Raw genomic sequence first — 115343 nt, 5'->3', positions numbered from 1 at the left:
GCGCCGGGCGCGTGTTCACGCATCCGGAGAAAGTGCACGAGATCGGCCACAAGGGGCGCTTCTTCGACGTGCCCGGCTATCACCTGTGCGAGCCGTCGCCGCAGCGCACGCCGGTGCTGTTCCAGGCCGGCGCGTCCGGCCCCGGCAAGGCGTTCGCCGCCCGGCACGCCGAATGCGTGTTCGTCGCCGCGCCGACCCGCCCGCAACTTGCGCGCTATGTCGCCGACGTGCGCGCGCAGGCCGCCGCCGCGGGTCGCGATCCGCACGACGTGCTGATCTACAACCTCGTCACGGTGATCGTCGACGAGACCGACGAGAAGGCGCAGGCCAAGTTCGACGAGTACCGCCGCTATGTGTCGTACGACGGCTCGCTCGTGTTCATGTCCGGCTGGACCGGCATCGATTTCGGCCAGTACGCGCCGACCGATCCCGTCAGGCGCGTCGAGACCAATGCGATCGTGTCGGCCGTCGAGCATCTGGCCGGCGGCGATACCGCGTGGACGATCGAGGAACTGGCGGCCTGGGGCGGCATCGGCGGGATGGGGCCTGTGTTCGTCGGCTCCGCGCAAACCGTCGCGGACATCCTGCAGGAATGGGTCGCCGCGACCGACGTCGACGGCTTCAATCTCGCGTATGCGGTTGCGCACGAAACCTTCGAGGACATCGTGCGCCACCTCGTGCCGGAGTTGCAGCGGCGCGGCGTCTATCCGACCGGATACGCGCCGGGCACGCTGCGCGAGAAGCTGTTCGGCGGGTCGGCGCGGCTGCCGGACGCGCATCCGGCCGCGCGGTTTCGCGACATCGAGCAGGTGAAGCGCGATGCGGAACGGGTGGCCGACTACGCGTGACGGCAAGGCGGCCGACCAGCATGCCCGACGAACGACCGCGTGCCTGCCGCACCGGTCGCTCGACGCGCTACCGCCGATCGCACCGCGCCCTTCCGCTCACAGCCACGTCCCGCCCTGCCGCTCGTTCGGCTCATCGGCGAGCGCGTCGAAATCGTGAATCCAGTCCAGGTGATGCAGCACGCTGTCGCGCTCGCCGAGCCGTGCATTGCGCGCCTGCGCCGCCGGCCCGTCGGGCAGATGCAGCACGTCGGCCGCGGAGATCGACGCGTACTGCACCTTGCGCGTGCGGCCGCGCCGCAGCCGCTCGTATGCGTCCTGCGCGTCGCGCCAGTTGCCGGGCCCGGCCTTCGCCAGTTGCGCGGCCAGCACCATCGCGTCCTCGATCGACTGATTCGCGCCCTGCCCGTGATGCGGCACCAGCGCATGCGCGGCGTCGCCGATCAGCGTCACGCGCCCGCGGCTCCAGCGGCCGAGCGGCGGCCGGTGGAACAGCCCCCAGCGCTGGCTGATCGGCACCGCGGTGATCATCTGCACCACCGCCGGATGCCAGCCGCCGAACAGGCGCAGCTGCTCGCCTTCTTGCGCCGGCATGACCCAGTCGCGCGACGGCCACGGCGACGGATGACGCTCGACCAGCAGGAAGTTCTGGTCGCCGTTGTCGCCGATCGGATAGTGCAGCAGATGACCGTGCGGCCCGACCCAGAACTGAATGGTCTCGGGATCGGGCAACAGGCCCATCCGCTCGGCCGGCACCACGCCGCGAAAGCCCGAGCAACCCGAATACAGCACATCGTCGTAGCCGAGCATCCAGCGCCGCGTGATCGAACGCGCGCCGTCCGCGCCGATCACGAGATCGGCGTCGACACGTTCGCCGTTGTCGAACGACAGCGTGACGCGATCCGGATGCTGCGCGAGATCGACGAGCCGATGGCCGAGATGAATGTGCTCGACACCGACCGCCTTCGACAGGATCGCCTGCAGGTCCGCGCGGTGCACGCCCCAGTACGAGCCGCCGAACTGCCGGCGATAGTCGGGCTCGCCGCGATGATGGCCGATCACGTCGCCACTGCGCCCGTCGCGATAGACGAGGCCGGGAATCTCCGCGCATACCGCGTCGAACGCCGGACGTAGTCCCATGCGTTCGTAGAAGCGCGTCGCGTTGGCCGACAGCGCGACGGCTGCCCCCACCTCGCGCAGCACGTCGGTCTGCTCGTACAGCTGCGCGTCGATGCCGTGTTCCCGCAATGCGAGCGCCAGCGTCAGGCCGCCGATGCCGGCCCCGACGATCGCGATCATCAGATTCGTCTGCATGATGAACGTGTCTCCGATATTCAGATAGTGAGTGGTCGAGGCCGCGGCGCGCGTCACCTGCCCGGCGCGCCTGTCGATTGCCTGCGCCGTACCGGTATTTTCAGCAGCGCCCCCTCATCCCACAATAAAATGCAGGGAATCTGCTTCATCACTGAACGGAATGACACGAGGACACGCCGAACCATGGAACTGAGCGAGATCGACCTCAACCTGCTGTTGCTGTTCCAGCGGCTGATGCAGGAGCGGCGCGTGTCGACCGTCGCCGAGCAGATGAACATGAGCCAGCCGGGTGTCAGCAACGCGCTCGCGAAGCTGCGCCGCCGGCTCGGCGATCCGCTGTTCGTGCGCGGCCCGGGCGGCGTGGTGCCGACGCCGTTCGCGCTGCGCCTGGCCGAACCAGTCGCGCACGCGCTGTCGACGCTGCATGCGGCGCTCAACCCCGAGACCGGTTTCGATCCGCCGCGCGCGTCGCGCACGATGACGATCGGGATGACCGATATCGGCGAAGTCGTGTTCCTGCCCGCGCTGCTCGAGCACCTGTCGCGCGCGGCGCCGGGCATCGCGCTCAATACCGTGCGCAACACGAGCGTCAACCTCGCCGACGAGATGGCCGACGGCCGCGTCGACCTCGCGATCGGGCTGTTGCCGCAACTGCAGGGCGGGTTCTATCAGCGCCGGCTGTTCGATCAGCGGTACGTATGCCTGTTCCGGCGCGGGCATCCGCTCGAGGACGCGCCGCTGACGGTCGACGCGTGGCGGGAAGCCGAGCATCTGGTCGTGGTGTCGGCCGGCACCGGTCACGGGCAGGTGGACGAATGGCTGAAGCGGCGCCGCGTGAAGCGCCGCGTGCGGCTGACGGTGCCGCATTTCATGAGCGTCGGCTATATCCTGCAGCGCACCGACCTGATCGCGACCGTGCCGGAACACCTTGCGCTGCAGCTCGCCGCGCCGTTTTCGCTGGGCTGGCGCGCGTTGCCGGTCACGCTGCCGGGCGCGCCGATCCACATGCTGTGGCATGCGCGCGTGAATCAGGACGAAGGCAACCGGTGGTTGCGGGATGTCGTGGTCGGCCTGTTCGCGGAAGCCGTGACACGCGAACGGAAGGCCGCACCGGCGCGGAAGAAATAGTCGCTCGCGTCGCGAAATCCGGCGTGCGCGTTAGGATGTCGCTTCGACCGGCGCACGGCGAGTCCATCGCGCGCCCGCCGCCGCTTTCTTCACCCAACCCGCAGGAAATCAAGCCATGTCTGTCTCGAAGAAGTTCGCCGCCGTCACCGGCGCCGGATCCGGCATCGGTCGTGCCGCGGCAATCGCGCTCGCGAATGCCGGATTTACCGTCGCGCTGATCGGACGCAAGGAAGCGTCGCTGCGTGAAACGAACGAGGCGATCGCCGCCGTCCACGGCGACGCCCACGCGTTTCCGGCCGACGTCACCGACGAAGCGTCGGTCGAACACGCGTTCACGCAAATCGCGCAGCGGTTCGGGCGGCTGGACGTCCTCTTCAACAATGCCGGGCGCAACGCGCCGGCCGTGCCGCTCGACGAATACGAGTTCGGTGTGTGGAACGACGTCGTCGCGACGAACCTGACGGGCGTCTTCCTGTGCGCGCGGGCGGCATGGCGCGTGATGAAGGCGCAAACGCCGCAGGGTGGCCGGATCATCAACAACGGCTCGATCTCCGCCTATACGCCGCGCCCGAACACGATCGCGTACACGGCCACCAAGCATGCGGTGGCCGGCATCACCAAGTCGCTCGCGCTCGACGGCCGCGCGTACCACATCGCCTGCAGCCAGATCGACATCGGCAACGCGGCGACGTCGCTGACGGATCGCATGACGGAAGGCGTGCTGCAGGCCGATGGACGCATGGCGCCCGAGGCGCGCATGGACGTCACGCATGTCGCGAATGCGGTCGTTCAGATGGCGAATCTTCCGCTGGATACGAACATCCTGAACATGACGATCATGGCGACCACGATGCCGTTCGTGGGACGGGGATAACGCCCGGCGCCGGGCCGTTTCCGCCGCGCCGGGCCGCGATGCCGATCGCGTCGCCCGGCCGCCCGGCGTCGATCGCCCTTGACAAGTTGCGCGTCGCAACTAATATTACTTGCGACACGCAACTATCCGGGGCTCGGCATGGACCTCATCGATATTCCGTCGAATACGCGCGAAGCGACGATCCTCGAGCTTCGCGACTTCTCGCGCAAACTGGTTCGCGAACTGGGTTTCATGCGGGCGACCTTGGCCGACAGCGATCTGGCGCCGTCTGCCGTTCACGCCGTTCTCGAAATCGGCATGGCGCCCGGGATCAGCGCAAAGGATCTGGGCAGCATTCTGCGTCTGGATAAATCAAACACGAGCAGGCAGCTTTCCCGGCTCGAAGCGGCCGGCTTCGTGACGCGCCGCATCTCATCCGACGATGCGCGTGCGACGGAGTTGTACCTGACTGCCGACGGGCAAAAACTTCGCAGGAAGATCGACCAGTTCGCGACACGCCAGGTGTCGAATGCATTGCGCCGGATGGTTCCGGCGGACCAGCAAACCCTCGTCCGTTCGCTGGCGCTGTATAGCGATGCGCTCGCGCAGGACAATGCCGCCGACGCGCGCACGCCGAACGTGGACACCTCGCGGATTGTCGACGGCTACCAACCCGGCTGTATTGGCGACATAGCAAGCCTTCACGCGCGGTTCTATTCGGAACACTGGGGGTTCGGCGCTTTCTTCGAGAAAAAGGTTGCGACGGAACTCGCGGAATTTGCCGGCACCTTGCCGTCCGAAGGCAAGGCGCTGTGGCTCCATGCCGACAACGGTCGCGCGCTCGCCTCTGTCGCGATAGACGGGAACAAAGCCACGGGAATCGCACATTTGCGATGGTTCATCGTCGACGATGGTTTGCGCGGCGCCGGTATCGGGCGGCAGCTGATGACGTGCGCCATGCATTTCGTCGACGAGCAGCAGTTCGACGAGACCTACCTGTGGACGTTCAAGGGGCTGGATTCGGCGCGTCACTTGTACGAATCGTTCGGCTTTACGCTGACCAGCGAATCGGAGGGCGCGCAATGGGGAACCAACGTCGTCGAGCAGCGCTTCAGCCGGCGCCGGCCAGGCACATAGGCCTCCGCGTGGTTCAACGTTCGTGATAGATCGCGAGCCAGACCGACTGCTCGTCAGGGTGCGTCCACGCGACACGATGCCGGCAATGCGGTTCGATCAGCACGTAGTCGCCGGGGCGCATGTCGTGCAGCGTCGCGTCCGCTTCGAACTCGAGCACCGCCGCCCCCGACAGCAGCACCACCCATTCGGCGCGCGAATCGTCATACCAGAACCCGTCGGGACTCGTGTGCCCCATCGACACGATCCGCTCGACGTTCAGGCGCGATCCCGCGACGAGCACATCGATCCGCTCGTCGCCGCCGCGGGCTCGTTCGACACTGAACAGGTTGCCGGTCTGGAGTGACATGGTTCGACCTCGGGCGGCCTTCGGCGGAAGGCGGATGACGCCCACTGTAGCGCGAAGGCCGACATCGCGGCGAACTTGTTTGCGGTCCCGGCAGAGCCGACATTCACGCGGCCGCCTCGTCGTCGATATCGCGCGCCGTCGGTTCATGACGCACGATCAGCAGAAACACGATCGGCGTGGCCGCGCTGACCGCGACGACCCAGAACATGTCCGTGCCGAGACGGGCCTGCAAGATCGGCAGCACGAACAGCGCAAGCGCCTGGCCGATCCCGCACAGCGAACGCCCGAAGCCGACACCCGTGCCACGGATCGCCGCCGGATAGGACAGCGTCGGATAGATCATCATCTGCGCGCCCGGCCCGAAGCCCTCGGCGAACAGCCAGGTGCCGAGCATCAGCAGCACGAGGCCGATCGCGAGTGCGCCGTGCGGATGCCCCGCCAGCGCCAGCGCGACGAGTGCGACGAACTGCAGCGCGAAACCCGCGATCGCGACATGACGCGACGGATAGCGATATGCGAGGCGCATGCCCAGCAAGCCGCCGGTCAACGCGAACAGCACGTTCAGCGCGAGCGACGCGGCGATCGTCTCGAACACGCCCGCGCCGAGAAACTGCGACAGGATCGACGGCAGGAAGAACGCGATCGCCGTGTATTCGAACGGAATGCACAGGTTCATCACGCTGGCGACGATCGTGCGGCCGAGATACGGGCGCTGGAACAGCACGCGAATCCGCACGGGCGGCTGGCTCGGCGCGCGCGGCGCGTCTTCCGCTTCATGGGCGTGAATGCCGTACGACTCGCGAAGAATGCGCGCGGCATTGGCCAGGTCGCCCTGGTTCGCGGCCCACAACGGCGATTCGTTCATGAAGCGGTTGCGGACCAGGATGATGACGAGCGCGGGCACCGCGCCGAAGATCAGCGACGCGCGCCACAGCCAGCCCGCATGCTCGGCCGGCAGCAGGAAATACATGCCGAAGATCAGCAGGAAGCACACCGACGACGCCACGTACCACATCGGGCACCACGCGGCGAGCCGCGACGCCTTGTTGCCGCGGCCGTTGAACCGCGAGAATTCCGCGAGAAACGCCATCGCGACCGGCAGGTCGATGCCGACCCCGAGCCCCATCACGAAGCGCGCGGCGATCAGCACCCAGACGTTCGGCGCGAGCCCGGCCGCGATCGCCGCGACCACGAAGAACAGCATGTCGGCCATGAACACCTGGTAGCGGCCGATCCGGTCGGTCAGCCATCCGCCGATCAGGCTGCCGAAGATCGTGCCGATCATGATCGCCGAGCCGACCAGCCCCGTCAGCGCGGGGGTCAGGCCGAATTCGCGCGCGACGTCGTCGATGCCGTACGACAGCGTCGTCAGGTCGTACGCATCGAGAAACACGCCGCCGAGCGCGAGCAGCACGATCATCCGCGCATGGCTGACGGAACTGTCGGTCGTATTGATCAGGCGCGCCACATCGCTCGCGGAGCGGATGGGCGCGGAAACCGGCGTGACAGCGTTCAGATCGATCGAACTCATCGCATTCCCTTGTTCGCCGGATGGCCGGCGATGTCCACATGGAGACAGGAGCCCGACACGTGCATGCTAGATCGCCATCACTTGAAAAGTGGAGCTGGAGCGTCGGCACACATGCGTTCGGGTTCCGGAAGCGACGATTCTGTTCTCGCGGTCCGCGATTCCCAACCGATATAAAGCGATAAATTATTCGGTGTACGTCATAAAGTTGCCCGGCCGCGTGCGCGTGGTGGACACACGCAGATGCAATCTGCGACCGCGATGGACTCGTGGCGATTCGAGCGAGACCACACGCCTGCGTGTCGCGCCCCGCGTCATGCCGGCGGCTGAAACGCGGCGACCTTGTTCCGGCCGGTCGCCTTCGCGTAGTACAGCGCCTCGTCGGCAGCCTTGATCACGATGCCGGCCTCTTCTTCGTCCTCCGGTATCCAGCTCACGAGGCCGATACTGGCGGTGACGTGCCCATATTCGCTGCCGGCGTGCTCGAGCGCCAGTTGAGCGATCGCCGCGCGAATTTGCTCGGCGATTTGGGCCGCTCCCGTCTGCGGCGTATCGGGGAGCAGCACGATGAATTCCTCTCCACCGTAGCGGGCCGCGGTATCGAGCGGCCGGCGGATGTTGTCGCCGATACAGCGCGCAACGGCCGCCAGCGCGTCGTCGCCCGCCTGGTGGCCGTAGGTATCGTTGTAGGCCTTGAAGCGGTCGACATCGACGAACAGCAACGAGAACACCGATCGCGCGCGCCGCGCGCGCCGCCATTCGCGATCCAGCACTTCCGCGAAGCTGCGGCGATTGTTCAGGCCGGTGAGACCGTCGGTGCGGGCGAGCAGCACGAGTTCCGACTCGGCGCGCATCCGGCGCCGGAGTTGCGTGCCGAGCATGATCGACACCGCGATGAACGCAACGCCGAACGTCGCCACCAGCGCGCCGATCGTCACGGCCCGGTGCCGCCACGCCGCATAGATATCCTGCTCCGCTTCCGCGACCATGATGATCAGCGGCAGCTTCGGCAGATGCCTGAAGTAGTAGAGACGGCGCACCCCGTCGAGCGACGAGGTTTCCGAAAACACGCCCTCCTGCGCGGTCTGGAAGCGCCGAAAGGTCGCGGCGTGGCTGATGTCGCGACCGATGGTGCGGACGTCGTACGGCTGGCGCATCACCATGACGCCGTCGCTGGCGATCAGCGAGATCGAACCATGCTGCCCCAGTGACAGGCCGGCAAACAGTTGATGGAAATACTCGAGGTTGACCGCGATGACCACGACGCCGGCAAACGAGCCGTCCGGGTTCGAGATGCGCCGCGTGAGCGCGATGCTGAGCGCGCCGCCGCGCAGGCGCGACCGGAACGGGCCGCTGACATAGAGCCCCGCATCCGGATTGTCGCGGTGGACGGTAAAGTACTTGCGATCGGCAAAATTGCCGTGGCGCGGCTCGTCGCCAGCCGAATCGAGGATGATGTCGCCGCCGGCATCGAGCACCAGCATCGAGCCGAGAAATTGCGCCGTCATCGCGTTATCGAACAGCACGGCGCGCCGCAAGCTCGCGGGCGCGGTCATCAGGTCGTGACGTTGAAGCCCCGCGATCACTGCCTGCAGCGACAGGTCATAGAGTTCGAAATTGCGTTCGATGTCGCGCTCGGCGATCAGTCCGAGATTGCGGGAGGAGTCCCTCGCCCGCTCGAGCGCATCGTTGCGGCTCTGGAACAACTGCAGCACGCACAGACCCATGAGCGCGCAAGCAATCACGATACCGATCACGACGATGGTATGGGGAGCCGCCGACCTCGATTGCATGTGTCTCCTCGGTGAACAAGCTGTGCGCAGGCGCACGCTGCGATTACCTCATACTAAATAACGTGCGGGGGCATATCAAGCGGGGCTTCCCCGGGCGCGGCGCGGCATGGACGTGCGATGCCGGGTGGTGTCGCAGCCGTCCGTCAAGCATCCGGGTCCGGAATCCTCGCCGACTGAATCACGACCAGCGTATCGCCCGCCTCGATCCGGCACGGCGGGTCCTCGTAGAACGACTGGATCTTCCCGCAGCGATCGAGCCCGACGACGATCGCGCCCGGCACGACGTTCGTCATGCAGCCGATCTCGTGCGGCAATGCCTCGCGCTCCAGCAGCGTCGCCCGCCCGCGTGTCGACAGCATGTCGTTCACGAACGGCACGATGTAGCGGCTATGCACCGCATCGGCGAGCAACAGCGCGCCGATCTTCGTCGACGACACGATCACGTCCGCGCCCGCCTGCCGCAGTTGCCGCTGATACAGGTTCTCCTGGATCCGCACGACGATCTTCGTCTCGGGCGCGATGCTGCGCACCGACAGCGTCAGCAGGATCGCGGTCGGGTCGTCGGTCACCGAGATGATCACGGCCTTCGCCGCGCGCACCTGCGCCTGCTGCAGCAGATCCTCGTGCGCGGGATCGCCGAGCAGCCCCGCCACGCCGAGCGACGTCGCGGCCTCGAGTGCCTGCTGCTGCGCATCGATCACGATGATCGTCGCCGGATCGACGCCGCTTTCGAGCAGTTCGCGCACGGCGATCGACCCCGACAGGCCGTAGCCGCACACGACGATGTGATCGGACAGTTGCTTCTGCAGGCGTTTCATGCGGAATTCCTCGATGACGCGCTGGATCACGAACTGATACGCCGTGCCCAGGAAGATGAACCAGATGCCGATGCGGATCGGCACGATGAAGAACGCATCGATCAGGCGCGCGCGTGCGGTGACGGGCACGATGTCGCCGTAGCCGACCGTCGCGACCGTGACCATCGTGAAATAGACGAGATCGGCGACGTTCATCGGCGTGCTCTTGGTCGAATCGCGCAGGCCGTCGCGATCGAGATACAGCACGAGAAACGCGAGCACGCACAGCACCACGACCGCGCCGAGACGGAACAGCAGCGTGCGCCGCGGCGACGTCGCGGGACGCGTGAACAGCGTGCGCGTACGCGGCGCCTGCCACGGATCGCGGGCACGACGCAGGCGTGAGCGCAACGAGCGGCGCTTGTCGGAGGGTGTTGCCAACGGGGGATTCTCCTGAAGGATGCGGGCTCGATTCTACGACGGGAACACGCGGGCCCGTCCGCTAGAGCATGCTGCGCGGCCGGACCATCGTCCCGTCGGCGAAACGCCGTGCGCGAAACGCCGACAGGTCGAGCGACGGCTCGCCCGTATCGACCCATTCGGCCAGCAGCCGCCCGACGATCGGCCCCATCGCGAAGCCGTGCCCGCAGAAGCCGGTCGCGATCGCGAGCCCGGACGGCGTGCCGGGCGCGTCGATCACCGGAATCCCGTCGGGCAGCACGTCGATCAGGCCGGCCCAGGCCTCGACGATCTGCGCGTCCTTCAGCGCGGGGAAGATCGCCTTCAGCTTCGCGAGCGCGCGCGGCGCATGCGCGCGATTCGGCTGCGGCTGCGGATCGCGCGGCTCGATCGGCCCGGCTCCGCCGCGGATGCGCGCGCAGGCATCGCGCCACGCGGCCGCGTTCAGATGCAGCCGGAATTTCTCGCGCTGCGACCAGAACTCAGGCCAGAACAGGCTCAGGCCGCGCAGATGGCCGAGCGTCAGGTCGACGTCGGCCTGCATGTCGTCGGCGAGATTGATCGTGCCGTTCCTGCGTTGCCGAATGCCGAGGCCGTGCCCCCAGATCGTCGACGCGGACACGTCGGGCAGCACGTTGGTGCGCATGCAGGTGCCGCGCACGGCCTGCTGCGGCAGCCGGATGCCGACGCCGTCGAGCAGCCGGAAGCTGGTCGCGCCGGCCGCGCAGATCGCGCGCCGCGTGCGGATCGTGCCGCGCTCGGTCACGACGCCGACGACCGCGCCGCCGGCCGTCTCGAGCGCCGTCACGCCGCAGCCTTCGAAGAAACGCGCGCCGGCTTCGGTCGCGCGCGCCGCGAACGCGGCGGCCACGCGGCGCGGTTCGGCCTGCCCGTCGGTCGCCGTATACAGCCCGCCGAGCGTGCGCGCCTGCGTGGACAGGCCGGTCACGCGTGCGTCGATTTCCGCGCGCGTCAGCGTGCGCGTGTCGAGCCCGTGTTCGCGCGCAACGGCGAGCCACGCCTGGAACGACGCCCAGTCGTCTTCGTTGTCCGCCAGATAGAGGCAGCCGCCCTGCCGCCATTCGAGGTCGAAGCCCAGTGCCTGCTCGAGCCCTTCCCAGATCCGCATGCCGGCCATCATCAGCGGCACTTCGGCGGACTCGCGGCCCTGCTGCCGCACGAAGCCCCACGCGCGCGTCGATTGCTGGCCGGCGATGCGCGACTTGTCCAGCACGACGGCCTTCAGGCCGCGCAGGCCGAGGTAGTACGCGGCCGCGCAGCCCATGATGCCGGCGCCGGCGATCACGATGTCGGCTTCGGCCGGGAACGCCGTGTCGGCGTGCGTCAATGCGTCATGCAGCGGATAGGTGGTTGTCATTGTGCTCGGTTGGCGTCGAACCATTCGGCGCATCCATCGACGTTCGCGATGGCGGGCGCGGGATCAGGCTGTCAGGTTCCGGATCGGGACGGCGAACGTGAGGGAAGGCGATGAACGCGCCGTTCCGCCGGCCGCGGCCCTCCGCCGCCGGTCGTTCTTGCCGATCGGCCGTCCCCATTTTTTCGCCTTGACGGCGCTATGTTACCGCGCGATAAACTGTATATCCATACAGTATTTCTGCAGTTGAAATGATCCTCCCCCCATTCGATCCGCCGAAGCTGAACGACCTCACCGAATGGTGGACGACGTGTACCTACGCAGACGTCCAGCGCCTGATACTCGAAGTGCAGCACCTTCGCCTGACGCTGTGGGAACTGAAGGCGCACGTCGCGGATGCATCGCGCCGCATCCGCGTGCTCGATCCGGCCATGCTCGCGCATGGCTCCGCGCTTCGACGGCTCGGCTACCTGCTCGAGAAGGAAATCGAGCGCGCGAACCCGATCGGCCGCACGCGCGACGTCTATGCGCCGTTTTCAGATGAGTGGCGCGCCCGCGAAGCGCTGCGCCGCACCTTGCGCGCGCAACCCGAGCCGGCTGAAGCAGGCACGCGCCCGCGCGCGATTCCGGAATTTCAGCGCGTCACGTGGGCCGAGCTTCGCGATCGCTGGCGCCACCTGAGCGACAAGCAATCGAGCCGGCAGAACCTCGAACAACGCATGGTGCTGGAGATCGCGCGTCAGCGATCCGTGATCCTCGCGCGGGCGAGGAAGCTCGTCGATGCCGCGATCGCCGAAGCGGCGGCAGAAGGAAAGCCGTTGTTCGCGCTCGATCAACTCAAGCGGCTGCTGTCCGTCGAGCGGGAGGACGGCGACCCGTTCGCGTACCTCCCGGCGTAGGTCGATTGCGTTCGGCCGCAATCGATCGATGGTCGCGACGGACAGTTTCGTCGCGGCTCGAAGCAGCGGCACGCATCTGTTTTCCTTGACGGATTCCGTGCCGGCAGCACCCACTCGCGCGATCTATCGGTTCGCACTTCTCAGGACATGAAAAATCGGGGCCCGCCGACGCAATGTCGAAGGCGCGAAGATGCGATGACGCGATGGCGCACCATCCACGCAGCGCATGCGGGACGTCGTGTTTTTCGCCTCGAATGAGAATGAGAATGAGGATGCCCGTCCTGCACGGGCGAACGACGCGCTACGCGTAGCGGCTCAACCACTCTTCGGAGAATTTTTTCGCGTAGGCGACGGCTTCGGCTTCGGTATCGAATTCGCCCAGCGTGCGGAATGCCGCCTCGCGGCTGAAACCCGTCTTCGTGACCTCGACCTGGGCGGCGTACTTGCCGTCCTCCGTCACGCGCGGTTCGCAGTTCATCTCGTACCCGCGCATCACAAATTTCTTCTGCATCGCTTCAACACTATTTTGAGACGGGGAATCGTAGCATGAGGGTCCGCCGCATTCATGCGCGCGCCCGACCAGGGCATCCACATCGGTTTGATTAGAGTAAACGGTCGAATCATCCGCGGATAAGATGCGGGCCACCCGGCCCGACACGCGACGCCGTGTAAAAATTTGTCGCCGACGGCGTGGCACGATGCCGCGGTCCGGGTCGCCGATACGCCCTGCTCTGGTGCATTTCGTCGGGAGTGCGGTGCGATTACGTGCCGCGCGACGAGGAATCGTGTCCCGGCATCTCGCGATCCGCGCCTGAAGGTTGCGAACGGGCCAGCTGCGCTCGGCGCACGCTTCCGGACCCAGCGTAACGTCATGACACACCTTTCACATAAACGCACCTTTCGCGACATGGAATGACACGCGTTTTGCGGTAAAGTTATCTTTTCCGCGCGTGGCCGGTCGGCTCGCCCCTGGACGTCGTCAAGACTGTCCGCCGAGACTGCCGCAAGGCGTCGTTCTGAACGTCACGATCCGTTCCCGTAGCATGACCACTGAAGCAATCACCACGGATTCCCTCGCGGTTGCCGAGCGCGTGCGCGAGCTGATGACCCGCAACGGCATCGGCAAGCGCCAGCAAACCACCGAGCTGTGCCGCATCCTCGACCTGAGCTTTTCGCAGGGTCACCGCAAACTGCGCGGCAGCAGCCCCTGGACGCTCGCACAAATCAAGAAAGTCGCCGAAGCGTACGGCGAGCCCGCCGCTCAACTGTTCGGCGCGCAGACGCTCGACCCCGGCATGGTCGGCGCCTATTCGCAGGAGGCCGTCCTGTACGCCGGCGTCGCCGAAATTCCGTGCACCGCCTGGATCGGCGCGCCGCTCGAAGCCGGCGCGCGCCCCGAGTTCGTCGCGTACGAACAGAATGGCCGCTGGCGCGTGCTGCGCCATACGGGCGTGCTGTACCAGAACGCGTACGACGTGCACAAGATCGAGATCTATCCGCGCCGCGCGGAGAGCGACAAGCTCGTCGTCGCGGTGATCGATCCCGATCGCGTGAGCGCGACCGAGCTGTGCCGCTATCTCGAGCGGCAAGGTTTCGCGACGGCCGCGTTCGACGGCCTCGCGCCGTTCGTCGACGCGCTGCAGGGCCAGGCGTTCGACGCGGTCGTCACCGAATGGCTGTTCGACGACAGCACGGCCGCCACCGCGATCAAGGCGGTACGCACGTCCGACAACCCGGGTGCGCCGATCTTCGTGCTGACGGGCGACCTGCTCACGGGCCGCGCGAGCGAAGCGGACATCAGCGAAGTGATCCGCGCGTTCGACGTCGTCTGCTACGAAAAACCCGCGCGCATGGCGATCCTCAGCGCCGATCTCGCGAAGCGGCTCGCACGCGGGTAATTCCCGCACGCCGTCTACCTCTTTCGCATGGCCGGCGCCCGTGCGGCGCGGCGGTCGTGAACAGGTTCCTCAGTACAATAGCCGGACCTCGTTCACGACCGGCCTCCGCCGCCCGACTTCATGGCCCGCCTCATTCCCGACGACTGGAAAAGCCTCGCCGCCACCGGCGCGGCCGAACGCGAGCGCGAGACGCTTGCCGCCCTCGAACACGCGTTGCCGGACAGCTACACCGTCTATCACGGCGTGCACTGGACGCGTGCCGACCAGGGCTTCTCGGTGTTCGGCGAAGCGGCGTTCGTCGTCGTCAGCCCGGCCGGCCGCGTGCTGCTGATCGAGCAGAAGGCCGGCTTCCTGCGTGAAACGCCGAAGGGGCTCGTGAAGGTCTACCTGCAGAAGGAGCGCAACGTCCCGATCCAGCTCGCGCGCACGCAGGAGACGCTGCATCGGCGACTGACCGCCGCGCTCGGCGCGGGCGTCTATGGCGTCGAGGCGCTGCTGTATTGCCCCGACTACGCGATCCGCGAGACGGCGATCGCCGGCGTCGCGGCCGACCGCATCGTCGACGCGTCGCGCAAGGCGCAGCTCGCGCAGGTGATCCAACAGGTCCTGCCCGAGCATGACGAACCGTTGCCGAACGCAGCGAAGCTGCATCATTTCCTGGCGGACGAGCTGGCGCTCACGCCCGACACGAGTGCGCTCGTCGGGCAGGCCGGCACGCTCGTCACGCGGCTGTCGGGCGGGCTTGCCGCGTGGGCGCGCCAGCTCGAGTTCACGCCGTTTCGCTTGCGCGTGACGGGCACCGCCGGTTCGGGCAAGACGCAGCTCGCGGTGCAGGCGATGCGCGATGCGGTCGCGGCGGGCAAGCGCGTGCTCTATGTGTGCTTCAACCGGCCGCTCGCCGACTACATCGCGCGCATCGCACCGCCCGGCGCGAAGATCGCGAACTACCATCAGCTGTGCGACTGGGTGGCCCGCGACGGCGGCTATACGCCCGACTTCGACGCGCCCGGCGCGTTCGAGCGGCTCGAGGCACACTTCGCGGAAGCGCCGATTCCGGAACGCTGGCGCTTCGATGTGCTGATCGTCGACGAGGGACAGGATTTCCACGCGCCGTGGGCGGCGGCCCTGGAGCGCCTGCTGGTGCCGGACGGCGCATGGTGGTGGCTGGAAGATCCGCTGCAGAACCTCTATCTGCGCGAGCCCGTCGCGCTGCCCGGCTGGGTCACGCTGAAGGCGCTGACGAACTACCGCAGCCCGCGCGACCTGCTCGAATTCGTGCGCGACGTCGTCGGCCGCGTCGAGCCGCTCGCGGCCGAACTGCGCTCGGGCAGCCCGTTCGACGGATCCGATCCGTCGGTGTCGTCCTACGGGGAAGGCGGCGCGTCGGGCGACGCACTCGCCGATGCGTGCATCGACGCGACCAAGCGCGCGATCACGCACGCACTGTCGCTCGGCTTCCGCAAGCAGGACATCGCGGTGCTGTCGTATCGCGGCCGCGAAAGCTCGGTGCTCGCGCGGCTCGACCAGCTCGGCCCGCACCGGGTCAAGCGCTTCACCGGCAAGTACGACCTGTTCGGCAACCCTGAATATCGCGAAGGCGACGTGCTGCTCGATTCGATCTACCGCTTCAAGGGGCAATCCGCACCGTGCGTGATCCTCACCGAGATCGACTTCGACACGCTCGATGCGCGCGCGGCCCGCAAGCTGTTCGTCGGCGCGACTCGCGCGACGATGAAGCTGCTGCTCGTCGCGTCGGCGCGCTCGGCCGCGCAGCTCACGGGCGGCTGAGGTCGGCGGATGGCGACGGATGGCGACGGATGGCGACGGATGGCGGGCGCGCATCGGACTGACCGCCCGCCCCCGGGCTTCCGCCACACCGTGCGTCATGCGACCCGGAACGCCCCCACCGCGCGGCGCAGCCCGTCGGCCTGCTCCTCGAGCGAAGCGGCAGCCGCCGCCGCCTGCTCGACCAGCGCCGCGTTCTGCTGCGACACCTGGTCCATCTGCGACACCGCGCGGTTCACCTGCTCGATCCCGTCGCGCTGCTCGTTCGACGCGGCCGCGATCTCGGTCATGATGCCCGTCACGCGGCCGATCGCCTGCTGGATGTCCTGCATCGTCGCGCCGGCCACGCCGACCAGCCGCGAACCCGTCGCGACACGCTCGACCGACTCGCCGATCAGCGTGCGGATCTCCTTCGCGGCCGACGCCGAGCGCTGCGCGAGCGTGCGCACCTCGCCCGCGACCACCGCGAAGCCGCGGCCCTGCTCGCCCGCGCGCGCGGCTTCGACCGCCGCATTCAGCGCGAGGATGTTGGTCTGGAACGCGATGCCCTCGATCGTGCCGATGATGTCGGCCACCTTCTGCGAACTCTGGTCGATCTCGTTCATCGTGCCGATCACTTCGCCGACGACCGTCGCGCCGCGCGTCGCGATCTCGCTCGCGTTGTCCGCGCAGGCCTGCGCCTCGACCGCGTGATCGGCGTTCTGCTTCACGGTCGCCGTCAGCTGTTCCATGCTCGCGGCCGTCTCCTGCAGCGCGGACGCCTGCTCCTCGGTGCGCTGCGACAGGTCGGTGTTGCCGGCCGCGATCTGGTGCGTCGCGGTCGAGATCGCTTCGGAGCCCTGGCTGACCTGGCGCACCGTGTCGGCGAGGCTGCGCTGCATGCCCGTCACGCCCTTGACCAGTTCGGCCATCTCGTCGCGCGACGACCAGCGCACTTCCGACGTCAGGTCGCCGTCCGACAGGCGGCGGAAATGCGACAGCAGCCGGTTCACCGGTTGCGTGATCGCGAAATGCAGGCCGACCGCGCAGCCGAGACACGCGGCGAGACCGAACGCAATGCCGGCGATCGCACCTGCGCGCATCCAGCCGTAATAGGTCTGCGCGGTGTCGTAGACATCCTTGCCGCGCGCGGCCTGGTACGCATCGAGCGCATCGGTCGCCTGCGTGAGCGCGACCGACAGCGGCGGCGCGACCGTCATCAGCAGCCGGTCGGCGTCGTCGCGACGTCCTGCTCGAATCGCGTCGATCAGCGGCTTCAGTGCCTGCCCGATCAGCGCCTGGCGCGCGGCGTCGAGCCGCGTCGCGAGCGGGCCTTCGTCGCCGTCGTGCGGCATCGTCGCGTAGGTGCGCCACGCGGCGTCGGCCTTCGCGAGGTAGTTCTCGGCCTTGTTGACGAGATCGGGCACTTCCGGCGCCTCCGGATGCAGCAGCGCGCGGTCGAGCGTGGTGCGCACGATCGTCAGGTTCAGGCTGGCGGCGGACAGCGCGGTCTTCGCGGCCAGCTGGCGCGTATAAGCCTCGTCGAGCGCACGGTTCGAGCGCTGCATGCCGGTCAGGCCGATCAGGCCCGACACGACGAGCAGCACGGCGACGAGACCGAGCGTGGAAAAAATCCGCGTACGGATCGAGAAACGGGAAAACAGGGCGTTCAGGTTCATGACGGGACGTGAGCGATAAAAAGTGCCGCGGCAATCGGTCGGCGGCACTCTGTATTACGGTTTGCCTGCAAGAAACTTGAGTCCGGCCCTCTTTCCGGCTGATCACGGTCAATTTCCGGGGTGGCAATCTCCTGTTACCGATGCAACAAATCGAGGCCGGGCAGAAATTGACCAGGCAATCAATTACCTCTATATTTCGCTCAATTCCCTGCCATGGCAGATATCTCGATGAGAACCGATACCCTCCTTGCCCCGCCGGCCGCCGATGCGGCCCGCCGCGACGCGCCGACCGGGCTGATCGTCGCCGCGCTGCTGCTCGTCATGCTGCTCTCCGCGCTCGACCAGACGATCGTGTCGACCGCGCTGCCGACCATCGTCGGCGAGCTCGGCGGCCTCGACCAGCTGTCGTGGGTCGTCACCGCGTACCTGCTGTCGTCGACGGTGGTGCTGCCGCTGTACGGCAAGCTCGGCGACCTGTACGGCCGCAAGATCGTGCTGCAGGCCGCGATCGTGCTGTTTCTCGCCGGCTCCGCGCTGTGCGGCGTCGCGCAGGACATGACCCAGTTGATCGTGTTGCGCGCGCTGCAGGGGCTCGGCGGCGGCGGGCTGATGGTCGTCACGATGGCCGCGATCGGCGACCTCGTCCCGCCCGACCGCCGGGCACGCTATCAGGGCATGTTCGGCGGCGTGTACGGCCTCGCGACGATCGTCGGGCCGCTGCTCGGCGGCTTCCTGGTCGAACACCTGTCGTGGCGCTGGATCTTCACGATCAACCTGCCGCTCGGCTTGCTCGCGCTCGCGGTGATCGGCATCGCGTTCCGGCCGCACGCCGCGCACGTGAAGCACCGGATCGACTACATGGGCGCCGCGTTCCTCGCGACGGCCCTCACCTGCGTGATCCTGTTCACGAGCGAAGGCGGGTCGCTGCTGCCGTGGTCGTCGCCGCAGCTGTGGATGACGCTCGTGCTCGGCGTGGTCGCGATCGGCGGCTTCATCTACGAGGAGCGCCTCGCGGCCGAGCCGATCATGCCGCTCGAACTGTTCCGCCAGCGCACCTTCGTGCTGATGAGCCTGATCGGCTTCGTCGTCGGCATCGCGCTGTTCGGTTCAGTCACCTTCATTCCGCTCTATCTGCAGGTCGTGAAGGGCTCGACGCCATCGCAGGCCGGGATGCAGCTGCTGCCCATGATGGGCGGGATGCTCGCGATGTCGGTCGCGAGCGGCCGGCTGATCGCGCGGCTCGGCACGTATCGGCCGTTTCCGATCGCGGGGACGCTGATCGGCGGTGTCGCGATGGCGCTGCTGTCGACGCTGTCGCTCGACACGCCGCTGCACACGATGTATGCGTACATGGCGCTGCTCGGGATCGGGCTCGGCATGGTGATGCCGGTGCTGACGCTCGCGGTGCAGAACACGGTCGAATTCCGGCACATGGGTGTCGCGACGTCGGGCGCGACGCTGTTCCGCTCGATCGGCGGCTCGCTCGGCGTCGCCGCGTTCGGCGCGCTGTTCTCGCACGGGCTGGAGTCGCGGATCGCGCAGGCGCTGCCGGCGGGCACGGAGCTGCCGCCCGCGCTCGGTCCGGCGGCCGTGCACCAGTTGCCGGAGGCGGTGCGCGATGCGTACCTGCATGCGTTCGCCGGGTCGCTGCATGTCGTGTATCTGTCGGCGGCGGGCATCATCGCGATCGCGTTCGTGCTCGCGTGGTTCGTCCAGAGTGCGCCGCTGCGCAAGCACAACTGATTTGCGGGCCGGCGGCGGCAAGGCGGCGCCGGCCCGCCGATCGAAGCCGCGCGGCGACCGTTCTCCCGATTTGCGATCGCCGTGCCGCCCGGCCCGCCGTCACGGCACCAGCACCACCCCGCCCGTCGTCTGCCGCGACTCCAGCAAACGATGCGCGTCGGCCGCCTGCTCCAGCGGCAGCCGCGCGCCGATCTCGACGTGCATCCCGCCCGCGAGCCGTTCGAGCGTCGCGCGCGCCGCTTCCCGATACCCCGCGACGTCACGCGCGATGAAACCCAGCACGCTCGGCCGCGCCAGCGCGATCGAGCGTGCCGGGCCCAGTTCGTCGAGATCGATCGTATGCCGCGCGCCGATCGCGGCAACCTGCCCGATGCTCGCGACCATCCCGAACGGCCGGACCGCGCCGAGCGTACGCGTCAGCACGTCGCCGCCGATCCCGTCGATCGCATAGTCGACGCCCGCGCCGCCGCCGAAAGCACGCGCCGCCGCGACGAAATCCGCCTCGCGATAATCGACCGCCGCTTCCGCCCCGTGCGCACGCACCAGCGCCGCCTTCGCGGCCGAGCCGACCGTGCCGATCACTCGTGCGCCGAGCGCGCGCGCCCACTGCGTCGCCAGCAACCCGACGCCGCCGGCAGCCGCATGCACGAGCACGGTATCGCCGGCGCCGACCGGCCGCACGCGATGCAGCAGCATGTAAACGGTGATTCCTTTCAGCAGCCCGGCCGCGACCGCGTCGTCGCTCACGCCGTCGGGCACCGGCACCACCCGCTCGGCGGGCAGCGTGCGCAGGCTCGCGTAGCTGCCGGTCGGCAACCCCGCGTACGCGACGCGCTGGCCCGGGACGAGCGCGGTCACGCCGGGCCCCACCGCGTCGACCACGCCGGCCGCCTCCACGCCGAGTGCGTCCGGCAGTGCCGGCAACGGATGCGCACCGGTCCTGAAATAGATGTCGACGAAATTCACGCCGACGGCGGTCTGGCGAATCCGCACCTCGCCGGCGCCGGGCGGCACGACGGGCGCATCGACGCGGCGCAGCACGCCGGCGTCGCCGTAGCGGTCGATCCCGATCCGGGTGGCGGTGGCAGTTTGGGTCATGACGTTCCTCGCAATCGAATGAAGTGACACGATCATCCCATCGTGCATAATCGATCGGAATTCCCGATACACGCCCATTTACTGTGCACAATTCGACCGACCCGACACCAGCGTCCACGCCGCCGATGAGCTGGGACGACCTCCGCTATTTCCTCGCGGTGATGCGCGGCGGCAGCCTGTCGGCCGCCGCGCGGGCGTTGCAGGTCCAGCATTCGACGGTCGCCCGGCGCATCGATGCGCTGGAGTCCGCGCTCGGCATCCGGCTGTTCGACCGGCTGCCGCGCGGCTGGCCGCCGACCGATGAAGGGCTGCATCTCGCCGAGCATGCGGCCCGTGTCGAAGCCGACGTGCATGCGTTCGCGCGCGCCGCGCAGGGGGCGGCGGCGCTCGACGGTGTCGTGCGCGTGTCGGCGTCGCCGGTGTTCGCGAGCCACTTCCTCGCGCCGCGGCTTGCCCGCGCGCAGCGCGCGTGGCCCGCGCTGCGGATCGATCTGATGGGCGAGATGCACGCGGCGAACCTGTACGCGCGCGAAGCCGACCTCGCGGTGCGCCTGTCGCGGCCGAGCGAGCCGGGGCTGGCCGCGCGCCGGCTCGGCACGATGCGCTTCGCGCTGTGCGCGTCGCCCGACTGGGCCGCCGCGCCGCCCGACACCTGGGCGTTCCTCGGCTACGACGACGCGCTCGCGCAGATGCCGCAGCAGCAATGGCTCGAACGCTTCGCGGCCGGGCGTCGCTTCGCGTTCATCGCCAACGACCTGGCCGCGCTGCATCGCGCGTGCGTGGCCGGCGCGGGGATCGCGTTGCTGCCGCGCTTTCTCGTCGACGCGCCGGCGGCGAACGCGGGCCCGGGCACGCCGGCCGCGGCCGATCCGTCGTTGCCGGCCCCCACCGCACTCGTCGAGCTGACGTCGGTGCCGCGTTGCGACGTCGAGCGCGAGATCTGGCTCGTCGTCCACCCGGACGTGCGCCGCTCGCCGCGCGTGCAACGCGTCGCGGATGCGATCGCCGACGCGGTTCGCGACGCGGACGGCCATTTGTAGGTTTGACCTCCGCTGCACGCGCGCAACGCGGCCAATGCCTTTACCGCGCCGCCCGACGGCCGGCATAGTAGCGGTTTCGTCCGCCCGCTCCGCCACCATGCCCGCCGCTCCCGCCTGCGTCGTCCGCGACGCGACCGATGCCGATCTCGCCGCCATTCACGCGATCTACGCACACCACGTGCGCCATAGCGTCGCGTCGTTCGAGGAGACGCCGCCCGACGTCGGCGAACTGCGCGCGCGCCGCGACGCGGTGCTGCGTCACGGGCTGCCCTATCTCGTCGCGGAATGCGACGGCCGCCTCGCCGGCTACGCGTACGCGACGCCGTATCGCACGCGCAGCGCATACCGCCACACGATCGAGGATTCGATCTACATCGACGACGCGCAGCGCGGCCGCGGCATCGGCCGCGCGCTGCTCGCGGCGCTGATCGCGCGTTGCGAGGCTGGCCCGTGGCGGCAGATGATCGCGGTGATCGCCGACGGCGGCACCGGCGGCTCGACGTCGCTGCACCGCGCCTTCGGTTTCGAGCCGGCGGGCGTGCTGAAGGCGGTCGGTTTCAAGCACGGCCGCTGGATCGATACCGTGCTGATGCAGCGCGCGCTCGGCGACGGCGCACGCACGCGCCCCGCCTCGCCCGAGCCTGTCGCGTCGCGCTAGAATGGCCGCATGTCAAAACAGACTCCAACCATGCCAGACGAGGCCGCAGCGGATTCCCGCAACGAATACACGGTCGACGAGCTCGCGCGCGTGTCCGACACGACCGTGCGCAACGTCCGTGCGTACCAGGATCGCGGATTGCTCGCGCCGCCCGAGAAGCGCGGGCGCGTCGGCATCTACGACGACACGCACGTCGCACGCCTCAAGCTGATCAACCACCTGCTCGCACGCGGCTACACGCTGTCGAACATCCAGGACCTGATCATGGCGATCGACGAAGGTCACGACCTGCGCTCGATCCTCGGCCTGGAAAACGCGATCGGCGGCCGCTGGTCGCACGAACTCCCGAAAACCTATTCGCTCGCCGCGCTCGCGCAGATGTTCGGCCCGCAGACGGCATCGCAACTGTCGCGCGTGACCGAACTCGGGCTGCTCGAACGGCGCGGCCTGTCGTTCGTCGCGAAAAGCCCCGCGCTGCTCGAGGCGGCCGCCGCGATGACCAAGGAAGGCATCCCGCCGCGCGAACTGCTCGACGTGATCAGCCTCGCGCGGCCGCACTTCGACGCGATCGCGCGGCTGCTCGTCGATCTCGTCGTGAAGCGGCTCGACCGCTATGACGAAGGCACGCTGCCGCCGGTCACCGACGTGCCCGCGCTCGTCGATGCGATCTGGCGCCTGCGTCCGCTCGCGGCCGTGTTCGTCGAAGGCGAGACGAACCGCGCGCTCGAGAACGCGGCCAGTGCGTATCTGGGCGGCCGTGTCGCGACGATCCTCGACAAGAAACTCAGCGACGAAGCAGCGCGGCAGGCCGGCACGTCCGGCGCGTCCGATACCTCCGACACGCAAGGCGACGGCGACAAAGCATAGGACCGCCGCCGTCATATTCATATCGGCAATGCTTCGTTTGCGGGTCCGATCGCCCGTGCGACGATTCTTCCAACCGAGCGGCACGCGCCGCTCTCCGAAGACGTTTCGCATGGAGTCCGTTCGATGATTCGTTTCACCCGCTGGATCACCCGCACCGCCGCGACGGCGCTCGTCGCCGTCGCCGCCACATCGGCGTTCGCGCAAGGCAGCGCCGACAAGGTCGTGCGCATCGGCTACCAGAAGGCCGGCCTGCTGTCGGTCGTCAAGACGCAGGGCGCGCTCGAGACGCGCCTCAAGCCGCTCGGCTACAACGTCCAGTGGTTCGAATTCCCGGCCGGCCCGCAACTGCTCGAGGCGCTGAACGCGAACAGCATCGACTTCGGCTACACGGGCGCGCCGCCGCCGGTGTTCGCGCAGGCGGCCGGTGTGCGCTTCGTGTACGTCGCCGCGGAACCGCCGTCGCCGCACAACGAAGCCGTATTCGTGAAGGCCGATTCGCCGATCCGCTCGCTCGCGGACCTGCGCGGCAAGAAGGTCGCACTGCAGAAGGGTTCGAGCGCGAACTACCTGTTGCTCGAAGCGCTGAAGAAGGCAAACGTGCGCTACGACGAGATCCGCCCCGTGTACCTGCCGCCCGCCGACGCGCGCGCCGCGTTCGAGAGCGGCAACGTCGATGCATGGGCCGTCTGGGATCCGTACTACGCGGCCGCCCAGAATTCGCTGAAGATCCGCACGCTGTCCGACTACACGGGCCTCACGCCGGCGAACAACTTCTACGAGGCAACGCGCGGGTTCACGGAGCAACATGCCGACGTGGTCGGCGCGATCCTGAAGCAATTGCGCGAGACCGGCCTGTGGGTCAACGGGCATCCGGCCGAGACCGCCGCGCTGATCGCGCCGAAGGTCGGCCTGCCGCTGCCGCTCGTGGAAACCTGGATCAAGCGCGTACCGTTCGGGGCGGTGCCGGTCGATGACAAGATCGTCGCCGTCCAGCAAGGAGTGGCCGATGCGTTCTACGCAGCGAAGCTGATTCCGCGGAAGCCGAGCGTGGCGGATAACGCGTGGATCGACAAGCGCGTGGCAAGCGCGCTCGCGGCGAAGTAACACGCGGACGCAGCGTCCAGCAGTCGAAACAGGCCGACGGGCCCCCTGCGCGCCGGCCTTTCACGTCCCGCGGCCGTGCGCGCCGACCTGCGCCGGCACACCACCACCTTCTTCTGCCGTCACCAACACGACAAGCCGCACGTCACATGCGCGGCCGGGATCGCGTCCTAGAAGGATTCGCCGGTTTTCCTCCTCCCGTTCTTCCGGATAATGGCCGGCAGCCGCACCCACGACGGCGCGCCACCCACCACCGACAAAAACAACCCGGAGACCCCCGCCTTGATCGCCACGCTTCCCGCCACCTACCGCCGGCTCTGGCCGCTCGCCGTCGCCGCCGCGCTGCTGTACGGCCTGTCGCTCGCCGCCGCGCCCTATCCCGGCCAGGCCGCCGCGAAAGCCGCGATGGGCATCCTGCTGCTCGCGGCCGGCAGCACCTGCGTGGCACCGCGCGAACGCGCGTGGCTGTGCGCGGCGCTCGCCACCGCCGTGCTCGGCGACGTGCTGCTCGCGCTGCCCGACTGGCCGCTGTCGTTCGTTCTCGGACTCGGCGCGTTCCTGCTCACGCACCTGTGCTACTGCGCGATCTTCGTGCGCTGGCGCGTGCGGCCGCACGGCTGGCGCATCGTCGCGCTGATCGGGCTGTGGATCGCCGCGCCCTCGTTCTACGCGGCGTTCCTTCCGCACCTGGGCGAACTGCTCGTACCGGTCGCCGTCTACATGCTCGTGCTGTGCGCGATGGCGAGCTTCGCGCTCGCGGCGCGCACGCGCGGCCCGCTGGTCGCCGTCGGCAGCCTGATCTTCGTCGGCTCCGACACGCTGATCGGCGTCGGACGCTTCCTCGGCGGCTTTCCCGGCATCGACTACCTGATCTGGGGCCTCTACGCGCTCGCGCAGGTCACGATCGTCGCCGGGGTTTTCCATGAGACGGCCGCCCGCTCGATCCGTCCCCGATAGTGTTTCAAACAGGCCGCCGTGCACCGGCGGCCTGGTCTCCCGCCTCTCCCGCCCTGCCGACGGCCGTTTCCGCGCATTCCGCAATGCGGAAACCACACCGTTCCAAACCCCGCTCAGCCTTTTCCCGCGCGGCTTCCGGCCCTTAGAGCGCTGCTTCTAGCCTCTTGCGGTTTCCAGGCTCACCCTCTATCGTTACATCAAACAATGTAACATTCGAAAATGAGCCAAATCGGAGACACCCGGATGAATGCTCGCACGTTGCCTTTCGGCCCGCCCGGCCACGACGGCCTGGATGAAACCACCGACATCGCCATCATCGGCACCGGCTTCGCCGGTCTCGGGATGGCCATTCGCCTGCGGCAGACAGGCGTGACCGACTTCGTCGTCCTCGAGAAGGCCGCGTCGGTCGGCGGCACGTGGCGCGACAATCATTACCCCGGGTGTGCATGCGACGTGCAATCGCACGTCTACTCGTTCTCGTTCGCGCCGAACCCGCGCTGGACGCGCATGTTCGCGCCGCAGCCGGAGATTCGCGCGTACCTGGAAGACTGCGTGCAGCGCTTCGGCGTCGGCCCGCACCTGCGCTTGAACCACGAACTGCAGCGCGCCGAATACGACGAAGCCGCGCAGCGCTGGCGCCTCACGTTCGCGAACGGCAAGCGGCTGTCGGCGCGCGTGCTGGTGTCGGGGATGGGCGGGCTGTCGCGCGCCGCGCTGCCGGCGATTCCCGGCGTCGAGAACTTCAAGGGCCGCGCGTTCCACTCGCAGCAGTGGGATCACGACTACGCGCTCGACGGCAAGCGCGTCGCGGTGATCGGCACCGGCGCGAGCGCGATCCAGTTCGTGCCGCGGATCGCGCCGCGCGTGAAGGAACTCGCGCTGTTCCAGCGCACGCCGCCGTGGATCATGCCGAAGCCCGACCGCAACCTGACCGGCGTCGAGAAATGGCTGTTCCGCACGCTGCCGTTCACGCAGAAGGCCGTGCGCAGCAGCATCTACTGGATGCTCGAATCGCGCGTGCTCGGCTTCGCGATCCATCCGTCGCTGATGAAGAACGTGCAGAAGCTCGCGCTGCGCCACATCCGCAAGCAGATTCCGGATCCGGAACTGCGCAAGACCGTCACGCCGGACTACACGCTCGGCTGCAAGCGCGTGCTGATCTCGAACGACTACTACCCGGCGCTGTCGCGCAAGAACGTCGACGTGATCACGACCGGCATCGACCACATCGAGGCCGACGCGGTGGTGACGACCGACGGCAAGCGTCATGAAGTCGACTGCCTGATCTACGGCACGGGCTTCCAGGTCGCCGATCCGTTTCCGCGCGGCGCGATCATCGGCCGCGGCGGCCTCGACATCGTCGACGCGTGGCGCGACGGCGCGCACGCGTATCTCGGCACGACGCTGCCGGGCTACCCGAACTTCTTCATGATCGTCGGTCCGAACACGGGCCTCGGCCACAACTCGATGGTGTTCATGATCGAGTCGCAAATCGAATACATCCTCGGCGCGCTGCAAGCCATGCATCGCGAACGCGCGGATGCGATCGAGGTGCGCCCGCTCGTCGAGGCGCAGTTCAACAGCGACCTGCAGGGCAAGCTCAAAAAGGCGATCTGGTCGACGGGCGGCTGCAAGAGCTGGTACCTCGATCCGCGCACCGGCAAGAACACGACGCTGTGGCCGGGCTTCACCTGGCGCTTCCGCCAGGCCACCGCGCACTTCTCGATCGCGGATTACCACGCGTATCGCGCGCCGCACCACGACATGAGCGCGCGGCCCGTCGCCGCGCCCGCCGCTTCCGCTTCCACTTCCGCCGAAGCGGCCTGAGCCCGACAAGGAGCCAACGACATGAGAGATTTCGCCAACAAGGTCGCCGCGATCACGGGCGCAGGCTCGGGCATGGGCCGCTCGCTCGCGGTCCAGCTCGCGCAGGCCGGCTGCCACGTATCGCTCGCCGACAAGAACGGCGTCGGCCTCGCCGAAACCGAGCGGATCGTCCGCGCGATCGCGCCGAACGTGCGCGTGTCGACGCGCGTGCTCGACGTCGGCGACCGCGACGCGATGTTCGCGTGGGCCGACGACACCGCGCAGGAACACGGCAAGGTCAACCTGATCTTCAACAACGCGGGAGTCGCGCTGTCGAGCACGATCGAAGGGATGGAATACAGCGATCTCGAGTGGATCGTGAACATCAACTTCTGGGGCGTCGTGCACGGCACGAAGGCGTTCCTGCCGCACCTGAAGGCCGCGCGCGACGGTCACGTGATCAACACGTCGAGCATCTTCGGAATCTTCGCGCAGCCGGGGATGAGCGGCTACAACGCGACCAAGTTCGCGGTGCGCGGCTTCACCGAAGCGCTGCGTCAGGAACTCGACATGATGAAGTGCGGCGTGTCGGCCACCTGCGTGCATCCGGGCGGCATCCGCACCAACATCGCGCAGTCGAGCCGCGTCGCGAAGAACATGGTCGGCTTCATCGTCGAGAGCGAGCAGCAAGGCAAGGACAGCTTCGAGAAATTCTTCATCACGACCGCCGACGACGCCGCGCGCACGATCCTCGCCGGCGTGCGCAGGAACAAGCGCCGCGTGCTGATCGGCCGCGACGCGAAGGCCGCGGACTGGATGGCGCGCATCCTGCCGGCCGCATACCAGGCGCTCGTCGTGCTCGCGACCCGCCGCGAAGCCGCGAAGGCCCGCCGCGCGGCCGCCCGCCACGGCACGCCGGCCGCCGCGCCGCTTCACGCCACCTACAACAACGCAGGCAATCAGGGAGGAGAACAATCATGACGAACCCGAACATGATGCCGGTGCGGCGCGACATCCGTTTCGCGCTGCCGCCCGAACACGCGAAGGACTGGCACGTCCAGGGCGTGCCGGTCACGCACTTCATGAACGCGCTGTCGCTGCTGTTCCCGGCCGGCGAGCGCTTCTTCATGGATTCGGTGCGCAACTACCGCGACCGCATCGAGGATCCGGAACTGAAGAAGCAGGTGCTCGGCTTCATCGGCCAGGAAGCAATGCACACGCGCGAGCACATCGAGTACAACGACCTGCTGCAGTCGTCCGGCCTGCCCGCGCACAAGCTCGACAAGCGGCTGTGGACGATCCTCGGCTTCTTCAAGAAGACGCTGCCGCATTCGATGCAGCTCGCGATCACGATCGCGCTCGAGCACTACACGGCGATCCTCGCGAACCAGCTGCTGTCGGGCCACGAGCACCGGATCGACGGGTCGGTCGAAGGCTATCAGCAGATGTGGATGTGGCACGCGATGGAGGAAACCGAGCACAAGGCGGTGTCGTACGACGTATGGAACGCCGTGATGAAGCCGGGCCTCGGCAGCTACCTGCTGCGCACGGGCACGATGCTGACGACGACGGCATTGTTCTGGACGATCGTGTTCGACTTCCACGTTCGCCTGATGCGCGCGCACCGTCGCGAGCACGGCAGGTTCGGCGGCATGTGGCGCCTCGTGAAGTATCTGTACAGCCCGAAGCACGGCGTGTTCCCGAGCATCGCGCGCGAATGGCTCGACTACTTCCGTCCGGGCTTCCATCCGTGGGACCACGACAACCATCAGTACCTGCAGGGGCTCGACACGCTGCTCGCGAACATCGACGCGACCAACGCACGCTACGCGGCGCACGCCGCCCCGCGCCGCGTGCCGCTGCATCCGGTGCCCCAGGCATGACGTCATGGCGCGCGCACACGAAATGCTGACCGTCCGCTCCGGCGCCGTGAAACTCGCCGTCCATGTCAGCGGCCCGCGGCGCGCGCCGCCGCTGATCCTCGTGCACGGGTATCCCGATTCGGCGGCCGTGTGGGCGCCGGTCCGCGCGCGGCTCGCGAAGCGCTATCGCGTGATCGCGTACGACGTGCGCGGCGCCGGCGCGTCCGATGCGCCGCGCCGCCGCGCGGACTACACGCTTGCGCGGCTCGCGGAGGACCTGAAGGCCGTCGCCGACGCAACCTGCGGCGACCGGCCGTTCCATCTGGTCGGTCACGACTGGGGGTCGATCCAGTGCTGGGAGGCCGTGACCGATCCCGCGTTCCGCGGCCGGATCGCGTCGTACACGTCGATCTCCGGCCCGTGCCTCGATCACGTGTTCCGCGCGAAGATGCGGCTCAAGCAGAGCCTGAAGTCGTGGTACATCGCGTTCTTCCATCTGCCGGTCGTGCCGTCGCTGGTCTGGCGTCTCGGCGGCGCCGCACTGTGGCCGCGCTGGCTGCAGTTGACCGAACGCGTGCGGCCCGAGCGCGATCCGGCGCAGCTGAAGAACGCGCTGAACGGGTTGCAGCTTTACCGCGCGAATTTCCTCGCGCGGGCGAGAAAGCCACGCGAGCGGTATGCACAGGCACCGGTGCAGATCCTCGTGCCGGTGCGCGACCGCTATGTGACACCGGAGATGTCGGTCGATCTCGATCGCTGGCTCGGCGAGCACGTGCGCGAGGAAATCGACGGCGCGCACTGGGTCGTGGTCCGCAATCCCGATCTGATCGCGGCGCGGATCGACCGGTTCGCGTCGGCGCATGAACGACCGGCGGTCGTGGCAACATCGGCGGCAACACCGGCCGCAACACCCGCGGCAGCGCGAGCGGCGGTTCAGCGCAACGTCGGCAGACGCTTGAACAACGTTTCGTAGTCGATCACGAGCCCGTCGGCGTCGACGTCCATCTCCGCCGTGAAATTCCGGAAGATGCCCTCGTAGCGGTAGCGCCGGCCGGGCTCGATGCACGCGTAGGCCTGCTTGACCGGCGTCACGGTCAGGTCCGGCGTCGCGATGTACGCGACGTCGATCGGCCGCCGCTCGCCGCGCGCGAGACCGAGGCGGCCGATCGGCAGCGCATTCGTGAACGGCGTCGCCGCGATGTCGATGTCGACGCAGCCATCCAGTTCCGGCAGTGCACGGCCTGAACCATCGCGCCAGTGCCCGGCCCCGTCGCCGTGCAGCTCGAGCGTGCCGCCGCCCATCACCCTCAGCACCGCATACCTGACCCGCCATTGCGGATCGCACTCGACCCGGTACGCGAGCCCGTACGCGCGGCCGTACCGCTGGCCGACCACGGCGCTTTCGACGACGATGCCGGCGTCATCCCGATCGAACGTCAGGTGTTCGATTCCGTCGCCCTCGAGCGACGCCCAGCGCAGTTCACGCACGTCTGCCGCCGACGATCGAATCGACACGCAGCGGTTGCGCCAGCGGAATGCCGTGGCGAGCTGCCAGAGTCTTGAAGACGACTTGCATGGATAGTCCCCTTATCGAGACGCCAGAAACACGAATCATTCCGCGATCCTGCACGAAAACGCCAACACGCTGGCCTGCACATGAAAACAAGCGCGACGGCCCGAATTTGCTGCCCAATCGCCACAATCGCACGAAAACGCTAGCACACGCACCGGATGCACGCCGGCCGCCCCTCCGCGCCCCAATGCAGGGCATCCCCCCCAAATCCTGACTATCCAGAATTCCCTATTCCGGTGCATGGGATTGTGTCCTATGCTCGCGGCTCGTCCTGTTTCCCCGCCGCCATGCCTACCGCCCGCCCCGCTTCGCCGTCGATCGACCTGCGCATCTTGCTGCGCGGCATCGGACAGATCGTGCTGCAGGCGAACGCGTTCACCGGCGCGATGCTGATCGCCGCACTCGCGCTGACCGACCTGCGGCTCGCGTGCGCGGCGCTGGTCGGCGCGGCCGCCGCCAACCTGACCGCGGTGCTGACCGGCGCGCTACGCCACGACGTCGAACAGGGCCTGCACGGCTTCAACGGCGCGCTCGCCGCACTGGTGGCCGTCCTGTTTGCGCCCGCCCCGCCGGCGGCGCTCGTGCTGGTGCCGCTCGCCGCAATCGGCGCCGCGCTCGTGCAGCGGGCGATGCGCACCCCGCTCGCGAAATGGCGCCAGTGCCCGTATTCGAGCCCGTGCCTGGCAGCCACCGCGCTGTGGCTGCCGTTTGTCGCGGCGCAGCATGCGAGCGGTGCCGCGACAAGCGCGGCGCTGACGCTTTCGTCGGTCCCCGCCGCGCTGCTTTCGGGCGTCGCCCAAACCACCTTCGCGCAAGGCGCATGGGCCGGCACGCTGATCGTCGCCGGCATCGCGACCGCATCCCGCCGCGCGGCCGCGTTCGCGCTCGGCGGTGCGATCGTGTCGACCGTGCTGCTGGTCGCGCTCGGCACAGGCGGCGCGGCATTCACCGACGGCCTGCTCGGTTTCAACGGCGCACTCGCCGCGCTCGCGCTGATGTCGCGCGGCACCCGCGCGGCGCTTGCCGCGGCCGCGCTGGCCGCGCTGATCCAGTGGCTCGCGATGCAGGCGGGCATCCCCGCGCTCACGGCCCCGTTCGCGCTCGCGTCGTGGATCACGGTGGCCGTCGCGCGCCGCCTTACCCTCGGAGAACCCGATGTCGTCATTCGCACACCGTCCTGACACCGTGAAACCCGGTGGCCCGATCTCGGACGCCGAGCACCGGTTGCGCGTCGATCTCGCCGCCGCCTATCGCCTCGTCGCGCTGAACGGCTGGGATGACCTGATCTACACGCATCTGTCCGCGACGGTGCCGGGCGAACCCGGCCATTTCCTGATCAACCCGTTCGGCCTCACGTTCGACGAGGTTCGCGCATCGAATCTCGTGAAGATCGACCTGGCCGGCAACCGGATCGGCGCAAGCGAACACGCTGTCAATGTGACCGGTTTCGCGCTGCATGCGGCCGTGCACGCCGCGCGGCCGGACGCCGTCTGCGTGATGCACCTGCACAATACGGCCGGCATCGCCGTGTCGATCCAGCGCGACGGGCTGCTGCCCGCATCGCAGCATGCGTTGCGGTTTCACGGCGACCTCGCGTATCACGACTACGAGGCGCTCGCGTTCTCGCCGGCCGAAGGCGCGCGGCTGACCGCCAGCCTCGGCGCGAAATCCGCGATGCTGCTGCGCAACCACGGCACGCTGACGGTCGGCAGGACCGTCGCCGAGGCGTATGTGCTGATGGATACGCTGATCAAGGCCTGCGACATCCAGGTGCGCGCGCAGGCAGGCGGCGGGCCGCTCGTGCTGCCGGCGCCGGCCGTCGCCGAGCGCACCGCCGGGCAGTTGCGCGACGGCGGTGCGATCGAGGGCGAACTGGAATGGCCGGCGCTGCTGCGCCGCCTCGACCGGATCGATCCGTCGTATCGCGACTGACGCACTTTCCCAACCCCAACCATCGGAGCATCCAGTCATGCCGACTTTCAATATCCAGTTGTTCGAAGGCCGCACGGTCGAGCAGAAGCGCGCATTCGTCGAAGCGATCACGCGCGTCACGTGCGAGACGCTCGGCTGCGACCCGGGCTCGGTCGACATCATCCTCGCCGACGTGAAGAAGGAGAACTGGGCGACGGGCGGCAAGCTGTGGAGCGACGAGCGTTGATACCGGCCCGTACGGCGCCGGCGGAACCTCCCGGGCGACAGGCGTTCGAATTGCGGTGACCTCCGGACGCACGCGCCGCACGATGCGGCGCGTCAAGGAGACCTCAAGGAGACCGCATGATCGATGACAAGCGTATCGCCGCCGCGCTGAACGACATGATCCTGTCGATGGGTGCGCAACTGGATCAATCGCTTCGGCAGGTCGACGAGACCTGCCCGCGACACGAATTCGTCGCCTACCGCGAATTCGTGTCGCAACTGCTGACCACGATGCTGCTCGACTTCATGAACCCGCTCTACGCGCGGCACCCCGACCTGAAGCCGCCGGACCTGGCTTGACCCGCCCGTGCGACGCCGGATACCGGCGTTGCACGCAGCCTTCCTTCCCTGCTCCGCGTTGTGCGCCCGCACATCGCGCCGTCACGCAATCGGCGCATCAATCGGCGCATAATGCCGAACACACGCAGCAGCCAATGGCCACCCGACCAGGAGACCGCCATGGAAGCGAAGAACGAAGAAGTCGTCGCACACCTGCTCTCCGATGTCGTCGAATTCGCGCGCGGGCGCCTGCCCGAAGCCACGTTCCGGATCGTCGAACCGTTCCTGCATCATTACTACGATTTCGCCGACGCCGATGATCTGCAGAATCGCGGCATCGCCGACCTCTACGGCGCCGCGATGGCGCACTGGCAGACCGCCCAGAAATTCGTGCCCGGCAGCGAGCGGCTGCGCGTGTACAACCCGATCCTCGAACAGCACGGCTGGCATTCCGATCACACGGTGATCGAGATCGTCAACGACGACATGCCGTTCCTCGTCGACTCGGTGACGATGGCCGTGAACCGCCTCGGGCTCGCGCTGCACTCCGCGCTGCACCCGGTGTTCCGCATCTGGCGCGGCGGCAACGGCGCGATCGAGCGCGTCGACGCCGGCGGCGCGACGGCCGGCGACGGCCAGTCGCAGCTCGCGTCGTTCATCCACTTCGAAGTCGACCGCTGCGGCGACGCCGCGCTGCTCCACACGCTGCGCGACGACATCGCGCGCGTGCTCGGCGACGTGCGCGCCTCGGTCGAGGACTGGCCGAAGATCGTCGACATCGCTCGCGCGACGATCAAGGACCTGAAAGCCCGCGAATCGACCGCGGAAGACCTCGAGGCGCGCGCCTTCCTCGAATGGATGGCCGCCGACCACTTCACGTTCCTCGGCCAGCGCGACTACTCGCTGGTATCGGACAGCTCGGGCTTCGGCCTGCGCGGCGTCGAAGGCTCGGGCTTCGGCCTGCTGCGCGAATCGTTGCGCCCGCCCGGCGCGCCGGACCTGACGCCGCTGCCGCCGGCCGCCGCCGAGATCATCACCGGCCCCTGGCCGATCTTCCTGACGAAAGCGAACTCGCGCGCGACCGTGCACCGGCCCGGCTATCTCGACTACGTCGGCGTGAAACTGGTCGGCGCCGACGGCAAGGTGACCGGCGAGCGCCGCTTCCTCGGGCTCTACACGTCGACCGCGTACATGGTGTCGAGCGCCGAGATCCCGATCGTGCGCCGCAAGTGCGCGAACATCGTGCGGCGCGCGGGCTTCCTGCCGAAGGGGCATCTCGGCAAGTCGCTGGTGACAGTGCTCGAAACCTATCCGCGCGACGAACTGTTCCAGGCCGACGAAGACCAGCTCTACGACATCGCGCTCGGCATCCTGCGCCTGCAGGAACACCAGCGCACACGCCTGTTCGTGCGGCGCGACCGCTTCGACCGCTTCGTGTCGTGCCTCGCGTTCGTGCCGCGCGACAAGTACAACACCGACCTGCGCCGCCGCATCGCGAAGCTGCTCGTCGACGCGTACAACGGCGTGAACGTCGAGTTCACGCCGCTGCTGTCGGAATCGGCGATCGCGCGGATTCATTTCGTCGTCCATGCGGAACCGGGCACGATGCCGGACGTCGACACGCGCGAACTCGAAACGCGGCTCGTGCAGGTCACGCGCCGCTGGCAGGACGATCTCGCGGATGCGCTGCTCGATGCGTTCGGCGAAGAGCAAGGCAACCGCCTGCTGCAGCGCTATGCGGACTCGTTCCCGGCCGGCTATCGCGACGACTATCCGGCGCGCACGGCCGTGCGCGACATCGAACTGATCGAGCGCGTGAAGGAGTCGGGCCAGCTCGCGATGAACCTGTACCGCCCGATCGAGGCCGAGGCGCGCGCGTTCCGCTTCAAGGTGTATCGCGCGGGCGACCCGATCGCGCTGTCGCGCAGCCTGCCGATGCTGGAACATCTCGGCGTGCGCGTCGACGAGGAACGGCCGTACCGGATCCAGACGCAGGATGGCGCGCATGCGTGGGTGCACGACTTCGGCCTTGAACTTGCCGACGATACCGAATTCGACATCGAGCGCGTGAAGGGCCTGTTCGAGGACGCGTTCGACCGGATCTGGTGCGGCCGGATCGAGAACGACGACTTCAACCGCCTCGTGCTGCGCGCGCACCTGAGCGCGCGCGAGGTCACGATCCTGCGCGCGTATGCGAAATACCTGCGGCAGGTCGGCTCGACGTTCAGCGACGCCTATATCGAACGCGCGCTGACGGGCAACCCGGCGATCGCGCGGCAACTCGTCGAGCTGTTCCTGGTGCGCTTCGACCCGGCCACGGGCGGCACGCGCGACGTGCAGGCCGAACGCCTGCTGAAGGCGATCGAGACGGCCCTCGACCAGGTGCCGAATCTCGACGAGGACCGGATCCTGCGCCAGTTCCTCGGCGTGATCAACGCGACCGAGCGCACCAACTATTTCCTGCACGACGCGGCCGGCGAAGCGAAGCCGTACCTGTCGTTCAAGTTCAATCCGGCGAAGGTGCCGGGCCTGCCCGAGCCGAAGCCGATGTTCGAGATCTGGGTGTACTCGCCGCGCGTCGAGGGCGTGCACCTGCGCGGCGGGCGCGTCGCGCGCGGCGGGCTGCGCTGGTCCGACCGCCGCGAGGATTTCCGCACCGAGGTGCTCGGGCTGATGAAGGCGCAGATGGTGAAGAACGTCGTGATCGTGCCGGTCGGCTCGAAAGGCGGCTTCGTCGTGAAGAATCCGCCGCCGCCGAGCGATCGCGAAGCGTGGATGCGCGAAGGCATCGCGTGCTACCAGACCTTCCTGCGCGGCCTGCTCGACCTGACCGACAATCTCGCCGGCAACGCGATCGTGCCGCCGGCCGACGTGGTGCGCCACGACCCCGACGATCCGTATCTCGTCGTCGCGGCCGACAAGGGCACCGCCACCTTCTCCGACTATGCGAATGCGATCTCGCACGAATACGGCTTCTGGCTCGACGACGCGTTCGCGTCCGGCGGCTCGGTCGGCTACGACCACAAGAAGATGGCGATCACCGCGCGCGGCGCGTGGGAATCGGTGAAGCGGCACTTCCGCGAGATGGGCGTCGATACGCAGGCGACCGACTTCAGCGTGGTCGGCGTCGGCGACATGTCGGGCGACGTGTTCGGCAACGGGATGCTGCTGTCGCCGCATATCCGGCTCGTCGCGGCATTCGATCACCGCCACGTGTTCCTCGACCCGAACCCCGACCCGGCGACGAGCTTCGCGGAGCGCCAGCGGATGTTCGCGCTCGAACGCTCGAGCTGGGCCGACTATGACACCGCCGTGATCTCGGCGGGCGGCGGCGTCTACCCGCGCACCGCGAAGACGATCCCGCTGTCGCCGGCCGTGCAGGCCCTGCTCGGCATCGACGCGCACGCGCTGCCGCCGACCGAGCTGATCCGCGCGATCCTGCAGGCGCCGGTCGACCTGCTGTACAACGGCGGCATCGGCACCTACGTGAAGGCCGCGCACGAAACCCACCAGCAGGTCGGCGATCGCGCGAACGACGCGGTGCGCGTGAACGGCGCGGACCTGCGCTGCAAGGTCGTCGGCGAAGGCGGCAACCTCGGCTGCACGCAGTTCGGCCGCATCGAGTTCGCGCAGCGTGGCGGGCGCATCAACACCGACGCGATCGACAACTCGGCCGGCGTCGATTGTTCGGATCACGAAGTCAACATCAAGATCCTGCTCGGGCTCGTCGTCACCGATGGCGAGATGACCGAGAAGCAGCGCAACGCACTGCTCGCGGAAATGACCGACGAAGTCGGGCTGCTCGTGCTGCGCGACAACTACTACCAGACGCAGGCGCTGTCGATCGCGGGCCGCTACAGCGTCGAGCTGCTCGACGCCGAGGCGCGCCTGATGCGCTGGCTCGAACGCGCGGGCCGCCTGAACCGCGTGATCGAGTTCCTGCCGACCGACGACGAGATCGCCGAACGGCAAGCCGCGAAACAGGGCCTCACGTCGCCCGAGCGCGCGGTGCTGCTCGCCTACAGCAAGATGTGGCTGTACGACGCGCTGCTCGAATCCGACGTGCCCGAGGATCCGCTCGTCGCCGCGATGCTCGTCGACTATTTCCCGACGCCGCTGCAACAGCGCTTCAGCGAACCGATGCATCGCCACCCGCTGCGCCGCGAGATTCTCGCGACCCACCTGACCAACGCGCTCGTCAACCGGGTCGGCTGCGCGTTCGTGCACCGGCTGATGGAAGAAACCGACGCGAAGCCGGGCGACATCGTGCGCGCCTGCATCATGGCGCGCGACGTGTTCGATCTCGATGCGGTGTGGCGCGACATCGACGCGCTCGACAACCGCGTCGCCGACGACGTGCAGGCGCGCATGTTCGTCGACGTCGCGCGGCTGCTGGAGCGCGCGGCGCTGTGGTTCCTGCGGCAGCTGCAGTCCGGCACGGTGGCCGACGGCGGCGTCGCCGGATTGATCGCGCGCTGCCGCGACGCGGTGCAGCGCATCGCGCCGCAATTGCCGTCGCTGCTGCCGGCCGACGATCTGGAGGCGCTGTCCGAGCGGCAACGCGTGCTGGTCGAAGCCGGTGTCGACAGCGCGCTCGCGGTGCGCGTCGCGAGCGGCGACATCTCGGCCGCGCTGCTCGACATCGCCGAAGTGGCCGCGACCTGCGACCGCAGCCTCGAACTGGTCGCGGGCGTCTACTTCTCGCTCGGCACGCTGCTGAACTACGGGTGGATCGGCGAACGCGCGGCCTCGCTGCCGACCCCGACGCACTGGGACATGCTGGCGCGCGCGGCCGCACTCGCGGAAGTCGCGCGGCTCAAGCGCACGCTCGCCACCAGCGCGCTCGCGGAATCGGCCGACTCGACGGCGCCCGAGACGATCGTCCACGCGTGGCGCGAACGCCGCGAGGCCGCGCTGCAGCGCTACGAGCACCTGCTCGCCGACCTGCGCGCGTCGGGCGGTGCGAGCCTCGCGGTGCTGCTCGTGGTCGTGCGCGAGATGGCCGTGCTCGAACGCGCGTGACGGAAGGTCGCGACGTTACACCGTCGCGACCAGCAGCTCCTCCGCGTTGTCCGGCGGACGCAGGCCGTCGCTGCGACCGGCGAAGTAGCGGCGCGCGAGATCCGCGGCCGACACATGCTCGGCCCGCGCGAAGCCGGCCTCCGTCGCGAGTGCGCGGATCTCCGCCGGCATGAAGAAGCTGATGAACGGCGTGCCGCTCGCGCGCGCGCCCTTCGCGGCCATGTCGAGCCCCGGCCGCACGTCCGGATCGGCCTGCTCGAGCGGCAGCAGGAACGTCATCGCGAACGTCGAACCCGGCGCGAGCGACGCGACTTCGCGCAGCGCCGCCGCGTTCGCGTCGTGCGTCAGGTACATGCTCACACCGGTGGACACCACGACCGCCGGTTTGCCCACATCGAAGCCGGCGCGCACGAGCGCGTCGCGCCACGATTGCTGCTGCTCGAAATCGACCGGCACGAACCGTAGCCAGTCCGGCACGCCGAAGCCGAGCTCGGTCAGCCGGCGGCGCTTCCACGCCTGCGGCGCGGGCGGATCGACTTCAAAGACGGTCAGGCGCGAGCCCATCTCCGGCCGGCGCTGCACGAAGCTGTCGAGGCCCGCGCCGAGGATCACGTACTGGCTCACGCCCTGCCCGGCCTGCTCGACGACGAGATCCTCGATGAAGCGCGCCCGCGCGACGATCGATGCGCGAAACGGCCGCGTGAAGCGCGGATCCATGTCGCCGCGCTGCTGCCAGCCGGGTGCCGGCGCGAGCAGGCGCAGGCCGACTTCGTCGACGAGCACGTGCGGCGGCGCATCGAGTTCGACGTGCAGCGCGCGCCACAGCGCGACGCGCGCGGCGGTGCTGTCGGGGGCGTCCGGATGAAGGTCGGTCATCGTCATGGCCTCACGCGCCCGGCCGGCCCGGCGCCTGCAGGCGCCATACGCGGCCGTCGGGATCGCGCACGGTCATGTCGCGCGTGCCCCAGTGCGTATCCTCGAACGGCGTGACCACATCGACGATCGGCTGCGGCCGGACCGCCTGCTCGTCTGGCACCTTCAGCACGACCTGCATGCCGGGCGTCTCGCTGGCCGGCACTTCGGCAATGAACAGAAACGGGCCGTCGCCGTTTCTCAGTTGGCCCGAGTGGTGATCGGTTTCGAATTCCAGCGTGAAGCCCAGCGCCTGGAAGAACTTCGCGGACTTGCCCCAGTTGTGCGTCGTCAGGTACACGGCTTCGATTCGCTCGGATGACATGTCACTCCTCCGTGGTGGACGGCCCGGCCCCCGGCGGAGGCGCGGCCAGATACGCGCGCAATGCGTCGGCCACCAGCGCGGACAGCGACTGTTCCGTTTCGATGGCGCGATGCTTGACCTGCCGGATCAGGCTCAGCGGCAGGTATACGTTGAATTGCTTCACTTCTTCGTCGGTCATGGATACTAGTATGCTAGCAAAATAGCAAATGTCAAACCGGAACCCGCGATCGGCGGCACGGCGGACGTCGACGCCCGCTCATGCCACACGGCCCCGCAACGCAACGCACTTACATCGTGTTCGCCCGCGCCGCCACCCGCGCGAACAACGCGTCGAGATCGAAGCCGGTCGTGTCGATGCCGATCGTGTCGCGCAGGCACGCGCCCCACGCGGCCGCGTCGTCGAACGTGACGGTGCGCCCCGCGCCCGCCGCGTCGCGCAGCGTCAGCACGGTGTTGAACAGCGCCGCGCGGCCGTCCGGCAGCACGCGGCAGGCGATCAGGTCGTTGACGAAGATCGATTCGGGATAGGTCGACGTGAACCAGTTCGCGGCGTCGTAATCGATCCACTCGGCCGGTTTCAGCGAAAAGCGGTAGGTCGTCTGCCAGCCGTCGGGGATCTCGAACTGCATGTCGAACTCGCCGTCGACCGGCGCGTCGACGACGCGAAACGCCCCATGCGGCGTCAGTTGCCGCTCGCCCGGCACGAAGCGCAGCGGCGCGGTCAGCGTCGCGCTGCCGAAGCCGATGTCCGCGAGCCACGCCGCGCCGTCGAGATCGATGCGCAGCAGCATGTGCGTCTGCGCGGTGACGACCTCGGGCGGCCGCATCCAGCGCACGCGTGCGATCAGCGGCGTCACGCGAAAACCGATCGTCGTGAGCGCGGTGTAGAAGAGCTTGTTGAGTTCGAAGCAGTAGCCGCCGCGGCGGCGCCCGATCACCTTGTCGACGATCGCGGGCAGGTCGAGCGCGACCCGCGCGCCGGTCAGCGGATTGAGGTTTTCGAACGGAATGGCCTGCGGGTGCAGCAAATGCAGCCGGCGCAGCACATCGAGCGTCGGCTCGGCCGGGCCGTCATGGCCGATGCGGGCGAAGTAGCGCGGGAGGTCGAACGAGTCAGTCATGAACCGGCACCGGGAACGGGGAACACGCCACGATAGCATCGAGCGCTATTCGCGGGTTACCCAGGGTCTGTTCACGCGGATGACGGGCTTGCGCTGGTCGCCGGACGGGCCGCGCGCAACGCATGCGACGAAGCGAATGCTCGACGTATGCGCGAGGCGCATGACGCCGCGCTCGGCCCGTCTGGCGACCCGCCCCACGCATGACTTTTCGGTAACCGGGGAACGAGTCTTTCCGCGCGCTGCCGGCGCCGCAGCGCGCGGGTCCGGCAACGTTACGGCAGCAGCTTCAATGCGGACGACGCGACCGACGGCACCGAAATCCCCTGGCTCGTCGCGAACTGCACGGCCTGGCCGAGCGTCGACGCGAGCGACTGCAACTGGCCCGGCGCGCTTTGCGCGATATACGACGCGGCCTGCATGTTCTGCGGATTCAGGCCCGACTGCAGCAGCGACGCGGCGCTGGTCGAACCGAGATTGCCGAGCCCCGACTGCAGCTGCGAGTACTGCGTCAGGCCCTGGCCGAGCGATGCGAGGCCGTTGCTGAACGCCTGCTTGTCGATCGGGCCGTGCGTCGCCCCGCCGCTTGCGAACGCCTGGCCGAGCGCCTGCGACACCGACTGCTGCGCGCCGCCCATCTGCGACAGCGCGGCCGGCGTCAGCGCATTGCCGCCGCCGAGCAGGCCGGCGGCCTGCTGCGCCTGACCGGCCGCGCCGGTGAGCCCCATCGCCGACGCGAGCGACGACTGGCCGACCAGCACCTGCTGGTTCGCGCCGACGTACGCCTGCATCAGTTGCGCGACGCCGCCCTGCGCGGGCGCGGCCTGTTGTTGCCCGCCGCCGAGCAGCGCCGATCCGATCGACTGCAGGTCGAGCTGCGCGTGCGCGGTGCCGTTCACGCCCAGCAGGATGCCGAATGCGATGCCCGCCGCTGCGAAGCGCTTGCCCGTCGCGCGAATGTGCTTCATGTGTTTTTCCTCGTGCCGGAAGGTTGAATCAAGCCGGGTATTGTCGAAGCGCGTCGTGCGCCGCCGCAACGACTGAAACACATCGATACGAAATCTCCCGGTGCGATCGTCGCCCAGCGGGCGGATTCATCCGAATCTGCCGCGCGATATCGGGCTTGCGCCGGGATTCGTTCCTGTATCGCGGCAATCTCGGCCACGCTGGGTAGGCGCTGGGTAGGCGCTGGGTAGGCGCTGGGTAGGCGCTGGGTAGGCGCCGGGTAGTCGCCGGGTAGTCGCCGGGTAGTCGCCGAGTAGGCGCCGAGTAGGCGCCGGGTAGGCGCCGGGTAGGCGCCGGTAAGCGCCGGTAAGCGCGGGTGATGCGCCGGTGTCGACCGGCGCTGTCGTGCGGCAGCGTCATGCCCGGCGCACGCATCGCCAGCGCGTTTCGAGGTTCAGAAACAAAACGGGCGGCACGCGGCCGCCCGTTTCGTCACTTGCTTGCGTCACTTGCTTGCGTCGCTTGCTTTCGTCGCTGGTCGCTGGTCGCTGGTCGACGATCGACGATCTGCCGGCCGCCGCGTTACGCAGCCATCCAGTCCGGCAGCCGCCGGCCGACCCAGTCGGCCGCCTGCTCGTAGCCGCGCGCGAGCTGCAGCACCGCGAGATCCGCGCGCGGCCGGCCGATCAGTTGCATCCCCATCGGCAGCCCCGCATCGTTGAAGCCGACCGGCACGCTGATCACCGGGCAGCCGGCCAGCGTCCATGGCACGACCGTTTCCATCCAGCGGTGGTAGGTGTCCATCGCGCGGCCGGCGATTTCCTTCGGCCAGCGCTGCTCGACGTCGAACGGGAACACCTGCGCGGTCGGCGCCGCGATGAAGTCGTAGCGATCGAAGAAGCTCAGCACGGCCTGATGCCACGCGGTGCGCTCGACGCTCGCGTCGAACACCTCGGCCCCCTGCATCGCGAGCAGCCCCTCGACCTCGTAGATCGCCTCGGGCTTCAGCAGCACGCGCCGTGCCGGGTCGCGATAGTGCGCGAGCAGCCCGCCGCCGGACAGCAGGTGCCGATGCGTGAGCCACAGACGCCAGATGCGCTCGGGCGCGAACGCCGGCAGCACCGCATCCACTTCGCAGCCGATCTCGCGCAGCGTCGCGAGGCCCTTTTCGCACTGCGCGAGCACGCCCGGCTCGGTCGCGAGATAGCCGTTCCAGTCGCCGACCCACGCGATGCGCTCGCCGCGCAGATCGTGGTCGAGCGGCTTCGCGAACACGGCCGGATCTTCCGCGAGCGACAGCGGATCGTTCGGGTCGTAGCCGGCCTGGATCGCGAGCAACTGCGCGACGTCGCCGACCGTGCGGCCCATCGGCCCTTCGATGCCGAGCTGCTGGATGAACACGTCGACGCCCGGCCAGCGCGGCACGCGGCCCTGCGACGGACGGAACCCGTAGATGTTGCAGAACGCGGCCGGATTGCGCAGAGAACCGCCGAAGTCGCTGCCGTCCGCGACCGGCAGCATGCGCGCGGCCAGCGCCGCCGCCGTGCCGCCGCTGCTGCCGCCCGCGCTCTTCGTCAGGTCGTACGGATTGCGCGTCGCGCCGTGGATTTCGTTGAACGTATGCGAGCCGAGGCCGAACTCCGGCGTATTGGTCTTGCCGATGAAGATCGCGCCCGCCGCGCGCATCCGCCCGACGCCGACCGAATCGGCCTGCGGTACGTTATCGCGGAAAATCGGCGAGCCGTAGGTCGTCCGCAGCCCTTTCGTCATCGCGAGATCCTTCGGCGCCTGCGGCATCCCGTGCAGCCAGCCGTGATACTCGCCGCGGGCCAGCGCGGCGTCCTTCTCCGCGGCTTCGGCGAGCAGCGTGTCGCGATCGCGCAGCGAGATCAACGCATTCACCGCGCCATTTACGCGCTCGATGTGATCGAGATACGCGCGCATCGTCTCGACGCACGAGACCGCCTTGCCGCGGATCGCCGACGCGAGCTCGCCGGCCGACAGGCGCACGATCGGATCGACGGTGATGGAAGCGGGAGCGAGAAGCTGCGAGGCGCCGTGCGGCATGCGAGGTCTCCTGGAATCGGAAGGGAATGGAATGGCGGGCTGCATGGTGGCGGCGATCCGTCCCGCGCGGCCGGGAAGGCGCCGGGAGAAGGCCGCGCCGCGGCCGATGCACTACTCTACGCGACGCCGGATGGCCGACCTCCGATATTTTTCGCCGCGATTCATTGAGGTTCCGACTAAATCGGCGTGGTGCGCCGCCGCTGGGTGGCCCACGTCGAGCTGCCTTCCGGCCGGTCGGTGAAAACGTTTATGCGCATAAACTAAAATTTCTTATATTTCCAATAGGTGTGACACGAGGCGGCGGACGTTGACGACATTTTTACGCGGCCGCCCGATCTCTTTAGGTTGCGCGATCCGGCGCCGCGCTACGCTGGAAACATCTCGATAACGGGGCATCTTCCATGCTCAAACTGCTGGTTCCGGTCGGTCATTCGCCCCGCTCGCTGCAGGCGGTCCGCCACGCGACCTTCCTGTATCGCGAACGCTGCGCATCGGAGATCGTGCTGATCAATGTCCAGGCGCCGCTCGAAGCGACGCGGCTCGAAGCGTTTCACCCGCTGTCGCGGCTGCAGTCGATCGAGGACAAGTTCGCGTGCGACGATCTGGCGATGGCGGAGCGGGTGTTGCGGGAAGCCGGTGTCCGATACAGCATCGTGAAGAAGGTCGGGCCGGTGGCCGACACGATCGCGGCGGTCGCGGCCGAGACCGGCTGCGACGAAATCGTCGTCGTCGCGCCGCGGCACGATCCGTTTCACACGCTGCTGTCGATGTTCCGTCGCAGCGTGATGGACCGGCTCGTGCGGATCTCGAATGTACCTGTGACGGCGGTGCGATAAGCGACTGACTGCAGCCGTGGCTGCCGTGGCCGCGGTCGCATATCGCGACAGCCCCCGTACTGCGCGGCATCGGGCCGGAAACCTCGATATGCGCGCAAGCACGACGATGTCGTCATGGACCCGCTTCGGCGGGTCGTTTCATTTGGGGCGACGCAGCGATGCGTGTTGCACGACGCAAAGCCGTCGTGTGCCATGCGCAAACACCGCGGCACGCACGCGCGCGCCATCGCGCAACGCTGGCCGGCTTACTTGATGACCTTGCGCCAGAAGACGAGATAGGTCGCCAACGAAGACGCACCCAGCAGGATGACCCACAACGGTGCCATGCTGATCAGGACGGAAGACACGTTAAGCATTTGGATTCCTCACTATTTCGATAGCGATGTTCAACACATACCTGCTTCACCCGAAACCGGTGCGCCCATCGCTCGCCGCACATCGCGTTCCGTCAAAACATGCATTCATGCTATCGCTTTGACCGGCGGTGCGACCGTCTCGCCCTGCCCCAACCCTGACATTCGTCAAACTCGCGTCAATCGCCAGCCGGGGCGGCCGGCCACCGCCCTTTTCCCCGTTCGGGCGGCAAAAAACGGGACGCGATCACCTGGGCCAGCCGCCATTTCAGCAGACGTTTACCGGGGGAAGCCCCAAGTGCTTCCCGAATCGTGTCCGCGTTACGCTTGAGCAACGAGGAGACGAATCATGAGACGAGTGGTACACATCGCTTTTTTCGCGCTGCTGGCCTACCTGATCGGCGATCGGGCACTGCTGCATGCGCAAGGCCGCGACGCCAGCCCGACGGCGTGCTCGCAGGGCGCCGAGCAGGTGAAATACGACGCGCTCAGCCGGGGCTTCGGCAACGCGGCCGCCAGCAGCCAGAGCGAAGCGTTCATGTCCGGCTGCCTGGTGAGCGGGCGCGGCAATCGGGATGTCGCGATGGCGAAGAACTGACGCGGTCCGGCATGACGCGCAGGTTGCCGCACGTCACGCCGCCCGAGTCGAAGCCGCGCCGGTTTCGGCGTTTGCCGTCACGATCCCGATCGTTCGCCGGACACGGCTGCGCGGGTGCGGGCAGCGGCGACGTCGAACGTCCCGGTGCAATGAACCGCGAGCGCCCCGCTCCGCCGCCTACATCGCATGCGGATCGAAATAGGCTTCCCATGTGAGCGGATCGGCCGTGAACGCCGCACCGCGCTTCAACACGGCCCGCGCCTCGTCCAAGCTCGAACCCTCGAGCATCGCGACAAACAGGTTGAAATACGTGTTTCTGTCCGTCGATCCGAGATGGATCGCCTCCACCAGGTACTCGCGCGCTTCGGCATGCCGTCGCAGGCCGCACAGCACCGCCCCCAGGCAGGTCAACACGGCGACCTCGTCGGGATTGTCGTCGAGCGCCCGTTCGAGCAGCGCCCGGGCTTCCGCAAGCAGCGCGTCGTACGGCACCGGATCGTTCGCCCAGGTTCGATCGACCAGGGTTCGCGCCGCCGTGACAAGCATCCTGCACTGAACGTTCACCTGCCCCTCGCTCGGCCTGCGACGACGCATCGCCACACCGTGTCGAATCGGCCTTGACCGACGTCCTGACGCAACCGGCACCGGGCGTCCGCCATTCACGCCTCGTCGCGCCGGATCGTCAATTCATTGAACCCCGTGCCCGCATCGGGTTCACGGGAAAATCGATGCGCGGGCAACAGCACGAGCAGGATCTCGGCGGTCGTCCGCACCACGCAGCCGCTCGCGACGTGTCCGCCCCACACGCGGCCCTGTGCGTCGGACACCGACATATGCAGGTGCGCGCCGTCCGGCGAGACCGAACCGGCCAGCGTCAGGATTTCGAGGTCGCCGCGCAGTTCGGCCGGTGCGTCGACGCCGGCAAAGCGCAATTGCGCGACGTTCAGGCTGCCGATCCCCTGGATCACGAATGCGGCATGCGCGTCGAGCCGACGCAACGCCTGCTCGATCGACGCGCGCAGATCGTCGCCGGGGGAAAGACGCACAGGATGGGCTTGCATGGTCGATCACCTGCTGGTGGGCCTGGGTGTCGACCAAGAGTACGTTCGGCCGGGCAATCCGGCAAGCCGCTCGCCGCAAACGAAACGCCGCCGCCTGCATCGCTGCAGCGCGCGGCGCTCGCATCACACGGTGAACCGCTCGCTTGCGAACTGCCCATCCGGAATGCCGGCGGCGACGGCGACTTCCCGCGCGCCCTCGACGAGCGGCGGCGGACCGCACACGTAAACATCCGGCAGCACCTCGGCCTGCGCAAGCGCCGCGCGCAACGCATCGACCGGCGTCCCGCGGAACCCGGCCCATTCCGCGCCCGGCCGCCATACGCACAGTTCGACCCGCAGTTGCGGCAACTCGGCCTGCAACCGCGCCAGCTCGTCGAGCATGAACAGTTCGCTTTCCTCATTGACGCCGAAGAACAGCCGCGCGTCGCCGATCTCCTGATACTCGGCCATGCGCCTCAGCATCGACAGGATCGGCGCGAGCCCCGTGCCGCCCGCGACGAACCAGCGCGGCCGCAGGCTGTCCGCGAACAGGCCGAACCCGCCCATCGGCACGCGCACGGTCAGCGGGTCGCCGGACCGCGCGCGCTCGCGCAGATAAGTCGAGAACCAGCCGCCCGATCGCAGCCGGATCAGGAATTCCAGGCGGCCGTCCCAGTTGCTCGTATTCGCGAGCGAATACGGCCGGCGCACACCGCTGCCCGGCACCTCCAGTTCCGCGAACTGGCCGGCTTCGAATTCCGCCGCCGCGCCGAACGCGTCGTCGGGCTCGATCTGCAGCTCGACACGCATCGTGTCGCGCGCGAGGGTGTCGAGCGCCGCGATCCGCGCGGTGCGTACCGGCACCGGCTGCAGCAGCACCTTGGCGCGGTCGTACGGCGCGGCGACCCGCAGATCGCCGAGCGGCGTCGTCCGGCACAGCAGCACCGCGCCGGGCTGGCCGGCCGGCAACGCGTCGGCGCTGTGGTCCTGCATCTCGTACGGGCCGTCGACGACGGTCGCCTGGCAGGCGCCGCAGCTGCCGCGCCGGCATTGCGACGGCAGCGTGATATCGGCTTGCGCCGCCGCCGCGAGCAGATCCTGGCCGGGCTCGCAGTCGAAGCCGAACGGCGCGCCGTCGCGCGTCGTGATCTCGATCCGGTAGCTCATCGAACCGTCCCGCTCACGCAGCCCGACGCGCGAGCGCCGCGGCCAGGTCCGCACCCGCGTCGCCGATCGGCTGGATCCCGAACTGCTCGACCAGCACCGCGAGCACGCCCGGCGTGACGAACGCCGGCAGCGTCGGTCCGAGCCGGATGTTGCGGATGCCGAGCGCGAGCAGCGTCAGCAGCACGGCCGCCGCCTTCTGTTCGAACCACGAGATAACGAGCGACAGCGGCAGGTCGTTCACGCCGCACTCGAACGCATCGGCGAGCGCGGTCGCGATCCGGATCGCCGAATAGCTGTCGTTGCACTGCCCGACGTCGAGCAGGCGCGGAATGCCGCCGATCTCGCCGAACGCGTGCCGGTTGAACCGGTACTTGTTGCAGCCGAGCGTCATCACGACCGTATCGTCAGGGGCCTGTTCCGCGAACTCCGTGTAGTAGTTGCGGCCCGGCGCGGCGCCGTCGCACCCGCCGATCAGGAAGAAATGGCGGATCTGCCCGGCCTTCACCGCATCGATCACCTTGTCCGCGACGCCCAGCACCGCATGCCGGCCGAATCCAACCGTGATCGTCTCCTCCGGCGCGGTGGCCGGGAACCCGGGCAGCGCCTGCGCGGCGCGAATCAGCGTCGAGAAATCGTGATGTTCGAGATGCCGCACGCCCGGCCAGCCGACCGGCCCCGTCGTGAAGATCCGCTGCCGGTATTGCGGCAACGGCTCGATGATGCAGTTCGACGTCATCAGGATCGGCCCGGGGAAATGCGCGAAGTCGCTCTGCTGGTCCTGCCACGCGCCGCCGTAGTTGCCGGCCAGATGCGGGAACGCCTTCAGCGCCGGATAAGCATGAGCCGGCAGCATTTCGCCGTGCGTATAAACCTGAATGCCGGTGCCCGCCGTCTGTTCGAGCAACACATGCAGATCGCCGAGATCGTGGCCCGACACGAGGATCGCCTTGCCTGCCACCGGCGACACGCGCACGGCGGTCGGCTGTTGCACGCCGAAGCGGCCGGTGTTCGCGTTGTCGAGCAGTTCCATCACCGTCAGGTTCAGCCGGCCGAGATCGAGCGCCTGCGCGAGCAGCGCGTTGACGTCGGCGGGATTGCCCGCGAGAAACGCGAGCGCCGCGTCGACGCCCTCGTAGATGTCGTCGCGCTCGTAGCCGAGCACCTTCGCATGATGCGCATACGCGCACACGCCCTTCAGCCCGTACAGCACCAGCGCGCGCAGCCCGACGATATCGGCGCCCACGGTGTCGAGGCCCGCGTCGATGCCGACGGTCGCCGCCTGCTTCAGCAAGCCGGCCAGATCGTCCGCCGGCTGCCACGCGGCCGGCCCCGTCAGCACCGGCACGGGCGCGCCCGCGGCCCGTGCGTGCGCTTCGCACGCGGCCTTCACGCGATCGCGCGTCTGCGCCGCTTCACGCAGCAGCGCGACGAAGCGCGCCGCATGGAAGTTCACGTTGGTCAGCGTCGTGAACATCGCGTACAGCACGAACCGGTCGGCGTCGCGATCGGGCTCGCCCATCGTGCGCGCGATCGCGGCGTATTGCGCGATGCCCTTCACCGCATGGACCAGCAGGTCTTGCAGATCGGCCGTCGTCTCGTCCTTGCCGCAGTTGCCCTTCGCCGATGCGCAGCCGGGCCGTGCGCCGGTCCGGTCGGTCTGTTCGCATTGATAGCAAAACACGGTGCTCTCCTTTCTCGATCATGGGGGCGCGGGTCGGCGCGAACGGCGGCGCGAAACGTGTTCCGGGCCGCCGGGCATCTCGCCCGCTTCAAGATGCGTTCCTTATGCATCTTTTCCATGATGTTTCGGCGCACCGTCGGCCACCGTGACGCAGATCAAGAAACCGCGCGCACGCGATGGGACAACTTGTCGCTACGATTGTCCGCCGGCCGGCGCCGCGGTAGCGGTTGCGGTGTCGCTTTCGTCGTCCGCGCAGTCGATGCCCCAGTCGCCGTAGCGATACCAGTCCTCGCCGAGCAGTTCGCACGGGTGCTGGGTCCGGCTGGAGCCGTTGCCGCAACGCATCGCATGCGTCGGGCAATAGTTGTCGCATCCCCAGCAGATCCGCTCCGGATGGTGGGGATGCAGCGGAAATTTCTTGGCCATCGTTCGTCGTCTTCCCGGTATCGTTGCGTGCGCTACCGTTCGACTCTAGTCCGCGCCGCGAACGATGCCGATGCGACATTCGTTCGCAGCGCAGGCGCCGCGTCACCCGCGCCGATCGCTCGCGAGCAGCCCGTACAGCGCGCTGTCCGACACCTCGTCGCCGACGATCCAGCGTTCGCGCAGCACGCCTTCCCTGACGAACCCGAGCCGTTCGAGCAACCCTGCCGACGCGACGTTGCGCGGATCGATGTCGGCCTCGATGCGATTCAGGCGCAGCGCGCCGAATGCGTGCTCGATGACGGCCGATGCCGCCTCGCGCATATACCCGCCGCGCCAGTATCGGCGACGCAGGCTGAAGCCGATCTCCGCGCGCCGGCATTGCTCGTGCGCGTGGAACAGCACGCATTCGCCGAGCACGTCGCCGGTGTCCCGCGCTGCGAGCACGCAGACGAGATCCTGGCCGCCGGCGGTCGTCGCCAGGTTGCGCGCGACGCGCTCCGCGGCCTGGCGCGGATCCGTGAGCGGCGCGAACGAGAGGTAGCGCATCGCTTCCACATCGGACCAGATGTCGAAGAACGCGTGCACGTCGGTTTCGCGAAGCGGACGCAGGACGAGACGGGACGTATGCAGCGTGACGGGTTCGAACAAGGGCATCGCGACGACCGGATAAAAACGGGACAGTGAATTAGAACACGCACGCCGGTCGTCGCCATGGCGCGCGTGCGCCCTGCCCGGCACGCGCGATCGAGCGCAAACGGGCGCAAACGGGCGCAAACGCACGCGATCGCCCGAAAACAAAAAAGGCCCGGACATCGTCCGGGCCTTCCACGTCAACCGTTACTGCCGGCCGCGCTTACGCCTCCAGCGCTTCGAGCACCTTCCCCTTCGTCTCGATCCCGACGAGATGGACGGTCACGGCCGCGATCAGCGGCACGATGCCGATCAGGTAGAACGCCGGCCCGAGATTACCGCCGATGATCGCGTGCGGCACGATCATCGGCGCCGCGAACGATGCGATCTTCAGCCACGCGCTGCCGAGCCCGCAGCCGGACGCGCGGATGCTCGTCGGATATTGTTCCGGCGTATAGACGTACGCGGTGATGAAGCCCGATGCCATCAGCCCCAGCGACAGCGAGCAGAAGATCGCGACGACGTACACCGACGACGCGTGATAGAAGCCCGCGAGCGCCAGCGACAGCGCGCACAGCACGAACGACCACACGATCACCGGCTTGCGGCCGAGCTTGTCGACCAGCAGCGCGGACGCGAGCGAACCGAGCACGCCCATCACCGAGCCGATCACCGCGAGGTTCAGCGCGAGCTGCAGCGGCGCGTGATAGAAGTTCTTGTAGATCGTCGGCAGCCACGTGGACAGCCCGTACTGGATGAACCCGCAGGTCGCCCACAGCGTCGCCACCGCGAGCGTGCGCTTGCGATACGCGGCGCTGAACAGGTCGCTCATCCGGCGCTTCGGGTGCTGGCGCACCATCTCGTCGTACGCGGCCACCTGCGTGACCGGCGGCAGTTCGCCGCGCACCGACGCCTCGAACACGCCGACCGCGCGCCCGGCTTCCGGGAGACGCCCGCGCGACGCGAGCCAGCGCGGCGATTCCGGCACGAGACGCGTGAGCACCAGCGCGAGGATCAGCGGCAGCCCGCCGACGAAGTACATGATCTCCCAGCCGAACCGCGGCACGAGCCACGCGCCGAGCGCCATCGACACCAGCAGGCCGATCGGGAACACGATTTCGTACAGCAGCACGAAGCGGCCGCGGCCGTGCGCACGCGTGATTTCGTTGATGTACGTCGCCGCGACCGGCAGTTCGCCGCCGAGGCCGAGCCCCTGCAAGATCCGCAGCAGCACGAACACCTCGAACGTCGGCGCGAAGCCGCACGCGATGCTGGTGATGCCGATCACGGCCGAGCTCCACGCGATCGCCTTCACGCGGCCGTGCTTCTCCGCGAGCGCGGGAAACAGGAATGCGCCGATCAGCTGGCCGATCGCGCCGGACGCGATCAGCATGCCGATCTGCGTCGGCGACAGCCCCCACTTGTGAATCAGCAGCGGCAGCGTCGCCGCGATCGTGATCACGTCGAAGCCGTCGAAGAACGTCGCGGTGCCGATCAGCACGCGCGCGCGGATCTGCATCGCGTTGGCCGGAAGCCGCTCGAGCCGCGCGATGATCGCGCCGGGCGTGGAGGCGGCAGCTTCCATCGTGGCCCTGCCGGCCACGACGTTGTCGAAAGTACTCATGCGGGGAGTCTCCTGGATCTTTCGCCGGTCAGGCAAGCGCTTTGGTCGTGTCCGCCAGGGCTTCCGTATCCACTGCCCGGCCCTGGTTCATCCACTTGCGCGCGAGCTTCAGCTCGCGTGCGTTGTTGATGGCGATGACACCTCTCACATGCCCGTCGCCAAGGAAAAACAGCGTCGCGCGGCGCGCGGCGAGATCGCCGCGCACGACGAGCTGCGCATCGGCCGGCAGATCGCCGAGGATCTGCAGGTTCACGTCGTACTGATCGGACCAGAACCACGGAATCTCCGCGTACGGCGCACGCACGCCGAGCACCGCCTTCGCGGCCGCGATCGCCTGGTTCTGCGCGTTCGCCCACGATTCGAGCCGCACGCGCCGCTTCAGCCAGCCGTTGTGATGATTCGCGACGTCGCCGCACGCGAAGACCGCCGGGTCGCTGGTCGCACCGAATTCGTCGACCACGATGCCGTCGCCGATCGCCAGCCCCGCGTCGCTCGCCAGCGTCGCGTTCAGCGCGAGACCGATGCCGGCCACCGCGAAATCGGCGTCGATCGTCGTGCCGTCCGCAAGCGTCGCGCGCACCTTCGATGCGTCGTCCGGCTGCGCGTCGAGCGATGCGAGCGCCGCGCCGAGGCGTACGTCGACACCGTTCGCGCGATGCAGGTCGAGCAGGAAGTCCGACACGACCTGCGGCACCGAGCGGCCGCACAGCCGCGGCGCGCCTTCGACGACGACGGCCTCGACACCGAGCTTGCGCGCGGTCGCCGCGACCTCGAGGCCGATCCAGCCGCCGCCGATCACGAGCACACGCCGGCTCGCGCGCAGCTTCTCGCCGAGCGCGGCCGCTTCGTCGAGCGTGCGCAGGTAATGCAGATTTGGGGTCCTTACGATTGAGTCAGGCAAGCGGCGCGACGTGCCGCCGGTCGCGATCACGAGGCGGTCGTATTCGATCTCGCGGCCGCTTTCGGTCTTCACCACGCGGTGCGCACGGTCGATCGACGCCGCGCGTTCCGGCTGCCACGCCTCGACGTTCAGCGCGTCGAACTCGTCCGGGCGCACGACGCGCACGGTCTCGATGTCGGCGTCGCCGGCCAGCACGGCCTTCGACAGCGGCGGACGCTCGTACGGCAGGTGCGGCTCGTCGGCGATCATCACGAGGCGGCCCGCGAAGCCTTCCGCGCGCAGCGTCTTCAGCACCCAGCCGGCGGCCTGGCCGCCGCCGATCACGACGACCGTGCCCGGCGCCTGCGTATTCGCTTCGGTCATGATTTCCGCTCCGTCATGAACTTGCCTTCCGGCGCCTTCGCGTTCTTCTGCCGGCGCGTGTTGCCGTCGAGGCCGCCGTCGACGGCCCATTCGGCGAACACGGTCGGGCCCGGCTCGAATTCGCGCGGCTGCCATTCGGGCGTCAGCACGTCTTCGTCCGCGTAGTACTCGATCAGCGCGCCTGCCGGGTTCTGGAAGTACCAGAAATACGCGGACGACACCGGATGACGCCCCGGGCCGAGTTGCGTTTCCCAGCCGCAGCGGTCGATGTGCATGCCGCCGCCGAACACTTCGTGGATGTCGCGCACGGTGAACGCGACGTGATTCAGGCCGCGCTTGCCATTGGGCAGCGCGAGCAGGAACAGGTCGTGGTGACCACCGTGCGGCGCGCAGCGCATGAACGCGCCGCGGCCCGGATAGCGATCCGACGTCTCGAAACCGAGCAGCTCGTGATAGAACTTTTCCTGCGCGTCGAGGCAGTTCGTGAAGAACACGACGTGCCCGACTTCGACCGGCTCGGCGCGCGCATAGATCGGGCTCGGCTGGTCGACCCGCGCCGTCTGGCCCCACACGTTCGACGGCGAGCCGGTGATGTCGAGCGCGCGCTTGCGCGTCACCTCGATGCGGATCGCCATCCCGTTCGGATCGATGCAGCCGACCGCATCGTCCTGTGCGTAATAGCCGGGCTGGCCGGCCAGCTTCGTGCGCAGCGCATCGACTTCCTGCTGCGTCGCGACACCCCACGTGACTTCACGCAGCGTCGGGCCCGCTTCGAACGCGGGCGGCAGCGACGGATCGTCGGCCTTGACGACCAGCACGGTGCAGCCGTTCAGCGTCTCGAAGCGTGCGCGCGTGTCGTCGTGCGCGACTTCCTTCAGCCCCCAGTCGGCGAAAAAGCGCCGGCACGTCGCGAGGTCGTCGACACCGTACGTGATCTGCTCGATACCCAAGATGCTCATTGCGTCATTCCCCTTCGCTCAGTTCGCCCACGGCAGCGGCGCGTCGTTCAAGCCCCAGTAGAGGCTCTTCTGCTGCATGTACTCGCGGATGCCGAGACGGCCCTTCTCGCGTCCCATCCCGCTCTCCTTCCAGCCCGAGAACGGCGTGGAGATCGAAAACAGCTTGTACGTGTTGATCCAGACGGTGCCCGTCTCGAGCGCGCGCGCGATGCGCCATGCGCGCTTGTAGTCGCGCGTCCAGATGCCGGCGGCGAGGCCGAACACGCTGTCGTTCGCCTGCGCGATCAGCGACGCTTCGTCGTCGAACGGCATCGCGACGAGCACCGGCCCGAAGATTTCTTCCTGGCAGATGCGCGCGCTGTTCGACAGCCCTTCCAGAATCGTCGGCTGGTAGAAGAAGCCGTCCTCGCGCCCGTCGCCCGACGGCCGCTCGCCGCCGCACAGCAGGCGGCCGCCTTCTTCCAGCCCGAGCGCGACGTAGCGCTCCACCGATTCGCGATGCTTCGCGGTGATCAGCGGGCCCATCTGCGTGTCGGGCCGCGTCGGGTCGCCCACGCGCAGCTTGCGTGCACCTGCGACCAGGCGCTTCATGAACTCGTCGTAAACCGAACGCTGCACGAACAGCCGCGAACCCGCGATGCACGCTTCGCCCGACGAGCTGAAGATGCCGTACAGCACGCCGTTGACCGCGTGATCGAGATCCGCGTCGTCGAACACGATCGTCGGCGACTTGCCGCCGAGTTCCAGCGACACGGGCATCAGCTTGTCCGCCGCGATGCGCGCGATACCGCGGCCCACTTCGGTGCCGCCGGTAAACGACACCTTCTTCACGAGCGGATGACGCACCAGCACGTCGCCGATCACCGAGCCCTTGCCCGGCAGCACGCTCAGCACGCCCTTCGGCACGCCGGCTTCCTCGCAGATGCGGGCCAGCGCGAGCGACACGAGCGGCGTGACTTCGGCCGGCTTGAGCACCACCGCGTTGCCGCCGGCGAGCGCCGGCGCGAGCTTCTGCGCGTCGGACGCGATCGGCGAGTTCCACGGCGTGATCGCCGCGATCACGCCGATCGGCTCATGCACGCTCATCGTCAGGTAGTCGCCGCGCGACGGCGTCAGCTCTTCGTCGAGCGTTTCCAGGCATGCCGCGAAATAGCGGAACGTGTTGGCCGCGCTTGCCACCAGCACGCGCGTCTCGCCGATCGGCTTGCCGTTGTCGCGGCGCTGCAGGTTCGCGAGCGCCTCGTGACGCTGCATGATCAGGTCGGCGATCCGGTACAGCACCAGCGCGCGCTGGTGCGGCTTGAGGCCGGCCCAGTCGGCGCGACGCCACGCGGCGTCGGCGGCCACGACGGCTTCGGCCGCGTCTTCCGCGTTCGCCGTCGAGACTTCCATGTTCAGCGACTGGTCGGCCGGATAGATGCTCGCGTAAGGCGCGCCACGACCGCGCCGCCACTCGCCGCCGATCAGGATGTCGCCGTTGGGTACGAGGCTCGTATCGAATGAAGTCATGTCACAAGTCCCACAAATCTGTCTCTGCGCAGCCGCCCGCGCCGTGGCGCAGGCGGCCGTTCAATGGCCCGAATGGGCGCGTTGGCCGCGTTGGCCGGTTTGCCGGATGGTCCGCTCAGATCACGCAGCGGGCCGCGCGGTTGCGCAGCGCGCGGATCGCGCAGTACGCGGTCAATGCGGACGTCTTCGGGTTGTCGGGCAACGGCTTGCCGCTCATTTCGAGCGACATCTCGCCGAACGCGCCGCGTGCGGTGATGCGGTGCACGTTGCGCGCGACGGCCGGATCGGCGATCAGGCGCACGCGCGTCGCGTCGAGGCCGAGGCCGGCGAGCGCGACCGTCGCCGCGACGTTCGCGTTCTTCGGATACAGCCGCGCGGCGTCGCGTGCGGTGCCTTCGAAGATCACCTTCTCTTCGGTCATCGCACGCAGGTCGCACAGTGCCTCGGCGGGCGTGCCGAGCCAGCCGAGCGGCGGCTTGCGGCCGACGTACAGCACCTCGTCGAGGCCGCCCTGCTTCGCGGACGCCAGCGCGTCGATCCCGCCGATCGCGCCGGACAGCAGCGTGAGCGTCGCATCGCCTTCGTCGGCCGCCCGCGACAGCACGTCGAGCAGCGCGAGATCTGACAACGCGCCGATCGACGCGACCGCACAGTCGGTGCCGGCCTTCAGCAGCGGCACGACGTGATCGACGAGCGCGCTGTGACCCGCGCATTCGAGCGCGAACTCGGGGCGGCGGGCCAGCGCGTCGACCGACGACACGACCTCCACCGCACCGCCGAGCTCACGCTGCACCGCGTCGCGCTGATGCTCGGGCACGATCACGTGCGCGACGCGCAACGCCGCATCGTGCTCGACCGCGTGATACACGGCGGCGCCGATCGCGCCGAAGCCGATCATCGCGACGTCGACGGGCGCATGCCCGTGTCCCTGGCCGTTATGCATACTGGCGCTCCGACGGCGCTTCCTTCTTCACCGGCGGGCCCGCGAATGCCGACGCGAACGAGCCGACCGACAGCATGTCGACTTCGACCATCACCGGCCCTTCCTTGGCGATCCCTTCGCGCACGATCGCTTCCGCCTGGTCGAGCGACGTGATCCGGTAGTGCGTGAGGCCGAAGCTCGCGCAGAACTGCGCGAAATCGGGCTGGTGCAGCTGCACGAAGCAGCGGCGGCCGCCGTAGTGCGCGTCCTGGATGTTGCGGATCACGCCGTAGCACTGGTCGTTCATCAGCACGATCATCACGTTCGCGTTTTCCTGCACGGCCGTCACGAGCTCGCCGACGTTGACCATCAGGCCGCCGTCGCCGACCAGGCAGACCGTCTTCGCCGCGGAGCCGGCCAGCGCCGCGCCGATGCCCATCTGGATGCCCTGGCCGATGCCGCCGCCGAGCGCATGCACGCCCGCGCGCGGTTCGAAGATCTTCAGCAGGCGGTTGCCCCACGTGCTGTTCGAGATCGTCACGTCGCGCACCCAGTTGTAGTCGCGGCCCACCGCGCCCTGCAGCGTGTCGACCAGCTTCTTGTACGGGCCGAGACCTTCCGCCACGCTGGCGACGGCCTGCTCGCGCGCCGCCGCGAGGTCGGCCGCGAATTGCGGATCGACGGACAGGCGGCCTTCGAGACGATCGGCCAGCTCGGCCAGCACGCGCTTCGAATCGCCGTGCACGAACAGCTCGTTGCGATAGCCGCGGTTGTCGGCGAGCGCATCGGCGTCGACGCGGAACAGCGGCTGCGGCAGCGCGAGCTTGTACTTCAGCGTCTCGTTGCCGCGCAGGCGCGAGCCGACCACGACGAGCGCGTCGCAGGTCTTGTAGAACGCTTCGACGGCCGAATGCACGTTGAACGCGCCGAGCGTCGCCGGATGATCTTCCGGCAGCACGCCGCGGCCCTGCACGCTCGTCACGACGCCGAAGCCGAGCTTCACCAGGCGTTCGACTTCCGCCCGTGCGTGGCGCGCGCCGCCGCCGAGCCACAGCAGCGGACGGCGCTTGGCCGCCAGCGCGTCGGCGAGTTTCGCGACGCGGGCGTCGTCGTGCTCGCGCACCGCGACGTGCGCCGGTGCGAGGTCGTCCGGCCATTCGATTTCGGCAGCCTGGATGTCGATCGGAATCTCGACCGACACGGGGCCCGTCGGCGCGGTCTGCGCGATGCGCACCGCTTCGCGGATCGTCGGCAGCACGGTTTCGACCGTGCGCACGCGGAACGCGGCCTTCGAGATCGCGTCGAGCATCGTGAGCTGGTCCGGCGCTTCGTGGATGTAGGCCAGATCCTGGTCGAGGTACGGCGTCTCGATCTGCCCCGTGATGTGCAGCAGCGCCGTGCCGGCCGTCAGTGCCTCGACCATCGCGCCGGCCGCGTTGCCCGCCGCCGTGCCCGTGCTCGTGAACGCGACGCCGAGGCCGCCCGACACACGGGCCAGGCCGTCGGCCATGTTCACCGCGCCCGCTTCACCGCGCGCGCCGACATACCGGATGTTGCCGCGCGAGTTGATCGCGTCGAGGATCGGCATGTTGTGGATCGAGATGACACCGAATGCGGTTTTGACGTCGCACTGCTCGAGAAAGGCGGCAATCAGCTCGCCAACCGTGGTTTTTTTAGACATGGCGTGCAAAGCCTCCAGAAACGTCGATATGGCTGCCCGTCGTGTAAGACGACAGATGCGTTGCGAGATAAAAAAGTGCCCAGGCTGCCTCGTCGGGCTTGCCGAAGCGGTTCAGCGGAATGTTCTTCTTGCGGGCGAGCGCGCCCGTCCAGTCCTCCCAGCTTTCGCCGGCCTGCGCCTGCGCTTCGTAGCGGCGGCGCCACTGACCCGACTCGACGATGCCGATCAGGATCGAGTTCACGCGGATGCGCTGCGGCGCCAGTTCGGTCGCGAGCGACTTCACGAGGCTCAGCACGCCCGCGCGCGCCGACGACGTCGCGACCATGTGCGGCTCCGGCTGCAGCGCGAGCAGCGAGTTCACGCAGGTGATCGTCGGCGCCTGCGCGTCGCGCAGCAGCGGCAGGAACGCGCGAGTCGGACGAATGATGCTGAAGTACTTCAGTTCGAGTTCTTCGCGCCACGCGTCGTCGGTCGTGTCGGCGAACGTCGACACGCGGCCCTGGCCCGCGTTGTTGACGAGCATGTCGGCCCGGCCGAAGCGGTCGGACACCGCTTGCGCGAACGCGGCCACGTCGGCTTCGTCGAGCACGTTGCAGCGCACGGCGAGCAGTTGCGCGCCCGGGTATTGCGCGCCGAGCCTCGCTTCGGCGCGCGCGAGGCGTTCGCCGTCGCGGCCGCAAATCGCGACCGACGCGCCGGCTTGCAGGAACCGCTCGGCAGTCGCGAGGCCGATGCCGGACGAACCGCCCGTCACCACCGCCATTTGCCCGGTCAAGTCGATCTGAATCATCGGAGTCCTAAAGCTTTGAGAAACGTGTGCTCGTCGTCCGAGCGGTAATTGAGCCGCCGCGACAGTTCCGCCGCCGCGCGCTGCACCTTGTCGATCAGGCCGTCGGCGATCAGCGCCGCGTCGATCTCCGGCCGCGGCACCGTCACCGTGATGCACGCGACGATCTTCTGCGTGTCGTTGCGCACCGGCGCCGTGACCACCGAGATACCGCGCTCGAACGACGAATTGCTGACGCCGTAGCCGCGCAGCGCATCCTCGCGGATCACGTCGTACAACGCGTCGACCGATTCCGGCGTCGCGCTCGTCATCCGGTTCAGCGTGCCTTCCGGATACAGCGCACGCAGCGCCTGAAGCGACAGGTCGCCCATCAGCACGTGGCCGTGGGTCGTCGCATGCGCGGGCAGCCGCGTGCCGACGTTCACGCGAATCGAGCTGAACACCGGCGACTGGCTCTGCGCCTTCGCGACGAACACCACGTCGCGGCCGTCGCGGATCACGATATGCGTCGTGAAGCCGGTCGCGTCGCGCAGGCTCTCGATCACCGGCAAGCCGAGATCGGTCAGCTCGAGCGAGCTCAGGTATTCGAAGCCGAGCCGCAGCACGGCGATGCCGAGCTTGTAGTTGCGATCCTTGTCCGCACGCTCGAGAAAGCCGAGCGATTCGAGCGTCTGCAGCAGACGGAACACCGTCGTGCGCGGAATGCCGAGGCGCTTGGACAATTCCGGCGCGCCGAGCACCGGCTCGCGCGGCGAGAATTCGGCGAGGATCCGCAGTCCGCGTTCGAGGCCCGGCACCACGTAGTTGGCCTCGGACTTCGCGGCGTCCGCATCCTGTTGTTGTTGCAACGGTTCGCTCATGATGCCTCCCGCCGGGCCGCCCCAAGGGCACGGCGGCCTGCATGCCGGGGATGGGGGTAGTTCATTCGAGCCCCCGTTGACGGTCGCATTGACGGCAGAACGTGTCGATCAGCGACGAATAGACCGCCGGCGCTTCCACGTAACCCGCATGACCGGCCTGCGGAATCACCTGCAGCCCGACGTGCGCGGCCGCGGCGATCCGCTCGCACGCGGCGGGCGGCGTGATCGCGTCGTTCGCGCCGACCGCCACCGCCGTGCGGCCGCGAAAGCCGGCGAGATCGGACGCGAGATCGGCGTTCGCGAGCAGATGCGTGGCCTGCGCATAGCCGGCCGGCACGATGCGCGCCATGTTCCAGCGCACCCATGCACGCGCCTCCTCGGACGCGTTGCCCGACAGCATGTTGCCGCTGCGCTGCTCGGCGAGCCCGGCCGGGCCGAGCTCCTCGAGCATGGCGAGGCGCGCATCGCGGCGCGTGTCGCGCGTTTCCGCGGGCGCGCTGCCGTAGCCGCCCGCGGGCGAGATCAGCAGCAGGCCGGCGATTCGCGCGGGCATCACGCGGGCCAACCCGCCCGCGATGATCGCGCCGAGCGAATGCCCGACCAGCACGCAGCGTTCGATGCCGAGTGCCTCGAGCCACGCGTTCAGCGACGCCGCGTAATCGGCGGCCGCCGGCGACGCGCCGTGCACGGGGGTCGACACGCCGTAGCCGGGCGCGTCCCACGCGAGCACGCGGCGCGACGCGCCGAGCGTGTCGAGCTGGCACACCCACGATGCGGCGCCCGAGCCGATCCCGTGCAGCAGCACGACGGGCAGCGCGCGGCCTGCATGCCGCGCGCCGGCCTCGCCTGCGCCAGCCTCACGGTAGCCGATCGTGCCCGCCGCGCCGGCCGCGCAGCGCTGTTCGGGAAACTGCCCGAGCAGCGCGGCGAACGCCGCGGTGCGGTCGCGTTCACGTTTGTCGATGACACGCATTGCTTGCTCCGCCCCGTCTCAGCGCTTGATCTTCGCGAGCGGCGAATCCGGCGGATACGTCGGCGTGATGGGCTTCGGCGAACCGAGCATCACGCACATCAGCGCGTCTTCCTCGCCGATGTTGATTTCCGTGCGGTACACGCCCGGCGGCACCGAGATCAGGTCGCGCTCGCCGAGGATCGCTTCCCAGGTCTCGCCGTCGCGCTCGCAGATCACCTTCATCTTGCCGCGCAGCACGAAGAAGATTTCCTCGACGTCGATGTGGATGTGGCTCGGGCCGATGTTGCCGGCCGGGATGACCATCGTCGAGAACGTGAAGTTGCCGGCCGGCACCGTGTTGACGTCCTTCGCGACGCCCGTGCCGCCCGTGCCGACGTAGCGCATCTGCGCACGGCGGTACTTCGGGTCGTAGTCGGCCTGGAACTTCAGTGCGTCCCAGTCGTAGCGCCGCGTCGCGTAGCGCGCGACACGCCCTTCCATCCAGTCGCCGAAGCTTGCTTCTTCCGGCTGGTCCCACGACTTGCGTTCCAGATCTGCGTCCGCCATCGTCCTCTCCTTCATTCAGAGTGAAAACTTCAATTCATTACGAAGCCGCCGTTCACCGGCAGCAGTTGACCCGTCACGAAGCGCGCGCCGTCCGACAGCAGGAACAGCACGGGGCCCGTCACGTCCTCGGGCACCTGCGCGCGCGTCAGCGCGCGGCCCTGCATGTAGAACGCGTGGCGCTCCGCCGGCACGTAGGCCGTCGCCTCGACTTCGGTGAGCCCCGGCGCAATCGCGTTGACCGTCACGCCGTGCGCGCCGAACTCGCGGGCCTGCGCATGCGTCATCGCGATCACGGCGCCCTTGCTGGCGACGTACGCGAGGAGCTTCGGCGCGCCCCACAGCGCGGTGTCCGATGCGAGGTTCACGATCGCGCCGCGGCCCGATTGCGCGAGGTGCGGCAGCGCCGCATTGCTGACGAGCCACACGCCGCGCACGTTCACGTTCATCACGGCATCCCAGGTCGACACGTCGAGTTCCGTCGACAGCTTGCCGCCCGAGTTCGTGATCGCCGCGTTGTTGATCAGCGCGTCGATGCCGCCGAGCGCCGCCGCGCCCTGCGCGACGAATGCGTCGACGCTCGCCGGATCGGCCAGGTCGAGCGCGAAGAAATGCGCGGTGTGGCCGGCTTGCGCGAGCTGCGCGGCCAGCGCGCGGCCCTCTTCGACGAGCACGTCGCCGAACGCGACCTGCGCGCCCGCGGTGACCAGCGCCTTCACGAACGCGGCGCCGAGGCCGCGCGCGCCGCCCGTGACGAGCACACGGCGCCCCGGCAGCGACACGACCGGTGCGAACTCAGCCATTCGCGGGCTCCGATGCGGCGTGCGCCGCGCGATGCGCGTCGAGCGCGGACAGGTGTTCCTGCGCACGCTGGCGCAGCATCCGGCGCACGCGCGTGATGCCGACGTCGTGCTGATACAGGTATTCGTGATCGCGTGCGTGCGGCGCGAGGCTTTCGAGGACGTAGCGGTCCTGCTCGAGCACGTCCCAGTGCAGGCCCTCGAGGCGGTTGCGGTACATGAAGCGCCACACGTCGCGCTGCCAGCCGCTGACCTTGCGGGTACGCCAGAAGTAGACCTGGCAGTTGTCGCCGTCGACCGGCGTCGCGAAGCCGATGATCCCGAAGTTGCCGCCCGGGCCGAACTTCTGCTTGTACGGAATCGCGAGGCGCATCCACAGGCAGCCGGTTTCGCCGAGCTCGACCCAGTCGAAGTTCACGTCGCGCTGGCCGATCTTCTCGAACATCAGGCCCGTTTCCGTCTTGCGCACGCGCATGTCGGCCTGCTTGTCGCCTTCGGCCATCGAGTGCGACGTCGCGTGCAGGTACGCGCCGTGCATCGGGTCCATCACGTTGTCGATCGCGTACTGGTAATTGCACTTCCAGTTCGACACGCACAGGAAGTGGCCGTATTCGTCGGCGACCAGTTCTTCCGGCAGGTTCAGCGGTGCCGGCTCGCCGTGCGCTTCGTCGCCGAACCACAGGAAGATCGCGCCGGCCTTCTCCTCGACCGGATACGACTTCACGCACTTCGTGCCTTCGAGCGGACAGTTCGCGACCGCCGGCACGCGATTGACCGTGCCGCCGCCGTCGACCTCGATGCCGTGATACCAGCAGGCGATGTTGCCACCGAGGTTCCAGCCGAGCGACAGGCGCGCGCCGCGGTGCGGGCAGCGATCTTCCAGCGCGTGGACCTTGCCCTCGTGATCGCGCCACAGCACGATCTGCTCGGACAGGCGCGTGAGGCCGACGGGCGCGTTCGACACCTGCCAGCTCGGGGCGACGGGATACCAGTAGTTCTTAATGCCGCGATCGAGATAGTCGCGGACCGGGTCGTGTTGGACTTCGTGTTGTGCGGGGGACGTCATCAGTGTGCTCCGGATGCGGTTGTCGTCGGGTCGGCGGTCACGCGGCGCGCGCGCTCATTCCGCCAGCGAGGCCATTTCGGCGCGGAAGCGCTCGGCCGTCCACGCCGTGCCGTCCGGCGCGCGGAAGCCGATGCGGTTCAGGCCCGCGACGACATCGTCCAGCTCGGTCGCGCCGCTCTCGAACACGCGTTCGAGCGCATCGCCGAGGTCGTTCTCGTACTGGGTCGGCTCGGCCTTGCGGTTCTGCCAGACCTGGTTCTCGACCTGGCCCGGGATCTCGATCTGCCCCTTGCCGGCGACGTTGTTCGGCTGCGGGGCCACCCACGGCTTCAGGAAGGGATTGAAGTTGACGGTCGCTTCTTTCATGTCATTCCACCTTGATCTGGATTTCCTCGCCGGCAAGACGCACCGCGTACTGCTTCAGCGCGCGCCCGCCCGGGCCCTTCAGGCATTCGCCCGTCTTGATGTCGAACACGGCCTCGTGCAGCGGACATTCGACCGTGCCTTCGTCGACGAACCCCTGCGTCAGCAGCGCGTAGGCATGCGGGCACACGTTCTCGAGCGCATACACCTCGTCGCCGACGCGGTAGATCCCGATTTCGACGCCGTCGGTCCGCTTGAACTCGATCGGCGTGTCTTCCGACAGCGCGCCGGCGTGCCCGGCGCAAACCCATTGTTCAGACATCTCACACCCTTCCTTCTGATCGACTCTCGGTTCGCTCCGGATTTGTTCCATATCCGGAACAGCAGTTTATGGATGGTGATTATAGGAGCGACTTTCCACGAGTAAAACAAAAAGCTGCATGTCCTAGGGAAAACACCGACCGCCGGGTTGACGATCGCCGCCGCCCATCCCATCAACTGTGATTTTTTGTTTTGTGGCGGGGATTTAAGTCCTTTTTTCAGGACGCTCGATCCCGTGTTGCGGATCGTCCTCACCCCCATCCGGCCCGATAAATTTATTTTTGATCCGGCGTACGACGCCTCTATACTCCATTCCATCAGAGGCACGCTGTTCCTTATATGGAACATGAAAATGCCCGCTCGGTGGTGAAGAACGCGCGACGGCCGGCCGTCCCCCGCGCCCGCCGCCACGGCACGTTTTCCATCAGGTTTGGAGAGTCAGGAGATCAAATGGTCAAGCACGCGGTAGCAGCAGCAATCATCGGAGTGGGCGCGATGTCGGGCGCCTGGGCACAGAGCAGCGTGGTGCTGTACGGCAGCATGGATGCCGGCGTCGCCTATGTGAACAACGTCGGCGGCCATGCGAAGTGGGCGATGATCCAGGGCAACACGCAGCCCGATCGGTGGGGCCTGAAAGGCAAGGAAGACCTGGGCAGCGGCCTGTCGGCGATCTTCCAGCTCGAAAACGGCTTCTATACGAACAACGGCCAGTTCGCGACCGCGAACACCATCTGGAACCGCGCGGCATTCGTCGGCCTCAGCTCGGAGCGCTACGGCACGCTGACGCTCGGCCGCCAGACGCCGCTGTCGTTCGACTATCTCGATCCGCTCAGCACCGCGTACCTCGCGATGAGCTGGTATGCGTTCCACCCGGGCAACATCGACGGGCTCGCCGCGACCGGCAACGTGCCGTACAACAACGCGGTCAAGTACCGTTCGCCGAGCTTCGCGGGCTTCTCGGCCGCGGCGGCGATGGCGCTCGGCAACACGACGAACTTCTCGACCGGCAAGTCGGTCGGCGTCGCGCTGAACTATGCGAACGGGCCGTTCAAGGCGTCGGCCGTCTACTCGAACGAGCACGACCGCTCGATCCTGATCGGCCAGACGGGCATCGCGTCGTTCCAGGGGCAGAACACCGCGAACGGCTACATCGCGAACAAGGTCGAGAACATCGGCGCGGGCGCGTCCTACCAGTTCGGCGACTTCCTCGTGCACGGCCTCTACACGCGCACGAAGATGCAGTCGAACGGGTTTTCCGACACGTTCCAGAGCTACGACGCCGGCGTGAACTACCGCAGCAGCGCGTTCAACACGATCGCGGGCGGCGCGGCGACCACGACGCTGGCCGGCCGCCGCTGGACGCAGGTCGAGCTCGGCGACATCTATTCGCTGTCCAAGCGCACGCAGCTGTACGCGAACGTGCTTTACGAGCACGGTTCGGGCGGCGCGAAGGCCGCGTTCTTCACGGCCGGCGCGTCGAGCACCGCGAACCAGGTGATCGTGCTGACCGGCATCCACCACTCGTTCTGAACGGCGGCGGGCGCACGCGCCCGAGGCCGGAAACGCAAAGAGCAGCCCGCGGGCTGCTCTTTTCGCTGGTGATCGGCAAAGCCGCTCGACCGGTCAGAACATCGCGACCCGGTGGCGCGCGTGCGCGAACGTCGGGTCGCTTTCCAGCGGCCGGTAGTTCAGTCGCTGCGACAGGTCGACCGCCGCGCCGCACACCGCTTCGACGAGCCGTTCCTTCTCGCCGGCCTCGCCGATCTCCGAGCGCGGCACCGTCGCGGTGATCGCCGCGACGATCGCGCCCGAATGGTCGCGCACGGGCGCGGTCACGGCCGAGATGCCGCTCTCGAACGCGGCCTCGCTGACCGCGTAGCCGAGCCGCGCGTAGTGACGCACGCGCTCGTACAGCTCGTCGACGGTGCCCGGCGTGCGCTCGGTGAACTGTTCGAGCCGCTTTTCCGGATAGAGCTGGCGCAGCGCGTCGCGCGTGAGGTCGCCCATCAGCACGTGGCCGTGCACGGTCGCATGCGCGGGCAGCCGCGTGCCGACGTGCACCTTCACCGAACCGAACAGCGACGTGTTGCTCTGCGCCTTCGCGACGAACACGACATCGCGCTGGTCACGGATCAGCAGGTGCGTCGACAGGCCCGTCGCGTCGCGCAGCCGTTCGAGCACGGGCGTGCCGAGATCGGTCAGTTCCAGCGAGTTCAGGTATTCGAAGCCGAGCCGCAGCACACCGACGCCGAGCCGGAAATAGCGGTCACCGTTCACGCGCTCGAGGAAGCCGAGCGCCTCGAGCGTCTGCAGCAGGCGGAAGGTGGTCGTGCGCGGGATGCCGATCCGCTTCGACAGCTCGGGCGCACCGAGCACCGGCTCGCGCGCGGAGAATTCGGCGAGGATCCGCAGCCCGCGTTCGAGGCCCGGCACCAGATACGACGACGCGCCGCCGGACGATTCTTCATCGCCCGCACCCTGCTTCGACGCGTCGTGGCCGACGTCGTCGCCGGCTGTCGTGCGCGGCGCGCTTGCCGGCTTCGCCGGCGGTTTCGATGCGCCGCTCATCGTTGGATTGACCCTGTGCACATGGACGGAATGGAAGCGTTCACGAATGACCCGCAATGCTTGATTATGGATTTTCGACCGGGCCGGATCAACACGATCCGGCGCAGGCGGCCGACGGCCCGGCGCGCCCGACCCGACAGCCGGACGGTCATATAGCCTGATGCGATCGAAAGGATAACAGCGATAGACAGGACTGCCCACCGGAACGTCGCCGGGTGCGGCGGCCGGCGGCGAACGATGCGGTGGCTCGCGCGATGGGCCGGCGGTCGTCAACCGCCGCACAGGATCCCGACCTGCAACGTCGCCGCGCGCGCGGCATGCGGTTGCAGCGGTTCGAGTTGCGGCGCGTCGGTTTCTTCATACGGAATGCCGTTGACGCGCAGGAAGGTCTTGACGGCATCGACCGGCACCGCGATCACGTAACGCGCGGCATCGGCGCGCGCCGCGACCGCGCGCGGGTCGCCGGCCGACACGTCGGCGCGATCGGTGACGACGCCGATCACGCGCCCCGCCCGGTCGAGCACGGCCGCGCCGCTCGCGCCGTGGGTCGCCGGCAGCAGCAGCGTGAGATCGCCGGCGCGCGCCGCGCCGGGGCGTGTCAGTCCGTTGAAGACCGCCGCCGCGCGGTCGGGCATCCGGCGCAGCGCGTCGTAGCCGGCCGCGAAGACGGGTTGCGCGCCGCTGCCGGGTGGCGTGTGCGCGAATGCCGCTGGGAGCAACGGCCGCAGCGCGCTGCTGACGACTGCGAGATCGCGATCGGTGCCGAGTGTCTTGACCCGGGCCCGCGCGACACGTGTGTCCTTGATCACGAACAGGCTTCGGCATTCGGCGACGGCGTGCCTTGCGGTCAGCACGTCGCCGGCGTCGTTGATGAAGATGCCGGTGGCGTTTACGTCGAGGGTGGTGGCGTCGGGGTATGCCGTCGCTGCTGCCGCCGGTGTCGGTGTCGGCGCTGATGCTGACGCGGATGAAGATGAAGATACGGATGCGTATGCCGCGAGCAGCACGGCCGGTTCAGCCCCGGCGTCCTGTGGCAACGCGAAGCCAGTAGCCAACGCCAACGCCGCCATCTGCACGACACGCCGCACGCCGACCGGCAGCACGCAAACGGCGACGCCCACCCGCGTCACGTTACGTCCGCGCGAAACCTGCCGCACTATCGCCCGTCGTCGGTGCGTACCTGCGCTCGACCGACACGCCGAACCGCCGCACTCGCAACGTCACGGCGTACGCGCCGCCGCCGCCGGCGCGCCGGCCGCCGCTTCCGGATTCGGCGTCAACCGCAAGCGCACCCGCAGCGGCTGCAGCATGTCCGGCGGCGGCGCTTCGGTGAGCGGACTCGCGGTCAGCAACTGCCGCAGCGTCGCATCCGCGTCGGCCGAGCCGAGCGACGCGAATTCGACCCGCGTGACGGCCCCGTTCGCACCGATCCACGCGCGCACGACGATCGCCGGCGGCGGCGCATCGGCACGCGCGTTCAGCACGCGCTCTTCCAGATACCGATGCAGCCGGTCGGCCGCGTCGCCGTCCGCTTCGAGCCACGCCTGGAACTGGCGGCCGACGAGCTGCGCATAGCTGATCCACGGCTGCGGCACGTCGGTCGTCTGTGCCGCGACCGGCATGCACACGGCCAGCACGCATGCGTAAAGGCACGCGCGCAGCCACCCGGATATCGTCCCTTCCCACCTACGCGTCATCGCGCCTCCCGTTTCCCGTGTATCGCTCGCGTGCCCGAACGGACCGCGCGCAGCATCGCCCGCCCCGCTCATCCGAGCTCGATCGGCACATACAGCCGCGTGCCGCCGCGTTGCACGAGCAGCGCGACGTTGCCGCGCGCGGCGTCGATCTCGGCCATCAGCGCGCCGATGTTCGCGACCGGCGTGCCGTTGACCGACAGCACGATGTCGCCGGGCTGCAGCCCCGCACGCGCCGCCTGGCCGCTCGCCTGTTCGACGACGAGCGCCTGACTCACGCCCAGCCGTTGCCGTTCCTGCTCGGTCGCCGCGCGCAGCGCGAGCCCGAAGCGCGCCGGCCCTTCCGCGCCGCCGGCCGACGCCGACCCGCTGTCGAACGCGCCGACCGTCGCGCCGACGTGCATCGCCCGCCCCGCGCGCCACACGAGCAGGTCGACCTGCCGCCCCGCGCGCATGCCGGCGATCGTGCCGAGCAGGTCCGCCGATTCGGCGACCGGCTTGCCGTCGACCGCGAGCACGACGTCGCCCGCCTGCAGCCCCGCATGCGCGGCCGGACCGTCGGGCTCGACCATCGTGATCAGCGCGCCGTCGGGGTTCGCGAGGCCGAACGAGCGCGCGAGTGCCTGGCTCACTTCCTGCACGGCCACGCCGAGCCGGCCGCGCGTGACCTTGCCGGTGCGCAGCAGTTGATCCTTCACGTCGAGCGCGATGTCGATCGGGATCGCGAACGCGAGCCCCTGATAACCGCCCGTCTTCGAGAAGATCATCGAGTTGATCGCGATCACGCGGCCGTCGAGATCGAACAGCGGCCCGCCCGAATTGCCGGGATTGATCGGCACGTCGGTCTGGATGAACGGGATCGCGCGCTCGCCGGGCAACGAACGCGACTTCGCGCTGACGATGCCTTGCGTGACGGTGTTCGCGAACCCGTACGGCGAACCGATCGCCATCACCCAGTCGCCGACCTCGGTGCGCGCGGGGTCGCCCGTCGCGACGACCGGCAGATTGCGCGCGTCGATGCGGATCACCGCGACATCGGACACCGGATCGCTGCCGATCACGCGCCCCTTGAACTGGCGCTTGTCGGTCAGCTTCACGTCGACGGCGGTCGCGTCGCCGACCACGTGCCGGTTCGTCAGGATCACGCCGTCGGCGCTGACGATGAAGCCGGAGCCGAGGCTCACCTCCTCGCGGTTGCCGATCACGCGCCGCGCGAGAAACGGCGCAAGCGGATGATCGGGCGCGATGCCGGGCGGCAACTGGATGCCCATCTGCGCGACTTCGCGCGTGACGCTGATGTTGACGACCGCGGGGCCCACGCGCCGCACGAGCGCCGCGAAGTTCGGCAGCGCGACGGTGGCGGATGCGGGACGGTCCGCGGCGAGCGCGGCTCGCTCGGCGGCCGTGGTCGCGGCTGTCGCGGCCGTCGCCGCCATGCAGGCGCACGCAAGGGCAAAAGCGAAGGCGAGCCCGCTCATCATCGTTCTCAGCAGCGCTGCCCGGCCCAGGTTCACGCGCACGTTCATGTCGCCGCTCCCCGTCGATTCCCGATGCCGGCCGCCATCATGGCCGCGGCGGCACCGCGACCGGCGCGTCGGGCCGTTGCGGCGTCACCGAGCGGCCCCAGTTCGTGCCGAAACGGTTCTGCTCGGTCGACAGGTTGAACGTGCCGAGGCGATTCGACGGCTGCTTCGACAGCCGCTCCGAATCCGTCTGCGACGCGCCGCCGGGTTGCGCTTCGGCTGTCGGCTTCAGCTGCCGGCTCAGGCAGTCGTACGACAGCGCGCGCTTGCCGTCGACTTCCGCGTCGACGCACACCGGCTTCGCGGCCGAACCGGGCTCGGCCGCCGCCGCGCGACCGCCCTGCGCATGCGCGCCTGCGATCTGCAGCACGCACGCCATCGTCACCACAACCTCAAGTCGCCTCTTCATCCGCGCCTCCCCTCGATCATGGCCGCCTGGCCCTCGTGCATTCGCCCGTTCACGCACCTGCGCCGTGCGCCGTCGGCCGCGCCAGAAAGCGCTCGAACGCCGCGCGCTCGGCCGCGTCGACCGCCACCGCGCGCGCATCGGCGCCCCGAGTCCAGGCGTCGCGCATCCCGTCGACCGGCTGCCACGCATGCACCTGCGCGCCGGTCGGATACGGCGTGACGACCGGCTCCCGATAGTCGACGCGAAAGAGCCGCGGCGCATCGCTGCCCGCTGTCCACAGGTCGCCGACGTCGCGCACGCTCGCATCGAACCAGAACCGCACCCAGCGCACCGTCGGTGCGAGCGCGAGCGTGGCAGCCCCTGGCGCAGCGGCGGCCACCCCGTCGCCGACCGGCGCATCCGGCACGCGCAGGAAGCCGGCCAGCGCGAGCAGCACGGCGGCGAGATCGTCGTCGCGCAGCATCCGGTACGACCAGAGATCCGCGACGTCCATGCACGCGATCACCGCGATGAACCGCTCGATCGTCAGCGCGGGCCACGCGTGCCGCATCAACGCGTAGTGACGCGCCCATTGCGCGACGAACCGCTCGCGATGGCGCGCCGCGACCTGCACGTCGCGCGAGCCGCGGATCGTGAGCTCGTCCGGCTGGTACTGCCGCGTCGTCAGCACGCATTGCGCGGAGCAGCGCGCGCTGCGGTGCCGCGCATAGCCGCCCGCGCCGGGCAATGGCTCCAGCGCGCCGAAGCACAGCGGACAATGCGTCGGCCATTCGCCGGGCCGGCCCGGCCACGGATTCGCCTTCGGCAGGCGCGGACGATCGGGCGCGGCGGCCACGCGCCGCCGCCCCGGCGTGCGCGCATCGGGCGCCGCGACGCGCGGCGTCGAACGGACAGGTGCCATGGGCGCCTACCGGGCAGCCGCGAGCGCTTTCTTCAGCGCGTCTTCGTTGATCGGCGCGTTCGCGGTCAGCTTCGCGAGGTACGCCTGCGCGTTCTGCTGCGTGCGCTGCGCACGCAGCATCGTACGCACCTGTTCCTTCACGTCGGCGAGCGGGCGCGGTGCGGCCGCGCGCACCTCGAGCAGCTTCACGACGTGGAAACCCGACGGCGTGCGGACCGGCGCGGACACCTGGCCCGGCTTCAGCGCATCGGCCGCCTGCCGCACGGCCGGCAGCATCACCGAATCCGGCACGAAGCCGAGATCGCCGCCGTTCGCCGCGCTGGCCTTGTCCTGCGAATTCGCCTTCGCGAGCGTCGCGAAATCGCCGTTGCGCGCGCGGTTCGCGAGATCGGCCGCCTGCTTGCGTGCGGCGTCGAGCGTCGCCGCGTCGGCATTCGGCGGCACCGCGAGGTAGATCTGCGCGACGTGCAGCGCGCGCGGCGCGGTGAATGCCGCGCGGTTCTGCTCGTAGGCGGACTGGATCTCCGCGTCGGACGGATAGTCGGCCGGCGGCGCGCTCACCGACGCGAGATAGCTGCGCGCGACGATGTCGCGCCGTGCCTGCTCGATCGCGGTCTGCACCTGCGCCTCTTTTTCCCAGCCCTTCGATTTCGCCTCGGCGAGCACCGCCTTCTGCGCGAGCGTCGAACGCACGACCTGGTCCAGCGCCGCCGGATCGGCCGCGAGCCGCTCGCGCCCTTCGGGGCTCACCGCCTTCAGCAGGCTCGCGATATCGGCCTGCGTGACCGACGCCTGCGCGGCGTTCGCGATCACGTCGTCCTGCGCGTGCGCGGCGAGCGGCGCGGCCAGCAGCAGGCCGCCGGCCACCATCGCCAGCGTCTTCATCTTCGTCATCATGGTTCGACTGCCCTCTCGATTGCTGTTGAATCGCGCCCGCCGCCGGTCGCGCGGCAGGCGCGTCGTTACGTTCGCTCGTTCGTCCCGCCTCGCGCTAGCGCAGGCTCGACAGCGTCATGCGCAGCACGATCGGCTGGGTCATTCCATGCGGCGGCGCCGTGCCGACCGCGCGGCCGACGAGCGCGTCGCGCAGCGCGACGTCGACCGCCGGATCGCTGGCCGGCGCGCTGTCCACGCGCGTCACGTGCCCGCGCCGGTCGAGCCACGCGCGCACCGGCAGCATGACCCGATCGTCGCCGGTGTCCGCCAGCCGGTCGGCCCAGCGCCCGACGTGCGCGCGCAGCCGGCACGCGGCCGCGTCGTCGCCGTCGATCGCCGCCTGCAGCCGCCGCGCGACGCCGTCCGCATACGCGAGCCACGCGGCGGGCGCCTCGTCGGCGGCCGTTGCGCGTGCGTCGGGCAGCGCGTGCCCCCGCAGCAGCGCGCGCAGCGCTGCGCCGATCCGGCGGCCGGCACGCCGGCTCGCGGCGATCATCACTGCGCCGCGACCTCGGCCGGTGCCGCGGTGACAGCCGGTGCAGCCGTTTCGCCGACCGCCGCCACGCGGGCCGCCGCGTCCTGCTCGGCCATCGCCGGACGGTTGCGCAGGTGCAGCAGGAATTCCTGGATCAGCCGGTCCCACAGCTCGACCGTCGAACGCAGGTGGCGTTCCGACACGCCGCCCGCGACCACCACGTCCATCTCCAGCGCGAGAAACGCGCCGTGGCTCGCGAGACGCGCGAAGCGCTTGGTGCGGTTCCAGTTCGCGACGAGTTCGGCCGGCAAGTCGCCCTGCACCTGCAGCACGCACGACAGCGTGTAATCGATGTACGGGATCGCCGCGGCATCGGTACCTTGCGGCACGAGCCCGGCGGCCGGATTGCCGAAGCGCACCGCGAAGCCGACGCCCTGGCTCGCGCTCATCAGCTGCATCGCGCCGTTCTGTTCGGCGACCGTCACGCGGTAGCCCGCGCGGCGCAGGAGGTCGGCGAGGCGTTCCGCGCTGATGGCTTCGATCGGCGCGTCGTGTGCCGCGCGTTCGTCGGCGGTATTCGGTTGCGTGTCTTGCATGTCTGTGTTCCCGGTGTTCAACGAATCGATCGGTTCAAGGACGGTGCCGGCCCAGGGTCATTGCGCACTCGCGGATGCGGCGGATGCGGCTGTTGCAGCGGATGCGGCGGTTGCCGACGCGGGCGTCGCGGCCGGCACGCGTGCGGCCGGGTCGTACTTGCCCGCATACAGCGCGTCGCCGTAGCGTTGCGCGAGATCGTCGTACTTCACGCGCGCCGATTGCGCGAACGGCTGCCGCGACGCGAAGAAGGTGCCGATCCCGACATGCTCGTACGCGTCGAGGATCTCGTGACCCACGCGATACAGCTCCGCATTGTGTGCCTGGCAGGTTTTCAGTTGCGTGTCACGCGCGGCGACGTCCTTCTGCGCCTGCGCATGCTGCGCATCCCGCGCACGCGACACGGCGAGCAGGTCCTCGTAGGACGCCTTGTACTTCGCGAGCGACCGCGCATCCTGCTCGCGCCCCGCCCGCTCCGCCGCGAGCGCGCGCGTCGCGGCGGCTTGCGCGCCCGAGTCGCCGCGCGCCGACGCGAGCTGGCCCTGCGCCGCCTTCAGTTGCGCGAGTGCGTCGTCGCGCTGCTTCTCCGCGACGGCCTTGTCGGCCTGCAACTGCGCCTGGTTTTCCTGCAACTGACGCAGCTCCTGCACGGTGGAGCGCAACTGGCTGCGCAGCTTGTCCTCGATGCTCTGCGCGTGCGCGCCGCCGGCCGCCAGCAGCAGCGCGCCCGCCAGCATCGTGCGATAGGTCGTGTTCATCCCCGGCTCCGGTCAGAAGCGAGCGTTGAGCTCGAGCTGCAGCACGTCGATCGAGACCGGCGGCCCGTACACTTCCTTCGAGCTCAGGTAGCGGGCCGACACCCACGTGTCGCGCGCGACCGCATACGCGGCGCCGATCACGTAGCCGCGCGCGTTGGTGCCGCCGAGATGGAAGTCCGGATCGTTGAACGCGTCGAGCACGGCGTCCGGCTGCAGGTACTTGTACGCGATCGAGAAATTCCACTGGCCCTTCTCGCGCGGCTCCGGCTCGCCGATCGTCGCCTTCGCGAGGAAGCCGTTCGGGCCGCTGCGGTAATCGGCGCGCGTCGCGTTCACCGACGTCGATTCGTAGTTGTTGACCGGCAGCGACGCCGCCGCGAACGCCTTGTTGTCGTTGTACGCGAGGTTGCGCACGTATTCGCCGTCGAGGCGCAGCTTGAAGCGGTCGGCCACCACCGTATCCCACTGCGCCTTCAGGTCGAGCAGCCGGTAGTTGTAGGCCAGGCCGAAGAGCTGCGGCTGCGGCGTCATCCCCGGTGCGAGGTTCGGGTTCTGCACGATGTTGCGCAGCGCGATCAGCGTGTTGCCGCCCTGCATGAATGTCGGCGCCTCGTTGTCGGTGCTGCAGCTGGTCGCGCCGAGATACAGCGCGCACGGCGACGACAGCGTGCCGCGCATGTTCTGGAAGTCGTAGTACGCGACCGCGCCGCGCAGCCGGTTCTTCGCATCGATCTTCCAGTCCGCGCCGAACTGCGCGCCGAACATCCACTTCGTGTTGCTGCCGGCCTTGTCGGTGCTGTTGGACGGGAAGTTTTCGCTCGTGTACTGGATCGGGAACACGCCGAGCGTGCCGAACAGCGTGACGTCCGGATTCCACGGCAGCGCATGGCGCAGGTTCGCGGCGAGGCCGTCCATCATCAGGTCGTCGGAGAACACCAGGTCCGACTTGAAGAACGGGTTGTCGAAGCGGCCGGCCGTCAGGTTCAGCCACGGGGCGGGCCGGTACGCGAAGAACGCCTTGTTCAGCCAGATGTTCTTCTTGCCCCAGCCGCCGCCGGCCGTCCCGGTGGTGGACACCGGGCCGTTGTCGTTGCCGCTCGCGAGCTGGAGGCCGGCGATCATGTCGTCGGACAGCGTCGCCGTCACGCCGAGCCGCGCGCGGTAGCGCAGCAGGTTGTTGCGGTTCTGCGTGGTGTTCTGCGTCGGCAGCTGCGTCAGGTTGGTGTTCGGGTTGATGTCGAACCCGCCGCCCTGGTTGATCGCCGCGAAGTTCGTCACGTTGTTCGCGTTGCGGCTGCCGTAGAAGTGATATTCGTCGCGCACGCGCATGTCGCCGTCGAGCTTGATGCGCGACACCCAGTCGGGGAACGTGTTCGGCTGCGCCCAGTTCTCGGCCTTCGCCTGCGCGATCACCTCCTGCTTCACCTGGTCGCGGATCTGGTCGCGCACGAGTTGCGGCACGTACGGCACCGCGACGTCGCCCGGCTGGGTCGGCGGGTTGACCACGCCCGCGCCGGCCACCACCGGCGCGCCCGCGCCGCGCGCGGCCCGCGCCTGCACGGCCTCGGTGCGCGCTTCGCTGATCAGCTCGTTCGCGTTCTGCTGCGTGAGCACGCCGCGCTTGACGAGCAGGTTGATCAGGTTGATCACCACGCTCTCCGTCGGCGCGGCCTTGCCCGACGCGGCCTGCGCCTCGAGCGACTGCCCGTGCGCGGCGGACGCGCACGTCAGCCCGAGCGTCAGCACCGCCGCGCCGACGCGCGACAGGCGCGCGGGCAGCGCCCCGCTGCGGGGCACCGCACCCCGTCCGTTCATCCTGTGAATCATCGAAGCACTCCGAACAATTTCCGTTTCTTTTCCGGCAGCATCCGTGCGACGGACCTGCCCCGTGGATTGATTCGTCATTCGCGCGCGGTTCGTCATGCCGGCTTGCGCCCCTGCAGCCTGACGAGCACCGGATACGCGGTCGCGGGCGGCGGCGCCTCGTCGACCCGGCCGAGCGACTCGACCGCCGCGATCACCGCCGCGTCGATCTTCGCGTCGCCGGTCGATTGCGCGACCGTCACCTTCGTGATGCGTCCGGACGCGTCCATCCACAGGTTCAGGCTGCCCGCGAAGCGCGCGCCGCCGGCTTCCTGCACGCCCTTGTCCTGCTCGATCGCGCGCTGCAGCACGTACACCATGTACTGCGCGTAGCTCGCATTGCCGAACTTGCCGCCTCCGCCGCTGCCGACCATCCCCGAGCCGTCGCCCGCGCCGATGTTGAAGCTGTCGGTGCCGGCCTGTGCGGGCGCGTTCATCGTCATCTGCTTCGGCTGGTTGTCCGACGGCTTCGGCGCCTCGGAAGGCTTCGGTGCGATCGTCGGCCGCTCGACCGGCGTCTTGACCTCTTCCTTCACCTTGTCGGGCGGCGGCTTCCGCGGTGGTGGCGGAGGCGGCGGCAAAGGAATCACCGTCGTCACCTGCGGCGCGCTCGCGCGCTTCACGCCCGCGGTATCGCCCGCGAAATGCCAGATCAGCGCGGCAAGCCCCGCCAGCGCCAGCGCGATCGCAACCGGCTTCGCGTAGCGGCCGGGGCCCTTGTCCGGCGGGCCGCCGTTGTAGGTCATCTCCATCGCGCGGCCCTAACCCTGCTTCGCCTTGCCGGTCACGAGGCCGACCTGCGACAGGTCGAGGCGGCGCAGCAGGTCGAGCACGTCCATGACCTTCTGGTACTGCACGGCCGCGTCGCCCTTCAGCACGATCGGGAATTCCGGATTGGTCGCCTTCTCCGTGCGCAACCGGCTCTCGAGTTCGTCCATCGTCACCGGATACGCGTCGAGGAAGATCTGCCCGGAATCGGCCACCGTGATCGCCTTCGTCTTCGGCTTCGCGAGGCTCGCGGACGAGCTCGCCTTCGGCAGATCGACCTTGATTCCCTGCACCGACGCGGTCGTCATGATGATGAAGATGATCAGCAGCACGTACGCGAGGTCGAGCATCGGCGTGATGTTGATGTCGTCGTACGGCTTGTCGTCGTCCTGAACCTGCATGGTGGTCTCCTGCGTGCGTTCAGTCGGCCAGCACCGCGTGATCCGGCGTGCGGTGCGCTTCGGCGAGGCGCGTGACGAATTCGTCGACGAACACCTGCATGTTCGCGGTCACGTTCTTGTTGCGGATCAGCAGGTAGTTGTAGCCGAACAGCGCGGGGATCGCGACGAACAGGCCCGTCACCGTCGCGAGCAGCGCGGCCGCGATACCCGGCGCGATCGCGTTCACGTTCACGTCGCCGGCCGCGGCGATCGCCGCGAACGTGATCATCACGCCGACCACCGTGCCGAGCAGCCCGAGAAACGGGCCACCCGAGATCGCGATGGTCAGCAGCACCATCGACTTAGACAGCCGCTGGTTCTCGCGCACGAGCGTCGCGTCCATCGACGCGCGGATCGCCTCGATCGATTCGCTCGTGATCACCGTGCGGCCGTTGCCGTCCATCCGGCTGTGGATTTCATGCACGCCGGACTGGTAGAGCCGGTACAGCGACGACTGGTACAGCCGCCGCCCTTCGACGCTCGCCTCGTCGACGTGCGCGAGGCCGACCAGGTGGCGGCCCGCCACTTCGCGAAAGCGCTGCACGAAATACTGGTTCGCCTTGTCGACGGTGCCGACGTAGCGTGCCTTGGTCCACATCACGACCCACGACACGAACGCCATGCCGAGCAGGATCGTGATCACGACCCACGCGTCGACGGTCACCGACTGCACGATCACGCCGAAGTAGCCGAAGCCGAAGCCCGACTGTTTCTCGTCCGCGCCGTACGCGACCAGCTTCGACTCCGAACCCTGCGCCAGCGCATCGACCGCGAGCGTGGCGGGCGAACGTGCGATCTTCGACAGCCGCAGTTCGTCGAGCGCGCCCGCGTAGGCCGCGAAGCCCGCCGGTGCGCCGGCCGCATCGGCACCGACCGTCGCGACGCCGTTCAGCGCGGGCAGCGCCGCCGCGACCTGCGCGGCCTGCTTGCCGTTCACGTAGACGGTCAGGTTCTTGCCGTCGGCCGTCACCGCGAGATACGTCCACTGGTTCGCGGCGACCGGCGACACGGCCGGCGTGCGCACCGGCGCCGCGCTGCCGGCCGCGCCGGCGACTTCCGCGAACGGCACGCCGTTGTCGAGGCCGATCAGCAGCGCGTTCGCGCCGTCGCGGCGGCTGTAAATCAGCGTGTTCGGCGCGAGCGCGGCCGGCTTGACCCACGCGCTGAACGTGAAGCTGCCGCCGGCCGGCAGGTTCAGCGACGGGCTCGCGGGCAGCGTCAGCGACGCATTGCCGTCGAAGCGCGCGCCCTTGCCGACGATGCCGTCCTCCACCGTGCGGAACGTCGCGTTCTGCGCGTTGTTCGCATACGCGGTCACGTCCTTCGGCGGCGTGCCCGATGCACCGTTGAAGTGGTACACGAGCGTGTAGTCGGGATCGAACGTCTCGGCCGGCTTGCCGCCGTCCGGCGCCTTTTTGTTGCCGTAGTACATCCAGATCGATTCCGCCGCACCCGCCGGCATCTTCGGCACGTCGACCCAGATCAGCGCGACGCCGAGCACCGGGTCGTATTGTTCGACGTGGTAGTTCAGCGGCGTCTTGTCGTCGGCCGCGACGAAGCGGATATCGGCGCCGTTGTCGGCCAGCCCATCGAACTGGAAGTTGCCCGAATGCAGGCGGATCAGCAGCGGCACGCGGCCCGCCGAATCCGCGAGGTTCGCGCCTTTCGGGCTCGCGTCGATCGTGATCGCCTTCCGGTACGACCAGTCGTTCTGCCACCATGCGTTCGCGATGCCGGGCAGCACGCCGAGCATCACCCCCAACAGGAAAAACAAGACTCGCTTCACGATCCACTCCCCGAATGTGCGGGCGCGGTGCTCGTCGCATCGCCCCGCACGGTCAAAAAAAATCCGTCAGAACCCCAGCCGTACGTAAAAATCGAAACGCGGGCTGTACTGCCGCGTATAGACGCCCGCCTTCAGCGGCCATCCGGCCTCGAAATCCGCGCTGGCGTACTTCATCAATTGCAGCCGCGTGCCGACGCCGACGCTCATCAGGTTGAAGCGCGACGTCTGCTCCGGCAGCGGGCTCAGCAGCCACAGGTGCGCCGCATCGAAAAACGCGTGGAAGCGCCACTCGTTCACGCGGCTGCCGACCGCGCCGCCGAGCCACTTCGACAGCGACGGGCTGCGCAGTTCGAGCGATGCGATCACGCCGCTGTCCGCCGTGTCCTCCGCCTGCATATAGCCGCGCACGCTGTTCATCCCGCCGGCCGCGAACTGCTCGCTCGACACGAGCGGCGAGTTGGAAATCTGCGCGCTCACGTGCGCGTTGGCCTGCATGTCGTTCGCGAAGCGCTGCGTATGGTTCACGTCGAACTTGCCGTACACGAAATCCGGCGTCGCGTTGTAGCGCTTGTTGTCCCATGCGCCCCAGTCGCTGCCGAGGCCGCGGATGTTGGTCGTCAGCGACGCGGAGAATGACGTCTGCGAGTTCTTCAGGCTCAGTTGGCCGTTGTACGAGAACGTCACCGGCACGTAGGTCAGCGGCGCGGTGGAGGTCTGGCCCACGAGGCTCACGTTCTCGTCGTAATGCTTGCGGTCGATCTCGATGCTGACCGAGTGCGCGTAGGTTTCCGACGCGGGCAGCGCGTAGATCGCGGTGAAGCCGTAGGTCGTGCCCTTGCCGAGCACGTTGGTGCCGCCGACCGAGGCGACGTTGCTGTCCGAGTGCACGACGGTGGCGAGGAAGCTCCAGCGCGTATCCTTGATCGGTGCGAGATACGAGAACGCATAGACGCGCGCATCGTTCGGATGCTGCGGCGCGATCACGTAGGTGCCGGAAATCACGTGGCCGAGCTGCCACAGATTCGAGTAGCTGAGGCTCGCGCTCGTGCGCAGCGTCGACGTGCCGGGGCTGTTGTCGTTGTTCAGCTCGAGCGTGCCGTGCAGCGGACTGTGATCGTCGACCTTGAGATCCACGTCGACCGTCTGCGGCATCGCGCCCGGCTTGAGCACCGGAATCACCTGCCGGTCGGCCGAGCGGTTCAGGTCGGTGAGCTGCTGCTGCGCCTGGTTGAAGTCGGGCACCTTCCCTTCGGCAAGCGCGGGCACCGCGTCGCGGATGTTCCGCGGCGAGTTGTATTGCGCGCCGTCGACGCGCAGCCGGCCCACCTTCGCCTCGACCACCTGCAGCAGGATCACGCCGTTCTTCACCTGCTGCTGCGGCAGCTCGACGACGACCGACTGATAGCCGCGCTCCTGATAGGCCTTCTGCAGCGCATCGCGCGCCGCGTTCACGTCGGCCAGCGTGCGGCCGGGCCCCTCGAACGGATAGACGGCCTTCTCGATCTCGAGCGTCGGCAGCGTCGTGTTGCCGCGCACGACGAACGCGTTCACGTCGAACGTCTGCGGCGTCGACGATCCCGACGCTGCCGCGTTGGCGGCCGGTGCCGCGGCGGCTTCCTGCGCGCGGACGCCCGATGCGACGCACAGCCCTCCGGCCAGCACGGCGCCGGCCAGGCATCGGCATTGCAGCCGCCATCGTTCGCGTGACTTGCGGTCTACTCTCGGCGGCATGCGCCATTCCCCTTTGTTGTTCCGGATCGCAGGACAATCGCGCCGTGCAAGCCGCCTCGCCCCGCTATCAAATGCCTGTTTCACTTTGATGACGCTTTATTCGTCATCCTTATCATGATCCGCATGATGCTTTTTCATACTGGCATCACCGGCATCCGTCGATACGATCGCTGCGCCGTTCGCGTGTTCGCCGTCACGCCGCAAGAACCGGATTCCTGTTCGAACCGACTCGACGGTGTCTATCGGAAAGGACGAAACGTCGTCGGAAAACCCGCAACCACCGACACGACCGCGTCAAACGCAAACGAGCGGCGATCACGCGCGGCACACCGGCTTGCCGCTCTCACCTACCTAGACGGAACGAAGCACGCATTGCCGCAGACTTTTTTGCGCGGACCGTCCAGCGCAACGCCGAAGGCATGCAGCCGGCCGGTCGGTTCGCGTGGTCACGCTGTCGGTGGCGCCGATCCAACGGCGTCGCGGACAGCGTGCGGCCTGCAATGCGCGCACGGCAGACACCCGCGCGCGATCGCGCGGATTGCCGTACAGGAATGTGCGTGGCCCCCGTTTCGTGTGCGTATCGCCTGCCCGGCCGTCATGGCTCTACGGCGCCGCACTCGCATGCGTCGCCGGCAAACGTGTCGCCGCCCGGCGGGTATCGCGCGAAACGCGACGCACCCGCGTGCGGCCCGACAATCGTCGGGTTTCTACCGGGAAGTTTTTGTGACATTCCGCTGAAGATATTCACGAAACGGAGTGCGACGGCGCGCGCGATATCGTTTACGTGCGACCGGCCGGCACGGCACGCGCGCGGACCTCACGAAAACCTGCGGTTTCGCGCGACTCGATCCGTCCTAGCTAATGAGAAAAACACATCGACGACGGGGTTCGATCCATGTCATTCGCCACGATGCTCGTACGCTGGCTCGCCGGGAGGCTGTCCGGCGCCGCCGCGCCGCCGAACCCGCTGCGCGCGTCCGCCGACGGTCATGCCGCGCGGCGCCGTCCATTGCGCTGGCGCGCGCCATGGCTCGCGTGGCAGTTGCTGTCGTGGTGCGTGCTGACGCTGCTGGCGCCACCGATCTGGACGATCGGCACGTTGCTGCTGATCAATGCGTCGAGCGACCAGCCGCTGTTCTGGGCGCTCGCAATGGCGATCGTGCCCGTCGCGAACGGCGTGGCGATCGTCACGACGAACCAGCGCCATCATCGCGTGCCGTTCACGCGGCGCTCGACGGTCGCGCTGTTCATGTTCTTCGTCGCGATGGCACTCGGCTGCACGCTGTTCGTGCTGCTGCTGTGGCGCTCGCATTCGATCGCCGCGCTGGTCGGGCCGCTCGCCGTCGACGGCGACGACGTCCGCCCCGCGACGCTCGCGTTCTGGGTCACGGGGATCGCCGCGATGTTCGGCGTCACGTCATCCGCGCATGCGAGCATCGCGCATGCGTGGCTGGCGTTCGAGGCCTGAATGCGGCTGCGCCCACTCCGCGGGGGCACACGAATGCATCGATACGGAAGATCCGGCGCGACACGTGCGCCGCGCGCACGCGGCATCGCGATCGTGACTGTGTTGCTCGTCGTCGCGCTGGCGGCCACGCTCGCGGCCAGCGTGCTGTGGCGCCAGCAGGTCGCGACACGCGACGTGGAAAACCAGCGGCTCGCGACGCAAACGATGTGGGTCGAGCGTGCCGCGGTCGAATGGGCGCGCGCGACGCTGCGTGCGCAGAACGCGACGTCGAACGTGACCTTCGTCGGCCAGCCGTGGTCGGCGCCGTTCGCCGACGTGCCGCTGTCGGACCTGCTGCCGCCGGATGCGGTTGCGGTCAACGCGGAGCTTGCGCGCGCATCGATCTCCGGAAACGTCGAGGACGCGCAGGCCCGCTTCAACCTGATGAATCTCGTGGCGCGCATCGCGCCGGGCAAACCGTGGCAGGCGAACGCCGAAGGCGTGCTCGCGTATCGACGCCTGCTCGGCGAGCTCGCGCTGGACCCCGCGCTCGCGCAACCGACGGCCGACTACATGCTGCGCTCGCTGCGCGACACGAACGACCCCGGCGGCTGGCCGCTGCAGCTCGTGACCGCCGACGATCTCGCCCGAATTCCCGGCTACGACACGCATGCGATCGACGCGCTCGCGCCGTTCGTGACGGTGCTGCCCGACCTCACCGTCGTGAACGCCAACACGGCGGCCGAACCGGTGCTCGTCGCCGCGATTCCCAGGCTGTCGACGAGCCAGGCGAAACGGCTCGTCGACCGGCGCGGCACCGCGTATTTCGTCAGCACCGGCGACATCGCCGAATATCTGCTGCCCGCGCAGGGCGGCAACCCGACGCTGCCGGACGGCTCGGCCGTGGGCGTCAGCAGCGGCTATTTCATCGTGCATTGCCGCGTGCATTCGGCGCGGATCAACGCGCGCGTCGACACGCTGATCGCGCGCTACGGCAGCGGCAACTTCACGTGGACGTCGGTGATCTGGGTGCGGCGGCTCACGAGTTGAAGCCGGCCGTGCGGATTGCGCCGCTGCATGCATCTCGATGACGCGCCATGCATCGAATCGCGCGTGAACCGCCGCCCTAGACCAATGACGACTCGCTCAACCCGACCGCGCGCGCGCCCTGCGGCGTCACCGCGCAATCGAACGTCAGCCGCGTGAGGCTCGTCTCGCGCACTTCGCCGAGCAGCCGGTTCCAGTCGTCGATCGACACGAGCAGCGCGATCGGCCGGTTGTATTTCGTGACCATCACCAGCGCCTCGCCCGCATGCCGCAGCGCCTTCGACGGATTGCTGCTGAAATCGCGCGTCGCCATCGCGATCGTGCGCAGGCTGAACACGTTGGTGGCGGCATCGTCGCCGTCGTCGTGCAACAGCCGCTCGAGCGTCGCCGCGTGCAGCAATGCCTGCGATTTCGCGGACAGCCGGTTGTCGCGGCGCTTGCGGCGCTCGCTGCGCGGATCGACATGGACGGCCAGCAGCCGCACGATCTGGCCGAGGGTGGTTGCGGGCAACTGGTCGTAGCGGCGCCACCAGTCTGGCGGCAGCGCGATCATCATCCCGGCGTAGATCGCCGCGACACCATCGGCGATATGCGACGGAAGACGCTCGGCGTCGCGCGCATCGAGATCGAGCGCCGCGCCGACCGCCTGCGTCATCACGCTGAACGCGTTATACGCGAGTGCCGCGATCCCGCACGCGAGCAGCGACGCACGCGCCGGCGCGTCGCCGAACGGCGCGCCTTCCAGCACCGGTTCGAGCGGCAACGGCAACGTGTCGCGCCAGCGTCGACAGGACAATTGCACGATCCGCACCGCGTCGAACTGCGCGGCCGGCAAGTCCGTCAGCAGCGTCACCGTGGCGCCGGGTTCGCCGTCGGCCGCCGCGCGACGCCATTCGATCCGCCGCAACGTGCCGGGCGTCACGCCGTCGCCGGTCATGCCTGCCGGCCGTTCGCGCACGATCCCGTCGTCGAACACGCCCGCGCGATGCCATTCGCCGAGCGGCCGGCACGCGCTCGCGGAGCCGTACTCGCGCAGGATCAACGCACCGCCGCGACGCGGCCAACCCGACAGAATCGCATCCGCATCGAAGCGCCCGTCGACGATCCACAGCTCGCCGGGACGCACCGTTTCCAGCAGGGCGGCGACGAATGCGCGCGCGTGCTGCCGGCCACGTTCGACGGGCAGCACGTCGACGATCAAGCCGAGATCGGGATCGTAGACCGGCAGCACGCGCATGCCGGCACCGAGGGCCGCATCGCGCGCGGGATCGTCACAGGCGCGCCCGCAATCGCAGGCAGCCAGGCCGGGCGCACATGCGTCAGCCGCGCCGTCGAGCACGCGCAGCCGCATCCCGCCAAAGCCGCGCTCGTCGGCCCGCACCGTCGTGATCGGCAGCAGCAGTTCCGCGCTGTCCCGCACCAGCGCACGCCCCCAGCCGGCGCGCAAGCGGCTCATTCCGTCGTGCAGCGCGGCGACCGCGGCCCCGACACCCAGCGGCGCGGCACCGGCCGCACTGGACGGCGTGCGCGCGCGTGCGGCGATCGTCGCGATCGCGTCGACCGCGAGCGCGAACAGCGCCTCGCGGATCGGCTCGTCGTCCGGTTCGCCGTCGGTGTCGGCGGCCGCTTCGAGCCAGTCGTCGTGCAGCGCGCATTGCAGCACGAGCCGCGTCATGATCGCCATCGGGCTCTGTTCGACGAAGCGTTCCACCACCGCGCGCATCATCGGGACACCCCGTACCGTTCGCACCGCCGCACCCGCAATTGGTCGCCACCGCACGATCGCACTTGACGGGCCGCGGTCGACGCCGCAGCATCGTGGGCAACCGGACGCGCACGGCCGCATGCCATCGCGGCGCTCCGCCCGCAATCGACGCACGAGGCACCGGCATGTACGTAGATCCACGCGTGGCGCACGGCCGCGCCCGGTTCGACCTGAGCCGTTCGCCGCGCCTGCTCGCCGACGAGCGCCGCTGGGAGATCAGCGACCTCGTCACGCGCGGCCTCGACGATTTCACCGGCGTGCGCAACCGCCGCAACCTGATGCGGCTGCTCGGCCGCCAGATCGCGCCGAAACTCGCGCGCCTCGGCCTCGATCCGTACGTCGGCGTGCTCGGCCGGGCCGAAGGCCTGTTCGTCAACTTCTCGACGATGAGCGCCGAGCACGGCTTGCGCGAATTCCAGCTGCAACTGACGGTGCCCGACCTCCTGCTGCGCAGCTTCGCGTCGAACACGATCCGGCCGCACGCGGTCGCGCGCTGCATGCAGCGCAACGGCGTGATGACGCTGGCGGAGATCGAGCACGAAACCGATATCGCGTTCGTCGTGGCGCGGGTGATGCGCTCGCTCGCGCTCGTGGAACACTGGCAGCAGATCGGCGTGCCGACGCCGCACGGGCTGTTCGTCGGCACGCTCACCGGCGCGAACGACGTCGCGATGAACACCTACTTCCGGCCCGGCGACAACGACCGTCCGTCGCGCTGGAGCGGCTTTTCGGCACTCTTCGCGACGATGCCGGACTGGCGCCAGGAACAGGTCCGGCACGGCGGCGAGCTGCTGCAATGGATGGTCAACCATATCGTGGCCTTGCAAGAATCCGCACCGTTCTTCGAACGCTTTCCGTTTCTGCGAGAACCGCTGCGCGACGCCGACGACCCGCTCGACGCCGCCTGGCGCGGTGCGCGTGCGAACCTCGACGACGGCGCGACGACCTGATCGCCGGCCCCCGCGGCACACCGCGCCCCACGCCGGCGGCGATCCGGAGTCCCGGTCCCGCTACACGGCCCCCTCGCTCTCTCGTATACAAGGTCGAAGCAGGCGCACGTAACCCGCAGAATTTCTTGCAGCCCCCGGATGCGCGCGGATGAAAACGATTCCGCGGCAGATCGGAAATGCCCGCGCCGCCGGCCCGTCAATGCGTGCGAGGCGGCCCGCCCGGTTCCTGGCGCCCGACGCTCTCCAGCACGGCCCACATCCAGATCAGTTCGCGGACGGTGCGCGCATGCTCGTCGCTCTGCGCGCGCCAGCGCCGGAACGCGTCGAGTTCGCGTTCCGTCGTATCGCCGGTGCGCAACCACAGCAGCCAGCGCACCGCGCCTTCGCGGATCGCGTCGGCGCGCGTGTTCGCGTCGCCGGAATCCGCATCCCGTTGCGATTCGTTCATGATCACGCCACCGCCCGAAGCTCCCTCGACACCCCTCCCCCGCACCGCTGCGCGGCCGGGGCGCTTGCCACCCACGCCTCGGATCCGACGACGCTCCACCGGGCGGCCGCGAACGGCCGTCCGGCGTTTGCCGGCCCTCATTGATCAGGTCGTATCGGCAGGCCGTAACCCGCAGCGCGCGGCCAGCCCGCGGCAGCGCGAACGCGTCGCGTACCGAAGAAGGGATAAAGGCGGGAAAAGCCGGTCAGCTCAGCAGCACGATGTTGCCGGGCAGACGCGTGATGTGCGCGCCGTACAGGCGGCCGACCATGTCGATCACGTCGTCGAGCCGCGTGATCGGAAACTGCGCCTGCATCCGGTTCGCGCCGAGCGCGGCCCGCCGCAGGACGACCCTGCCCGGACGATAGCGGTTGATTTCGTCGATGACGTCCGACAGCGGCACGCCGTTGAACACCAGCATCCCGCGCCGCCATGCGCTGACCGCACCCGGATCGGCGCGCGACACGGGCTGCACGCCGCGATCGTCGTAGACGACCTGATCGTCGGCCTTCAGCGTGCGGGCGCCGCGCGGATGCGCGAGCGCGACCGTGCCGGACAGGCAGGTCACGCACACCTGCGACCCGGTACGCCGCACGTTGAAGCGCGCGACCGTCGCCTGCATGCGGCCGTCGCCCGCCACCACGGTGACGGGCTGGATCGGCGTCGCACGGTCGGCCGGCGGCGTCGCCGCGTCGATCTCCGCCTCGCCGGCGACCACTTCGACGCCATGCGCGGCATCGGCATCGCTCGCGGGCAGCACGTCGACGCGGGTCTGCGTGTTCATCGCCACCGTCACGCGCGACGACAGCGCGACGCTGCGCTGCTCGCCGGTGCCCGTGTGGTAATCGGCGGCCAGGTCGCCGAGCGACGGCCACAGCTGCAGCGGCGGGCGCACCGCGAGCCACGATGCGCCCGCCGCCACCGCGAAGCCGATGAACGCGCGGCGGCCCGTGCGCATCGTGCGCTCGCGCCTTGCAACGTTTGCCCAGGCAGCGGCCGTGCGCTCTTCGTGCGCGAGTTCGGTCGCCGCCGTGCGCAGCGAGCCCCAGGTGTCGCGCAGCAGCGCGGCCGCCTGCGGACGGTCGGCGCACCAGCGCTCGAATGCAGCGGCCTCGGCCTGGCTCGCGTCGCCCGAGCGCAGACGCAGCAGCCACGCGCTCGCTTCGTCGAGTGCGTCGTGGGCGGGTTCGGCCTGGGCTTTCGTCATCGTCCGGGTGCTCAAAATTTACGCGGCCCGCCTCGCGAGCCCGTGTACGAATCGCCGTCTTCCTGCATGCGCTGCAGACAGTACTTCATCGCCGCGCTCAGTTCGCTTTCGACGAGCCGCAGCGAGATGCCGAACTGCTCGGCGATCTCGCGATTCAGCAGGCCGTCCACGCGGGCGGCCAGCAGGATCGCGCGGCGCCGCGGCGGCAGGCCGCGCAGCACGTCCTTCAGCGTATCGACCTTGCGGCGCGCCGCGACGATGCGCTCGGGATCGGCCAGCTCGTCGGGTGTCTCGAGCAGCGTCTCGACATCGTCGTCGTGCAGATGGCGGCGTTCGCGGCGATGCTGGTCGATCGCGACATTGTTCGCCATCCCGAGTATATAGGCGTCCGCGTTCGTCACCTGCGTGGACACGTTCGCGTTTTCGAGGCGCAGCCAGGTCTCGTGCAGCGCGTCGGCCGCGCCGTCCTTCGAGCCCGTCACGCGTTCGAGACGCCTGACCAGGTACGCGTAGCGCGTCGCCAGCAGCTTCCTGAGCCCGGTGCGAGTGGTGTCGGACATGGCGGCCTAGCCTCGCGACGCCGTCGGCGGACAGCGGAAGTGCACGCCGTTGCCGGCCGGCCGCAACAGGATCGTGACCGGCTGCGGCAGGTCCGCCGGCGGCGCATCGTCCAGCTTCAGCGCGCGCAGCGCGCGCATCACCGCCGCGTCGCGGGCGGCCGAACCGCTCGATGCCACCATGTTGACCGCCACCACCGCCCCCCTGTTGTCGATGCGCACCTGCGCGACGAGTCGATAGCTGCCCGGCACCGCCGCCGGCTGCGCGCACAACGCATCGATCAGATGCGCCTGCAGCAGGCCCGCGAACGCACGCCGCTCGCCGGAATCGCCGATCCCGTCGATCGGCAGCGCGGCGTCCGCCGGCGTGTCGGCCGTGGCGGGCACCGCCTCGGCGGCCGGCTGCGCGACGATGATCGCTTCGTCCGGACGCGAGAATTCCGCACGCAACCCCGTTCCGGCCAGCATCCGCTCGAGCGCGTCGCGCGGCACGTAATCGCCCTGCACCGGCGCGCTCGTGCGCCCGTCGAGCAACGGCGCCGGCGCCAGCACGATCAGTTCGGTCCTCCGCGCGAAGTCCTGCAACGCCTTCGCGAGCGGCTGCGCGGGCAGATCGAAATGCGCGACGCTGCCCGGCGGGCGGCCTGTGGAACCGGTCTCCTGCGCGTATGCGCCGCGCATGCACAGCACGACGAACACGAGCCACGCGACAAGCGCCAGGACACCGGTCGGCGCCCGTGAACGAGTCATGAATCCCTGGTCGGAAGTGGAGTTGCACGCTGCGTGCCGGAACGCGCTCCCCCGCGAGCGGTTCCGTCGCAAGCGAACGTCAGATTGTGAGCGGGCACTGTGACAGTCAGGTGAAGCGTGCCGCGGATCGAATCAATCCGGCGCGCCTGCGTCGCGCCGCTCACGGCCGGCGCACGACGAAGTTGCCGATCCCCGTGCCCACGACCGCCATCCGTACGTCGCCCGACCACAGCGTGATCGTCACCGGCACGTCGATGCTCTCGTTGCCGAGCACGACGCGCGACGGTGCGTCGCCGCCGCCGGTGTAACGCACCGACACGGCCGTCACCTCGGCGCCCCAGCGGCGCGCGCGATACAGGTCGTCCGTCATCGGCGCCCATGCGCCGTTTTCGGTGCGCTGCACGAACCGGTAACCGCCGCCGACCGGCTGCCATGCGATCGGCATCGAGCGCACCTGCGCCTCGTCGCCGGCCGATTCGAGCAGGTTCGCGAGACGCTGCGCCTCCTCGGCGAGATCGGTGCGGCGATTGCGCGACGGCGCGAGCGTCACCACCGCGACCAGCAGCCCGACGATCACGAGCACGACCAGCATCTCGAGCAGCGTGAAGCCGCGTTGCACGCCGCGATGCGTGCGTCCATGCGGCCGCTGCGCGTGCGATGTTCGCGCTTCGTCATGCCTCGTCATCATGCATTCACCCCCGCGTCAAAGAATGGAAAGCGTGTTCCGTCTTCTTTCATCCGTCATTCGAACCGATCGATCGCCATGAAACCGCTCGCCCTGCTCCGCACCGTTCCGTCCCGCGCCGATCTCGTCCCTATCGTTGCAACGCTCGCCGCCGCGGCCGCGCTCGTCACCGTGTCGGCGTGGGCCGTGCGCGCGCTGACCGCGGCCGCTGCACCGGTTGCCGCACCCGCGCCGCCCGCACCCATCGACGTCACGGCCGGCGCACGACTCTTCGGCGCGAAACCCGACGACGGCCGCGACGCGATCCAGCTGCTCGGCGTGCTCGCGTTCGATGCCCGCCGTGCGGCCGCGATCGTCAGCGTCGGCGGCGATGCGTCGCGCGTCGTGTCGCTCGGTGCCGCGATCGGCGAAGCCGCGAAACTCGCCGAGGTGCGCGCGCGCTCGATCGTCGTCGATCGCAACGGCCTGCAACGCGAGATCGCGCTGCCCGCCGCCGAGAAGGCCAACGCGTTCGTGCGCTGAGCCGCGCATCACTGCACCATGTTGTTCAGCTCGATGATCGGCATCATCACGGCCAGCACGATCACGAGCACCACGCCGCCCATCGCGAGGATCAGCAGCGGTTCGAGCAGGCTCGTGAGAAACATCGTGCGGCGCTCCAGCTCGCGCGACTCGCCTTCCGATGCGCGATCGAGCATCGTCGTCACGTCACCCGTCGCTTCGCCCGAACGGATCAGGTGCACGAGCACCGGCGGGAACGTCTTCGTATGGGCCAGCGCGCGCGACAGCGCTGAGCCTTCGCGCACGCGAACGATCGCGTCGTCGACGTTCGCGCGCATCGCGCGGTTCGACAGCGTCTCGCCGGCTGCCTGCAACGCGCGCAGGATCGGCACGCCGGCCGCCGTGAGAATGCCGAGCGTGCTCGCGAAGCGCACCGTGTTGTAGCCGCGCACCAGCTTGCCCGCGAGCGGCGCGCCCAGCAGCCACTGATCGAACCGCATGCGCGGCCCGTCGCGCGACAGCACCCTGCCGATCGCATAGCCGATCGCGATCGCCGCCGCGAGCGACGCCCACCACCAATGCCGCACGAAATCCGACAGCGCCATCATCACGACCGTCAGCGTCGGCAACTGCTGCTTCGTGCTGGTGAACACGTTCGCAACCTGCGGCACCACGTAGCTCAGCAGGAACGTGACGATGCCGAACGCGATCAGCGTGACGATCCCCGGGTAGGTGAACGCGAGCATGATTTTCTGCTTCAGCGCGTTGCTCTGTTCGATGTAGTCGGCGAGCCGCGACAGCACGACGCCGAGCTTGCCCGTGTGCTCGCCGGCCGCGACGAGCGCGCGGTAGATGTCGGGGAAGTCGCGCGGATGCTGGGTCAATGCGTTCGCGAACGAATGCCCGCCGACGACTTCCGCGCGGATCGACGCCATCAGTTCGCGCACGTATTCGCGTTCGGCCTGTTCGCTCAGCACCGACAGCGCTTCGTCGAGCGGCAGCCCCGCGACGAGCAGGCTCGCGAGCTGGCGCGTGATGATCGCCTGCTCGCGCTGCGACAGCTTGCGGCCGAGCGACAGACGCTGATGACGCTCGCCGTGCAGACGCTGCCCGGCCAGTTCGACGACGAGCGGCGTGAGGCCTTGCGTACGCAACTGGCTGCGACCGGAGCGTGCGCTGTCGGCTTCGAGCACGCCTTTCAGCGTGCGGCCGGTGGGATCGATCGCTTCGTAGCGGAATGCCGACATGCCGGGGTTCTCCTGTCACGTGCGCGACTGCTTCCTTCGATGGCTTCGCGCGGCGTGGCGGATGGAGTCGCCCGGGGAAGACTAAGGAGCGAACCGGCGCAAATTTGTGACGGATGTTGGGCTACCTTTTCGGGCGGGGCTTATTACCGCGGGATGTTTTCCATATCACGCAGAAACGATTTCATCCTTGATGGCACCGCCATCCGTTCAAACATTAATCGTTCGACAAAGATGGATTGAATTCGCCATTTTAAAAATACAATCGATTTCAACATGGCGACAAAAACATCAACCAATAGATGACGTTCGAAATGTTCCGTAGCATCCGCCACGAAACTGACTTGGAGTTGGGATAGTACGTTGCGACGGGTTCGGAAGCCCCATCCCAAGCACCTTCCAGAGCGCTCCACTATTCACCCAGGCGCCATCTCAACATCTGGAACGCCCGAATCGCACTGAATAACGATCGAATAGCCGCTTTACCCATTCCAATAACGCAATGGCTTGCTCGATCAAAATGTTACGCACCATTCGTTATGAAAAATTCACACGCGTCATTCGGATTTCCCCCTACATTTACCCGGCGGTCCACAAGTATTCCAACCGCAGTAGCAGGGGTTCCCGTTTATCTTCGTCCAAGGAAATTTCTCATGAAATCCAGCAAGCGCAAGATCTGTCAGGTCCTGGCTCTCGTCGTTTCGGGCATGGGCGCATCGCTCGCCATGGCCGCCGGCCCGGTGATTCAAGGCGGCGGCTCGTCGCTCGTCGCACCGACGCTCGGCACCGCTTCGCCGGCTGCCGGCGAATTCGGCCTGTACGGCACCGCCAGCGGCACGTTCACGTACTACTCGGTCGGCTCGGGTGCCGGCCAGAACGCGTTCCTGAACAACCAGCCGACGTACTTCGGTGCCGGCGTCACGGGCACGGTCCACTTCGCGAACAGCGATGCGGCGCTGACGACCGCGCAGGTCACCGCTTACAACAACACGGGCCGCGGCACGACGGACGGCCCGCTGATCCAGATCCCGTACATCGTGACGGCCATCACGGTGCCGGTCGTCAACGGCCCGACCGTGACGAGCACGACGACGCCGCAAACGACGCCGGGTCAGGCGCACAGCATCGCGCTGAACGACGACGACCTGTGCGGCATCTTCTCGGGCAAGCTCACGAACTGGAACCAGGTCACCAACCCGGAAACCGGCTCGGTCTACCCGCTCAACAAGGCGATCTCCGTCGTCTACCGTTCGGATAGCAGCGGCACGTCCGAACTGCTGACCCGCCACCTGCATGCCGTTTGCACGACGGCCAACACGAAGGCCGGCGTGACGTTCGTCGATTCGCTGACGTTCGCGAACACGACGGCATTCCCGTCCGGCGTGCCGGCGAACTTCGTCGCGGCTTCGGGCAGCGGCGGCGTGCGCGGTTCGCTCGCTTCGCTGTCGTCGGCCGGTACGGCTGCCGTCGCGTACCTGAGCCCGGACTACACGAACACGTTCCTCGCGTCGCAAAGCTCGGTCGTGACGTCGTCGGGCGCACTGCAACTGCCGATCGCCAGCCTGTACAACACGACGGACAAGAAGTACTACGCGCCGACGTATGCGAATGCCACGACGGCGCTCGGCACGATTTCGGCACCGTCGACCAAGGCCACCGCAGCAGATCCGACGCAGTGGGTGCCGGTCTCCGGTACGGCCTATACGGCCCTGGCCAATCCGTCTGCCGGTTATCCGGTTTCGGGCACGAGCCAGATCATCCTGAGCCAGTGCTATGCCGATGCCACGGCGGCATCGAATGTTCAGAGCTTCCTGAACAACCACTACACGAACGCCAGCTACGCATCGGTCGTGCACGGCAACGGCTTCGACACCGTTCCGTCGGGCTTCAAGACTGCGATCGTGGCCGACTTCCTGAGCAACACCAGCACTTACGGTCTGGACATCAACAACGCGAACAGCTGCCTCCAGTTCGTGGGTCGTTAATTCGAATCACGGTTGATTCGACGCGTCCTGTTGAAACCGCCTCGAGTATTCGAGGCGGTTTTTTTCAATGTCAAACGCGCCAGATCATCCCGAGCCGGTGCTACGCCGATCCGGTCGTGGCAGCGCATGTTCCGAACCCTCTGAACAACCACCATACAAACGCCAACTACGCATCAGTCATACACGGCAACGGCTTCGACACCGTTCCGTCAACCTTCAAGACCGCGATTTCAGCCGATTTCCTCAGTAATGCCAACGGGTACCCTATCGATATCGACAACCCGATCTGCACGCTCTGCTCCGTGCCGGTAATCGACAACAAGTTCGCCAACTCGCAGCAGTACAGCGCGCCGACTCATTCTGAATGCGCGGACCGAATCCGTCGAAAACCGAACGACACGGTAACCGCGATCGATCCTCCAGCAACAAACGCACACGACCCTGGCACTCGAAATACGCCCCGCTTCCAGCATGCAAAGCGGGGATTACATTTCCAACGCCCGGGTCGGAAATCGCCCGATCGACCCGCGGCTATCGCCCACAATCAGAACCGGTTCAACTTCCCGAGTTCGTCCTTGCCAAGCAACATCCGCTGGGTCGGCCCCGCCGCCCCGAACCCCAGCAGCGAAACCGAATTCGACGCATCGTAGCCGACCTGCTCCGACCTGCGACGCTTCGATCCACCGTCCGGGCCGTTGTCGCCGAAACCCTCGACCTGCACGCTGATCGTCCAGCGGCGCGGCGCGACACCCGACGCGTTGTTCTTCGCGATGTCCTGCGCAACCTGGCTCGCCGCCGATCCGGCCGCGCTTGCAGCCGTCAGCGCGCCGGTGTTCACCGCCTGCACGAGCGGAATACCGGTCGCCGTGCCCGTTACCTGGATGTTGTCGGCATTCACCACACGCAACGCGGCGACGTTCAGGTTGCCCGCACGAATGCCGGCGTCGCCTGCGTCGACCGTACCGCGCGGCGCGATCAGGTTGACCGTGCCGTTCGGCGCGCCCGGGATGCTCTGCAACGTCGCGATCCCCGCGCCCGTGACTTGTCCGCGCGAATCGACCGTGCAGTAGTGGTTGGCATCGCAAACATACTGCGGCGCCGGCGTGTCGGCCGATGTCTTGGCGCCCTTGCCCGCGTTGATGTCGCCGTTCGAGCTCCAGATCGTCATGTCGCCGCCCTGCTCGGTGAAAATCCGGCTTTGCGCGAGCAGCACGCTTTGATCGGTAAAGATATCGACGTTACCCTTCTCGAGCGTCAGGATCCCCATCGTGCCGGGGCCCGCTACGACCTTCCCGCTGCTGTCGACGATCTGCGGCGGCGCCGTCGTACTGCCGATGAGCGCTTGCCCGCCCGGCCCGAGGATCGTCACGTCGCCGCCTTGCTGCGTCTGGATCGTCGTGCTGCGAATGTCGAGATCGCCCGTGCTGACTGCCTTGTTCGCACCGTTTGAACCGCCGCCGAGATTGTTCGCCGTATAGCCGTACGAAGCCGGGAACAGCGTGTTGATCGCCTGGTAGCCTCGTGCGTACTGGCCGCGGTACGGGCTCGATGCATCGTTGAAATCCGCGCCCACTTGCGCGAGCACGCCGAACAGCACCTTTTCCGCGAAGCGTTGCTGTACATAAGACGGCAGCGCCTGGAATTGCCTCCACGCTTCGTCCGCCGTCAACTTGCCGACCTTCGCCTGCGCCTTGTCCTTGTCCACCTGCAAACCCGTATCGACACCGAGCCCCGCGTCGTACTGTTCCATGAACGCGATCAATGCCGGCGTCGCACTCGGCACGCCGGCAACCGCGCTGCCCGGCGCGATATAAGTCGAGATGAATCCCGGCACATCGACGCCCGGCCCGACGCCGAACATCACGTTGACGTTCGCGCTCTCGTGCGGCAGGTTCGGGTTGTTAGCGTTGCCGACTGCGTCGATGCCGGTGAAAATCCGCGAGAGCGATCCAGTCGCGTTCGCATTGAACAGTTCGGCCTGACTCGTCAGCGGGCCGATGTTGCGCCCGGCCTGCACGTCGAACCAACCGGGCCCGCCAACCGCCAACACGGGTACCGCACCGCCGCCGGTATTCGGAATCGGCGTGTCATAAATGTCTCGACCCGCCACGATGCGCGTGACATCCGAACCGCGCAGATTTTGCCCCCAGAACGCCAGGTTGACGATGTCCTGTCCGGTCTGAAGAAGCGCAGGCTTGTCGATCGACAGCGTGACGAGATTCCGGTAGAAGCCGTCGCTGCTGTCGGACGTGTCGACAGCGCCATTGACGATGCTTCCGTTCAGGCTGTAAATGCGCGCAGGCTGCGTGTCGCCATCATGAAGCGCAGTTGGCGCATGTGCAGCGAGCGTCGTATCCGTCAACGCCGGAATCGAGGCTTGCGGATTCGTCGGTGAAGGCATCAGCGACGGATCGGCGTCGGACATGCCGAACGTCGCGGGGAGAGTCGTGCCGGTCGTCGTGGTCGACACGTTGGACAGATTCACCGAATGGTTTGCAATCAGATTCAACTGGCCGACGGCCGACGGATAAAGCATGCCGCCCGATTCGACATTGATCCCGCCGTCAAATGCCGTCAGATTGACGCTGGCGGGCAGCACGCCATTCGCCCCGGCCAACATGCCGCCGAGCCCACCGAGCCGGACGTCGCCGGTCGTGGATAGCACATTGACCGCCGAAGTCGACGAATAGCCCTGCTTGTCGGGATACTGCCCGTAATTGAACAGATTGACGACACCAGTCGGCTGATCGCTGCTCTGCGTATAGCTCGACACATAGGACGGATTCAGTACCGCGCCAATATCCACGCCCTGGCGCGCCGTGACGTCGAATATCCCGTCCTGAGTCGCAAGTACGGTCGAAACCGCGAGCGGCGCCTTCGCGAGCGTCCATGACGTCGCGGCAATATCCGACCCGATGCTTCCGCCAGCCGATATCGTGCCCGCGCCCTTCGCGACGAAGTAGTCGCCGCTCAGAATGTCGCCGCCGGCGCGCACGGTCAGATTGCCACCGCCGACGGTGACCGGCTTGTTGTTTCCGTCCAGATACCATGTGGTCGGCAGCGATACGGCAAGGTCCGAAATGTTGCCGGCAGCACTGATCGACACGTTGCCGCCGACGCTCATCACGCCTTGGCCGAACACGCCGAAATCGATCGAGGAACGGGTCAACGGAACGAGTACGGTACCGTCGTTGAGGTTGGCGGTTGTTTCCGGCGTGACCTGCATCCACTGCCACCAGTACTGACCGATGCTGTTACCGGCCCCGCCTGTCACCGCACCTGTCGTGTCGATCGCGTTCTGGACGCCATTGATATTGCCCTGCACATGGATGGAGATATCACCCGCGGAATCCGGATTCACGGTCGGCGTAACCAGAATGTCTTGCCGACCGGACCCGCCACGCATTACCGCCGACGCAAGCCCCAACGCGGGCGAACCCTGCGCAGGCGCTCCCGCCGTGTACACGACGCCCGGTGCGGTGGGATCCGCCAGTGTGAAATCGCGGCCCGCCGCGATGTCGATGGATCCCGTGCCGGTGCGAATCGTGGTCGGTTGCAACAACGTCAATCCGTTTGAATCGACGTAGGCCGTGTGCTGGTTCAGCGTTACGTTGCCCGCCGACATGCCGCCAGTAACGAAGGCTGCAACGGGCTGCACCGCAAGCGGATTGGCACTTTCGGCATCGGCACCGCCCACGATGCGATACGACGAGCTTTGTCCCCCCAGCAACGCGGCAAAGCTGATCGGCAACGGATTGTCGGCAGTCGCTACATTGGCCGGGATATTCCCCGGCAATGCACCGATGTTGATGCCTGCCATCGGAATCGACAATGGCGCGGCGGGAGCATAGAAAAAATTATATGCGCCATTCGGCTTGATGATCGGCGAATTCGACGAAGCGATTCCGGACACCGTTCCCAGGTAATTGTTATAGACCGAGACATACGTCTCGTAGTCTGCCGGATTGGACGATAAAACGGGTGGCGGTGGCGTTCCGAATTTCGGAATGACTATCGATCCTTTAACCAATCCTGTAATCCCGATCTGACTATAATTCGAAAACCAGCTGTTGTATTCCGCAATATAGTCGTCGTAGGACGAAGCTCCCGAAAAGACAGGAGCGGGGGTGTGTAACGGTGCATAAGGCATGATGTGGAAAGCGTACTTTCCACTTGCCCAGTTCCCGTAATACGTCCCCCAGGCGCTACCGTACTGCAGATAGTCCGAATAATACTGAGCTGCCTGCTTCTGAAGCGGCGCACTCAGTGCGTAATTCGGATCATGCAGCGGATTCGTCGAATCGGTTCCGATCGAAGTCAGCGGCTGGCTCGATCCATCGACGAATTGCACGGTGATCGATGCCGGATCATCCAGCGACACCAAGCTGTCATATAAAGCCAGCGCCGCCGCATACGTCCCCGTCGCCGACGCATTCCCCGCCGCTCCCAGAATCGTCGCGACCTGATTCTGGAAAAACCCGTCCGTGATACTCGCTTCCGCATCGAAATTGCCCGCCGCCCGGAACGTCAGCATCGGCGCGATCGTCCCGTTGTAGCGATACGCAGGCACGATCGTCCCGTTGTTGTTCGGCAGCCCCGCACCGAGATTCCAGTTCGACAGGATCGAGATGTTCCCGCCGTTGATCGCCGTGCTCGGGTTGTCGAATTCGATCCCCGGCGCCACGCGGAAATTCGCGATGCCCGCCGTCGATCCCTGCTGCAGCCTCGGTCCATTTGTACCGAGACCGCTCTGAATGAAACCCATCAGCGTGCCGGGCGTCATCGACAGCGTGTTGTCGCTCGCCTTGACGATCTGGCCACCGTAGAACGTCTGATGATCGGCATTCGCGGTCGTCGGCACGAAATACGTGCTGCTCATCCCCGGAAATTCGATCGCCGTCACGCCCGAATTCAGCGAAGCAAGATCCTGATCGCTGCCCGTCAGCGTCACCTGCGCGCCCGTCGCATTGTTGATCAGCGTACCGCCGCCGTCGCCGCTCGCATCGGGCGTGAACGTAAACGTCGGCGCATTCGCGCCCTGCGCGGTAAACGTGCCCGCCAGCAAATGCCCCTTGCTGTCGTACCAGCCCGCCGGATCGACGATGCCGTCGAAGTGCTGCGCGCCCGACGTCGTATCGGTCGTGCTCCACACCGCAAACGCCTCGAGCGTCGTCGCGCGCGAACCGACGATCCCCTTGCCGTCGTTGAACGCATTCGGCAGCTGAACGCCGACGCTGCCGTCCGCGAGCAGCGGAGCACGGAAATTCACCGTGCCGCCGGACAACCCGCCGGCCGTTCCACCCGATACGTCGATCAGCGCATTCGCGCCGACACGGATCATTCCGGAGTGCGACAAATCGATGTTCTCGTAACCGTAGGTCGCGTTGTACGGATTCGCGACGCCCGGATCGAACACCGCGCTCGTGCCGATGTTCACCTTGCCGCCGCGTTGCGTCGGGTCGGAGCCGCGCGCGAGCAGCGTGCCTTCCACGTCGACGCCGCTGCGCCCGTACAGGTCGATCTGCCCGCCCGCCTTGCCCGACGCGTCGATCGTCCCCAGCACGTTCACGTTGCCGTTCGCCGTATCCGATGCATTGCCCGCACCGCCGTCGGCCGTCAGCGACACCGAGCGCGCGGTCAGCGCATTGCCGGCCGACAGCGTCAGGTTGCCCGACTTCGTATGCACCGCAATCGACTGGTTCACGCCGCTCGATGCCAGCGTCCCGGCGAGCGCGTCGAGATCGGCCGCGCCGGCCGTGTCGAGCGACAGCGAGCCGCCCGCATAACCGTTCGCCGCGCCGCCCTTGATCGTGCCGCCGAGATTCACGCCCTGCCTCGGCGCCGACAGCGTCAGGCTGCCCGCCGCGCCGCCGCCCTTCGCGCCCGAGAAATCGAGCGTCGTGCCCGGCTGCACGTCGACGGTGCCCGCGTCGGCGGTCAGGACGATCGAGCCGGCCGGCGCATATTGCGTCACGTCGAAGAACTGCTTCGACACGCCCGCGGCGCTGACCGTCGCACCGCTGCCGATCGTCAGGTTGCCGCTCGTCGCCTCGAGGCTCACGTTGCCGGCCGGCGCGGCGATCGTCGCGCCGTTGTCGGCCAGCGTGCCGCCGACGAAGTGCCACGCACCGCCCACCGCCGTTTTCGTCAGCGCGGTGCCCGCCGCGCCGTTCAGCGTCAGCGCACCGGTCGTCTGCACGTTCGACGCCGAACGCGTATCAGCGAGATACACCGGCGCATTGAGCGTCACCGGCAACGAACCGAAATCGAACGTCCCCGTGCCCTGCCCGACGATGCCGCCGCTCGCGCTCAGGTTCGCCGACGAGAAGCCGCCCAGCGTCTTCGTGCCGGTGCCGAAGTCGATCTCCTTCGCGTTGACCGTCAGCGTGCCGCTGCCCGTCGCGGCCGCGCCGTTGGGCGCGCCCGTCTCGTTCGTGAACGCGATCTGCTGCCCGTTCAGCGTCACGTGGCCGCCGTCGCTCGTGAACGTGCCCGCGCTCAGGTCGACGCTTTTGCCGAACGTCGCGTTCACGTCGCCGACGAAGCCGATCGCGCCGTAGCTGCGCAACGTGACGAGATCCGCGTTCGCGAACTGCGCGAGCCCGGCCGGATCGATCACGAAGCCCGGCAGGCTCGCGGCGGCCGCGCCGCTGCCGTTGGTGAACGTGATCGCCGAACCGTCCGCCGTGATCGCCTTGGCCGACAGCATCGCGCCCGGATCGACCTTCAGGTCGCCCGACGAATCGAGCAGCAGCGCCTGGCCGCCCGACAGCGTCGCGCCCGCGCCGACCGTCAGCAGCCCGGTGCCCGTGCCGCCCGTACGCGTGAGCGGCGCCATCGCGCCGTTCGACACGCGCAGCAGCGCGCCGTCGCCGGCGATCGCGATCGGTTGATCCTTCGCGGCCGGATAGTCGCCGGCCGCCGCGATCGACGCGCCTGCGTCGACGCGCAGGCCGTTCGCCGCGTTCGCGTCCGTGCCGCTTGCGTCGGTCTTGGTCACGAGCAGGATCTCGGGGCCCTTCAGCGACGTGTTCGCATCGTTCGACACCACCACGCTGTTCGCGATCGGCGTGATCGTCACGCCCTTCGTCGTCGCGGCGCGCGTGCCGCCGATCAGCAGGCTGCCGGCGTTCAGCGAATCGAGCGCATCGCTGCCGATCTGCAGATAGCCGGGCAGCGCCGCGCTGCCGTTGCCGGTGATCTGGATGTCCTGCGACGCGACGTCGACCTCCGCCGGCGCGCCGCCCGCACCGGCCGCCGCGTTCAGCGTCGCACCGAGCGTCAGCGCCTTCGTCGCGGCCAGCACGAGCTGGCCGCCGTCCACCGGCAGCGGCGGCGTCACGTTGCCCTGCTTCGCGGCCTGTGCGGCGAAGAAGTCGTTCGCGCCCTTCAGCGTGTACTGCGAGTATTGCTGCCACACCGCGCCCGACTGCACGTTGAAGAGCGTCGGCGTCGCGCTGCGGCCGCCGGTCACCGCATCGGCGAAGTAGCCGGCCGTCGTCACGGTGCCGTCCGGCAGCACCTGCGACGCGCCCGGAATGACATTGCCGCCCGTGCTCGACACCGTGACGCGATACGCACCCGGCAGCGTTGCGTACTTGCCCGGCAGCAGCGTGTAATAGCCGGCCGCGAGGCCCGGCACGCCGGACAGGTACACGGCCTTGCCGACTGCGTCGTTGATCCCGGCCTGGCCGACGCCGAGCGTCGCGGTCGTGGTGGTCGCCGTGCCGTTGGCGGCGACGGCCGGCTGCAAGGTCTGTGCGAATAGCGGATCGTACGCGGCGACCGGCGATTGCTTGCCCGGCACGATTGCGTAGACGTTCCCGGCGCCCGTATTGACCGGCAGCGCCGTCGCACCCTGGCCGTTCGCGTAGCTCACGTTGTATTGCGACAGCACGTCGCGCGTGCCGCCCGTGCCCGGCACCCATTCGGCCGCCTGCAGGTCACCGCCGCCGGACAGGTCGATCGTCGCACCCTGGTTCAGCGCGACGCGGGTGCCGTTCACGCCGATGTACTTGGCGGGCGGCGCATTCAGGTCGGACGCCGTCGTGCCCGCGAGCGGATTGAACTGCCATTCGACGCCGTCGACCGTCGTGCCGTACGGAATGATCGATCCGCCGTTCGAGACCGACGTCACGCTGCCATTCGCGAACGTCACCGAATCGGTCGCGACGAGTGGCAGATTCGGCAGGTTGCCGAACTGCTTCCGCGTCGCGCTGCTGGTCGGATCGCCGACGCCGAACACGAGCGTGCCCGACGGCGCGCGCACGGTGCCGCCCTGCACGATGTTCGTCGCGTCGACGAGCAGCGTGCCGCCGGCCGACAGCGGCGTGCCGGACGCGCCGGTCGTGCCGAACGTGACGGTGGTCGGTGCAAGGTTGCCCGTGACCGGGTCGGCTGGGCCGACCGCGTCGATGATGAACGTGCTGCCGGTGGCCGGATACAGGCTGGCCGCGTTGAACGTCACGTTGCCCGGCGTGTAGAGCACGCCCGGCAGCAGTGCATTCCCCGTCTGCGACACACTGGTCGAGCTCAGACGGATATCGCCGCGGCTGTTCAGGTTCGCTCGACCGAAGTTGTTGAACTGAAACTGATTGCGCAGATCGAGAAACGACGCATTCACGTTCAGCGTCGCGTCGGAAAGCGTCGCGACCGGCGCGAACGCGGGCGTTGACGACGTCGCCGTCGGGCCCGCCAGCACGACATAGGGCGCCTTGATCGTCACCTTCGTGCCGAGCGGATGGGCCGGCGGCTGCGACAGCAGGGTGTCGAGCACGGAATTGCCGCCGGTCGGCCGGGCCGGCGTCGACAGCAGCGTCGACAGCTGGTCCATGCCGATTGCGGCGATGCGTCCGGTATTCAGCGTCACCGACTCGGGCAGCGCGAGGTTCACGTTGCCGGCAAATGCGATGGTCGGTACCGGCGCCGGAATCGGGGATGGCGTGCTGTCGCCCAGCACGAGATTCGCGATCCCCGAACCGTTCAGGCGATCGGCGGCGAACTGGATCACGCCGGTCGGCTGGCCGATCGGCTGCCCGGTGGTGGGATCGATCGGCGTCGGGAAATCCTCGCCCGGCGCGAGCCCGGCGGGCAGGAACGTGCCGCTCTGCCGGACGACGAGCGCGGTCGCACCGGACGAACTGCTGTTCTGATGCGGCAGGATCGTCAGCGTGCCGCCGCGCGCCTGCGATGCGCCACCGTGGCCGGCGAGCGTCCCGTCCGCGAAAAGGCCGTATGCGGCCGACAGCGTGATCGAACCGGCATCGCTCCAGACCGGCTGTGACGCATAGGTGCCGTTTGCCTGCAACTGGTCGAAATGCGCCGACGCGCCCGATACGTCGATCTTCGAGCCGGCTTGCGCGACCACATAGCCCGAATCGCTCGACAACGTCACCGCCCCGCCCGGCAAGACCTTGCCGGTATTCGGCGCGACCGTCGTAGCGCCGATCCTGACCGGCGCGGCAAGCGGATTGGCCAGCGCGACACCGGCCACGTCGAGCGTCGCATCGGCACCCAGCCAGACCGACCGGCTGTTGCTCGGGGTGAAGATATCGGCTTGCCCGGGCTGCACGAACGGGCCGCCGCTCGTATCCGCGCTCAGCGTGATCGCCCCTCCCGGCGCGAACACCGAACCGAGCACCGTCACCTGCTGCGGTGAACCGAAGCCGATGCTCGCACCTGCATCCGCGTGAATCGACGCGCCCGACGACAGCGTCACCGCACCGGTCACGCCGGAATAGGACGGTGGCGGGCCATCCGTTCCGGTCAGCCACGTCAGGGAGTTGCCGCCCGTCAACGCGAGGTTCGTCGGTTGCCGGTGATAGGCATCCAGTTGACCGATCGTCGTCAGGCCCGCCGACGACAAGTTCGCCCCCGAAGCGGTTTGCTGAAGCGCCAAAGCGTCCGGAATACGGTTCAGTTGCGTCAGCGCAACCGTCGCGCCCGGCGCGATGGTCGCGTCGTAGTACGCGTTCAGCACGTACTTGCCGAAGCCCTGCTGCGAGAAAAAACTCTCGGGCAGGTAGACGTCCCACGGCGATGCGGCCGACCGGTCGCCGCCGATCCGGAAGCCGAGCGCCTCCAGTGTCAGCGTGCCGCCACCCGAAAAACCGTCGCTCAGGATCGTGCCGCCCATCGCGATCGTGCCTGCGGTCGGCTGCGTGGCCGGCAAGGGCACACCGCCGTCACGCGTGTGACCGAACTGCTTCGTCGCGCCGGATGCGGCATAGGTCTGCAACGCAACACTGCCGCCCCGCCCGACCGGCACACCGTTCTGCATCAGCAATTGGCCGTTCGCGAGCATTTCCCCACCGCTCGACACATCGAGCACGCTGCCCGGCTGCAGCAGGATCGACCCGGTCGCATCCACGGCGCTGCCGTCCACGAAGGTCGCACTCTGCGTCGCCGACAACGAAATGCTGCCGCCGTTGATGAACTGGCTGTTGCCGGGCGTCGTGCCCGGCGCCGCCTGCACGTCGTTGTTCACCCACTGCCCGGCCGCGCTGAGCGCGCCCTGCGGCCCGACGACGACATTGCCGCCGCTCGTGACGGAAATCGAACCGGACGGCACCGACAGCCGCCCCGCGATATTCACGTCGGCGCCGACCGCCGCGCTGTTGAGCGAAACGGAGCCGCCCGGCTGCAGGCTCAGCTGCGTGCCCTGCGCCACCTCGATGCCCTTGCCGGCGTTCTTGTCCCCGGTCACGTTCAGGTTCGCGAAGCCGCCGTTGTTCAGCGTCGCCACGGGCACGACCTGCGTCGCCAGCAGATTGTTCGGATCGCGGGCATCCGGCGCCGGCGAAGCCGTCTTGTCGAGCGGCGTGTCGATCGAGAACCCCGGCATCAACGCGCCGAGCTGCGGCGCGTCGTCCTGCAGGATCACGAGGCCCGGGGTCCCGGTGATCGTGAGTGTCGTGTTGGCCGCACTGTTCCACGTCATCCCGGCCAGCGCGCTGCCGGCCAGCTTCGGATCCGCGCCGAGGTTGAACGTGCCGCCCGACGGCAGGCTGTTGCCCTGCATCTGCTTCGCGCCGCCGAACGCCTGCGCGCTGATGTCGCCATCGAGCACCAGCGCCTGCGACGCGAACAGGTCGAGCGTGCCCGCATTGCCGCCGACGATGTAGTCGGCCTGATACGTGCCGCCCGTCTGCAGCGGGTTGTACCAGGACTTCGTCACGCCCCAGCGCGGATGGTTCTCGACGAACTGCCCGGCGATGCCGACATAGTTGTCGTACGGACTCGCCTGCCCGATCGGCACGATCGCGCCGTTGGCGTCGACGAGCCGCGTCGTGTTGACCATCCCGCCGTTGTAATGCACGTATCCGCCGTTCAGGTTCATCGACGAACCCGCCGCGGTCATCACCTCGTTACCCGACAGCGTGATGGTGCCGCCGTTGGTCAGCAACTGATCGACGGTACGCGGAATCAGGTTCACGTAGCCCGACAGGTTCAGGATCGGGCTGCCGACCCACTGCACGCCGTCGCCGCGCGTGCCCGTCAGCGTGCTGTCGACGACGACGCCTTTCAGCCCGAACAGGAAACTGTTGCGCAGCAGCGGCGAATCGGCCAGCTCGTTCTGGCCGATCCGGTCGATGGTCAGCAGCGTCTGCGAGATCGGCGCCTGCACGTCGGCCAGCCCCGACACGTCGATCGTCGCGCCGTCGTCGACGTAGATCCGGCCCGGCACCGCGGTCTGGCCGGACGCCTGGTTCGGCACGACCGACGGCGCATAGGCCGTCACCGACACGGTCGAGCCCGGCGCCTCGATCAGCGAGCCGCCCTGGAACCACACCGAGCCGGCCGTCATCGCGATGCCGCCGGGCGTGAAGGTCGTGCCCGGCGTCGATGTCGCGGTCTGGCCGTTGTTGTCCGGCAGCACCGTCGTCACCGATCCCGGGCCGAAGCTCAGCAGGCCGGCGCGATTGACGTTGTCGGCCCCGCCGGTTCCGCCCGAGACCGGCGTCGAGCCGGTGTACGGATTGCCCAGCGGATTGTTCGATGCATACTCGTCCGCCGTCGAGATCGTGATCGTGCCCGGCGTGTTCACGCTCGTCGTGACGCCCACCACGCCGTTCTGCGCGACGCGGCTGCCGAGCAGGTTCACGTTGCCGCGCGCGGCCTGGACGATGCCGGTGTTGGTCAGGGTGCCGGCCGGCGTGACGTCGATCGTGCTGCCGGTCTGCAGGTCCGTCGTGACGATCTGCCCGCTCAACTCCGGCAGCAGCACCTGCGGATTGGCCGTCGCCCCGGTTCCGTTGGGTCGCAGGCTCACGCCCACGCCCGCTGCAAGCACCACCTGCCCCGAGGTCGCCGCAATGCTGCCCGCGTTCGTCACGTTCGGCGCCGCGACCAGCACGAATCCGCCGTCGCTCGCCGTGCCGTTGGTGTGCGTCGTGATCGATGCACCCTGCTCGATCGTGACGTCGCCCGGCGCCTGGTACGTGCCGGACAGCTGCACCGGGCTCCCCAGCCCCAGCACCTCGTTCGGGCGCCCGACCGCGCCCGCGACCCCGCCCGAACTCCCCGACTGCGGATAGGCCAGCCCGCCCGTCGTCCCCGCCGGCAGGCTCAGGAACTGCTGATTGCTCGCGACGATGCCGTCCGCGGTCGGCACGAGCTGGTTCTTCATGTCGAGCAGGTTCAGCGACGACGCGACCAGCGAATGCACGTTGACCTGCGACCCGGCGCCGAACAGCACGCCGTTGCGGTTGATCACGTACACGGCGCCCTGCGCGGTGATGTTGCCGAGCACCTGGCTCGGCCGCCCGCTCGGATCGTTGATCCGGTTCAGCACCGCCCAGTTGTTCGCGCCGTTCGTCTGCGTGCCGCCCGACTGGTCGAAATTCAGCGTCGTCTGGCGGCCGACGTTCATCGTCTCCCACGTCAGCACCGCGTTCTGCCCGGTCTGCTTGACGTCGACGTTCACGTGCCCGTTCGCGTCGACGTTCTGCGTCGGCGCGTTCGCGTTGAACCACAGCACCGGGTTGTTCGTATCGCTCGTCGCGCCGGCCGCCACCTGCAGCCCGCCCGGCGCCAGCCCGTTCGGCACGCTCGACGGCAGCTTCGCCGCCGCCGCGGCCGCGTTCTGCTGCGCGGCGATCTGGGCGGCGATCGCGTGCGCGGCGTAACCGAGATTGCGGATCGACGGCTGGCTCGCCTGCGCCGCCTGCTGCGGCGACACGCCGAGGTTCGGCATGCCGGGCACGCCGGCACCGCCCGTGCCGCCGCCCGATGCGCGCGCGGTGGCCGCACCGAGGTTCATGATGCCGGCCGCGTGCGCGTGCGCGGACGCACCCGCCAGCAGCATCAGCGCGACGGCCCGCACCAGCGGCCGCGGTTCCGATTTCAGGACCGAGCGCGACCCGGTCGCGTCAGGTTGTCGTGCCGTGCGTGCGCGTGCTGCCATTCTTCACCCCGAATCCTATGAAATGGCGCTCGGCGACGATCGCGCCGGAAACGACGCCGATCCGTTGCCGCGCCTGGTCGTTGCGCGTGGGCCGAGACCCGGCCACGGGAATCCCGAAAACATACGAAGGGCCGATGGCAGCGACATGGCGGGTGTTACGGACCATTCCGGCCGCGCACGAATGGTCCGTAGCTTTTGTCACAGTCGGCCGGTCGCGGCGGCACCCGTGCCGCCGCCCGCATGCGCGCGCACGCGGGCGGCCAGCGCATCGGCCACGCGTTCGACCAGCGTCGGCCAGTCGCCCGGCAACCGCTGCCGGAACAGCGTCGCGCGCGGATACCACGGGCTGTCGTCGCGCTCGAGCAGCCAGCGCCAGTCGGGCACGCGCGGCAGCAGCACCCACACCGGCCGCCCGAGCGCACCGGCCAGGTGCACGACCGACGTATCGACGGCGATCACGAGGTCCAGCGCGTCGACGAGTGCGGCCGTTTCCGCGAAATCGGTCAATGCGCCTTCGAACGACAGCACGCCGCTGGCCGCGAACGCCTCGGCGTCGCGCGCACGCACGCCGACCTGCAGGCTGACGAACGTCGCGTCGAGCGCAACGAGCGGTGCCAGCGCCGCGAACGTCATCGACCGGTTCTCGTCGTTCGCGTGATGCGGATTGCCGGACCACGCGAGCCCCACGCGCAAGCGCCGCGACGGCGTGGCCGCGTCGAGCCTTGCGAGCCACGCGGCGCGCCGTGGCGGGTCGGCATGCAGGTACGGCACGTCGGCCGGCACCGTGTCGAGCGTCGTGCGGAACGCGAACGGCAGGCTCATCATCGGGCAATGCAGGTCGAACGCCGGCGCGGGTTGTCCGTCGGCGACGACGCGGCTCACGCCGCGCAGCGTGCCGAGCAGTTCGGCCAGCGCGGCCGGCGCATCGATCACCACCGTCGCGCCGCGCTCGTGCGCGAGGCTCGCGTAGCGGCAGAACTGCAGCGTGTCGCCGAAACCCTGCTCCGCATGCAGCAGCAGCGTGCGGCCCGCGAGCGGTTCGTCGCCGGTCCATTGCAGCCGGTCCGCATGACGCCGGTGCAGCATCACGTCGGCCGCATCCCAGCGCGCCTCGTGCTGCCGCCAGCCCGCGTCGAAGTCGCCCGTCGCCAGACGGCAGAACGCCTCGGAGCGGCGCGCGATGCCGTGATTCGGGTCGTGCCGGCAGGCCAGCGCGAAATCGTCGAGCGCGGCCGCGTAATCGCCGAGTTGCTGACGTGCGACCGCGCGCGTGTAGATCTCCTGCGCGGTGCGGCCGGGCGCGGCGGCGGCGGCCGCGTAGCTCGCGAGCGCATCGTCGTAACGGCCGAGCAGTTGCTGCGCGATCGCACGGTTGCACAGCACTTCCGCATGCGGGCCGCGCGCGGCGAGTGCGCGGTCGTAATCCGCGAGTGCGTCGTCGTACGCGCCGAGCGCCCGCAGCGCGCCCGCGCGATTGCGCAGCGCGTCGAAATCGGCCGGCGCGCGCGCGAGCGCTTCGCCGTATGCGCGCACGGCTTCGTCGTGACGCCTCAGCCCGAGCAGCGCGTTGCCGCGGCCGATCCATGCGCCGACGCTGTCACGGTCGAGCGCAAGCAGGCGGTCGGCACGCTTCAGCAATTCATCGCGCAGATGCAGCAGGTCGAGTGCGACGCAACTGACGAACAACAGTTGCGCGTCGTTCGGCGCGCGGGCCAGCGCTTCGTCGACGCACGCGAGCGCTTCGGCCGGGCGCCCCAGTTCGATCAACGCATAGCCGCACGCGTAGACGAGCTCGGGGGTCTTGCCGCGCACCACCATCGCGAGCCGGAAACAATGCACGGCCTCGTCGCCGCGCCCGAGCGCGCGCAACGCATGGCCGCGTTCCGCGAGCGCGCGCGCGTCGTTCGAGTCGATCCGCAGCGCACGCTCGATGCTGATCAATGCGTCGGCAGGCCGGCCCATCGCGCGCAGCGCCTCGGCGCGACGCACCCACGCCACGGCGCGCCCCGGCTCGCGCGTCAGCGCGAGATCGTACGCGTCGACCGCTTCGCCATGGCGACCGAGCGCGTGCAGCGCGTCGCCGCGCGCCGCATGCGCCGGCGCATGGCCGGGATCGCGCGCAAGCGCCTGCGCCGCCGCGTCGAGCGCCTCGCGATGCCGGCCCGTGCCGGTCAGCGCCGCCGCATGGTTCGCGAAATTCCACGGCTGGTTCAGCCCGAACCGCATCGATCGCGCAATCAGCGGCGCCGCGCGCGACGTGTCGCCGCGCTCCAGATGCACGACGCCGAGCAGGTGCAGCGCCTCGACGTGATCCGGCATCATCGCCAGCACGCCTTCGTAGAGCCGCCCCGCGCCGGCGAAATCGCGCTGCTCCAGCTTCGCGCGTGCCTGCCGCAGCGCATCCTCGACGGCGGCACGCAGCGGCGACGCCTGCACGGTGCTCATCGCGACGCGCCCGCCACGAGCGCCGGCAACGCGTCGCGCACCCGCTCGACGACCGCCGCCCACTGGCCGCCGTGCGGCTGGCGGAACAGCGTCGCGCCCGGATACCACGGGCTGTCGTCGCGATCGAGCAGCCAGCGGAAATCCGGCGTGTGCGGCAGCAGCACGGCGAGCGGGCGACCGAGCGCGCCGGCCAGGTGCGCGACCGACGTATCGACGCTGATCACCACGTCCATCGCGTCGACCAGCGCGGCCGTCTCGGCGAAATCAGTCAGTTGATCGCCGACGAAGCGGATCGGGCTCGCCTGCAGCGCCGCCCGATCGTCGTCGCGGACCACCTTCTGCACGCTGATCCACTCGTAGCGGTCGTCGAGCAGCGGCAGCAGGTCGGTCAGCGTCATCGAACGGTTGCGGTCGTTCAGGTGCAGCGGGTTGCCGGTCCAGACGACGCCGATGCGCGGCCGGCCCGCCGCGCCGAGACGCGTGCGCCAGCGTTCGACCCGCTCCGGGTCGGCACGCAGGTACGGCGCGCCCGCCGGAATCGACGACAGATCCGTCCGGAATTCGAGCGGCAGGCTCAGCAGCGGGCAATGCAGGTCGAACGGCGGCAGCGGCTCGCCGCGCGCGACGAGCACGTCGACGCCGTCGAGCGTCGCGAACAGCGATTTCAATTCGACGGGCGCCTCCAGCACGACCCGCGCGCCGAGCGCCTTCACCAGCGGCACATAGCGGCAGAACTGCAGCGTGTCGCCGAGCCCCTGTTCCGGATACAGCAGGATCGTGCGACCGTCGAGCGGCGTCCCGCGGGTCCAGCGCGGCTGCGCGAAATCGCGCCGGCTGCCGTCGAGCTGGCTGTCGCGCCAACGCCATTCGTACTCGGCCCAGCCGGCCTCGAAATCGCCGGTCGACAGGCACAGGAAGGCGCGCATGCAGTGCGCGGGCGCATCGTCCGGATCGATGTCGAGCACGCGCGCATACGCGTGCAGCGCTTCCTCGTGCCGGCGCAGCGCGCGCAACGCGTTGCCGTGATGGAAGTGCGCAAGCTTGTCGAGCGGCGTCGTCGCGATCACGCGCGCGAGATCGTCGAGCGCGTCGTCGTAACGATGCGTTTCGAGCCGGACACGGGCACGCGTGAACGACGCCGGCGTGCACCGCGCGTCGATCGCCAGCGCCCGGTCGCACATCGTGTGCGCGTCGTCGTGGCGATCGACCCGCATCAGCGCGCTTGCGAAGTTGCACAGCACGGCGGTGCTGTCCGGCTCGGCGTCGAGCGCGCGCGCATAGCTGTCCACCGCATCCGCGTAGCGTCCGAGCTGGCTCGCCGCATTGCCGCGATTCGCGAGCGCGCGTGCGTGACGCGGATCGATCGCGATCGCGCGGTCGCAGCGCAGCAGCGCTTCATCGTGCCGGCCGAGTTGTTCGAGCGCGATCGAACTGTTGAAGATCGCATCGACGAAGGTCGGGCTCGCCGCGATCGCCGCATTGAAATCCGCCAGCGCGCGCTCGGGATCGTGCAGGTCCAGATAGGCGACGCCGCGCAGAAACAACACTTCGGCACTGCCCGGTGTCAGCGCGAGCGCATGGTCGTAGCTGTCCGCCGCATCGCGGAAACGGCCCAGCTCGCGCAGCGCGAGACCGCGCGCGCGCATCGCATCGAACGAACGGCCCGCGAGCGCGACCGCGCGGTCGCAGTCGGCCAGTGCGGCGTCGTGGCGGCCGAGCGCGCGCTGCAGGTCGCTGCGCTTCACGTAGCCGTCGGCAAAGCCCGGCGTCAGTTCGAGCAGCCGATCGTAGGCCGTGCATGCGTCGTCGTGTCGCCCGAGTTGCGCGAGCAGGCCGGCCCGCTGGAACAGCGCGCGCTGATGCGCGGGGTTGATCGCGAGCGCCTCGTCGAGCCGCGCGAGCGCATCGTGCGGGCGGCCGAGCCCGGCCAGCACCGCCGAGTAGTTCGCGAGCGCGAGCGGCACCGGCTGGCGCTCGATCGAGCGCCGCATCAGCGGCTCGGCATCGTCGAGCCGTCCTTGCTGGAACCGCAACGCGCCGAGCAGGTGCAGCGCTTCCGGATGGTCGGGATCGAGCGCGAGCAATTCGGCATACGCGTGCTCCGCATGCTGCAGCGCGCCGTCGCGGTGCGCGATGCGCGCGCGGGCGAGCAGCCGCTCGAGTTGCGCGGCGTCGGGCGGACGGCGATCCGGCGATCGTGGCGCGGCCGGCGCGCTCGCGAGTGTCGTCCCTTCCCCGTTCAATGTCATCGTGTGGCCCCTGGCTGGTCGTTCTGGTTCGTTTCGTCGTGCCTAACGCGTCATCGCCCCGATCGCATCGCGCACCGCGTCGATCACGGCGGCCCAGTGTCCCGGCGACGACTGGCGGAACAGCCGCGCGGCCGGATACCAGGGGCTGTCGCCGCGGACCCGCATCCAGCGCCATTCCGGCGGATCGGGCAGCAGCACCCAGACCGGACGGCCGAGCGCACCCGCGAGATGCGCGACCGCGGAATCGACCGCGATCACGAGATCCAGCGCGCCGATCAGCGCGGCCGTATCCGCGAAATCGCCGAGTGCGTCGTCGACGCGGCGCAGCGGCGACTCCGCCAGCTGCCCGATGTCGCGTTCACGGACCGGCTTCTGCAGGCTGATCCAGTCGACGTCGAGATCGAACAGCGGCGCGAACCGTGCCAGATCGATCGACCGGTTGTGGTCGTTGCGGTGTTCCGGATTGCCGGCCCAGGCGAGCCCGATCCGCGGTCGGCGCCGTGCGCCGAGCAGCGCGTCCCATTCGCGCGTGCGGCGCGGGTCGGCATGCAGATACGCGGTGGCGCGGGGAATCGTGTGCGCATCGGTGCGAAATGCGTGCGGCAGGCTCGGCAGCGGCACGTGACAGTCGAACTCGGGTAGCGGCTCGCCGCGCGCGATCACCGCGGCCGTGCCGTCCAACGACGCCATCAGCGCACGCAACGGCGGCTGCACCTCGAGCACGACGCGTGCGCCGCGCGCGGCGACGAGCGGCACGTAGCGGCAGAATTGCAGCGTGTCGCCGAAGCCCTGCTCCGCGTGAACCAGGATCGTCCTGCCGGCGAGCGGTTCGTCGCCGCGCCACGACGGTTGCGTCAACGGACGCACCTGCCGCGCGAGTTGCGCGTCGCGCAGCCGCCATTCGTACGCGGGCCAGCCGCGTGCAAAATCCCCTTCGATCAGATGCAGCGCTGCGCGAGCGACGTGTGCGTCGACGTAATCGGGACGCAGCGCGAGCGCGCGATCGTAGGCGGCGAGCGCGTCGTCCGCCTGAGCCAGGTCGGCATGCAGGTTGCCGCGATTGAGCCAGTTCGTCGCGTGCTCGGGGCGCAACGCGAGCGCACGATCGAGCGACGCGCTCGCTTCGTCGAAGCGGTGCAGGTCCTGCAGCACGCTGCTGCGGTTGGTCCAGGCTTCGGCGAAACGTGCGTCGAGCGCAAGCGCCGCATCGTAGCTCGACAGCGCTTCGTCGAAGCGCTTCTGGTGGCGCAGAGCGGTGCCGCGATTGCACAGGGTGTCGGCGGACTGCGGCTCGATGGCAAGCGCACGCGCATAGCTGTCGAGCGCGTCGTCGTAGCGGCGCAGTTGCAGCAGCGCGTTGCCGCGGCTCGCGAGCGCGCGCACATGGTGCGGGTCGAGCGCCAGCACGCGTTCGCAGCGGACGAGCGCTTCGTCCGCGCGACCGAGCCGTTCGAGCGCGACCGCGCTGTTGTAGAGCGCATCGAGCCGTGCCGGATCGGCTGCGATCGCGTCGTTGAAGGCGGCGAGCCCTTCGTTCACGCGGCCAAGATCGACGAGCGCGCAGCCGCGCTCGGCCTGGATCGTGGCCACGCCGGGCCGAAGCGCGTTCGCACGGTCGAAGCAGTGCAGCGCGTCGGCCGGCCGCTGCAGCTCGCGCAGCACGAGCCCACGGTTGAACCACGATTCGCACGATTGCGGGTCGACCATCAGCGCGCGGTCGTAGGTGTCGAGCGCTTCGTCGAAGCGGCCGAGCGCCCGCAGCGCACCGCCGCGATTGCACAGCGCATCGAGCACGAGCGGCGACACCGCCAGTGCGCGGTCGAACGACGCGAGCGCGTCGTCGTAGCGGCGCAGCCCGATCAATGTGTTGCCGCGGCGCACGAACGTCTGCACGTCGTCGGGCGCCGCACGCAGCGCCGCCGCGAAATGGTCGAGCGCCTCGTCGACGCGTCCGCCTTCGCCGACGATCGCGCCGAGATCCGACAACGCCCGCGCGCTCGCGTCGATCGCGATCGACTGGCGCAGCAACGCTTCGGCCTGATCGGCCGCGCCGCGCTGGAACTGCAGCACGCCGTACAGGTGCAGCGCCTGCGGATGATCCGGCTCGTTCGCGAGCACCGCGAGATAGTCGCGTGCCGCGTCGTCGAAGCGCCCCGCGCCATGCCATTGCTGCGCACGGCCCAGGATCGCCGCCGATTGCCGTTGCCCGGACGCGCCGTTCCCCGACGCGCCCGCGTGTGCATCATGCCGGTGCTCGACCGTCACGTTCGCCCCCTTCCCGTTTGCCGATGCCGCCGCTGAACGGGCCGAAGCGGCCGGTCGCGGCGGTCATGCTCGGCACGAGACTAACGGACGCCCAATAACAGACGTATGACGAAAGTTACGGACCATTTTGCCGAGCCGGCGAAACGCCTGTCTCGCCGAGGCCGGGCCGGTGCGCGGGCCTCGGCCGCCGCCGTCACTGGCCGATCGGGATCGTCCGCACGTATTCGACCGCCGGCGCGCCGACCGTGACCGCGAACCGCACACCGCGCGGCAACGGCATCCCGAGCGACGTCGAATTGCTGACGCCGTGCTGCGCGAGAAACTGCGCATACGCCTGCTCGATCGCGGCCTGGCTGGTCGTCCACCCACCGGGCGGAATCCACACCGCCAGCTGCATCGACCGCGCATCGCCGCTCACGACCACCTGCGCGAAATCGTCCATGTGCCGGAGCGCCTCCTCGACCTCGGCCAGCGACGCGAGCGGCTGCGACGCACTGCGCACGAGCTCGCGCCCCGTCAACCGGTAACGCACGACCTGCACGTGCGCCGGCCCGCCGCCGACGCCGAGGCGGCGCACCATCACGAGTTCGTTCGGCCGGATCCGCAGCGGCGGCCCGAACACCTCGTCGGCCGTCACGAGGTTCATCAGGTCGAACTGCAACTGGGAAAAATAGCGGCCGAGCAGACGCGTTTGCGCCAGATTCGACGCGATATCGTCGCGGCCGCGGATCGTCGCGTCGAGACCGCGCCACGACAGCAGCGCGATCACGGCCAGCAGCGCGATCGCGACCAGCATCTCGATCAGCGTGAAGCCCCGCGCGCGCGCCGCCGCGCGCCGATCAGCGCCGCGCTTCATTCTGGATCACCGTCACGACTTCGGCGAGCACGGTACGGCTCGATGCCGACGGATAGACGCTGACCGTCACGCGCCGCACGAGCGGGCTCGGCAGCGCGGCCACGGACTGCCGGCACACGAAGCGGTAGCGCCCCTGCGGGCACGCGAACGTCTGCGTGCCCGCGTCCGGCCAGGTCGACGCGATACGGATTTCGCCGAGCGCGTTGTCGGCGCTCCAGAGCGCGAGCAGGCGCATGCGCGCCGTATCGGTGTCCGACGCGAGCGCGCCGATCGCACGCATCACGGCGCCGAGCGCGACCGCGACGATCGCCAGCGCGATCAGCACCTCGATCAGCGTGAAGCCCCGTAGCGGCGCCCGTGCGGCGCGGTGAGTGTCGGTTCTGTCGTCGCACATGGCCTGCGTTCTTGTCGATGAGTCGTCGCCGGGCGTCGCGCGCCGATCGCTCGGAGCATCGTGCATCGTCGGCACGACGGACGCCGCGCATGCACGTTAAGTGGCGCGTATGGCAGATGCGTGTCGAAAGGTACGGACCATTTGGCACGGTCGACGCGCGGCGCGTTCGTGCCGGTGCGCGCGTGCCGGTGCGTCATACGATGCGTGACGTGCGACAGCGGAGCGAGGGAAACGAGGGAAAACGGGGGGAAGCGGAAAGGAAGCGGAAAAGCGACCGGCAATGAACGACCGCGCCGATCCGCGAATGGAATCGGCGCGACGCGACGTCAGGCCGTCACGGCGTCGTCATACTCGGCACGGGCAAGCTGGCCGGCGGCGTACGCGTCGGCTTCGCCGCGAAAGCCGTCCGTGCTGAATGCGACGACTTTCACACCGACGCCGGACGCTCGCTTCACCGTCAGCGCCCATTGCCATCCGCCGTCTTGTTCGAAGACGTGCAGCGAGGGTTCGAGGGATGAGTCCAGTACGGTCACGGGTTTTGCTCCGGCCCTGCGCGTCGCATCGGCGGCGCGTCGGGCATGTCGAAAAGGTGCGCCGGCTCGCGGCGCGTTTCAGCCATTCGACAGTCTAGTCAAGGAATGTTGCGACGCACCATCAGGGCTTACACCTGCCTATCGGAACCGGACGGTCGATGAAATCCACCTGAAACCCATATGGTACGGGCCTCACAGGCAGATTCCCTGAGCACGGTACACCACCCGTGCGTCAACGTGCCGCATGGACGACCGATTGCCCGGATTGGATGAAAAACGGGTCGCGACCCCGTGCAGCCGAGCCGAGCCGAGCCGAGCCGAGCCGAGCCGAGCCGAGC

General features: G+C 68.4%; 95 protein-coding genes (1 of these 95 running past the window's edge). 30 read left to right on the top strand and 65 right to left on the bottom strand.

What is annotated here, in order from left to right:
• A protein-coding gene (locus U5771_RS12235; protein WP_322024207.1) for an LLM class flavin-dependent oxidoreductase crosses the window boundary here: on the top strand, positions 1-848 show its 3' portion. 553 nt of this gene lie to the left of the window's left edge; the window shows 848 of its 1401 coding nt (coding positions 554-1401); the start codon falls outside the window, past its left edge; it ends in the stop codon at positions 846-848.
• Positions 849-944: 96 nt separating this feature from the next.
• Here U5771_RS12235 and U5771_RS12230 read toward each other — a convergent pair whose 3' ends face one another.
• Positions 945-2159, bottom strand: coding sequence for an FAD-dependent oxidoreductase (locus U5771_RS12230; protein ID WP_322024206.1), 1215 nt, complete (start codon positions 2157-2159; stop codon positions 945-947).
• A 183-nt stretch (positions 2160-2342) separates the two neighbouring features.
• Here U5771_RS12230 and U5771_RS12225 point away from each other — a divergent pair, with 183 nt between their 5' ends.
• The 3 genes from U5771_RS12225 to U5771_RS12215 all read left to right on the top strand — a co-directional run bounded on the left by U5771_RS12225 (position 2343) and on the right by U5771_RS12215 (position 5277).
• The gene (locus U5771_RS12225; protein WP_322024205.1) at positions 2343-3287 is read left to right on the top strand and encodes a LysR family transcriptional regulator; all 945 of its coding nucleotides are present in this window, start codon (positions 2343-2345) and stop codon (positions 3285-3287) included.
• A gap of 115 nt (positions 3288-3402) precedes the next feature.
• Complete coding sequence (locus U5771_RS12220; RefSeq protein WP_322024204.1) at positions 3403-4161, top strand: SDR family oxidoreductase; 759 nt, start codon at positions 3403-3405, stop codon at positions 4159-4161.
• Positions 4162-4299: 138 nt separating this feature from the next.
• Complete coding sequence (locus tag U5771_RS12215; RefSeq protein WP_322024203.1) at positions 4300-5277, top strand: helix-turn-helix domain-containing GNAT family N-acetyltransferase; 978 nt, start codon at positions 4300-4302, stop codon at positions 5275-5277.
• A gap of 13 nt (positions 5278-5290) precedes the next feature.
• On the opposite strand, the gene U5771_RS12210 is transcribed toward U5771_RS12215, so the two are convergent.
• The 5 genes from U5771_RS12210 to U5771_RS12190 all read right to left on the bottom strand — a co-directional run bounded on the left by U5771_RS12210 (position 5291) and on the right by U5771_RS12190 (position 11578).
• Positions 5291-5623: a cupin domain-containing protein gene (locus U5771_RS12210; protein WP_322024202.1), complete on the bottom strand. Its 333-nt coding sequence runs from the start codon at positions 5621-5623 to the stop codon at positions 5291-5293.
• A 103-nt stretch (positions 5624-5726) separates the two neighbouring features.
• Positions 5727-7154 carry an MFS transporter gene (locus U5771_RS12205; RefSeq protein WP_322024201.1) on the bottom strand — a complete coding sequence of 476 codons (1428 nt, stop codon included), beginning with the start codon at positions 7152-7154 and terminating at the stop codon, positions 5727-5729.
• A gap of 311 nt (positions 7155-7465) precedes the next feature.
• Positions 7466-8944 (bottom strand): sensor domain-containing diguanylate cyclase, encoded by a 1479-nt coding sequence (locus U5771_RS12200; protein WP_322024200.1) that lies wholly within the window; start codon positions 8942-8944, stop codon positions 7466-7468.
• Between the two features lie 143 nt (positions 8945-9087).
• Complete coding sequence (locus tag U5771_RS12195) at positions 9088-10182, bottom strand: potassium channel family protein (protein ID WP_322024199.1); 1095 nt, start codon at positions 10180-10182, stop codon at positions 9088-9090.
• Positions 10183-10243: 61 nt separating this feature from the next.
• On the bottom strand, positions 10244-11578 hold the full coding sequence (locus tag U5771_RS12190) for an FAD-binding oxidoreductase (RefSeq protein ID WP_322024198.1): 1335 nt from the start codon (positions 11576-11578) through the stop codon (positions 10244-10246).
• A gap of 248 nt (positions 11579-11826) precedes the next feature.
• Between U5771_RS12190 and U5771_RS12185 the strand changes: the two genes are divergently transcribed.
• The gene (locus tag U5771_RS12185; protein ID WP_322024197.1) at positions 11827-12474 is read left to right on the top strand and encodes a hypothetical protein; all 648 of its coding nucleotides are present in this window, start codon (positions 11827-11829) and stop codon (positions 12472-12474) included.
• A gap of 301 nt (positions 12475-12775) precedes the next feature.
• Here the strand turns inward: U5771_RS12185 and U5771_RS12180 are convergent, their stop codons facing one another.
• Positions 12776-12985 carry a hypothetical protein gene (locus U5771_RS12180; RefSeq protein ID WP_322024196.1) on the bottom strand — a complete coding sequence of 70 codons (210 nt, stop codon included), beginning with the start codon at positions 12983-12985 and terminating at the stop codon, positions 12776-12778.
• Positions 12986-13517: 532 nt separating this feature from the next.
• Between U5771_RS12180 and U5771_RS12175 the strand changes: the two genes are divergently transcribed.
• Together U5771_RS12175 and U5771_RS12170 are read left to right on the top strand one after the other, a co-directional pair.
• Positions 13518-14372: a helix-turn-helix domain-containing protein gene (locus tag U5771_RS12175; protein ID WP_059464640.1), complete on the top strand. Its 855-nt coding sequence runs from the start codon at positions 13518-13520 to the stop codon at positions 14370-14372.
• Positions 14373-14492: 120 nt separating this feature from the next.
• Positions 14493-16160 carry an ATP-dependent helicase gene (locus tag U5771_RS12170; protein WP_322024195.1) on the top strand — a complete coding sequence of 556 codons (1668 nt, stop codon included), beginning with the start codon at positions 14493-14495 and terminating at the stop codon, positions 16158-16160.
• Positions 16161-16255: 95 nt separating this feature from the next.
• Here U5771_RS12170 and U5771_RS12165 read toward each other — a convergent pair whose 3' ends face one another.
• Entirely contained in the window at positions 16256-17815 is a 1560-nt protein-coding gene (locus tag U5771_RS12165; RefSeq protein ID WP_322024194.1) for a methyl-accepting chemotaxis protein, read from the bottom strand.
• 228 nt (positions 17816-18043) lie between these two features.
• Between U5771_RS12165 and U5771_RS12160 the strand changes: the two genes are divergently transcribed.
• Positions 18044-19558 carry an MDR family MFS transporter gene (locus tag U5771_RS12160; protein ID WP_322024193.1) on the top strand — a complete coding sequence of 505 codons (1515 nt, stop codon included), beginning with the start codon at positions 18044-18046 and terminating at the stop codon, positions 19556-19558.
• Positions 19559-19657: 99 nt separating this feature from the next.
• Here U5771_RS12160 and U5771_RS12155 read toward each other — a convergent pair whose 3' ends face one another.
• On the bottom strand, positions 19658-20656 hold the full coding sequence (locus U5771_RS12155; RefSeq protein WP_322024192.1) for a quinone oxidoreductase: 999 nt from the start codon (positions 20654-20656) through the stop codon (positions 19658-19660).
• 125 nt (positions 20657-20781) lie between these two features.
• Here U5771_RS12155 and U5771_RS12150 point away from each other — a divergent pair, with 125 nt between their 5' ends.
• The 9 genes from U5771_RS12150 to U5771_RS12110 all read left to right on the top strand — a co-directional run bounded on the left by U5771_RS12150 (position 20782) and on the right by U5771_RS12110 (position 29920).
• Entirely contained in the window at positions 20782-21696 is a 915-nt protein-coding gene (locus U5771_RS12150; RefSeq protein ID WP_322024191.1) for a LysR family transcriptional regulator, read from the top strand.
• Positions 21697-21793: 97 nt separating this feature from the next.
• Positions 21794-22354 carry an N-acetyltransferase family protein gene (locus U5771_RS12145; protein ID WP_322024190.1) on the top strand — a complete coding sequence of 187 codons (561 nt, stop codon included), beginning with the start codon at positions 21794-21796 and terminating at the stop codon, positions 22352-22354.
• A 9-nt stretch (positions 22355-22363) separates the two neighbouring features.
• Positions 22364-23221 carry a MerR family transcriptional regulator gene (locus U5771_RS12140; protein ID WP_322024189.1) on the top strand — a complete coding sequence of 286 codons (858 nt, stop codon included), beginning with the start codon at positions 22364-22366 and terminating at the stop codon, positions 23219-23221.
• Between the two features lie 123 nt (positions 23222-23344).
• Positions 23345-24325 (top strand): sulfonate ABC transporter substrate-binding protein, encoded by a 981-nt coding sequence (locus U5771_RS12135; protein WP_322024188.1) that lies wholly within the window; start codon positions 23345-23347, stop codon positions 24323-24325.
• Positions 24326-24604: 279 nt separating this feature from the next.
• Positions 24605-25279 (top strand): lysoplasmalogenase, encoded by a 675-nt coding sequence (locus U5771_RS12130; RefSeq protein WP_322024187.1) that lies wholly within the window; start codon positions 24605-24607, stop codon positions 25277-25279.
• Between the two features lie 243 nt (positions 25280-25522).
• The gene (locus U5771_RS12125; RefSeq protein ID WP_322024186.1) at positions 25523-27106 is read left to right on the top strand and encodes an NAD(P)/FAD-dependent oxidoreductase; all 1584 of its coding nucleotides are present in this window, start codon (positions 25523-25525) and stop codon (positions 27104-27106) included.
• A gap of 21 nt (positions 27107-27127) precedes the next feature.
• On the top strand, positions 27128-28066 hold the full coding sequence (locus U5771_RS12120) for an SDR family NAD(P)-dependent oxidoreductase (RefSeq protein ID WP_322024185.1): 939 nt from the start codon (positions 27128-27130) through the stop codon (positions 28064-28066).
• Complete coding sequence (locus tag U5771_RS12115; RefSeq protein WP_322024184.1) at positions 28063-28968, top strand: metal-dependent hydrolase; 906 nt, start codon at positions 28063-28065, stop codon at positions 28966-28968. Before U5771_RS12120 ends, U5771_RS12115 begins: the two co-directional genes overlap by 4 nt.
• A gap of 4 nt (positions 28969-28972) precedes the next feature.
• The gene (locus U5771_RS12110; RefSeq protein ID WP_322024183.1) at positions 28973-29920 is read left to right on the top strand and encodes an alpha/beta fold hydrolase; all 948 of its coding nucleotides are present in this window, start codon (positions 28973-28975) and stop codon (positions 29918-29920) included.
• On the opposite strand, the gene U5771_RS12105 is transcribed toward U5771_RS12110, so the two are convergent.
• Complete coding sequence (locus U5771_RS12105; protein WP_322024182.1) at positions 29881-30435, bottom strand: putative glycolipid-binding domain-containing protein; 555 nt, start codon at positions 30433-30435, stop codon at positions 29881-29883. The genes U5771_RS12110 and U5771_RS12105 overlap by 40 nt on opposite strands.
• Before the next feature lie 372 nt (positions 30436-30807).
• Between U5771_RS12105 and U5771_RS12100 the strand changes: the two genes are divergently transcribed.
• From U5771_RS12100 to U5771_RS12080, 5 genes are all read left to right on the top strand, one after another.
• Positions 30808-31701: an urea transporter gene (locus U5771_RS12100; RefSeq protein ID WP_322024181.1), complete on the top strand. Its 894-nt coding sequence runs from the start codon at positions 30808-30810 to the stop codon at positions 31699-31701.
• On the top strand, positions 31676-32452 hold the full coding sequence (locus U5771_RS12095) for a class II aldolase/adducin family protein (RefSeq protein ID WP_322024180.1): 777 nt from the start codon (positions 31676-31678) through the stop codon (positions 32450-32452). The genes U5771_RS12100 and U5771_RS12095 overlap by 26 nt, the downstream gene beginning before the upstream one ends.
• A gap of 37 nt (positions 32453-32489) precedes the next feature.
• Entirely contained in the window at positions 32490-32678 is a 189-nt protein-coding gene (locus U5771_RS12090; protein ID WP_044843193.1) for a 4-oxalocrotonate tautomerase, read from the top strand.
• A 116-nt stretch (positions 32679-32794) separates the two neighbouring features.
• Positions 32795-33016, top strand: coding sequence for a hypothetical protein (locus tag U5771_RS12085; RefSeq protein WP_124604506.1), 222 nt, complete (start codon positions 32795-32797; stop codon positions 33014-33016).
• Between the two features lie 159 nt (positions 33017-33175).
• Positions 33176-38017: an NAD-glutamate dehydrogenase gene (locus tag U5771_RS12080; RefSeq protein ID WP_322024179.1), complete on the top strand. Its 4842-nt coding sequence runs from the start codon at positions 33176-33178 to the stop codon at positions 38015-38017.
• A 15-nt stretch (positions 38018-38032) separates the two neighbouring features.
• On the opposite strand, the gene U5771_RS12075 is transcribed toward U5771_RS12080, so the two are convergent.
• The 6 genes from U5771_RS12075 to U5771_RS12050 form a co-directional block, all read right to left on the bottom strand.
• On the bottom strand, positions 38033-38893 hold the full coding sequence (locus tag U5771_RS12075) for a class I SAM-dependent methyltransferase (protein ID WP_322024178.1): 861 nt from the start codon (positions 38891-38893) through the stop codon (positions 38033-38035).
• Positions 38894-38903: 10 nt separating this feature from the next.
• Entirely contained in the window at positions 38904-39254 is a 351-nt protein-coding gene (locus U5771_RS12070) for a VOC family protein (RefSeq protein ID WP_322024177.1), read from the bottom strand.
• Between the two features lies 1 nt (position 39255).
• On the bottom strand, positions 39256-39432 hold the full coding sequence (locus tag U5771_RS12065; protein WP_322024176.1) for a ribbon-helix-helix domain-containing protein: 177 nt from the start codon (positions 39430-39432) through the stop codon (positions 39256-39258).
• Between the two features lie 109 nt (positions 39433-39541).
• Positions 39542-40375: an arylamine N-acetyltransferase gene (locus U5771_RS12060; protein ID WP_322024175.1), complete on the bottom strand. Its 834-nt coding sequence runs from the start codon at positions 40373-40375 to the stop codon at positions 39542-39544.
• A 272-nt stretch (positions 40376-40647) separates the two neighbouring features.
• The gene (locus U5771_RS12055) at positions 40648-41340 is read right to left on the bottom strand and encodes a hypothetical protein (RefSeq protein WP_322024174.1); all 693 of its coding nucleotides are present in this window, start codon (positions 41338-41340) and stop codon (positions 40648-40650) included.
• A gap of 559 nt (positions 41341-41899) precedes the next feature.
• Positions 41900-43384, bottom strand: coding sequence for an amidase (locus tag U5771_RS12050; protein WP_322024173.1), 1485 nt, complete (start codon positions 43382-43384; stop codon positions 41900-41902).
• Positions 43385-43785: 401 nt separating this feature from the next.
• Here U5771_RS12050 and U5771_RS12045 point away from each other — a divergent pair, with 401 nt between their 5' ends.
• A complete protein-coding gene (locus U5771_RS12045; protein WP_322024172.1) occupies positions 43786-44220 on the top strand; it encodes a universal stress protein in 435 nt (144 codons plus the stop codon).
• 702 nt (positions 44221-44922) lie between these two features.
• On the top strand, positions 44923-45171 hold the full coding sequence (locus U5771_RS12040) for an adhesin (RefSeq protein WP_322024171.1): 249 nt from the start codon (positions 44923-44925) through the stop codon (positions 45169-45171).
• Positions 45172-45348: 177 nt separating this feature from the next.
• Here the strand turns inward: U5771_RS12040 and U5771_RS12035 are convergent, their stop codons facing one another.
• The 20 genes from U5771_RS12035 to U5771_RS11940 all read right to left on the bottom strand — a co-directional run bounded on the left by U5771_RS12035 (position 45349) and on the right by U5771_RS11940 (position 63788).
• Entirely contained in the window at positions 45349-45717 is a 369-nt protein-coding gene (locus U5771_RS12035; protein ID WP_322024170.1) for a hypothetical protein, read from the bottom strand.
• 113 nt (positions 45718-45830) lie between these two features.
• Positions 45831-46232, bottom strand: coding sequence for a PPC domain-containing DNA-binding protein (locus U5771_RS12030; RefSeq protein WP_322024169.1), 402 nt, complete (start codon positions 46230-46232; stop codon positions 45831-45833).
• 123 nt (positions 46233-46355) lie between these two features.
• Positions 46356-47378, bottom strand: coding sequence for a 2Fe-2S iron-sulfur cluster binding domain-containing protein (locus U5771_RS12025; protein WP_322024168.1), 1023 nt, complete (start codon positions 47376-47378; stop codon positions 46356-46358).
• Positions 47379-47391: 13 nt separating this feature from the next.
• Complete coding sequence (gene hcp / locus U5771_RS12020) at positions 47392-49059, bottom strand: hydroxylamine reductase (protein WP_322024167.1); 1668 nt, start codon at positions 49057-49059, stop codon at positions 47392-47394.
• Positions 49060-49251: 192 nt separating this feature from the next.
• Complete coding sequence (locus tag U5771_RS12015; RefSeq protein ID WP_322024166.1) at positions 49252-49485, bottom strand: DUF3079 domain-containing protein; 234 nt, start codon at positions 49483-49485, stop codon at positions 49252-49254.
• 102 nt (positions 49486-49587) lie between these two features.
• A complete protein-coding gene (locus U5771_RS12010; RefSeq protein ID WP_322024165.1) occupies positions 49588-50139 on the bottom strand; it encodes a GNAT family N-acetyltransferase in 552 nt (183 codons plus the stop codon).
• Between the two features lie 199 nt (positions 50140-50338).
• Positions 50339-51739, bottom strand: a complete 1401-nt coding sequence (locus tag U5771_RS12005) for an MFS transporter (RefSeq protein ID WP_322024164.1) — start codon at positions 51737-51739, stop codon at positions 50339-50341.
• Between the two features lie 28 nt (positions 51740-51767).
• Positions 51768-53003, bottom strand: coding sequence for an NAD(P)/FAD-dependent oxidoreductase (locus U5771_RS12000; protein ID WP_322024163.1), 1236 nt, complete (start codon positions 53001-53003; stop codon positions 51768-51770).
• Positions 53000-53962, bottom strand: coding sequence for a VOC family protein (locus tag U5771_RS11995; protein WP_322024162.1), 963 nt, complete (start codon positions 53960-53962; stop codon positions 53000-53002). Before U5771_RS11995 ends, U5771_RS12000 begins: the two co-directional genes overlap by 4 nt.
• Before the next feature lie 18 nt (positions 53963-53980).
• On the bottom strand, positions 53981-55471 hold the full coding sequence (locus U5771_RS11990; protein ID WP_322024161.1) for an aldehyde dehydrogenase: 1491 nt from the start codon (positions 55469-55471) through the stop codon (positions 53981-53983).
• A 115-nt stretch (positions 55472-55586) separates the two neighbouring features.
• Complete coding sequence (locus U5771_RS11985; RefSeq protein ID WP_322024160.1) at positions 55587-56414, bottom strand: aspartate dehydrogenase; 828 nt, start codon at positions 56412-56414, stop codon at positions 55587-55589.
• Complete coding sequence (locus U5771_RS11980; RefSeq protein WP_322024159.1) at positions 56407-58074, bottom strand: thiamine pyrophosphate-binding protein; 1668 nt, start codon at positions 58072-58074, stop codon at positions 56407-56409. Before U5771_RS11980 ends, U5771_RS11985 begins: the two co-directional genes overlap by 8 nt.
• Positions 58067-58864: an SDR family oxidoreductase gene (locus tag U5771_RS11975; RefSeq protein ID WP_322024158.1), complete on the bottom strand. Its 798-nt coding sequence runs from the start codon at positions 58862-58864 to the stop codon at positions 58067-58069. The genes U5771_RS11980 and U5771_RS11975 overlap by 8 nt, the downstream gene beginning before the upstream one ends.
• On the bottom strand, positions 58861-59721 hold the full coding sequence (locus tag U5771_RS11970; RefSeq protein WP_322024157.1) for an IclR family transcriptional regulator: 861 nt from the start codon (positions 59719-59721) through the stop codon (positions 58861-58863). The genes U5771_RS11975 and U5771_RS11970 overlap by 4 nt, the downstream gene beginning before the upstream one ends.
• A 61-nt stretch (positions 59722-59782) precedes the next feature.
• Positions 59783-60694 carry an alpha/beta fold hydrolase gene (locus U5771_RS11965; RefSeq protein WP_322024156.1) on the bottom strand — a complete coding sequence of 304 codons (912 nt, stop codon included), beginning with the start codon at positions 60692-60694 and terminating at the stop codon, positions 59783-59785.
• Between the two features lie 18 nt (positions 60695-60712).
• The gene (locus U5771_RS11960) at positions 60713-61240 is read right to left on the bottom strand and encodes a cupin domain-containing protein (RefSeq protein ID WP_174925809.1); all 528 of its coding nucleotides are present in this window, start codon (positions 61238-61240) and stop codon (positions 60713-60715) included.
• 29 nt (positions 61241-61269) lie between these two features.
• Positions 61270-62040, bottom strand: a complete 771-nt coding sequence (locus U5771_RS11955) for an SDR family oxidoreductase (RefSeq protein ID WP_322024155.1) — start codon at positions 62038-62040, stop codon at positions 61270-61272.
• A complete protein-coding gene (locus U5771_RS11950; protein ID WP_322024154.1) occupies positions 62033-63103 on the bottom strand; it encodes an aromatic ring-hydroxylating dioxygenase subunit alpha in 1071 nt (356 codons plus the stop codon). Before U5771_RS11950 ends, U5771_RS11955 begins: the two co-directional genes overlap by 8 nt.
• Positions 63104-63157: 54 nt before the next feature.
• Positions 63158-63469, bottom strand: a complete 312-nt coding sequence (locus tag U5771_RS11945) for a recombinase-like helix-turn-helix domain-containing protein (protein WP_059783038.1) — start codon at positions 63467-63469, stop codon at positions 63158-63160.
• Between the two features lies 1 nt (position 63470).
• Entirely contained in the window at positions 63471-63788 is a 318-nt protein-coding gene (locus U5771_RS11940; RefSeq protein ID WP_006758060.1) for a non-heme iron oxygenase ferredoxin subunit, read from the bottom strand.
• A 449-nt stretch (positions 63789-64237) separates the two neighbouring features.
• Between U5771_RS11940 and U5771_RS11935 the strand changes: the two genes are divergently transcribed.
• Positions 64238-65317: a porin gene (locus tag U5771_RS11935; protein ID WP_322024153.1), complete on the top strand. Its 1080-nt coding sequence runs from the start codon at positions 64238-64240 to the stop codon at positions 65315-65317.
• A gap of 93 nt (positions 65318-65410) precedes the next feature.
• Here the strand turns inward: U5771_RS11935 and U5771_RS11930 are convergent, their stop codons facing one another.
• From U5771_RS11930 to U5771_RS11860, 15 genes are all read right to left on the bottom strand, one after another.
• Positions 65411-66355: an IclR family transcriptional regulator gene (locus tag U5771_RS11930; RefSeq protein WP_322024152.1), complete on the bottom strand. Its 945-nt coding sequence runs from the start codon at positions 66353-66355 to the stop codon at positions 65411-65413.
• Positions 66356-66624: 269 nt separating this feature from the next.
• Positions 66625-67476: a serine protease gene (locus U5771_RS11925; protein WP_322024151.1), complete on the bottom strand. Its 852-nt coding sequence runs from the start codon at positions 67474-67476 to the stop codon at positions 66625-66627.
• 99 nt (positions 67477-67575) lie between these two features.
• Positions 67576-68052 (bottom strand): YbaB/EbfC family DNA-binding protein, encoded by a 477-nt coding sequence (locus tag U5771_RS11920; protein WP_322024150.1) that lies wholly within the window; start codon positions 68050-68052, stop codon positions 67576-67578.
• 68 nt (positions 68053-68120) lie between these two features.
• Positions 68121-69575 carry a Do family serine endopeptidase gene (locus tag U5771_RS11915; RefSeq protein WP_322024149.1) on the bottom strand — a complete coding sequence of 485 codons (1455 nt, stop codon included), beginning with the start codon at positions 69573-69575 and terminating at the stop codon, positions 68121-68123.
• A gap of 37 nt (positions 69576-69612) precedes the next feature.
• Complete coding sequence (locus U5771_RS11910; protein ID WP_321897353.1) at positions 69613-69981, bottom strand: hypothetical protein; 369 nt, start codon at positions 69979-69981, stop codon at positions 69613-69615.
• Between the two features lie 49 nt (positions 69982-70030).
• Positions 70031-70882, bottom strand: coding sequence for a hypothetical protein (locus U5771_RS11905; RefSeq protein ID WP_322024148.1), 852 nt, complete (start codon positions 70880-70882; stop codon positions 70031-70033).
• 6 nt (positions 70883-70888) lie between these two features.
• On the bottom strand, positions 70889-71779 hold the full coding sequence (locus tag U5771_RS11900; RefSeq protein WP_322024147.1) for a peptidylprolyl isomerase: 891 nt from the start codon (positions 71777-71779) through the stop codon (positions 70889-70891).
• Between the two features lie 94 nt (positions 71780-71873).
• Positions 71874-72314 (bottom strand): hypothetical protein, encoded by a 441-nt coding sequence (locus U5771_RS11895; protein ID WP_322024146.1) that lies wholly within the window; start codon positions 72312-72314, stop codon positions 71874-71876.
• Positions 72314-72889, bottom strand: coding sequence for a YbjN domain-containing protein (locus tag U5771_RS11890; protein ID WP_322024145.1), 576 nt, complete (start codon positions 72887-72889; stop codon positions 72314-72316). Before U5771_RS11890 ends, U5771_RS11895 begins: the two co-directional genes overlap by 1 nt.
• 57 nt (positions 72890-72946) lie before the next feature.
• Positions 72947-73645 (bottom strand): hypothetical protein, encoded by a 699-nt coding sequence (locus tag U5771_RS11885; protein ID WP_322024144.1) that lies wholly within the window; start codon positions 73643-73645, stop codon positions 72947-72949.
• Positions 73646-73657: 12 nt separating this feature from the next.
• Positions 73658-75472, bottom strand: a complete 1815-nt coding sequence (locus tag U5771_RS11880; protein WP_322024143.1) for a putative porin — start codon at positions 75470-75472, stop codon at positions 73658-73660.
• 92 nt (positions 75473-75564) lie between these two features.
• On the bottom strand, positions 75565-76260 hold the full coding sequence (locus U5771_RS11875; RefSeq protein WP_322024142.1) for an energy transducer TonB: 696 nt from the start codon (positions 76258-76260) through the stop codon (positions 75565-75567).
• A gap of 9 nt (positions 76261-76269) precedes the next feature.
• A complete protein-coding gene (locus U5771_RS11870) occupies positions 76270-76677 on the bottom strand; it encodes an ExbD/TolR family protein (protein WP_124497892.1) in 408 nt (135 codons plus the stop codon).
• A 19-nt stretch (positions 76678-76696) separates the two neighbouring features.
• Positions 76697-78502, bottom strand: coding sequence for a DUF2341 domain-containing protein (locus U5771_RS11865; RefSeq protein WP_322024141.1), 1806 nt, complete (start codon positions 78500-78502; stop codon positions 76697-76699).
• A gap of 66 nt (positions 78503-78568) precedes the next feature.
• The gene (locus tag U5771_RS11860) at positions 78569-80233 is read right to left on the bottom strand and encodes a ShlB/FhaC/HecB family hemolysin secretion/activation protein (RefSeq protein ID WP_321897366.1); all 1665 of its coding nucleotides are present in this window, start codon (positions 80231-80233) and stop codon (positions 78569-78571) included.
• A gap of 895 nt (positions 80234-81128) precedes the next feature.
• On the opposite strand from U5771_RS11860, the gene U5771_RS11855 reads away from it, so the two are divergent.
• Positions 81129-81701 carry a hypothetical protein gene (locus U5771_RS11855; protein ID WP_322024140.1) on the top strand — a complete coding sequence of 191 codons (573 nt, stop codon included), beginning with the start codon at positions 81129-81131 and terminating at the stop codon, positions 81699-81701.
• Positions 81702-81734: 33 nt separating this feature from the next.
• On the top strand, positions 81735-82730 hold the full coding sequence (gspK, locus tag U5771_RS11850; RefSeq protein WP_322024139.1) for a type II secretion system minor pseudopilin GspK: 996 nt from the start codon (positions 81735-81737) through the stop codon (positions 82728-82730).
• Positions 82731-82806: 76 nt separating this feature from the next.
• On the opposite strand, the gene U5771_RS11845 is transcribed toward gspK, so the two are convergent.
• Positions 82807-84453 carry a type II toxin-antitoxin system Phd/YefM family antitoxin gene (locus U5771_RS11845; protein ID WP_322024138.1) on the bottom strand — a complete coding sequence of 549 codons (1647 nt, stop codon included), beginning with the start codon at positions 84451-84453 and terminating at the stop codon, positions 82807-82809.
• A gap of 164 nt (positions 84454-84617) precedes the next feature.
• On the opposite strand from U5771_RS11845, the gene U5771_RS11840 reads away from it, so the two are divergent.
• Positions 84618-85442 carry a hypothetical protein gene (locus U5771_RS11840; protein WP_322024137.1) on the top strand — a complete coding sequence of 275 codons (825 nt, stop codon included), beginning with the start codon at positions 84618-84620 and terminating at the stop codon, positions 85440-85442.
• A gap of 196 nt (positions 85443-85638) precedes the next feature.
• Here U5771_RS11840 and U5771_RS11835 read toward each other — a convergent pair whose 3' ends face one another.
• From U5771_RS11835 to gspH, 5 genes are all read right to left on the bottom strand, one after another.
• Complete coding sequence (locus U5771_RS11835) at positions 85639-85890, bottom strand: FecR/PupR family sigma factor regulator (protein WP_322024136.1); 252 nt, start codon at positions 85888-85890, stop codon at positions 85639-85641.
• Between the two features lie 244 nt (positions 85891-86134).
• Entirely contained in the window at positions 86135-87136 is a 1002-nt protein-coding gene (locus U5771_RS11830; protein WP_322024135.1) for a FecR family protein, read from the bottom strand.
• Between the two features lie 11 nt (positions 87137-87147).
• Positions 87148-87696 (bottom strand): RNA polymerase sigma factor, encoded by a 549-nt coding sequence (locus U5771_RS11825; protein ID WP_284891368.1) that lies wholly within the window; start codon positions 87694-87696, stop codon positions 87148-87150.
• A gap of 6 nt (positions 87697-87702) precedes the next feature.
• Positions 87703-88443 (bottom strand): secretin and TonB N-terminal domain-containing protein, encoded by a 741-nt coding sequence (locus U5771_RS11820; protein WP_321897376.1) that lies wholly within the window; start codon positions 88441-88443, stop codon positions 87703-87705.
• 160 nt (positions 88444-88603) lie between these two features.
• Positions 88604-89131, bottom strand: coding sequence for a type II secretion system minor pseudopilin GspH (gene gspH, locus U5771_RS11815; RefSeq protein ID WP_322024134.1), 528 nt, complete (start codon positions 89129-89131; stop codon positions 88604-88606).
• Positions 89132-89206: 75 nt separating this feature from the next.
• Between gspH and U5771_RS11810 the strand changes: the two genes are divergently transcribed.
• Positions 89207-89650 carry a hypothetical protein gene (locus tag U5771_RS11810; RefSeq protein ID WP_322024133.1) on the top strand — a complete coding sequence of 148 codons (444 nt, stop codon included), beginning with the start codon at positions 89207-89209 and terminating at the stop codon, positions 89648-89650.
• An 8-nt stretch (positions 89651-89658) separates the two neighbouring features.
• Here U5771_RS11810 and gspF read toward each other — a convergent pair whose 3' ends face one another.
• The gene (gene gspF / locus U5771_RS11805; RefSeq protein WP_321897381.1) at positions 89659-90876 is read right to left on the bottom strand and encodes a type II secretion system inner membrane protein GspF; all 1218 of its coding nucleotides are present in this window, start codon (positions 90874-90876) and stop codon (positions 89659-89661) included.
• Between the two features lie 650 nt (positions 90877-91526).
• Here gspF and U5771_RS11800 point away from each other — a divergent pair.
• The gene (locus tag U5771_RS11800) at positions 91527-92858 is read left to right on the top strand and encodes a substrate-binding domain-containing protein (protein ID WP_321897382.1); all 1332 of its coding nucleotides are present in this window, start codon (positions 91527-91529) and stop codon (positions 92856-92858) included.
• Between the two features lie 544 nt (positions 92859-93402).
• Here the strand turns inward: U5771_RS11800 and U5771_RS11795 are convergent.
• The 7 genes from U5771_RS11795 to U5771_RS11765 form a co-directional block, all read right to left on the bottom strand.
• Positions 93403-106164 (bottom strand): filamentous haemagglutinin family protein, encoded by a 12762-nt coding sequence (locus U5771_RS11795; RefSeq protein WP_322024265.1) that lies wholly within the window; start codon positions 106162-106164, stop codon positions 93403-93405.
• A 297-nt stretch (positions 106165-106461) separates the two neighbouring features.
• Positions 106462-108708 (bottom strand): tetratricopeptide repeat protein, encoded by a 2247-nt coding sequence (locus U5771_RS11790; RefSeq protein WP_322024132.1) that lies wholly within the window; start codon positions 108706-108708, stop codon positions 106462-106464.
• A complete protein-coding gene (locus tag U5771_RS11785) occupies positions 108705-110957 on the bottom strand; it encodes a tetratricopeptide repeat protein (RefSeq protein WP_322024131.1) in 2253 nt (750 codons plus the stop codon). The genes U5771_RS11790 and U5771_RS11785 overlap by 4 nt, the downstream gene beginning before the upstream one ends.
• A gap of 42 nt (positions 110958-110999) precedes the next feature.
• Positions 111000-113222, bottom strand: a complete 2223-nt coding sequence (locus tag U5771_RS11780; RefSeq protein WP_322024130.1) for a tetratricopeptide repeat protein — start codon at positions 113220-113222, stop codon at positions 111000-111002.
• A gap of 193 nt (positions 113223-113415) precedes the next feature.
• Positions 113416-114078, bottom strand: a complete 663-nt coding sequence (locus U5771_RS11775; RefSeq protein ID WP_322024129.1) for a type II secretion system protein J — start codon at positions 114076-114078, stop codon at positions 113416-113418.
• On the bottom strand, positions 114062-114472 hold the full coding sequence (gene gspI, locus U5771_RS11770) for a type II secretion system minor pseudopilin GspI (RefSeq protein ID WP_322024128.1): 411 nt from the start codon (positions 114470-114472) through the stop codon (positions 114062-114064). The genes U5771_RS11775 and gspI overlap by 17 nt, the downstream gene beginning before the upstream one ends.
• Positions 114473-114798: 326 nt before the next feature.
• The gene (locus tag U5771_RS11765; RefSeq protein ID WP_014898921.1) at positions 114799-115005 is read right to left on the bottom strand and encodes a hypothetical protein; all 207 of its coding nucleotides are present in this window, start codon (positions 115003-115005) and stop codon (positions 114799-114801) included.
• Positions 115006-115343: the final 338 nt, after the last annotated feature.

The sequence above is a fragment of the Burkholderia sp. BCC1977 genome, from assembly GCF_905339595.1.
Lineage (GTDB): Bacteria > Pseudomonadota > Gammaproteobacteria > Burkholderiales > Burkholderiaceae > Burkholderia.
The sequence above is the reverse complement of the archived record's forward strand: the minus strand, read 5'-3'. Positions and strand labels throughout refer to the sequence as shown.

Coding starts and splice junctions, on each gene's coding strand:
- gspI (WP_322024128.1), bottom strand. CDS start 114,472: ATGTGCGACGACAGAACCGACACTCACCGCGCCGCACGGGCGCCGCTA.
- gspF (WP_321897381.1), bottom strand. CDS start 90,876: ATGTCGGCATTCCGCTACGAAGCGATCGATCCCACCGGCCGCACGCTG.
- U5771_RS11920 (WP_322024150.1), bottom strand. CDS start 68,052: ATGACGCGTAGGTGGGAAGGGACGATATCCGGGTGGCTGCGCGCGTGC.
- U5771_RS11970 (WP_322024157.1), bottom strand. CDS start 59,721: ATGAGCGAACCGTTGCAACAACAACAGGATGCGGACGCCGCGAAGTCC.
- U5771_RS12110 (WP_322024183.1), top strand. CDS start 28,973: ATGGCGCGCGCACACGAAATGCTGACCGTCCGCTCCGGCGCCGTGAAA.
- U5771_RS12215 (WP_322024203.1), top strand. CDS start 4,300: ATGGACCTCATCGATATTCCGTCGAATACGCGCGAAGCGACGATCCTC.
- U5771_RS12115 (WP_322024184.1), top strand. CDS start 28,063: ATGACGAACCCGAACATGATGCCGGTGCGGCGCGACATCCGTTTCGCG.
- U5771_RS11825 (WP_284891368.1), bottom strand. CDS start 87,696: ATGTCCGACACCACTCGCACCGGGCTCAGGAAGCTGCTGGCGACGCGC.
- U5771_RS11900 (WP_322024147.1), bottom strand. CDS start 71,779: ATGATGACGAAGATGAAGACGCTGGCGATGGTGGCCGGCGGCCTGCTG.
- U5771_RS11940 (WP_006758060.1), bottom strand. CDS start 63,788: ATGTCTGAACAATGGGTTTGCGCCGGGCACGCCGGCGCGCTGTCGGAA.
- U5771_RS12015 (WP_322024166.1), bottom strand. CDS start 49,485: ATGGCCAAGAAATTTCCGCTGCATCCCCACCATCCGGAGCGGATCTGC.
- gspK (WP_322024139.1), top strand. CDS start 81,735: ATGCATCGATACGGAAGATCCGGCGCGACACGTGCGCCGCGCGCACGC.
- U5771_RS12085 (WP_124604506.1), top strand. CDS start 32,795: ATGATCGATGACAAGCGTATCGCCGCCGCGCTGAACGACATGATCCTG.
- U5771_RS12060 (WP_322024175.1), bottom strand. CDS start 40,375: ATGACTGACTCGTTCGACCTCCCGCGCTACTTCGCCCGCATCGGCCAT.
- U5771_RS12125 (WP_322024186.1), top strand. CDS start 25,523: ATGAATGCTCGCACGTTGCCTTTCGGCCCGCCCGGCCACGACGGCCTG.
- U5771_RS12160 (WP_322024193.1), top strand. CDS start 18,044: ATGAGAACCGATACCCTCCTTGCCCCGCCGGCCGCCGATGCGGCCCGC.
- U5771_RS11895 (WP_322024146.1), bottom strand. CDS start 72,314: ATGATCGCCGCGAGCCGGCGTGCCGGCCGCCGGATCGGCGCAGCGCTG.
- U5771_RS11935 (WP_322024153.1), top strand. CDS start 64,238: ATGGTCAAGCACGCGGTAGCAGCAGCAATCATCGGAGTGGGCGCGATG.
- U5771_RS11955 (WP_322024155.1), bottom strand. CDS start 62,040: ATGGCTGAGTTCGCACCGGTCGTGTCGCTGCCGGGGCGCCGTGTGCTC.
- U5771_RS11830 (WP_322024135.1), bottom strand. CDS start 87,136: ATGACGAAAGCCCAGGCCGAACCCGCCCACGACGCACTCGACGAAGCG.
- U5771_RS12040 (WP_322024171.1), top strand. CDS start 44,923: ATGAGACGAGTGGTACACATCGCTTTTTTCGCGCTGCTGGCCTACCTG.
- U5771_RS12225 (WP_322024205.1), top strand. CDS start 2,343: ATGGAACTGAGCGAGATCGACCTCAACCTGCTGTTGCTGTTCCAGCGG.
- U5771_RS11860 (WP_321897366.1), bottom strand. CDS start 80,233: ATGCCGCCGAGAGTAGACCGCAAGTCACGCGAACGATGGCGGCTGCAA.
- U5771_RS12220 (WP_322024204.1), top strand. CDS start 3,403: ATGTCTGTCTCGAAGAAGTTCGCCGCCGTCACCGGCGCCGGATCCGGC.
- U5771_RS11890 (WP_322024145.1), bottom strand. CDS start 72,889: ATGCAAGACACGCAACCGAATACCGCCGACGAACGCGCGGCACACGAC.
- U5771_RS12140 (WP_322024189.1), top strand. CDS start 22,364: ATGTCAAAACAGACTCCAACCATGCCAGACGAGGCCGCAGCGGATTCC.
- U5771_RS12100 (WP_322024181.1), top strand. CDS start 30,808: ATGCCTACCGCCCGCCCCGCTTCGCCGTCGATCGACCTGCGCATCTTG.
- U5771_RS11885 (WP_322024144.1), bottom strand. CDS start 73,645: ATGAACACGACCTATCGCACGATGCTGGCGGGCGCGCTGCTGCTGGCG.
- U5771_RS12205 (WP_322024201.1), bottom strand. CDS start 7,154: ATGAGTTCGATCGATCTGAACGCTGTCACGCCGGTTTCCGCGCCCATC.
- U5771_RS12070 (WP_322024177.1), bottom strand. CDS start 39,254: ATGTCATCCGAGCGAATCGAAGCCGTGTACCTGACGACGCACAACTGG.
- U5771_RS11905 (WP_322024148.1), bottom strand. CDS start 70,882: ATGGCACCTGTCCGTTCGACGCCGCGCGTCGCGGCGCCCGATGCGCGC.
- U5771_RS12010 (WP_322024165.1), bottom strand. CDS start 50,139: ATGCCCTTGTTCGAACCCGTCACGCTGCATACGTCCCGTCTCGTCCTG.
- U5771_RS12035 (WP_322024170.1), bottom strand. CDS start 45,717: ATGCTTGTCACGGCGGCGCGAACCCTGGTCGATCGAACCTGGGCGAAC.
- U5771_RS12005 (WP_322024164.1), bottom strand. CDS start 51,739: ATGAGTACTTTCGACAACGTCGTGGCCGGCAGGGCCACGATGGAAGCT.
- U5771_RS12095 (WP_322024180.1), top strand. CDS start 31,676: ATGTCGTCATTCGCACACCGTCCTGACACCGTGAAACCCGGTGGCCCG.
- U5771_RS11880 (WP_322024143.1), bottom strand. CDS start 75,472: ATGATTCACAGGATGAACGGACGGGGTGCGGTGCCCCGCAGCGGGGCG.
- U5771_RS12000 (WP_322024163.1), bottom strand. CDS start 53,003: ATGACCGAAGCGAATACGCAGGCGCCGGGCACGGTCGTCGTGATCGGC.
- U5771_RS11915 (WP_322024149.1), bottom strand. CDS start 69,575: ATGAACGTGCGCGTGAACCTGGGCCGGGCAGCGCTGCTGAGAACGATG.
- U5771_RS11870 (WP_124497892.1), bottom strand. CDS start 76,677: ATGCAGGTTCAGGACGACGACAAGCCGTACGACGACATCAACATCACG.
- U5771_RS12155 (WP_322024192.1), bottom strand. CDS start 20,656: ATGACCCAAACTGCCACCGCCACCCGGATCGGGATCGACCGCTACGGC.
- U5771_RS12055 (WP_322024174.1), bottom strand. CDS start 41,340: ATGAAGCACATTCGCGCGACGGGCAAGCGCTTCGCAGCGGCGGGCATC.
- gspH (WP_322024134.1), bottom strand. CDS start 89,131: ATGATGACGAGGCATGACGAAGCGCGAACATCGCACGCGCAGCGGCCG.
- U5771_RS11990 (WP_322024161.1), bottom strand. CDS start 55,471: ATGACTTCATTCGATACGAGCCTCGTACCCAACGGCGACATCCTGATC.
- U5771_RS11845 (WP_322024138.1), bottom strand. CDS start 84,453: ATGATGCGCGCGGTGGTGGAACGCTTCGTCGAACAGAGCCCGATGGCG.
- U5771_RS12065 (WP_322024176.1), bottom strand. CDS start 39,432: ATGACCGACGAAGAAGTGAAGCAATTCAACGTATACCTGCCGCTGAGC.
- U5771_RS12210 (WP_322024202.1), bottom strand. CDS start 5,623: ATGTCACTCCAGACCGGCAACCTGTTCAGTGTCGAACGAGCCCGCGGC.
- U5771_RS11855 (WP_322024140.1), top strand. CDS start 81,129: ATGTCATTCGCCACGATGCTCGTACGCTGGCTCGCCGGGAGGCTGTCC.
- U5771_RS11930 (WP_322024152.1), bottom strand. CDS start 66,355: ATGAGCGGCGCATCGAAACCGCCGGCGAAGCCGGCAAGCGCGCCGCGC.
- U5771_RS11835 (WP_322024136.1), bottom strand. CDS start 85,890: ATGAACGAATCGCAACGGGATGCGGATTCCGGCGACGCGAACACGCGC.
- U5771_RS12050 (WP_322024173.1), bottom strand. CDS start 43,384: ATGCCGCACGGCGCCTCGCAGCTTCTCGCTCCCGCTTCCATCACCGTC.
- U5771_RS11785 (WP_322024131.1), bottom strand. CDS start 110,957: ATGACATTGAACGGGGAAGGGACGACACTCGCGAGCGCGCCGGCCGCG.
- U5771_RS11980 (WP_322024159.1), bottom strand. CDS start 58,074: ATGTCTAAAAAAACCACGGTTGGCGAGCTGATTGCCGCCTTTCTCGAG.
- U5771_RS11910 (WP_321897353.1), bottom strand. CDS start 69,981: ATGAAGAGGCGACTTGAGGTTGTGGTGACGATGGCGTGCGTGCTGCAG.
- U5771_RS12175 (WP_059464640.1), top strand. CDS start 13,518: ATGACCACTGAAGCAATCACCACGGATTCCCTCGCGGTTGCCGAGCGC.
- U5771_RS11820 (WP_321897376.1), bottom strand. CDS start 88,443: ATGACTCGTTCACGGGCGCCGACCGGTGTCCTGGCGCTTGTCGCGTGG.
- U5771_RS12075 (WP_322024178.1), bottom strand. CDS start 38,893: ATGACCGACCTTCATCCGGACGCCCCCGACAGCACCGCCGCGCGCGTC.
- U5771_RS12045 (WP_322024172.1), top strand. CDS start 43,786: ATGCTCAAACTGCTGGTTCCGGTCGGTCATTCGCCCCGCTCGCTGCAG.
- U5771_RS11975 (WP_322024158.1), bottom strand. CDS start 58,864: ATGATTCAGATCGACTTGACCGGGCAAATGGCGGTGGTGACGGGCGGT.
- U5771_RS11985 (WP_322024160.1), bottom strand. CDS start 56,414: ATGCATAACGGCCAGGGACACGGGCATGCGCCCGTCGACGTCGCGATG.
- U5771_RS11875 (WP_322024142.1), bottom strand. CDS start 76,260: ATGGAGATGACCTACAACGGCGGCCCGCCGGACAAGGGCCCCGGCCGC.
- U5771_RS12080 (WP_322024179.1), top strand. CDS start 33,176: ATGGAAGCGAAGAACGAAGAAGTCGTCGCACACCTGCTCTCCGATGTC.
- U5771_RS11995 (WP_322024162.1), bottom strand. CDS start 53,962: ATGAGCATCTTGGGTATCGAGCAGATCACGTACGGTGTCGACGACCTC.
- U5771_RS12190 (WP_322024198.1), bottom strand. CDS start 11,578: ATGACAACCACCTATCCGCTGCATGACGCATTGACGCACGCCGACACG.
- U5771_RS12200 (WP_322024200.1), bottom strand. CDS start 8,944: ATGCAATCGAGGTCGGCGGCTCCCCATACCATCGTCGTGATCGGTATC.
- U5771_RS12185 (WP_322024197.1), top strand. CDS start 11,827: ATGATCCTCCCCCCATTCGATCCGCCGAAGCTGAACGACCTCACCGAA.
- U5771_RS11790 (WP_322024132.1), bottom strand. CDS start 108,708: ATGAGCACCGTGCAGGCGTCGCCGCTGCGTGCCGCCGTCGAGGATGCG.
- U5771_RS12170 (WP_322024195.1), top strand. CDS start 14,493: ATGGCCCGCCTCATTCCCGACGACTGGAAAAGCCTCGCCGCCACCGGC.
- U5771_RS11840 (WP_322024137.1), top strand. CDS start 84,618: ATGTACGTAGATCCACGCGTGGCGCACGGCCGCGCCCGGTTCGACCTG.
- U5771_RS11810 (WP_322024133.1), top strand. CDS start 89,207: ATGAAACCGCTCGCCCTGCTCCGCACCGTTCCGTCCCGCGCCGATCTC.
- U5771_RS12135 (WP_322024188.1), top strand. CDS start 23,345: ATGATTCGTTTCACCCGCTGGATCACCCGCACCGCCGCGACGGCGCTC.
- U5771_RS11795 (WP_322024265.1), bottom strand. CDS start 106,164: ATGCTGCTGGCGGGTGCGTCCGCGCACGCGCACGCGGCCGGCATCATG.
- U5771_RS12150 (WP_322024191.1), top strand. CDS start 20,782: ATGAGCTGGGACGACCTCCGCTATTTCCTCGCGGTGATGCGCGGCGGC.
- U5771_RS12180 (WP_322024196.1), bottom strand. CDS start 12,985: ATGCAGAAGAAATTTGTGATGCGCGGGTACGAGATGAACTGCGAACCG.
- U5771_RS11945 (WP_059783038.1), bottom strand. CDS start 63,469: ATGAAAGAAGCGACCGTCAACTTCAATCCCTTCCTGAAGCCGTGGGTG.
- U5771_RS12090 (WP_044843193.1), top strand. CDS start 32,490: ATGCCGACTTTCAATATCCAGTTGTTCGAAGGCCGCACGGTCGAGCAG.
- U5771_RS11965 (WP_322024156.1), bottom strand. CDS start 60,694: ATGCGTGTCATCGACAAACGTGAACGCGACCGCACCGCGGCGTTCGCC.
- U5771_RS12120 (WP_322024185.1), top strand. CDS start 27,128: ATGAGAGATTTCGCCAACAAGGTCGCCGCGATCACGGGCGCAGGCTCG.
- U5771_RS12145 (WP_322024190.1), top strand. CDS start 21,794: ATGCCCGCCGCTCCCGCCTGCGTCGTCCGCGACGCGACCGATGCCGAT.
- U5771_RS12230 (WP_322024206.1), bottom strand. CDS start 2,159: ATGCAGACGAATCTGATGATCGCGATCGTCGGGGCCGGCATCGGCGGC.
- U5771_RS12025 (WP_322024168.1), bottom strand. CDS start 47,378: ATGAGCTACCGGATCGAGATCACGACGCGCGACGGCGCGCCGTTCGGC.
- U5771_RS11775 (WP_322024129.1), bottom strand. CDS start 114,078: ATGAAGCGCGGCGCTGATCGGCGCGCGGCGGCGCGCGCGCGGGGCTTC.
- U5771_RS12030 (WP_322024169.1), bottom strand. CDS start 46,232: ATGCAAGCCCATCCTGTGCGTCTTTCCCCCGGCGACGATCTGCGCGCG.
- U5771_RS12165 (WP_322024194.1), bottom strand. CDS start 17,815: ATGAACCTGAACGCCCTGTTTTCCCGTTTCTCGATCCGTACGCGGATT.
- U5771_RS11950 (WP_322024154.1), bottom strand. CDS start 63,103: ATGACGTCCCCCGCACAACACGAAGTCCAACACGACCCGGTCCGCGAC.
- U5771_RS11960 (WP_174925809.1), bottom strand. CDS start 61,240: ATGGCGGACGCAGATCTGGAACGCAAGTCGTGGGACCAGCCGGAAGAA.
- U5771_RS11800 (WP_321897382.1), top strand. CDS start 91,527: ATGAAATCCAGCAAGCGCAAGATCTGTCAGGTCCTGGCTCTCGTCGTT.